Annotated in this window: 159 protein-coding genes; 137 read left to right on the top strand and 22 right to left on the bottom strand. The window is 30.9% G+C overall.

Going from position 1 to position 107,438, the window contains the following annotated elements:
* Positions 1-2 precede the first annotated feature (2 nt).
* Genes OFO01_RS07720 through OFO01_RS07685 form a run of 8 tightly spaced genes read left to right on the top strand, consistent with a single transcriptional unit; the run spans position 3 to position 9,040 of the window.
* Positions 3-878, top strand: coding sequence for a hypothetical protein (locus OFO01_RS07720; protein ID WP_270859604.1), 876 nt, complete (start codon positions 3-5; stop codon positions 876-878).
* Entirely contained in the window at positions 868-1,950 is a 1,083-nt protein-coding gene (locus tag OFO01_RS07715; protein ID WP_270859605.1) for a hypothetical protein, read from the top strand. The genes OFO01_RS07720 and OFO01_RS07715 overlap by 11 nt, the downstream gene beginning before the upstream one ends.
* Entirely contained in the window at positions 1,950-2,297 is a 348-nt protein-coding gene (locus OFO01_RS07710; protein WP_270859606.1) for a hypothetical protein, read from the top strand. Before OFO01_RS07715 ends, OFO01_RS07710 begins: the two co-directional genes overlap by 1 nt.
* Positions 2,287-3,066, top strand: a complete 780-nt coding sequence (locus OFO01_RS07705) for a hypothetical protein (protein ID WP_270859607.1) — start codon at positions 2,287-2,289, stop codon at positions 3,064-3,066. Before OFO01_RS07710 ends, OFO01_RS07705 begins: the two co-directional genes overlap by 11 nt.
* A gap of 17 nt (positions 3,067-3,083) precedes the next feature.
* Positions 3,084-3,686 (top strand): hypothetical protein, encoded by a 603-nt coding sequence (locus OFO01_RS07700; RefSeq protein WP_270859608.1) that lies wholly within the window; start codon positions 3,084-3,086, stop codon positions 3,684-3,686.
* A gap of 1 nt (position 3,687) precedes the next feature.
* Positions 3,688-5,994, top strand: a complete 2,307-nt coding sequence (locus OFO01_RS07695; protein ID WP_270859609.1) for a type IV secretion system DNA-binding domain-containing protein — start codon at positions 3,688-3,690, stop codon at positions 5,992-5,994.
* Between the two features lie 11 nt (positions 5,995-6,005).
* The gene (locus tag OFO01_RS07690) at positions 6,006-7,451 is read left to right on the top strand and encodes a hypothetical protein (protein ID WP_270859610.1); all 1,446 of its coding nucleotides are present in this window, start codon (positions 6,006-6,008) and stop codon (positions 7,449-7,451) included.
* The gene (locus OFO01_RS07685) at positions 7,448-9,040 is read left to right on the top strand and encodes a hypothetical protein (RefSeq protein WP_270859611.1); all 1,593 of its coding nucleotides are present in this window, start codon (positions 7,448-7,450) and stop codon (positions 9,038-9,040) included. The genes OFO01_RS07690 and OFO01_RS07685 overlap by 4 nt, the downstream gene beginning before the upstream one ends.
* 196 nt (positions 9,041-9,236) lie before the next feature.
* Here OFO01_RS07685 and OFO01_RS07680 read toward each other — a convergent pair whose 3' ends face one another.
* A complete protein-coding gene (locus OFO01_RS07680) occupies positions 9,237-9,800 on the bottom strand; it encodes a hypothetical protein (protein WP_270859612.1) in 564 nt (187 codons plus the stop codon).
* A 239-nt stretch (positions 9,801-10,039) separates the two neighbouring features.
* On the opposite strand from OFO01_RS07680, the gene OFO01_RS07675 reads away from it, so the two are divergent.
* From OFO01_RS07675 to OFO01_RS07650, 6 genes are read left to right on the top strand one after another with little or no spacing between them, the layout of a single operon-like run.
* Positions 10,040-10,219 carry a hypothetical protein gene (locus OFO01_RS07675; RefSeq protein WP_270859613.1) on the top strand — a complete coding sequence of 60 codons (180 nt, stop codon included), beginning with the start codon at positions 10,040-10,042 and terminating at the stop codon, positions 10,217-10,219.
* A complete protein-coding gene (locus OFO01_RS07670; protein ID WP_270859614.1) occupies positions 10,212-12,449 on the top strand; it encodes a toprim domain-containing protein in 2,238 nt (745 codons plus the stop codon). Before OFO01_RS07675 ends, OFO01_RS07670 begins: the two co-directional genes overlap by 8 nt.
* Positions 12,437-13,582, top strand: a complete 1,146-nt coding sequence (locus OFO01_RS07665; RefSeq protein WP_270859615.1) for a hypothetical protein — start codon at positions 12,437-12,439, stop codon at positions 13,580-13,582. Before OFO01_RS07670 ends, OFO01_RS07665 begins: the two co-directional genes overlap by 13 nt.
* A 5-nt stretch (positions 13,583-13,587) precedes the next feature.
* Complete coding sequence (locus OFO01_RS07660; RefSeq protein WP_270859616.1) at positions 13,588-15,942, top strand: hypothetical protein; 2,355 nt, start codon at positions 13,588-13,590, stop codon at positions 15,940-15,942.
* 10 nt (positions 15,943-15,952) lie between these two features.
* Positions 15,953-16,450, top strand: a complete 498-nt coding sequence (locus OFO01_RS07655) for a hypothetical protein (RefSeq protein WP_270859617.1) — start codon at positions 15,953-15,955, stop codon at positions 16,448-16,450.
* Positions 16,425-16,634: a hypothetical protein gene (locus OFO01_RS07650; RefSeq protein ID WP_270859618.1), complete on the top strand. Its 210-nt coding sequence runs from the start codon at positions 16,425-16,427 to the stop codon at positions 16,632-16,634. The genes OFO01_RS07655 and OFO01_RS07650 overlap by 26 nt, the downstream gene beginning before the upstream one ends.
* Positions 16,635-16,637: 3 nt before the next feature.
* Here OFO01_RS07650 and OFO01_RS07645 read toward each other — a convergent pair whose 3' ends face one another.
* Positions 16,638-16,778, bottom strand: coding sequence for a hypothetical protein (locus OFO01_RS07645; protein ID WP_270859619.1), 141 nt, complete (start codon positions 16,776-16,778; stop codon positions 16,638-16,640).
* Between the two features lie 54 nt (positions 16,779-16,832).
* On the opposite strand from OFO01_RS07645, the gene OFO01_RS07640 reads away from it, so the two are divergent.
* The 12 genes from OFO01_RS07640 to OFO01_RS07585 all read left to right on the top strand — a co-directional run bounded on the left by OFO01_RS07640 (position 16,833) and on the right by OFO01_RS07585 (position 23,158).
* Positions 16,833-17,165 (top strand): hypothetical protein, encoded by a 333-nt coding sequence (locus OFO01_RS07640; protein WP_270859620.1) that lies wholly within the window; start codon positions 16,833-16,835, stop codon positions 17,163-17,165.
* Positions 17,158-17,664, top strand: coding sequence for a hypothetical protein (locus OFO01_RS07635; protein ID WP_270859621.1), 507 nt, complete (start codon positions 17,158-17,160; stop codon positions 17,662-17,664). The genes OFO01_RS07640 and OFO01_RS07635 overlap by 8 nt, the downstream gene beginning before the upstream one ends.
* Before the next feature lie 6 nt (positions 17,665-17,670).
* Positions 17,671-18,639, top strand: coding sequence for a hypothetical protein (locus OFO01_RS07630; protein ID WP_270859622.1), 969 nt, complete (start codon positions 17,671-17,673; stop codon positions 18,637-18,639).
* 205 nt (positions 18,640-18,844) lie between these two features.
* Entirely contained in the window at positions 18,845-18,970 is a 126-nt protein-coding gene (locus tag OFO01_RS07625) for a hypothetical protein (RefSeq protein ID WP_270859623.1), read from the top strand.
* 14 nt (positions 18,971-18,984) lie between these two features.
* The gene (locus tag OFO01_RS07620; RefSeq protein WP_270859624.1) at positions 18,985-19,110 is read left to right on the top strand and encodes a hypothetical protein; all 126 of its coding nucleotides are present in this window, start codon (positions 18,985-18,987) and stop codon (positions 19,108-19,110) included.
* Positions 19,100-19,588, top strand: a complete 489-nt coding sequence (locus OFO01_RS07615) for a hypothetical protein (RefSeq protein ID WP_270859625.1) — start codon at positions 19,100-19,102, stop codon at positions 19,586-19,588. Before OFO01_RS07620 ends, OFO01_RS07615 begins: the two co-directional genes overlap by 11 nt.
* 53 nt (positions 19,589-19,641) lie before the next feature.
* The gene (locus tag OFO01_RS07610) at positions 19,642-19,872 is read left to right on the top strand and encodes a hypothetical protein (protein ID WP_270859626.1); all 231 of its coding nucleotides are present in this window, start codon (positions 19,642-19,644) and stop codon (positions 19,870-19,872) included.
* Between the two features lie 89 nt (positions 19,873-19,961).
* Positions 19,962-20,210: a ribbon-helix-helix protein, CopG family gene (locus OFO01_RS07605; RefSeq protein ID WP_270859627.1), complete on the top strand. Its 249-nt coding sequence runs from the start codon at positions 19,962-19,964 to the stop codon at positions 20,208-20,210.
* Positions 20,194-20,529, top strand: coding sequence for a type II toxin-antitoxin system RelE family toxin (locus OFO01_RS07600; RefSeq protein WP_270859628.1), 336 nt, complete (start codon positions 20,194-20,196; stop codon positions 20,527-20,529). The genes OFO01_RS07605 and OFO01_RS07600 overlap by 17 nt, the downstream gene beginning before the upstream one ends.
* Before the next feature lie 32 nt (positions 20,530-20,561).
* Positions 20,562-21,113, top strand: a complete 552-nt coding sequence (locus OFO01_RS07595; RefSeq protein ID WP_270859629.1) for a hypothetical protein — start codon at positions 20,562-20,564, stop codon at positions 21,111-21,113.
* Positions 21,114-21,657: 544 nt separating this feature from the next.
* On the top strand, positions 21,658-22,239 hold the full coding sequence (locus OFO01_RS07590) for a hypothetical protein (RefSeq protein ID WP_270859630.1): 582 nt from the start codon (positions 21,658-21,660) through the stop codon (positions 22,237-22,239).
* Entirely contained in the window at positions 22,229-23,158 is a 930-nt protein-coding gene (locus OFO01_RS07585) for a Dam family site-specific DNA-(adenine-N6)-methyltransferase (protein ID WP_270859631.1), read from the top strand. Before OFO01_RS07590 ends, OFO01_RS07585 begins: the two co-directional genes overlap by 11 nt.
* Here the strand turns inward: OFO01_RS07585 and OFO01_RS07580 are convergent, their stop codons facing one another.
* Positions 23,159-24,115, bottom strand: coding sequence for a tyrosine-type recombinase/integrase (locus tag OFO01_RS07580; RefSeq protein WP_270859632.1), 957 nt, complete (start codon positions 24,113-24,115; stop codon positions 23,159-23,161). It lies immediately after the preceding gene.
* Positions 24,116-24,378: 263 nt separating this feature from the next.
* Here OFO01_RS07580 and OFO01_RS07575 point away from each other — a divergent pair, with 263 nt between their 5' ends.
* From OFO01_RS07575 to OFO01_RS07465, 23 genes are all read left to right on the top strand, one after another.
* Positions 24,379-24,702 (top strand): hypothetical protein, encoded by a 324-nt coding sequence (locus OFO01_RS07575; RefSeq protein ID WP_270859633.1) that lies wholly within the window; start codon positions 24,379-24,381, stop codon positions 24,700-24,702.
* Positions 24,703-24,715: 13 nt separating this feature from the next.
* Complete coding sequence (locus tag OFO01_RS07570; RefSeq protein WP_270859634.1) at positions 24,716-24,895, top strand: hypothetical protein; 180 nt, start codon at positions 24,716-24,718, stop codon at positions 24,893-24,895.
* Positions 24,896-24,905: 10 nt separating this feature from the next.
* Positions 24,906-25,337 carry a YopX family protein gene (locus OFO01_RS07565; protein WP_270859635.1) on the top strand — a complete coding sequence of 144 codons (432 nt, stop codon included), beginning with the start codon at positions 24,906-24,908 and terminating at the stop codon, positions 25,335-25,337.
* 50 nt (positions 25,338-25,387) lie between these two features.
* Positions 25,388-25,720, top strand: a complete 333-nt coding sequence (locus OFO01_RS07560; protein WP_270875536.1) for a YopX family protein — start codon at positions 25,388-25,390, stop codon at positions 25,718-25,720.
* Complete coding sequence (locus tag OFO01_RS07555; protein WP_270875535.1) at positions 25,717-26,382, top strand: AAA family ATPase; 666 nt, start codon at positions 25,717-25,719, stop codon at positions 26,380-26,382. Before OFO01_RS07560 ends, OFO01_RS07555 begins: the two co-directional genes overlap by 4 nt.
* Before the next feature lie 53 nt (positions 26,383-26,435).
* Positions 26,436-26,696 (top strand): hypothetical protein, encoded by a 261-nt coding sequence (locus OFO01_RS07550; protein WP_270859475.1) that lies wholly within the window; start codon positions 26,436-26,438, stop codon positions 26,694-26,696.
* 1 nt (position 26,697) lies between these two features.
* Positions 26,698-26,928, top strand: a complete 231-nt coding sequence (locus OFO01_RS07545) for a hypothetical protein (RefSeq protein ID WP_270859476.1) — start codon at positions 26,698-26,700, stop codon at positions 26,926-26,928.
* A gap of 7 nt (positions 26,929-26,935) precedes the next feature.
* Positions 26,936-27,208 carry a hypothetical protein gene (locus OFO01_RS07540; RefSeq protein ID WP_270859477.1) on the top strand — a complete coding sequence of 91 codons (273 nt, stop codon included), beginning with the start codon at positions 26,936-26,938 and terminating at the stop codon, positions 27,206-27,208.
* A 13-nt stretch (positions 27,209-27,221) separates the two neighbouring features.
* Entirely contained in the window at positions 27,222-27,710 is a 489-nt protein-coding gene (locus OFO01_RS07535; protein ID WP_270859478.1) for a hypothetical protein, read from the top strand.
* Positions 27,711-27,723: 13 nt separating this feature from the next.
* Complete coding sequence (locus OFO01_RS07530) at positions 27,724-28,500, top strand: hypothetical protein (RefSeq protein WP_270859479.1); 777 nt, start codon at positions 27,724-27,726, stop codon at positions 28,498-28,500.
* Entirely contained in the window at positions 28,493-28,789 is a 297-nt protein-coding gene (locus OFO01_RS07525) for a hypothetical protein (RefSeq protein ID WP_270859480.1), read from the top strand. The genes OFO01_RS07530 and OFO01_RS07525 overlap by 8 nt, the downstream gene beginning before the upstream one ends.
* 12 nt (positions 28,790-28,801) lie before the next feature.
* Positions 28,802-28,933: a hypothetical protein gene (locus OFO01_RS07520; protein WP_270859481.1), complete on the top strand. Its 132-nt coding sequence runs from the start codon at positions 28,802-28,804 to the stop codon at positions 28,931-28,933.
* Complete coding sequence (locus tag OFO01_RS07515; protein WP_270859482.1) at positions 28,930-29,169, top strand: hypothetical protein; 240 nt, start codon at positions 28,930-28,932, stop codon at positions 29,167-29,169. Before OFO01_RS07520 ends, OFO01_RS07515 begins: the two co-directional genes overlap by 4 nt.
* Before the next feature lie 36 nt (positions 29,170-29,205).
* The gene (locus OFO01_RS07510) at positions 29,206-29,796 is read left to right on the top strand and encodes a hypothetical protein (protein WP_270859483.1); all 591 of its coding nucleotides are present in this window, start codon (positions 29,206-29,208) and stop codon (positions 29,794-29,796) included.
* 135 nt (positions 29,797-29,931) lie between these two features.
* Positions 29,932-30,141: a WGR domain-containing protein gene (locus OFO01_RS07505; RefSeq protein WP_270859484.1), complete on the top strand. Its 210-nt coding sequence runs from the start codon at positions 29,932-29,934 to the stop codon at positions 30,139-30,141.
* Positions 30,142-30,231: 90 nt separating this feature from the next.
* Entirely contained in the window at positions 30,232-30,468 is a 237-nt protein-coding gene (locus OFO01_RS07500) for a type II toxin-antitoxin system HicA family toxin (RefSeq protein ID WP_270859485.1), read from the top strand.
* A gap of 1 nt (position 30,469) precedes the next feature.
* Entirely contained in the window at positions 30,470-30,844 is a 375-nt protein-coding gene (locus tag OFO01_RS07495; RefSeq protein ID WP_270859486.1) for a type II toxin-antitoxin system HicB family antitoxin, read from the top strand.
* Between the two features lie 321 nt (positions 30,845-31,165).
* Positions 31,166-31,309, top strand: a complete 144-nt coding sequence (locus OFO01_RS07490; protein WP_270859487.1) for a hypothetical protein — start codon at positions 31,166-31,168, stop codon at positions 31,307-31,309.
* Entirely contained in the window at positions 31,309-31,917 is a 609-nt protein-coding gene (locus OFO01_RS07485; RefSeq protein ID WP_270859488.1) for a lambda-exonuclease family protein, read from the top strand. Before OFO01_RS07490 ends, OFO01_RS07485 begins: the two co-directional genes overlap by 1 nt.
* 63 nt (positions 31,918-31,980) lie before the next feature.
* Positions 31,981-33,255, top strand: a complete 1,275-nt coding sequence (locus tag OFO01_RS07480) for a hypothetical protein (protein ID WP_270859489.1) — start codon at positions 31,981-31,983, stop codon at positions 33,253-33,255.
* A 16-nt stretch (positions 33,256-33,271) separates the two neighbouring features.
* Positions 33,272-34,516 carry a hypothetical protein gene (locus OFO01_RS07475; RefSeq protein WP_270859490.1) on the top strand — a complete coding sequence of 415 codons (1,245 nt, stop codon included), beginning with the start codon at positions 33,272-33,274 and terminating at the stop codon, positions 34,514-34,516.
* A 137-nt stretch (positions 34,517-34,653) separates the two neighbouring features.
* Positions 34,654-35,100: a hypothetical protein gene (locus tag OFO01_RS07470; protein ID WP_270859491.1), complete on the top strand. Its 447-nt coding sequence runs from the start codon at positions 34,654-34,656 to the stop codon at positions 35,098-35,100.
* Positions 35,101-35,330: 230 nt separating this feature from the next.
* Positions 35,331-35,729, top strand: a complete 399-nt coding sequence (locus OFO01_RS07465; protein ID WP_270859492.1) for a hypothetical protein — start codon at positions 35,331-35,333, stop codon at positions 35,727-35,729.
* A gap of 51 nt (positions 35,730-35,780) precedes the next feature.
* Here OFO01_RS07465 and OFO01_RS07460 read toward each other — a convergent pair whose 3' ends face one another.
* The 8 genes from OFO01_RS07460 to OFO01_RS07425 all read right to left on the bottom strand — a co-directional run bounded on the left by OFO01_RS07460 (position 35,781) and on the right by OFO01_RS07425 (position 39,897).
* A complete protein-coding gene (locus tag OFO01_RS07460) occupies positions 35,781-36,086 on the bottom strand; it encodes a hypothetical protein (protein WP_270859493.1) in 306 nt (101 codons plus the stop codon).
* Between the two features lie 62 nt (positions 36,087-36,148).
* Positions 36,149-37,003 carry a hypothetical protein gene (locus tag OFO01_RS07455; RefSeq protein ID WP_270859494.1) on the bottom strand — a complete coding sequence of 285 codons (855 nt, stop codon included), beginning with the start codon at positions 37,001-37,003 and terminating at the stop codon, positions 36,149-36,151.
* 1 nt (position 37,004) lies between these two features.
* Positions 37,005-37,799 carry a hypothetical protein gene (locus OFO01_RS07450; RefSeq protein WP_270859495.1) on the bottom strand — a complete coding sequence of 265 codons (795 nt, stop codon included), beginning with the start codon at positions 37,797-37,799 and terminating at the stop codon, positions 37,005-37,007.
* A 17-nt stretch (positions 37,800-37,816) separates the two neighbouring features.
* Positions 37,817-38,209 (bottom strand): hypothetical protein, encoded by a 393-nt coding sequence (locus tag OFO01_RS07445; protein ID WP_270859496.1) that lies wholly within the window; start codon positions 38,207-38,209, stop codon positions 37,817-37,819.
* Complete coding sequence (locus OFO01_RS07440; protein ID WP_270875534.1) at positions 38,193-38,684, bottom strand: hypothetical protein; 492 nt, start codon at positions 38,682-38,684, stop codon at positions 38,193-38,195. The genes OFO01_RS07445 and OFO01_RS07440 overlap by 17 nt, the downstream gene beginning before the upstream one ends.
* Positions 38,653-39,021, bottom strand: coding sequence for a hypothetical protein (locus OFO01_RS07435; RefSeq protein WP_270875533.1), 369 nt, complete (start codon positions 39,019-39,021; stop codon positions 38,653-38,655). Before OFO01_RS07435 ends, OFO01_RS07440 begins: the two co-directional genes overlap by 32 nt.
* Before the next feature lie 31 nt (positions 39,022-39,052).
* Positions 39,053-39,469 carry a hypothetical protein gene (locus tag OFO01_RS07430; RefSeq protein WP_270859499.1) on the bottom strand — a complete coding sequence of 139 codons (417 nt, stop codon included), beginning with the start codon at positions 39,467-39,469 and terminating at the stop codon, positions 39,053-39,055.
* A gap of 38 nt (positions 39,470-39,507) precedes the next feature.
* Positions 39,508-39,897 (bottom strand): hypothetical protein, encoded by a 390-nt coding sequence (locus OFO01_RS07425; RefSeq protein ID WP_270859500.1) that lies wholly within the window; start codon positions 39,895-39,897, stop codon positions 39,508-39,510.
* Between the two features lie 170 nt (positions 39,898-40,067).
* On the opposite strand from OFO01_RS07425, the gene OFO01_RS07420 reads away from it, so the two are divergent.
* From OFO01_RS07420 to OFO01_RS07370, 11 genes are all read left to right on the top strand, one after another.
* Positions 40,068-40,526: a hypothetical protein gene (locus OFO01_RS07420; protein ID WP_270859501.1), complete on the top strand. Its 459-nt coding sequence runs from the start codon at positions 40,068-40,070 to the stop codon at positions 40,524-40,526.
* A gap of 34 nt (positions 40,527-40,560) precedes the next feature.
* On the top strand, positions 40,561-40,962 hold the full coding sequence (locus OFO01_RS07415; RefSeq protein ID WP_270859502.1) for a hypothetical protein: 402 nt from the start codon (positions 40,561-40,563) through the stop codon (positions 40,960-40,962).
* 479 nt (positions 40,963-41,441) lie between these two features.
* Positions 41,442-41,945: a single-stranded DNA-binding protein gene (locus tag OFO01_RS07410; protein WP_270859503.1), complete on the top strand. Its 504-nt coding sequence runs from the start codon at positions 41,442-41,444 to the stop codon at positions 41,943-41,945.
* 165 nt (positions 41,946-42,110) lie between these two features.
* Positions 42,111-42,512 carry a hypothetical protein gene (locus OFO01_RS07405; RefSeq protein WP_270859504.1) on the top strand — a complete coding sequence of 134 codons (402 nt, stop codon included), beginning with the start codon at positions 42,111-42,113 and terminating at the stop codon, positions 42,510-42,512.
* 21 nt (positions 42,513-42,533) lie between these two features.
* Positions 42,534-42,929 (top strand): hypothetical protein, encoded by a 396-nt coding sequence (locus tag OFO01_RS07400; protein ID WP_270859505.1) that lies wholly within the window; start codon positions 42,534-42,536, stop codon positions 42,927-42,929.
* 13 nt (positions 42,930-42,942) lie between these two features.
* Positions 42,943-43,125, top strand: coding sequence for a hypothetical protein (locus tag OFO01_RS07395; RefSeq protein ID WP_270859506.1), 183 nt, complete (start codon positions 42,943-42,945; stop codon positions 43,123-43,125).
* A 2-nt stretch (positions 43,126-43,127) separates the two neighbouring features.
* Positions 43,128-43,451, top strand: a complete 324-nt coding sequence (locus OFO01_RS07390; RefSeq protein WP_270859507.1) for a hypothetical protein — start codon at positions 43,128-43,130, stop codon at positions 43,449-43,451.
* Between the two features lie 85 nt (positions 43,452-43,536).
* The gene (locus OFO01_RS07385; RefSeq protein ID WP_270859508.1) at positions 43,537-43,812 is read left to right on the top strand and encodes a hypothetical protein; all 276 of its coding nucleotides are present in this window, start codon (positions 43,537-43,539) and stop codon (positions 43,810-43,812) included.
* Positions 43,766-44,212: a hypothetical protein gene (locus OFO01_RS07380; RefSeq protein WP_270875532.1), complete on the top strand. Its 447-nt coding sequence runs from the start codon at positions 43,766-43,768 to the stop codon at positions 44,210-44,212. Before OFO01_RS07385 ends, OFO01_RS07380 begins: the two co-directional genes overlap by 47 nt.
* Before the next feature lie 3 nt (positions 44,213-44,215).
* Complete coding sequence (locus OFO01_RS07375) at positions 44,216-44,440, top strand: hypothetical protein (RefSeq protein WP_270859510.1); 225 nt, start codon at positions 44,216-44,218, stop codon at positions 44,438-44,440.
* Between the two features lie 12 nt (positions 44,441-44,452).
* A complete protein-coding gene (locus tag OFO01_RS07370; RefSeq protein WP_270859511.1) occupies positions 44,453-44,956 on the top strand; it encodes a hypothetical protein in 504 nt (167 codons plus the stop codon).
* 253 nt (positions 44,957-45,209) lie between these two features.
* Here the strand turns inward: OFO01_RS07370 and OFO01_RS07365 are convergent, their stop codons facing one another.
* The 6 genes from OFO01_RS07365 to OFO01_RS07340 all read right to left on the bottom strand — a co-directional run bounded on the left by OFO01_RS07365 (position 45,210) and on the right by OFO01_RS07340 (position 50,589).
* Entirely contained in the window at positions 45,210-45,503 is a 294-nt protein-coding gene (locus OFO01_RS07365) for a plasmid mobilization protein (protein WP_270859512.1), read from the bottom strand.
* 60 nt (positions 45,504-45,563) lie between these two features.
* A complete protein-coding gene (locus OFO01_RS07360; protein ID WP_270859513.1) occupies positions 45,564-46,226 on the bottom strand; it encodes an AAA family ATPase in 663 nt (220 codons plus the stop codon).
* A gap of 275 nt (positions 46,227-46,501) precedes the next feature.
* Complete coding sequence (locus tag OFO01_RS07355) at positions 46,502-47,479, bottom strand: acyltransferase family protein (protein WP_270859514.1); 978 nt, start codon at positions 47,477-47,479, stop codon at positions 46,502-46,504.
* Between the two features lie 10 nt (positions 47,480-47,489).
* Positions 47,490-48,482 carry a ParB/RepB/Spo0J family partition protein gene (locus OFO01_RS07350; protein WP_270859515.1) on the bottom strand — a complete coding sequence of 331 codons (993 nt, stop codon included), beginning with the start codon at positions 48,480-48,482 and terminating at the stop codon, positions 47,490-47,492.
* Positions 48,445-48,921, bottom strand: a complete 477-nt coding sequence (locus OFO01_RS07345; RefSeq protein ID WP_270859516.1) for a hypothetical protein — start codon at positions 48,919-48,921, stop codon at positions 48,445-48,447. The genes OFO01_RS07350 and OFO01_RS07345 overlap by 38 nt, the downstream gene beginning before the upstream one ends.
* Positions 48,922-49,125: 204 nt before the next feature.
* Positions 49,126-50,589, bottom strand: a complete 1,464-nt coding sequence (locus OFO01_RS07340; protein ID WP_270859517.1) for a RepB family plasmid replication initiator protein — start codon at positions 50,587-50,589, stop codon at positions 49,126-49,128.
* 299 nt (positions 50,590-50,888) lie between these two features.
* Here OFO01_RS07340 and OFO01_RS07335 point away from each other — a divergent pair, with 299 nt between their 5' ends.
* From OFO01_RS07335 to OFO01_RS07145, 39 genes are all read left to right on the top strand, one after another.
* Positions 50,889-51,824, top strand: coding sequence for a recombinase RecT (locus tag OFO01_RS07335; protein WP_270859518.1), 936 nt, complete (start codon positions 50,889-50,891; stop codon positions 51,822-51,824).
* Positions 51,825-52,120: 296 nt separating this feature from the next.
* A complete protein-coding gene (locus OFO01_RS07330; protein WP_270859519.1) occupies positions 52,121-52,516 on the top strand; it encodes a hypothetical protein in 396 nt (131 codons plus the stop codon).
* Between the two features lie 64 nt (positions 52,517-52,580).
* The gene (locus OFO01_RS07325) at positions 52,581-52,772 is read left to right on the top strand and encodes a hypothetical protein (protein ID WP_270859520.1); all 192 of its coding nucleotides are present in this window, start codon (positions 52,581-52,583) and stop codon (positions 52,770-52,772) included.
* A gap of 158 nt (positions 52,773-52,930) precedes the next feature.
* On the top strand, positions 52,931-53,278 hold the full coding sequence (locus OFO01_RS07320) for a hypothetical protein (protein ID WP_270859521.1): 348 nt from the start codon (positions 52,931-52,933) through the stop codon (positions 53,276-53,278).
* 101 nt (positions 53,279-53,379) lie between these two features.
* Positions 53,380-53,583: a hypothetical protein gene (locus OFO01_RS07315; RefSeq protein WP_270859522.1), complete on the top strand. Its 204-nt coding sequence runs from the start codon at positions 53,380-53,382 to the stop codon at positions 53,581-53,583.
* A 232-nt stretch (positions 53,584-53,815) separates the two neighbouring features.
* Positions 53,816-54,100 (top strand): hypothetical protein, encoded by a 285-nt coding sequence (locus tag OFO01_RS07310; RefSeq protein WP_270859523.1) that lies wholly within the window; start codon positions 53,816-53,818, stop codon positions 54,098-54,100.
* 117 nt (positions 54,101-54,217) lie between these two features.
* Positions 54,218-54,976, top strand: coding sequence for a hypothetical protein (locus tag OFO01_RS07305; protein ID WP_270859524.1), 759 nt, complete (start codon positions 54,218-54,220; stop codon positions 54,974-54,976).
* Between the two features lie 157 nt (positions 54,977-55,133).
* A complete protein-coding gene (locus tag OFO01_RS07300; protein WP_270859525.1) occupies positions 55,134-55,490 on the top strand; it encodes a hypothetical protein in 357 nt (118 codons plus the stop codon).
* Positions 55,491-55,532: 42 nt separating this feature from the next.
* A complete protein-coding gene (locus OFO01_RS07295; RefSeq protein WP_270859526.1) occupies positions 55,533-55,796 on the top strand; it encodes a hypothetical protein in 264 nt (87 codons plus the stop codon).
* A gap of 123 nt (positions 55,797-55,919) precedes the next feature.
* Positions 55,920-56,447 (top strand): hypothetical protein, encoded by a 528-nt coding sequence (locus tag OFO01_RS07290; protein WP_270859527.1) that lies wholly within the window; start codon positions 55,920-55,922, stop codon positions 56,445-56,447.
* Between the two features lie 31 nt (positions 56,448-56,478).
* The gene (locus OFO01_RS07285; protein ID WP_270859528.1) at positions 56,479-56,691 is read left to right on the top strand and encodes a hypothetical protein; all 213 of its coding nucleotides are present in this window, start codon (positions 56,479-56,481) and stop codon (positions 56,689-56,691) included.
* 528 nt (positions 56,692-57,219) lie between these two features.
* Positions 57,220-57,792 carry a hypothetical protein gene (locus OFO01_RS07280; protein WP_270859529.1) on the top strand — a complete coding sequence of 191 codons (573 nt, stop codon included), beginning with the start codon at positions 57,220-57,222 and terminating at the stop codon, positions 57,790-57,792.
* A gap of 56 nt (positions 57,793-57,848) precedes the next feature.
* Entirely contained in the window at positions 57,849-58,280 is a 432-nt protein-coding gene (locus OFO01_RS07275; RefSeq protein WP_270859530.1) for a DUF6908 domain-containing protein, read from the top strand.
* Between the two features lie 142 nt (positions 58,281-58,422).
* A complete protein-coding gene (locus OFO01_RS07270) occupies positions 58,423-58,581 on the top strand; it encodes a hypothetical protein (RefSeq protein ID WP_270859531.1) in 159 nt (52 codons plus the stop codon).
* 16 nt (positions 58,582-58,597) lie between these two features.
* Positions 58,598-58,846, top strand: a complete 249-nt coding sequence (locus OFO01_RS07265; protein ID WP_270859532.1) for a hypothetical protein — start codon at positions 58,598-58,600, stop codon at positions 58,844-58,846.
* Positions 58,847-58,873: 27 nt separating this feature from the next.
* The gene (locus tag OFO01_RS07260) at positions 58,874-59,188 is read left to right on the top strand and encodes a hypothetical protein (RefSeq protein ID WP_270859533.1); all 315 of its coding nucleotides are present in this window, start codon (positions 58,874-58,876) and stop codon (positions 59,186-59,188) included.
* A gap of 189 nt (positions 59,189-59,377) precedes the next feature.
* Positions 59,378-59,824, top strand: coding sequence for a hypothetical protein (locus OFO01_RS07255; protein WP_270859534.1), 447 nt, complete (start codon positions 59,378-59,380; stop codon positions 59,822-59,824).
* 50 nt (positions 59,825-59,874) lie between these two features.
* Positions 59,875-60,126, top strand: coding sequence for a hypothetical protein (locus tag OFO01_RS07250; protein WP_270859535.1), 252 nt, complete (start codon positions 59,875-59,877; stop codon positions 60,124-60,126).
* A gap of 160 nt (positions 60,127-60,286) precedes the next feature.
* Positions 60,287-60,613, top strand: coding sequence for a hypothetical protein (locus OFO01_RS07245; protein ID WP_270859536.1), 327 nt, complete (start codon positions 60,287-60,289; stop codon positions 60,611-60,613).
* Positions 60,614-60,656: 43 nt separating this feature from the next.
* A complete protein-coding gene (locus OFO01_RS07240; protein WP_270859537.1) occupies positions 60,657-60,839 on the top strand; it encodes a hypothetical protein in 183 nt (60 codons plus the stop codon).
* A gap of 139 nt (positions 60,840-60,978) precedes the next feature.
* Complete coding sequence (locus tag OFO01_RS07235; RefSeq protein WP_270859538.1) at positions 60,979-61,386, top strand: hypothetical protein; 408 nt, start codon at positions 60,979-60,981, stop codon at positions 61,384-61,386.
* Between the two features lie 308 nt (positions 61,387-61,694).
* A complete protein-coding gene (locus OFO01_RS07230) occupies positions 61,695-62,240 on the top strand; it encodes a hypothetical protein (protein WP_270859539.1) in 546 nt (181 codons plus the stop codon).
* A gap of 159 nt (positions 62,241-62,399) precedes the next feature.
* Complete coding sequence (locus OFO01_RS07225) at positions 62,400-62,747, top strand: hypothetical protein (RefSeq protein WP_270859540.1); 348 nt, start codon at positions 62,400-62,402, stop codon at positions 62,745-62,747.
* Positions 62,748-62,781: 34 nt separating this feature from the next.
* On the top strand, positions 62,782-63,000 hold the full coding sequence (locus OFO01_RS07220) for a hypothetical protein (protein ID WP_270859541.1): 219 nt from the start codon (positions 62,782-62,784) through the stop codon (positions 62,998-63,000).
* Between the two features lie 39 nt (positions 63,001-63,039).
* Positions 63,040-63,228 carry a hypothetical protein gene (locus OFO01_RS07215; RefSeq protein WP_270859542.1) on the top strand — a complete coding sequence of 63 codons (189 nt, stop codon included), beginning with the start codon at positions 63,040-63,042 and terminating at the stop codon, positions 63,226-63,228.
* 78 nt (positions 63,229-63,306) lie between these two features.
* Positions 63,307-63,612, top strand: a complete 306-nt coding sequence (locus OFO01_RS07210; RefSeq protein WP_270875531.1) for a hypothetical protein — start codon at positions 63,307-63,309, stop codon at positions 63,610-63,612.
* 161 nt (positions 63,613-63,773) lie between these two features.
* Entirely contained in the window at positions 63,774-63,917 is a 144-nt protein-coding gene (locus OFO01_RS07205) for a hypothetical protein (RefSeq protein ID WP_270859544.1), read from the top strand.
* 60 nt (positions 63,918-63,977) lie between these two features.
* Positions 63,978-64,340 carry a hypothetical protein gene (locus OFO01_RS07200; RefSeq protein WP_270859545.1) on the top strand — a complete coding sequence of 121 codons (363 nt, stop codon included), beginning with the start codon at positions 63,978-63,980 and terminating at the stop codon, positions 64,338-64,340.
* Positions 64,341-64,375: 35 nt separating this feature from the next.
* Complete coding sequence (locus OFO01_RS07195) at positions 64,376-64,699, top strand: hypothetical protein (RefSeq protein WP_270859546.1); 324 nt, start codon at positions 64,376-64,378, stop codon at positions 64,697-64,699.
* 155 nt (positions 64,700-64,854) lie between these two features.
* Positions 64,855-65,004, top strand: coding sequence for a hypothetical protein (locus OFO01_RS07190; protein ID WP_270859547.1), 150 nt, complete (start codon positions 64,855-64,857; stop codon positions 65,002-65,004).
* A 10-nt stretch (positions 65,005-65,014) separates the two neighbouring features.
* Entirely contained in the window at positions 65,015-65,569 is a 555-nt protein-coding gene (locus tag OFO01_RS07185; protein WP_270859548.1) for a hypothetical protein, read from the top strand.
* A 41-nt stretch (positions 65,570-65,610) separates the two neighbouring features.
* Positions 65,611-65,871 carry a hypothetical protein gene (locus OFO01_RS07180; RefSeq protein WP_270859549.1) on the top strand — a complete coding sequence of 87 codons (261 nt, stop codon included), beginning with the start codon at positions 65,611-65,613 and terminating at the stop codon, positions 65,869-65,871.
* Positions 65,872-65,896: 25 nt separating this feature from the next.
* Positions 65,897-66,217, top strand: a complete 321-nt coding sequence (locus OFO01_RS07175; protein WP_270859550.1) for a hypothetical protein — start codon at positions 65,897-65,899, stop codon at positions 66,215-66,217.
* Positions 66,218-66,388: 171 nt separating this feature from the next.
* On the top strand, positions 66,389-66,841 hold the full coding sequence (locus tag OFO01_RS07170) for a hypothetical protein (protein WP_270859551.1): 453 nt from the start codon (positions 66,389-66,391) through the stop codon (positions 66,839-66,841).
* A gap of 213 nt (positions 66,842-67,054) precedes the next feature.
* Complete coding sequence (locus tag OFO01_RS07165) at positions 67,055-67,693, top strand: hypothetical protein (RefSeq protein ID WP_270859552.1); 639 nt, start codon at positions 67,055-67,057, stop codon at positions 67,691-67,693.
* A gap of 304 nt (positions 67,694-67,997) precedes the next feature.
* Positions 67,998-68,288 (top strand): hypothetical protein, encoded by a 291-nt coding sequence (locus OFO01_RS07160; RefSeq protein WP_270859553.1) that lies wholly within the window; start codon positions 67,998-68,000, stop codon positions 68,286-68,288.
* 356 nt (positions 68,289-68,644) lie between these two features.
* A complete protein-coding gene (locus OFO01_RS07155) occupies positions 68,645-68,866 on the top strand; it encodes a hypothetical protein (protein ID WP_270859554.1) in 222 nt (73 codons plus the stop codon).
* Positions 68,867-68,911: 45 nt separating this feature from the next.
* Positions 68,912-69,703 (top strand): hypothetical protein, encoded by a 792-nt coding sequence (locus OFO01_RS07150; protein ID WP_270859555.1) that lies wholly within the window; start codon positions 68,912-68,914, stop codon positions 69,701-69,703.
* A gap of 33 nt (positions 69,704-69,736) precedes the next feature.
* On the top strand, positions 69,737-70,036 hold the full coding sequence (locus OFO01_RS07145; RefSeq protein WP_270859556.1) for a hypothetical protein: 300 nt from the start codon (positions 69,737-69,739) through the stop codon (positions 70,034-70,036).
* Positions 70,037-70,577: 541 nt separating this feature from the next.
* Here OFO01_RS07145 and OFO01_RS07140 read toward each other — a convergent pair.
* Positions 70,578-70,745, bottom strand: coding sequence for a hypothetical protein (locus OFO01_RS07140; protein ID WP_270859557.1), 168 nt, complete (start codon positions 70,743-70,745; stop codon positions 70,578-70,580).
* 6 nt (positions 70,746-70,751) lie between these two features.
* Complete coding sequence (locus tag OFO01_RS07135) at positions 70,752-70,976, bottom strand: hypothetical protein (protein WP_270859558.1); 225 nt, start codon at positions 70,974-70,976, stop codon at positions 70,752-70,754.
* A gap of 421 nt (positions 70,977-71,397) precedes the next feature.
* Here OFO01_RS07135 and OFO01_RS07130 point away from each other — a divergent pair, with 421 nt between their 5' ends.
* The 15 genes from OFO01_RS07130 to OFO01_RS07060 all read left to right on the top strand — a co-directional run bounded on the left by OFO01_RS07130 (position 71,398) and on the right by OFO01_RS07060 (position 85,515).
* Entirely contained in the window at positions 71,398-71,901 is a 504-nt protein-coding gene (locus tag OFO01_RS07130) for a hypothetical protein (protein ID WP_270859559.1), read from the top strand.
* Positions 71,894-72,394, top strand: coding sequence for a hypothetical protein (locus tag OFO01_RS07125; protein WP_270859560.1), 501 nt, complete (start codon positions 71,894-71,896; stop codon positions 72,392-72,394). The genes OFO01_RS07130 and OFO01_RS07125 overlap by 8 nt, the downstream gene beginning before the upstream one ends.
* Positions 72,391-73,020, top strand: coding sequence for a hypothetical protein (locus tag OFO01_RS07120; protein ID WP_270859561.1), 630 nt, complete (start codon positions 72,391-72,393; stop codon positions 73,018-73,020). Before OFO01_RS07125 ends, OFO01_RS07120 begins: the two co-directional genes overlap by 4 nt.
* Positions 73,007-74,371, top strand: coding sequence for an AAA family ATPase (locus OFO01_RS07115; protein ID WP_270859562.1), 1,365 nt, complete (start codon positions 73,007-73,009; stop codon positions 74,369-74,371). The genes OFO01_RS07120 and OFO01_RS07115 overlap by 14 nt, the downstream gene beginning before the upstream one ends.
* 10 nt (positions 74,372-74,381) lie before the next feature.
* Positions 74,382-75,194, top strand: coding sequence for a hypothetical protein (locus tag OFO01_RS07110; protein ID WP_270859563.1), 813 nt, complete (start codon positions 74,382-74,384; stop codon positions 75,192-75,194).
* On the top strand, positions 75,187-76,686 hold the full coding sequence (locus tag OFO01_RS07105; RefSeq protein WP_270859564.1) for a hypothetical protein: 1,500 nt from the start codon (positions 75,187-75,189) through the stop codon (positions 76,684-76,686). The genes OFO01_RS07110 and OFO01_RS07105 overlap by 8 nt, the downstream gene beginning before the upstream one ends.
* An 11-nt stretch (positions 76,687-76,697) precedes the next feature.
* Positions 76,698-77,045, top strand: a complete 348-nt coding sequence (locus OFO01_RS07100) for a hypothetical protein (protein WP_270859565.1) — start codon at positions 76,698-76,700, stop codon at positions 77,043-77,045.
* Between the two features lie 11 nt (positions 77,046-77,056).
* Positions 77,057-78,214 carry a hypothetical protein gene (locus OFO01_RS07095; RefSeq protein ID WP_270859566.1) on the top strand — a complete coding sequence of 386 codons (1,158 nt, stop codon included), beginning with the start codon at positions 77,057-77,059 and terminating at the stop codon, positions 78,212-78,214.
* A gap of 11 nt (positions 78,215-78,225) precedes the next feature.
* On the top strand, positions 78,226-78,753 hold the full coding sequence (locus OFO01_RS07090; protein ID WP_270859567.1) for a thermonuclease family protein: 528 nt from the start codon (positions 78,226-78,228) through the stop codon (positions 78,751-78,753).
* Between the two features lie 13 nt (positions 78,754-78,766).
* Positions 78,767-80,779: a hypothetical protein gene (locus OFO01_RS07085; protein WP_270859568.1), complete on the top strand. Its 2,013-nt coding sequence runs from the start codon at positions 78,767-78,769 to the stop codon at positions 80,777-80,779.
* A 10-nt stretch (positions 80,780-80,789) separates the two neighbouring features.
* Positions 80,790-81,923, top strand: coding sequence for a hypothetical protein (locus tag OFO01_RS07080; protein ID WP_270859569.1), 1,134 nt, complete (start codon positions 80,790-80,792; stop codon positions 81,921-81,923).
* A gap of 14 nt (positions 81,924-81,937) precedes the next feature.
* The gene (locus OFO01_RS07075; RefSeq protein ID WP_270859570.1) at positions 81,938-83,338 is read left to right on the top strand and encodes a lipase family protein; all 1,401 of its coding nucleotides are present in this window, start codon (positions 81,938-81,940) and stop codon (positions 83,336-83,338) included.
* A gap of 109 nt (positions 83,339-83,447) precedes the next feature.
* Positions 83,448-83,786, top strand: coding sequence for a hypothetical protein (locus tag OFO01_RS07070; RefSeq protein ID WP_270859571.1), 339 nt, complete (start codon positions 83,448-83,450; stop codon positions 83,784-83,786).
* Positions 83,770-84,900, top strand: coding sequence for a hypothetical protein (locus OFO01_RS07065; protein WP_270859572.1), 1,131 nt, complete (start codon positions 83,770-83,772; stop codon positions 84,898-84,900). The genes OFO01_RS07070 and OFO01_RS07065 overlap by 17 nt, the downstream gene beginning before the upstream one ends.
* A gap of 108 nt (positions 84,901-85,008) precedes the next feature.
* Positions 85,009-85,515, top strand: coding sequence for a hypothetical protein (locus OFO01_RS07060; protein ID WP_270859573.1), 507 nt, complete (start codon positions 85,009-85,011; stop codon positions 85,513-85,515).
* Between the two features lie 50 nt (positions 85,516-85,565).
* On the opposite strand, the gene OFO01_RS07055 is transcribed toward OFO01_RS07060, so the two are convergent.
* The gene (locus OFO01_RS07055) at positions 85,566-87,107 is read right to left on the bottom strand and encodes an AAA family ATPase (protein WP_270859574.1); all 1,542 of its coding nucleotides are present in this window, start codon (positions 87,105-87,107) and stop codon (positions 85,566-85,568) included.
* A gap of 130 nt (positions 87,108-87,237) precedes the next feature.
* On the opposite strand from OFO01_RS07055, the gene OFO01_RS07050 reads away from it, so the two are divergent.
* From OFO01_RS07050 to OFO01_RS06985, 14 genes are read left to right on the top strand one after another with little or no spacing between them, the layout of a single operon-like run.
* Positions 87,238-87,444: a hypothetical protein gene (locus OFO01_RS07050; protein WP_270859575.1), complete on the top strand. Its 207-nt coding sequence runs from the start codon at positions 87,238-87,240 to the stop codon at positions 87,442-87,444.
* A 10-nt stretch (positions 87,445-87,454) separates the two neighbouring features.
* Positions 87,455-88,054 carry a hypothetical protein gene (locus OFO01_RS07045; RefSeq protein ID WP_270859576.1) on the top strand — a complete coding sequence of 200 codons (600 nt, stop codon included), beginning with the start codon at positions 87,455-87,457 and terminating at the stop codon, positions 88,052-88,054.
* Positions 88,055-88,110: 56 nt separating this feature from the next.
* Positions 88,111-88,716, top strand: coding sequence for a hypothetical protein (locus OFO01_RS07040; RefSeq protein WP_270875530.1), 606 nt, complete (start codon positions 88,111-88,113; stop codon positions 88,714-88,716).
* Positions 88,698-90,287, top strand: coding sequence for a hypothetical protein (locus tag OFO01_RS07035; protein ID WP_270859578.1), 1,590 nt, complete (start codon positions 88,698-88,700; stop codon positions 90,285-90,287). Before OFO01_RS07040 ends, OFO01_RS07035 begins: the two co-directional genes overlap by 19 nt.
* 9 nt (positions 90,288-90,296) lie before the next feature.
* Positions 90,297-90,704 carry a hypothetical protein gene (locus tag OFO01_RS07030; protein ID WP_270859579.1) on the top strand — a complete coding sequence of 136 codons (408 nt, stop codon included), beginning with the start codon at positions 90,297-90,299 and terminating at the stop codon, positions 90,702-90,704.
* On the top strand, positions 90,673-91,998 hold the full coding sequence (locus OFO01_RS07025; RefSeq protein WP_270875529.1) for a hypothetical protein: 1,326 nt from the start codon (positions 90,673-90,675) through the stop codon (positions 91,996-91,998). Before OFO01_RS07030 ends, OFO01_RS07025 begins: the two co-directional genes overlap by 32 nt.
* Complete coding sequence (locus OFO01_RS07020; RefSeq protein WP_270859581.1) at positions 91,964-92,629, top strand: hypothetical protein; 666 nt, start codon at positions 91,964-91,966, stop codon at positions 92,627-92,629. The genes OFO01_RS07025 and OFO01_RS07020 overlap by 35 nt, the downstream gene beginning before the upstream one ends.
* On the top strand, positions 92,577-92,804 hold the full coding sequence (locus OFO01_RS07015) for a hypothetical protein (protein WP_270859582.1): 228 nt from the start codon (positions 92,577-92,579) through the stop codon (positions 92,802-92,804). The genes OFO01_RS07020 and OFO01_RS07015 overlap by 53 nt, the downstream gene beginning before the upstream one ends.
* Positions 92,805-92,817: 13 nt before the next feature.
* Positions 92,818-94,113, top strand: a complete 1,296-nt coding sequence (locus tag OFO01_RS07010) for a hypothetical protein (RefSeq protein WP_270859583.1) — start codon at positions 92,818-92,820, stop codon at positions 94,111-94,113.
* Positions 94,091-94,897, top strand: a complete 807-nt coding sequence (locus tag OFO01_RS07005) for a hypothetical protein (protein ID WP_270875528.1) — start codon at positions 94,091-94,093, stop codon at positions 94,895-94,897. The genes OFO01_RS07010 and OFO01_RS07005 overlap by 23 nt, the downstream gene beginning before the upstream one ends.
* Entirely contained in the window at positions 94,894-95,721 is an 828-nt protein-coding gene (locus tag OFO01_RS07000; RefSeq protein ID WP_270859585.1) for a hypothetical protein, read from the top strand. Before OFO01_RS07005 ends, OFO01_RS07000 begins: the two co-directional genes overlap by 4 nt.
* Positions 95,722-95,776: 55 nt before the next feature.
* Positions 95,777-96,664, top strand: coding sequence for a hypothetical protein (locus OFO01_RS06995; RefSeq protein WP_270859586.1), 888 nt, complete (start codon positions 95,777-95,779; stop codon positions 96,662-96,664).
* Positions 96,665-96,677: 13 nt separating this feature from the next.
* Positions 96,678-98,861 (top strand): hypothetical protein, encoded by a 2,184-nt coding sequence (locus OFO01_RS06990; protein ID WP_270859587.1) that lies wholly within the window; start codon positions 96,678-96,680, stop codon positions 98,859-98,861.
* 44 nt (positions 98,862-98,905) lie between these two features.
* Complete coding sequence (locus OFO01_RS06985; RefSeq protein ID WP_270875527.1) at positions 98,906-100,063, top strand: transglycosylase SLT domain-containing protein; 1,158 nt, start codon at positions 98,906-98,908, stop codon at positions 100,061-100,063.
* A 14-nt stretch (positions 100,064-100,077) separates the two neighbouring features.
* Here OFO01_RS06985 and OFO01_RS06980 read toward each other — a convergent pair whose 3' ends face one another.
* Both OFO01_RS06980 and OFO01_RS06975 read right to left on the bottom strand, forming a co-directional pair.
* Complete coding sequence (locus OFO01_RS06980) at positions 100,078-100,578, bottom strand: hypothetical protein (RefSeq protein WP_270859589.1); 501 nt, start codon at positions 100,576-100,578, stop codon at positions 100,078-100,080.
* A 48-nt stretch (positions 100,579-100,626) separates the two neighbouring features.
* Positions 100,627-100,836, bottom strand: a complete 210-nt coding sequence (locus OFO01_RS06975) for a sigma factor-like helix-turn-helix DNA-binding protein (protein ID WP_270859590.1) — start codon at positions 100,834-100,836, stop codon at positions 100,627-100,629.
* Positions 100,837-101,036: 200 nt separating this feature from the next.
* Here OFO01_RS06975 and OFO01_RS06970 point away from each other — a divergent pair, with 200 nt between their 5' ends.
* From OFO01_RS06970 to OFO01_RS06930, 9 genes are all read left to right on the top strand, one after another.
* Positions 101,037-102,185: an ImmA/IrrE family metallo-endopeptidase gene (locus OFO01_RS06970; protein WP_270859591.1), complete on the top strand. Its 1,149-nt coding sequence runs from the start codon at positions 101,037-101,039 to the stop codon at positions 102,183-102,185.
* Positions 102,182-102,697 carry a hypothetical protein gene (locus OFO01_RS06965; protein ID WP_270859592.1) on the top strand — a complete coding sequence of 172 codons (516 nt, stop codon included), beginning with the start codon at positions 102,182-102,184 and terminating at the stop codon, positions 102,695-102,697. Before OFO01_RS06970 ends, OFO01_RS06965 begins: the two co-directional genes overlap by 4 nt.
* 20 nt (positions 102,698-102,717) lie before the next feature.
* A complete protein-coding gene (locus OFO01_RS06960; protein WP_270859593.1) occupies positions 102,718-103,806 on the top strand; it encodes a hypothetical protein in 1,089 nt (362 codons plus the stop codon).
* The gene (locus tag OFO01_RS06955; RefSeq protein WP_270859594.1) at positions 103,803-104,321 is read left to right on the top strand and encodes a hypothetical protein; all 519 of its coding nucleotides are present in this window, start codon (positions 103,803-103,805) and stop codon (positions 104,319-104,321) included. Before OFO01_RS06960 ends, OFO01_RS06955 begins: the two co-directional genes overlap by 4 nt.
* Positions 104,318-104,890 carry a hypothetical protein gene (locus OFO01_RS06950; RefSeq protein WP_270859595.1) on the top strand — a complete coding sequence of 191 codons (573 nt, stop codon included), beginning with the start codon at positions 104,318-104,320 and terminating at the stop codon, positions 104,888-104,890. Before OFO01_RS06955 ends, OFO01_RS06950 begins: the two co-directional genes overlap by 4 nt.
* A gap of 1 nt (position 104,891) precedes the next feature.
* Positions 104,892-105,776: a hypothetical protein gene (locus OFO01_RS06945; RefSeq protein WP_270859596.1), complete on the top strand. Its 885-nt coding sequence runs from the start codon at positions 104,892-104,894 to the stop codon at positions 105,774-105,776.
* Between the two features lies 1 nt (position 105,777).
* Entirely contained in the window at positions 105,778-106,563 is a 786-nt protein-coding gene (locus OFO01_RS06940; protein ID WP_270859597.1) for a hypothetical protein, read from the top strand.
* Positions 106,564-106,565: 2 nt separating this feature from the next.
* Positions 106,566-106,922 (top strand): hypothetical protein, encoded by a 357-nt coding sequence (locus OFO01_RS06935; protein WP_270859598.1) that lies wholly within the window; start codon positions 106,566-106,568, stop codon positions 106,920-106,922.
* On the top strand, positions 106,912-107,438 hold a 527-nt coding region (locus OFO01_RS06930; RefSeq protein WP_270875526.1), incomplete at its 3' end, for a hypothetical protein. The genes OFO01_RS06935 and OFO01_RS06930, both read left to right, overlap by 11 nt.

Below are 107,438 nucleotides of genomic sequence, written 5' to 3'. Positions count from 1 at the left end.
TTATGGGATTAGCTGATGAACTTGGCAATAATTTAGATGAGTTGAATACCAAAGATATTCAAAAACCAAAAAAGCAAGAAAAAGTTACTGCAAAAGAAGTTAAACCTGCTACAAAACAAAAAACAGGCAAAGCAAAATTCGTTGTCATTGCGCTCGGATTGTTAGTTGCATTTGTTTCATTTCGAGGAATGTTGTTTCCACAAGATGCACAAGTGTCTAATAGCGATACTAATGCTTCTGCGCAATCAACGGCACAATCAACGCCACCACCTGCTACAAATAATTCAAATCAACAAAATAGTGTAGCGCAATCTAACGAAGTTGCCATTAAAACTGAAACACCAAATACTAATCAACAAAACACTAATTTTGTTGTAATGAATACCCCAACACCTGCGCCTGCTGATTCAAATTCAAGCGCACAAAGCAATGTTGAAACAGTTGAGAATTGGCATAGTCGCATTGAGTATGTATTTTTATCACAAAAACCAAAAATCAATTTAGAGATGCAGTATCCTATTGTCGAAATCGGCAATTTAAATTTTGCCAGTAACTCACAAATAGAAATCAAAGAGTTAAATGCAATCATAGAGCCGATTTTTTTTAGCACAAATGGTGCAAATATCTTTTTAAACATAAAAATCATTAAAGCTGATGAGCGAAGCATATCACTAACTAAAAATTTCTCGTTGTCAGAATACGGTTTCAAGCCAATGTATTTTGAAGATAGCGTATTCTTCAATGATAGAATTTATCTGCCAAACGATAGAATTTTATTTTTCACTTTGAAATCAATCACAAATCAAGGCGATTATATACAAACCGTATTTAATTATTTGAATCAAGATATTGTGGTGATGGCTGAAAATGGTAGGTAACAGCTTAGTCATTTCTTTGGGCGTAACTAGCATTTGTTTAATAGTTATGCTAGTGTTTCCTTATGTTCTTTATGCAAGAGATATGCGCGACCATTTGCGAACAGGCAAGACTTTTTTAGAAAGTGCTACAACTACTATAATTTGGCATATTCTTTTAGCAATATTCTTTGCTGTATTCTTTGGTGCTTGGGACGTATTAGCTGACAAGCTTGGCGACACTACATATTCGCCTGAAACTGCTGCAAAAGCATTTTTGAATATAGGTGGTAGTGGAGAGTTAAATTTAGCGACATATTGGGATAATATTGCAAAAGATGTCAATGCTATGAATTTTGACACTAAAACAGTAGGACAAAAAACTCAAACATTCCTTACTTATGCAGTTTCTTTGATTGTAGTTATAGGAATTATTTATTGGGTCATTTTGTTCTTTATGCCGTTATTTTGCTTTTTAACCCCAATGTTTTTATCGCTACGATACGACAAATTGCATAGAGATAACCCAGATGGCACGGTTTTGCATAAATTGAGATATTTGGTTTATGGTATCGGTGGTTTCATTATTTTGGGATTACACTTCAAAATTAACGAAATGTTTATTCGTTTTTTGACACAAGACACAAAATGGGCAGGATTGCAAAAAGTTTCTCAAACTATGTGGCAACATTTTAACGATGCTAAATATGGAGGTAGTTTTAAAAGCGATATCGAGGGATTATCCAATATGATAATCAACATTTTAATAACTTTTGTCAATCTTACTAGACAAGGTATGTTAATCATCGTTGTTGTTTTTTGCGTAAGTGGCTATCTTTTGGGAGCAAATTATTTGCGAAAAAAACAAGAGCAAACGCAAGGAGCAGAATCACCACAACTTATAAAAATCTCATTTCCGATAGCAACGGCTTTTGTAGGTTTATTGTGTTCTTTTGTCATTGTAGGTATGTTCGGCAGAGTTTTTCTTGGTTACAATACAACAGAAAGCTGGACTTGGGCTGTGCCTAGTGTCATAAAAGGTGTTGCTGATGATAGTGATGGTGGCATAGGAAATCTCAAAAAGGTAACTCAATAATGTTAAAAAAGTCCGAAGAATTTTTATATGAAACACAAAACCAAAAACGACCAACTTTTCGAGTGTATTTAGCCGAATATAAAACCTTAGCTGCGATAGCAATAGCTTTTGTTTTGTCAATGTTTTATGGCTTTTACACAGGTATTGTTGCTTTTGTGGTTTATTTGTGGTATGACTTTTCAAAAATTACATTGACAAGAAAAGCTAAATTAACTAGCAGAACTAATTTATTGTTCGCAGGAAATTCCATTGTTGAAAAATTTTATAAATACACAAATACCGATTTAATAGAAATGTTAGCAAAGAAAATTTTGATTGAGAAGAAAGAGGAAAATAATGAGAAATGAAGTTAAAGAATTGCAAAATAAAGTAATCAAAATCTGCGAAGAGCTAAATTTAAACGCCATTACGCTTGCAAAAATGATAGATTTTGATGATATAGAGTTAGTTGCTGGTGTTTTAGACAAAAAAGCAGTGCCAACGCTTACTATGCTAGATAAAATGGTTACTCATCTTGGCATTAATCCTGTTTGGTTATTTAATATGCCTTTTTGTATTGCATTTACTAAATTTGGCAATAGCCATCTATGTATGTTTAAAAGCAAGCCTTTTACAAGCGTATATCCAAAAGGCGAAAGCACATTGTTTGATTATTGCAAAGATATTAATGCAAAACACGCAATGCTAGTATTTGAGAATTTTGAAGAAACAGATAATCCACGAGTTGCTGTTATTTTAGAAAGAGATTTTGTTTATGAAATAATTTCAGTTTTTGATTTTTTTGATACAGATGATACTGCGACAAAAATAGGTTTAACTGACATTAGCAGTATAATAGATTTCACTGCTTTAAGAGCCAAAATTAATTTAATGGTTAATACCTTATCGATAGCAAAATTTAATGATATGTTATCTTGCAACTATCACATAGGCAAACTATTTATAGCTTTGAATACACTTCGTTATGATGATTTAACGGCTGATAGAGTAGTAAGACTAGCCTTTGAATATGATGAAAACAAAGCAAGAGAACTAGAAAAAAGTTGGAACTTAAAGAGCGAATTGTTAGGCAAGATTGATTTTGTAAGAAGTTTTGTAAAGTCATCAAGTAATTAAAAGGGTAGGATAATAAAATGTGTTTTAATATAAAAGCCACAGGGGAAAAATCGTTGTCTGCCGTAACCGAAGCTACGGCAGGTCAAAAGCTAATAAGCCTTGACAACAATTATGCAAAAGAGTATAATTGCCACAACAATTTTGGTAGGCATATTTGCCACCCCCTTTCAGGGGTAAGATTACGCCGTAGGGGTTCCAGCCCTGCGGCAACCCCAAATGCAATTATATCGAAACTCCCTAAAATCCGTTTTAAAAAGCCTTTTTTATTGCCTTTATTGTTTCTTTTTAGTGCAAATTTTTCTTTTGCAGGCGAGTGTCATTGTCAAAATTATATCAAAGATGCTTTTTTGGCTCGTGCGAATTTCGATTTGACTAAACAGCTTGAACAAATGGAGATTGACCAAAAAAATTTTGCAAAACATTTTGTTAGTGAAGATATGACAAAAGGCTTAGAGAACGAACTTACAGGCGTTTTGAACTCTTTTAATAAAACAGCTTCTACAAATCCTGCATACGATGAAGTGATTTTTTACACCGAAAAATTGATAAAAGAATTAGAGATTACAAATCGATTAGGTGTAATTGAAATGAAGTCAAATCTAAACGCAAAAGAGAACTAAAATGGCTATTTTAATACAAGAATCAAAAACTGCTAGGGAAGTGCGCTATTATGGCATTGATGAGGCAAGAACTAAATGGAAATTAAAACGAGAAGGCGCAAAGAAAATGCTATATTTAGCTTGCTTTTTCTTTTGGTTTTCGCCTGTTGCTTGTTTAGCCTTTTTGGTTTTTTTCTTTATCAAAGTTGCTGAAATTTGGCATTTATTTTTTAGAAATACTTACTATATGCGACAATATATGGCTTTGTTTCAGCCACAAACTGCTGAAAAAGTTGTATCAATCATAGGTTATCGTGTCTATGAAAATGAAGTCGATGGACATTTAGCAATTATTAAAAGTGGTAATAAACAAAGTCTAGCTGATTTGCAAGAAAAAATGGAGAAAATTACCACTAATAAGCCTAAATGGGTTGGCATTGATGAAAAAATGGCAAAAACACATATTGCTTTGGTTGGTAAAACAGGTGCAGGTAAGACAGAGTTTGTTCGTTCTACAATGCACAATATTATGCAGTTCGGTGGTGGAATTTTATTTAACGATGGTAAATCTGACTCCGAAATGCTATCGCAAGTCTTAGCGCAAGCAAAAGAAAATAATAGAGAAACGAGCGTTAGAGTGCTAAATTTCCTTAAAGCCGAGAAATTAGCAGAAAGCAATACATTCAATTTTATCGCAAATATGCACCCTATGAGGCTCTCAGGCTTTTTAGGCGATTTGGCGTTTTCAAATGATAGTGGTGATGGAAATGCAAGCCACTTTAAGGGTCGTGGTAAGGTTTTAGCTAGGGTTGTAATTTATGCTTTGTGGCTTAGAAAACAGCTTGCAAATGAGCCTTTTGATGCAATTAAAATTCAAAACTCAATTCAATTTTTACCACTTTGTATGCAATATATAATCTTTTATGGGATTTGTAGAGATTTGAACGAAATCATCGAAGAAAATGATAATGTAATTTCTATAATCAATTCAGATAAGAGTATTGTTATTCAGCCGAGTGATTATTTTGATAATTTGGAAAAATTGAGTGTAAAATTAATAAATACGCCTGATGACAAAAAGAAAATTGATGAAGCTTTGGGCTTTAATAGCAAGATAGTTACAGATTGTTATAATCAAACTTTTATTATGATTAAGAACTACATAGCTTCTGTTTGGAATGTTGGCGAAACATTGCTTTCTTGTGTTGCTTTGGAGATTTATTACAGACTAAAACAAAATTCCGAAAAGACATTTTTTGACAAAACATTAAATGCAAAAAAGGTATTTGCTACCTCAGATGTTCAAATTATCTATAATGAATTGAGAGAGGATTTTTTAACAGATTCAACTGGCAAGGCTAACAAGCCTAATTCAATGGTTTATAGCGATTCTCTTTACAATTTAGAGTGCGATAAAGGTTATAGACCAAGATACAAAACAGGCTCTACAAAACAAAAACTACAAGAAGCGTTCGCACAGACAAATTCACTTGAAAAGCAACCAAATGATGCTATTCAACAACACGCATACGCTCAACAACAATGGGATAACCTATTTACGACACTTGCGCCATATTCGCATATATTCTCACAAGCACAAAGTGAAATAGAGTTAGTTAGCTTATTCCGTGATAATCAAATTTTGTATGTTCTTTTGCCTGTTTTGGAATTATCAAAAGAGCAAACGACCTTTTTAGGCAAAATTATCATTGCTTCGATTAAATCTTATGCAGCTGCTGCACTTGGTGGCGAGGTTTTGACAGCGCACAAAACAATCAATAGAATTTACAAAGATAAGATTACACCAAAACCATTTACACTGATTGTTTTAGATGAGTATGGCTCATATCCTGTCGATGATTTAGACACAATCCTAGCGCAAGTGCGCTCTATTAATATGGCTGTTATGCTTGGTATTCAAGACATTGTTTCACTTAAAGCCAGTGGTTCAAATGAAACTTCAAAAGAGAGAGCATTAGCGAACACAACAAAAATTGTGTTTAAAATTCAAGATAAAACGGCTGTAAATTGGCTTGAAGAGATGGTTAATGAAGAAACCGTTGAAGATGCAACTTACAAAAAAGATGCTATGGGCGAATTAGTCCAAAACACAGAAGTTCAAATCAAAAAAGAAAAACTAGTCCAAGCCAAAAAGGTTTTGGAAGCAGACAATGGATTTTGCTTAATGTTTTTGGGTGGTCAAGCTGATAGAGCCATTTGGGTTCAATCATTCTATCGTGGTGGTAAAACACTGCCTACAATGCTTAAACACTTTGAGCCAATTCAAAGTCTAAGCAACGAGCATTATATTCATTACAGCAACATTTAGGAGTGTAGATAATGGCATTTGGTATGAATGAGCGCAAAGGTGCTTTTGGCGAAGTTGAAGCGATAAAAAGTTCAAAATTTCGTATTAAGAGGGACCAAACACTCGTAATTTTTGGCGTTGCATTTTTGCTTGTCGGAATCATTGTGTTGATAATTTTTGGAGATTTAAATACAAATGCGCTATTTTATTCTCCAATAGCTTATCCTTTTGATTCTGCTGTTAATCCTTGGGGTGTTGTTGATAAAGAAAAACAGTTGTTTTTAGACAATTATCCGAGCTTTTTTTTCTTTTTGCTCTTTTTGTTTTACTGCGCTTTTTGTATTTTTTTAACAAAAACTCATAAACCTAAAAGCTTGTTTTGGTTGTGGTTTGGAAAACCTATGCGTTTTATCGGCTGGGCTTTAAACAATATGGCTCAATTACCAAAAGATTTAGAGCCTAAAATAGGTTTTGATGCAGGGTGGTTTGAGAAGTTAGAAAAAGACTTTTTCAATCAAATTGTAAGACAAGAAGATGGCTACAAAAGAGAGAAAAACTTAAAAATTTTCTATGATTTGCCATATATCTTTGGCAACACAGCGCACGATAATATCAAACGACTTTTTATCAGCAAAGAATCTTTTGATGATTTGTTTTCGATTTTAGAAGGCTATTTAAATGGCAGTGAATTATACGATGAGTTGTGGATAGGCGATAACGACATTGTTACACAAGATTATGCAAACAAAAAGGGTTTAGATATACCAAAATCTAAAATTTACGAGCATTTTAAAGCTTACAAAATTAGGAAAGGGTATCAAACTATCCAAAACGAAATCACAAAACGAAAAGAAGACATTTTAGTCGATAAAGATGTTGTTGTATTTTCTCGCAACGCAGTTAAAATTTTCTTACAAAAATTTTCTGTAAAATTTTACAAATATTTAACAGAAAACATTTTTGTTATAGAGCGTTTTGAGTTTAATCCAACGCCTGCAAAATTGCTTTTGGCTTTGAAAAAAGATATTACATTTATGAGTAAGGTTAGAAAATATTATACAGAAGAAGAGGCAAATTTATTTTTTGAAACATTTGATAAGGGCATTGAGGCGTTAATAGCGAACAAAGAAACTAAAAATATGCTACTTGAAATGCTTATGGCAGATTTTATGCTTATCACTTTTAGAATGGTTATAGAACGCTATATGGGTGTGCCTGCTGGGCTTTTAGTGTCAAAGATTTCAGATTATGATACTCGTATGATATTAGAAACATATCAAAGAAGGGTTTTGGTAAAGATTGTGCCAACAAAAAATGATGGTTCTACTGCGATTTTAAACTCTGATAATTATACAAATTTGTTTATTTGTCTTTTATCATCGTTTTTTGATGTCGCAGAGTATAATTTTTTCCAAGAATTGAAAGAGAAATTTAACACAGATATTACAGAAGTGCCACAAATGGAGTTTGCAGAATGACAACAGAGAATTGGAATAAAATCGGACAAATTGTCGATAGTATGATAGATGCAGATACATACAAACAAATTCTAATAGACCATTTGGGCGATAAATGTAAATTTACAGGTAAGAATAAAGATAAAATTGCTATTACTGACCCAAATATTCAACAAACTCTTGGTTTTACAACTAATACCTGCGTTTTTGTCGAACAGATGATGGGCGGTGAAAAACAAGAAGATGGCACTTATGTTGGAGGTCTTAATACGCTAATTTTAACAGGCACAGACCAAATTACGCAGTATGGTAATGCTAAAAAAAATGAAGCAGGCAGAGTTGGTTTGGGTGCTACAAACTTAATGTATTTTACTACTTATAATCACGATGAAAAAGAGTATGTTAATGCTGTCAAAGAGGTTATTAACTATGCAAATTTAAGCGAAATGGATTTGCTTAGACTTATGCAACAACACGGCATTGATGATGAAATAATAGAAGAATTAGCAGAAGAATTAGATATTGATGAAATTCCAGAAGAGGTAAGTGCTAATGTCCTTATGGAAAATGAGAGCCAAGAATTTATCGAAATGAAAGATGAAGACTGCACTTCTCTTTTAGGTAAAATTCAAAGTCAAATTGAACCAAGCCTATATGTTTATCAGCTTTATCAAAACGATTTTATAGATTTTGATGAATATATTAGAGTTCAAGATGATATCATTGATAAAGCTAATAATATAGATGAAATAGATATTACTCTAAAACTTAGTGCAGTTTTGCCGTTGAAACTACTTGATAATAATGTAAAATTAACAAAACACGATACTTGTGGATATGTTTTAACTCAAATGTTAGATTTCGAAGGTAAAGAATCACAAAATGTAGATTTTGTAACGATTTGCGAAAAATCAAAGGTTAAAGAGCCTCATAAATATGGTATTACTCAAATTTTGTCAAATTCGGAATTATCTCCAAACGAAATTTTATTAAATTGTTTTCAAAAAACAAATAATAATAGCTTGGCTCAATCGCAAGCAACAGATAGCACAAGCAGTAGCAACAGCAGTGCAGATAAGAGCATAAAAACAGAAGATACACTTGGTTTAAGCAACGATGAGAGAAAGATTTTTGATAATGCTGTCGCTTTTTGCAGGGCGCAAAATCCATTTTTTATGCCAACAATGTATATAAATAAAACCCTTGCAAATAATATACGAAATTTTCAAAATCAATTAGCAAAAGAAACCCTACAATCAAGACAGAGATTGCTAAAATCAGTAATTCATAATTTGAATAATCAACCTTTATACATATTTGATAAAAGGTTTTATCAAAGCATACCTCAAAACGGCAAAATAGGTAGAAATTTGGAAAGCAAGACAAGAAAAATAGAGAATATTTTTGTTAAAGATATGCTCTATAAAAAAAGCAAAACTCAAAAATTTACAGAATGGCTGATAAAAAAAGGCTCGCAAAAAGTAACAGCACATTTGCTAGAAATAACAAAAATGTATCAAAAGAATTTTAGTTCTGCTTTATTAGATTTGAAAAATAAGGTGCAAAAAAATATACAAAAAGTAAGCGAAAGTATAAATTTAAAAAATTAAAGAATATTTTTTAGATATTTTTTTGAATATTTTAAGTATATTTATTGTATCATTTAAGGATATTCTTTAATATCCTTTAAGAATATATTATTTTTTCGTTTTAATGGGTGGCGAGAATTCTTTTTGACCCTCTTGAAATAGTGAGAAAAGACCTTCTAGGCTTTTGTCTAGACTCGCCACTCTTTAAAACGAAAATTTACCAACTAGACCCCAATGCAGCTAAACCCATACCACCCAAAAGTGCTTTGCCTAATGTTGATGAATCGCTGCCACTACCTGATGAACCACCGCCACCAGCAAGAATTACTATCGCAAGTATGCAAGCTAACATACCTAATGTTACATAAGCGAGCATTCCAATGTAATATATGGATGGTATTATTACTACAAAAAACATAAAAACTCCCACAATTCCTAAAAAAAGGCTAAATAATAATGTTTGGCGATAGTATGTTCTGTAATCCATAACTTTTATATTTTTTTGCTCCAATTCTATAATCATAGAATGTCCTTTGGGAATTCGGACTAAATTCTGTCTAAAATTTTGACCTTTAAACAGATAAAAGTTGTTCGCTTCTCTATAATCTTTTCCCTCTTTGGAAAAGTCTTTTATGCCTTGCGAATAATCAATATAATCAAATAAAATATGAGCCAAGTGAGCATTTTCTTTTTTTTGTTTTTCTGTCATCGTAGCAAGAACATAATCAAAATCTCCATTGTGTATGTCTTTTTGTATTTTAGACATTGCTTCATAATTCATTAGTTTTCCTTTATTTTTTAATTAAAACTATTCTATACTCAGAACCTTTAAATTGTCTTAACTGCTTTTTTATAACTTTTTATGTATTTTTATGCTATAATCATTAAGTAATATTGATGAGTATTACACCTAAATTTTTTCAGGCTTTTGCCCCTTTCGTAAAAATACATTAAAAGCCTAAAATATGGGTTTTCGGTTATCCTATCTTTAAAACCGATTTTTTAAAGTAAGGATAAAAAATGGAAAACGAATACAAAGAATTAAGCGAAGCAGAAATTGACAAACTCACAGAAGCACTATTAAACGAAGGCAATCCTTATGCAATGTTTCAAGCTGATAATAGCTTAGATGCGCAATATGTGAAGAATTTATACAAAAAGATTTACAATATAGACTTGGATACAAAACAAAATGGTTAATGATTTTATAGATTACGCAAGCATTGATGAACAAGACCCCATAGAATACCAGTTGTATAATGACTATTTGAATAAAGCAATCGTTGAAAATGCAGTAGAATTAAATTTGCAAACAAATGAGCCAAAGGCAGATGAAAAAGATGTTGAAATTTATCAAGCAATAAAAAATAATCGTTTGCAAAGTGGTATATCTCAACACTATCCTTTATGCTTTAAAGGCGATGAGCCATTGCAAGATATCGAAACTGAATTGTTTGCATTTTTGCAAGGCAAGAGTGATACAGAAGCTTTTGTGAAAGATTTTGATAATGTTTCGTATATGAGTTCAAACGGCGACTACGATATACAAATGCTAGAAATAGATTTCAAAGAGGCTGTAAGTTCGTATTTAAAAGATGAATATACGCCTTTTGAAAAAGAGTTTTTCACAGAGTTAGCAAATGTATTTGTGGCTTCAAGGTATGATGAGGATTATTATAATTCTTTTTCGGATTTCGTTCAAAATAATTTAGGCGAAATTGAAAATTTGGCAAAGCAGGGCAGATTAAAAGAGATTATAGGAGATTTGGTTATGGCTGTTAAAGATTTAGATGTGCAATATGATTATATCAATACGACAAAATATCCTGATAAAATGGTTGAACTCACAGATTATATGCCGTTTGAAGTTGAGTATCTAAAAGAAATGTGCAAAAAGGAAAACATTTTTCCAGAACAGAAACAATATCTTAATAAAGATGGCGAATTAAAAGAATATACCCACTACCATTTTTGTGTTACAAAGACAGAATTACAAGCCAAACCACAATTAAAACGATTTATTAATCGTGAAGTGCAATATCTTGTAGTAGCACCTGAATGGACAGATTTAAATAAACTTACTGGCAATGGCTTTTCAAGCAGCGATTTTAAAACCGATGAAAACGCCAAAATTAAAATTAGTGGTAATAGTTTGATTTTTAACATTGCCAAATACGATAAAGCGCAATATGCTTACTATGTTTATGCCGATTTACTTGAAAACAACGAACAAAATAGTCGGTATTTGGGAGTTTTGGGAGTTGCAGATGTAAATAAATTCTATAACCAAATGTCTGAGTTAAAAAAAAGATGGATTGAACCAAGTATTTTTTTGCCTAGCATAGAACAACAAATGACAGCGTTTTTGTTAGGACAAGACCACGACATTAAAGGAAAAAGATTAATTGTTGGAAAAAGTAATTGTGGATATGTTAATTACTTTGATGGTAGAGAAAGAGGGCTTTTTAACGCAAAAAATGGAATAGTGGCTATTAACTTTAAAGGTGTTGATGATGCAACTTATAAAGCAGTTTTAGCTGACCCTGACTCAATTCCATTTTTGTCTGCTCTTGGTTTTGGTGGAGTAAAAACACAAATTAGTGCAGATGCTACAAATATAGTAGATTACAAAGAAAGATTGAAAGCGCAATACGCCAAAGAGTTAGAAGAAATGAAAGCTAAACAAGCTATTCAAGAACAAAAATCAGAAAATGTTACAAATGAATATAACAACAGCATTGACAATAAGCGTAAAAAAAATCATATATACTTTGAAAATCACGGTGTAAGTAATCAGACACAAGATGTTTGGTGCAAAATTGATGAAAGAGGTAATATTCGCATTCCTTTATTTGGTTATGATGTTGAGCAAGATAAAATGAAAATTTACACTCAACAAACTATTGTTGATTACATTAATAAAGATGGGGAGCGTGTAAATTTTAAGCGTTTTGAAAAAGATGCAAAAAAAGCAGGGTGTTTTGGAGTTGTTGGTGTAAAAGAGGGGGTTGATTTATTAGAATTTATTAAAAACCAAGAGCATATCAATCTTTGTGAGGGTTTTGCAACAGGTATGGCGATTAACAAGATAACAGGCGAACCTGTTTTGTGCGCTATGGATTGCGGTAATTTAATGAGTGTCGTTGCCTCTTTAAATGATATCAATCCTAATTTAAAAATTACAATCGCCGCCGATAATGACCGTAACGAAGTGCCTGGGCTAAATCCAGGCATAGAACACGCCGCACAAGTTATGTCTAAATATCGTGATATAATTTCTATGACATATCCTGAATTTGGAAAAAACGAAAAAGGCAGTGATTGGTGCGATAGAATGCTGTTGGATAACAATATTGATAAAACTAAACAAGCGTTTTATAGCAATGTAGGCAATGAAATTTCTAACGATATTAAGATGTGTTTAGAATGACTGATAAAAATACCGAAATAACATTAAACGAAAAAACCTTATCGTTTTTACATAATTGCTCTGTCGAGGAAGTAAGAGAAATACTTACTGCAAATGCTTCAAAACAAGAGGCAAATGAAGAAAAGGGAGAAGCAAAACAAATCATTATCAGATTGCAACAGCTAATTCTAGAAGCAATGCAGAATCCTGATAAACTTGCAGAGTATGCAGAATTTGATGAAGAATTCATCAATAAGATGCTAGCAATCGACTTAGAGGAATATGACAACATTGGCGCACTCGATGCAAATCCTTACATTGTCGGTATGCTAAAAAAGGCTGATAAAAACGCCGAATACAAGAAAATTACAGGCAAACAAATCGTAGATATGCACACCCAAAGAATGAATTTGGTAAATAAAAAATTCTGCGACCTTTTTGCTGTTAAAATTTGCCAAAATATTTTAAGCTATTTCATTAGAACAAAACTAAATACAGATATTCCAAGTGCAGTGCTAACTAATCCATTTTCGGCAGTAACGCTTTATGATTTTATGAAAGAAGACTTATTGCAAGATTACGAAGAATACAAATATCTCAAAGAAGCCGAATTAATTAGACAAGAGCAAAATCTAAAACGGATAAATGATGATAGGGCGTTGCAAAATGAATTCAATATTGATTTAAATGCAGAAGCATTTTCGTATCAAGATACTTATACTGCTTATAAGAATTCTTTTGATACGAAAAATAGCGATTTAGCATATTTCGATATTTTTATCAAAGTTACAAATTTGGAGGCAACTTGTAGTTTGAATAAAGCTACAAATCTTTTTAGTCTTAATCAATTTATCATTGAAAATGGTTTAAAAACAGATTTTAAAGAGTTAAAAATAAAAACAGAGGAGAACTCTAAATTAAATATTTTAGACACTCATAAAAATGCAAAAATCGAAGAGTTAGAGGCATTAAATGATAAGCTAAAACAGCAAAATCAAAAACTGGTAATAGCAAACGATATTTTGCAAGATAGGGTGCAAGTAGATAAAGAGGAAATAACCACAAAAGAATTGTGGCAACTTTTGCGCAAAAAAGCAAAGAAAAGTATCAAACAAAGTATTATTGATTTTTATAAAAAAGTGAAAGGATTTTAGTTAATATGGGCGTATTGAGCAAGACAACAGATTTTTTCTTCAACAAACTATATAGTTTTATTTCGCATATAAATTTGAGCGATACAATTAACTATTTTGATAAGAGTTATGAGGGAAATTACATAACTTTTACAAGCGATGGAAGAAATAAAATTTATGGTGTTTGTTTGGAAACTACTAGCAATATCACAAAAGAATTCGTTGCTAAAAGCACAGATAAAAACGGCAATTTGTTTCTTGCAATTTTAAAAAAAGATGGTATTGCTAAAATTTACGCTTTTTCCACAAGCAACCTTTTGCTTTTAGATATTGCCGAGAAATTTGATGTTAAGCTTTTAAATCCTGATGAGTTGATTTCAGCGTTGTATTCAATTTTCTTAATTGATACCTTTAAAATCGAGGATAAAAGAGTTATTAATATCTATGAAAACGCCCAAAACAATGTTATTGACAATGACCCATTGCATATCATTTTTCCACAAATGATTAAAAATGCAACTGCAAATTTATTGCATAAATACCAAGCCTATCAAGCTGTTAATTACGATAAACCACCAAAATATTCAGTTGTTAATCTTTTGAATGCTGAATGGGAAGGCGTTATTTATTTCTTCTTAGATTTTGGAGGCGATGCAGTAAAAGAGTTAATGAATAGATATGAGCGTAGCGCAAAACTTATTGATGGTAGATATTTGAAAAAGCTAAAAGAGTTAAAAGCTGTTGAAAATACTGAGGCATTAAACGAAATTTACTCAGAAACAGCAATAATCAATTCGATTGTTTTGGTAAAAAATCATATTCAATTACACAATATCGAAACTCAACTCAGAATAAAATATGAGCCACGATATTTAAATCTTGATAGAATTTTACCAAAGACTATGCTTCGAAGTAGAGATATTGATTTCGACTTTTTAGCCCCAAGAGAGTGGGCTACGCAGTTGATTTCATCTGCATTGCAAAAAGATGCGCTAGAATTAGCAAATTTAGGTGGCGCATATCCTATTGTCGATTTTTGTGGAACGGATATTCAAGGCAATTTTGTTAATTATACTTTTAAACAATCACTTAATCCACATTGTCTAGTTTTTGGAACAACAGGTGCAGGTAAATCAGTATCTGTGCTTAAAATTTTGGCTCAACTTATTGATTTTGATTTTGAAACAAAACGAGCCACAAAACTAAGCGAAACTCGCAAAATTCGCTACTCAAATGTCGGCTATACAGGTGGTCGTATTTTTAAGGCTATCGAAGAACAATCAAAAGCAGAGGGAAGCAATTTAATGCAAAAAATGAATAGCAATATCGGCAATTTACGCTTTTCTTTGTTTGATTTTGATGATGATATACCTAGCGAAGATGAAATTAAAAGCTTGCTAGCATTTTTAAATTTATTGCTTGGTTTTGAAGAAAAAACAAACGCAATGAGCGAACTAGAACAAACTGCTTTTAGAGAAGCGTTAGTTAATACTTGTCAAGATTACGCAACTAATGGCTCGACTGTAACAGTGCTTGAACTTAAAAACAATAGATTTGGCGATAGCTATTTAGAGTTTGTAGATGAAATTTTAAAAGAAAAAGATGAAAATGGTAATTTACTTTATGATGAAATTACACCACTATCGCAGTTAAGTGATAAATACAAACGCTTTAAACGACCTACACTTGGCGATTTGATTTCACAAGTTAAAATTTTAGGCAATGCGATTACAAAGACAAAAGAGGAAAAAGAGGCGGCTTCAAGCTTACAGAGTAAATTAAATCAACTCAATCAAAACAAACTCTACTCTTACTATTCAAATGTCGATTTGAAAGCAAATACGCCTTTGTATTATGCTGAATTTGATAGAATTAAAGAACATACAAAAGACTTTGTTTCTATCGGCTGGTTGCTAATTACGACTTGGTTTAAAAAAGACAAAGAAGAAGCGTTAAGAGCGCAAATGAACGGCAATTTAAGACCTGATAGCTATTACATTGTCGATGAGGCTCACAACTTCTTAAAACAGCCGAAATTTAAAGATTTGTTCGATGTTTGGAGCAGAGAGATGAGAAAGTATGGTTGTCATTTAATTTTGATGACACAAAGCACCAAAGATATTGCAGTTGAAACAGCAGATTTCTTTGCGACTAAATTCTTTATTTTCTCACATAACAATAAAGGCGAAGCTTACGAACAGCTATTGTATCTCAATGGTGGCAAAGAATTAGATGCGAAAGAAAAACATATTTTTGATATGATTGATAACTCAGCAAAAAGAAATAGAACGCTATTTATGCGCCATAGTGGAGGAACTACTGCACTAAAACTCCCTGAACATAAAGAATACTCTGAGTATTTTCAGCCGTTTGATTTTTAAAGGAAAAGTGATGAAAAAAATAGGAATTTTATTTGTTTGTTGTGTTTTAGGTTTTGCAGAATTCGATGGCAGTGTTGTAGATAATCAAACAGATGAAACTCGTAATGGTAAGGTTTGGGGTGAAATACCTAGCGATGGTTTAGAAACTTTTAATGAGCCATTGCTTGCACCATATCAACGCACAGGTGGTTGTAATGATTCCCCAGGTGAATGTTCTATGTATATTATGCAAGGAGTAGAGCAGTGGGCGCAAGATACCATTGAGAGTTTAGAAAAGATTGATACGCAATGGCTAGAAACAAATAAAAAATTAAATGGTATAATTGATATAACAAAGGAATTAGCTATTGCGCAAAGAAACGCATTAGCGCAAGAAGAAGCTAAACTTTTAAAACTTCAAGAGATTAATCATAATCTCGAAAAAGCTTTAAAATTAGATGTTCCTAGAATTGAAATTTTGCAAGAAAATCAAGGTTTAAATGATGAATTTTTATCAGGAAAAAATTAACGATTATCCAAGTTTTGAAGAGTGTGTAGTTATTTTTAAAAGAGCCGAAAAGTTAGCTAGAAAAAGTGAATTTGTCGCTAGAAAGCGTGTTCCATTAGAGAAACAAAATGAATTTTTTAAAAAGTATAATGAACGATTAGCAAAGGTATTTAACAATGACAGAACTTTTGAAAGAGCTATATAACGCTCAAAAAAACGCAATTTTATACTGGGTTTTGCCTGCGACTATTATTTTGATAATTTGCGCTTCTGTAATAAATTTCGTAAATCCTTCAAACATAGTTGTAGCTTCTAGTATAGGTGTTTTTTGGTTGCTTATAGGTGTCATAAGAGGATTTTACTTCTTTTTTAAATTTGCATTTTATTTTGATAAAAGGAGGCGATGAAAATGTCAATGTCTGCTGAGAAAGATAACATCTTAACTGTTTTATCAAATTTAAAACACAGCTATTCTAAATATTTAAAAACATTAGGATTGTGTGGTGCTTATGCAAATAATAGCGATAGCGATTGTATCGAAGTCTGTTTTGAATTTAGCGATGAATTAAACGAGCGCATTAAGGCTGGCGATGAAAAAACACTATTTTTTTGGGAATTGTTAGAAGATATGCGTAATGAACTTAATTTTACTTTTGAAAAAGAGGTAGATTTAATTCAAATATCAGCTGTTAATGAAAGCGCAAATTTTATGTTAGAGGGGGCTATTTATGTCTAAAATAGTTCCTACTTATGATGAACATAAAAGACTTGGTTTTTTGGCTGAAAAGATTTTTGCAATAGAACACATTGCAAATGGTGATTTTCGTGGTGCTTTAAACGATGTTTATGGTAAAAGAGAAGCTATTTTTGCTCTTGCTATTGGATTAGTAGAAAGTTTAAATGTTTTGATATCAAGAAATAAAGCGTATGAAAGGCTTTTTAACGAATCAACTATTACATATTTGAAAGGTTTGCGAAATACGCTAGGACATAGATACAATATCGTAAATCTTGATTGTTGCGAAATAACATTAAAATCGCAACTTCCAAAACTCAAAAATATTTTAAACGAGAATTTTCCACAATCAGTAAATCGAGGTTATGCAATTTATCAAAGTAATTTGCGTTTTAAAGAGAGTTTAAAAAATCAACAAGAGCAACAAGAAGAAGTTGTTTTAACGCCTACAAAGCAAAATATTGAAGTTGAACAAGAAAATAGTATGAGATTGGGTTAAAATAAAATGAGTGAAATTACTTTGGGTTGCACCACAAATAATAATGAACTTACAATCGAAGTTTCAATATGGGGAGATTTGTTTCATTTGCGAAATTTTGTTACTAATGTTATAGAAAGTAGCAATTTGAATTTTGCAATAGAGAAAGTTTTTAATTCTGATATAAACCAATATGAAGATGATTTATTTTATTATGAGATAGATAATAAAAATATAAAACAAATATTAGGTTATAATCAAGAATTTGATGATTTTATCACACAACACAAAAACGAAGATTTTTTTGTTGATATTCAAGCTTCGATTATATATAAATTATTTTCTTCAAAGATGAGAAATTATGGCGGAATGTCTGGGTTTTTAGGTAGTGGAATTGTTTATTTAAGAAACAAAATTTTAGAAAATCAAAATAAAAAGAGAATTTTAATAAGTTATAGTGATTTACAAAAGGAATACACTAAAAATTCATCAGAAACAGATATTAGCGATGCTATTCTTTTTCATAAATTTGTTTTTATTTGTAAGGAATATTTATCTCGGATTTTTAATATAGATGTTTCTCTTAATAATGAAGGGCTTTTTATTGATATAGAACCATTAGAGAAAGAATATTCGTGTTTATGGCTAGAAGGGGTATTAGACCGTATTGACCCAAAAAATAGCAATGTTGCTAAAATAGCTAAATTAAATGTCAATCCAAACGAAGAAAGAGAAATTTCTATAATTAATATGGAATGGGAAGATAATTTTCTTTTTGTTAATTGTATTGATGTAAATAGCAATATAAGGTTTTATTTTTCTGTTTTTCCACATAGAACAGAAAAGGAATTTTTGTCAGAAAAAGCAGATTTCAATTTTTATGAATTTAAACAAAAATCAGAAAAAGGAAAAACACCAAATTTATTGTGTGTGTTTAGACAAAAAAGAAATAGTGGTTATTTGGCTTGCGTTAGCGCAAGATTAAAGACTGAATAAACGAGGTAAGTAATATGGATTTCATAAACTCTTTAAACGATTTTCAAAAGAATTTGCTTGTAAAGAATGTTTTTCTCGCAATTATAACAGTGCTACTTTTGAGCGTATTTTTTGTTTCTTTTGAAATCATCAATTCCGAAATTTTAAGTAAATTGTAATGACCCTAGAAGAATTTTGCAAAATGTTTAACATTTCGGAATCAGAATTGGCACAATGGCGCAAAGAAAAGCCAAATTTGTATAATTTGCTGATGAACGAAAAAGAGCGAATTGAGAAAAGTCATATTTTTAATGTCGTGCAAGAAAGAGCATCGACAGAAGTTCATTTTTAAAAGGAACAATAAAAATGCAACCAGAAGCACTAATATTTATCATTGCTCTTATCGGAGCAATCTGCACGCCGTTGCTTATATTTGCGATGGCTCGTGAGATTAATCAAACAAAACAATTAGGAACAAAAGATGAGTTTTAAAATTTACACAGAAGAACAATTCCAAGAAATGCTTGAAATGCGAACGATTGACTTCGATGAAAGCTTCATAGTTAATCCAAATACAGCAGGTGTGTTTCAAAGTGATAGACACAGAGAAAATCACTTAAAGTATCTATTCAATCGCAGTAGCAAGTATTTTAATGATAGAACTAAATTCAATGTCTATTTCGAATTTGAAACCCAAGAATGGCTTGGCGAAAACAACAGAGAAAGTCTATTCTCAAAATACAAAACAATCTACGCTAAATGTAACCCAAAAGATTGTGGCTATCAGCGTTTTGACTTCAATGTAGGCAAAGACAAGAAAGCTAATCTTGACACGCTAAAAGAAGTAATTTTAGAACTTGAAAAATTAGATTTTTTTACTGATAGAACAAATGTCAAAGACTTAATCTATGTCTTCCACGGCAATCAAAAAGACTGCTTTACGCATTTTCATAGGCTTTTTCATCTATAAAGTTGAAAAAACAACAATCTATGAGATATAATTGCACATAGAAAGGATTAAAATTGCTAACTTATTTTTTAATTGCCACAGCCTTAGTTGCTATTGTTCTTGTTGCGATTTATATCAAAAAAAGGCGAGATAAGTATAAAGAAGAAATGGAATATATAAAATTTCTACAAGAGCAACTCAATCTATTTCAACATATACTTAACGGAAGAAGCGACAAAGACAGCAAAACCTGCAAAGGTCTTAAAAGAGAGATTAACAAAATTTATATGGAGCTTATATCATAAAAAGCGATAAAAATATCTAATTATCTATATAAAAGTATTGACAATAATATTCTTTTTTTGCTAAAATTCTAGTAAAAATGGAGATAAAAATGATAACAAAAACACAAGATAACCTAGCCATAAAGATGAGTATTACGCTAGATAATTCTTTAAAAAAAGAACTTGAAAACATAGCAAAACAGCTTGGTAAAACAAAAAGTGGCATTATTGCAGAAGCATTAGAACACTATTTCGATACAATAGATTTATTTTTAGCAGAAAAAAGGGCAAATGATGATGCTTCAAATTTCATATCACTCTCTGAAATGGAAAAACGCATAAATGCAATGGCGAATTGATTTTCACAAAGAGGTTTATAAAGAATTTGAAAAAATAGGCAAGGTAGATTCTTTGTTTATTATTAACAAGTTGAAAGATTTTGAGAAAAAGTATTCAGAAGAGTTTGAAAGAGAGTTAATTAAAGTCAAAAAAATCAAAAAGCTAAAAACCAAAAGCAACATATATAGATTAAGGTTGCGAACATTTCGTGTATTGTATGCAAAAAACAATGGTATTTTAAGGCTTTTGGTTGTTAGAGTAAGACACAGAAAAGATGCTTATCAAAATTTAGAAACGCTGGATAACATAGTTAAAGCCTTTGAAAATGAAATAGAATAAAATATATACAAATAGAAAAAAGGAACAATTCAATGGAAGTTTGGATAAGGGCAATAAAAAATAAGCAAATAACAGATGAAAAGCTAAGAGATGTATTTGAAAAATATTCAAATGAACCGACAGAAGAGCAAGATGTTGATGAGTTTATTTTTGATTATGACAGGACTGATGAAAGGCTATTTATTCCAATTTTTAAAGAGAATATAATGTCTGTTTCAGGCGATAGAGCCATAATAGAAAAAGAAAATGTAGAAACTATCTATTTCATAAACCAACTCTTTATTGCAACAGATAAATATTGCGACAAAAATACTTCGCCACAGCATTTATGCGAAAATTTTGTTTCGTATTATATAAGTGCTGATAGAGTATGTATGTTAGATATTGAGTGTATTGAGTTTATCAAAATGCTTGAAATGAGAACAATTAGAAGTCCAATATATAAAAATGTAGAAGAAATGATAACAAAAATTACAAATTTACACAAATTTCTTGAAAAAAATCGAGACAAATGCGATGAATTTGTTATAAATTTTGAAGAAAGCGAAGTTAAAATTTTAGAACCTAGATTAATGATGGCTTAGTTAAAATCCGAAAGAGCGCAAAACTCTTTCGGCAAAAATATATACAAAAGGAGCTTTTTGAACGACAAAATGCAAAAAGCTTTTAGGATAAGAACTTGCGCATTAGCGCAGTGTTTATTCTAACCAAATTTAACTTATTTTTCACACAAATTAAGCAATTTTGCGATAAAATCATCACTGCAACTGAAATTTTAGTTTCATTTTTTTTCGTTGCAGGCAACAAAATTAGTCAAGGTTTTTTAGATTTCCATTTTACTTTTGATTAATTTTGTTGTGGGTGAATTTGTTGAAAGGCGGCATCTCCCTTATCTCTAATTCCTTTGAATTGTGTCGCCTTTTTTGTTGATTTTAAGTTGCTTTTTGTTATAATCTCAATGCTAGTTAGTTGAAAAGGCACTCTTTTAGAGCCGCCTAAGTCGTATTTTTTTCGTGCAGTTTAGTAAAACTGCACATTTTTTTTTAATCACAACCTATTATTTTTTTGTTTTTAAATAATCTAATTTTTGCTATAATGTTTTTTTGAAGTTAAGAAAAAGGATATTTTTTGCAAAATAGCAAACCGATAGGTAAAAGCGATGATTCGAGCAAAGAATTCATTATAAAGTGCCTAAAAGGCGATAAAACTTATGGTTTTGATATTGACAGCATTTATTTGCTTCATAGAAGCGATATAAATCAATACTACATTTTTGAATATCTAAAATGTGAAAGTGAATATCTAACCCCACACGGCTCTGACCCAAAATACTATCCGTATAATTGGCGCAAATTTCACTCTTTATTTCAATTAGCCAAAAGATTAAAAGCCAAATTAATTTTAGTCAATTATGGAGATGGATACAAACAAGTAAAACTAGACAATGGCGAAATAGCACTGCAAGAACTACCAAATAAAGACAAATACATAAACGAAGTAAAACTATTCTATGTATCAGGCGTTAATTATGATGCTCTCAAAGAATATGAAAATACAGACTTTGCACACAGACCCAAGCATTTAGAATATTTAGAATACGAGCGAATAGAAAAAATAACACTCGATGAATTCTCTCAAAAACTACGACAACTAAATGCTCTTTGTGCTAATAGTCAAATAGACTGGGATAGGCTAAAAAATGAGTGCTAGTCCTGTTATAGTTAGTCCTATTTTGTATATGGGCAACAAAAGCCGTTTGATTAGGCGTGGATTGATTAATCTATTTCCTGATTGTATCAATACATTTGTAGATGTATTTGCAGGCAGTGCAACGGTTGCGATGAATACAACTGCAAATAATTATATTTTAAACGATATTGATGAAACACTACAAGAATATTATGCAATGTTTTCTAAGTTTAACGATAAGTATATCATAGAGCATATCAAACTAAGAATTGCAGAATTTAATCTGCCACAAAAAACAACAATTAGGTGTTTTAGCGATAAAGATGAAGTTGAAATTTACAAGCAAGCATATCATCGTTTTAGGGATAGCTATAATAAGCATAAAAACACGCTAGATTTATATACTCTTATGTTTTTTGCCTTTTCGCAACAATTTAGAGTTAATCAAAAAGGCGATTTTAATATGCCATTTGGCAATAACTGCTTTTCGGCTCAGAACGAAAAAAACATTATTAATGGTTGTAATTTTTTCTCTCAAAGCAATGTAAAGATACAAAAACAAGATTTTGTTGCGCTACTAGAACAAATTATTTTTAACAATGATGATTTTGTATATTTTGATTCGCCATATTCAATTACAACAGCGACCTATAATGAAAACGCCAAATGGGGCGTAGATGATGATTTTAGATTGTTTGAAATGTGTAAAATTTTACACAATAAAGGAATAAAATTTGGAATAAGTAATGTGCTTTTTAATAAGGGTATTGAGAATGTTATTTTGCGAGATTTCTGCAAAGATAATGGCTTTTATGTTTTTAGTCCAAATAACTTTCAATATCACGCCTGTGGCAAAGAAAACAAAAAGCAACAAGAGGTGTTTGTTTGCAATTACAAACCTTTTGAAACAAAATCTAATTTCTCACAGGTAGTTTTGTAATTACAACCTTGCAACTTCTTTCCTAACTATCCTATTATCGGCTTCTGCATAGATTAGCGTTGTATCTAGCTTTTTATGTCGCAAAGCCTTTTGTATAACTATCAAATTTGTATTATTCTGCACCATTTCAACTGCAAACGAGTGCCTTAAAATATGACAACCTCTTGCTTTTACAAGGCTGTTTTTATAGACATTATCTAGTGTTTTATAGACATTTTCTCTCGTAAGTCTAGTGCCATTATGTGTTAAAAAGACATAATCATCGCTCTTTAAAATAGCTTCTAAATACTGCATTTCTGATTCGATATAGGCTTTTGCAATAAAGGCAGTCTGTATATTTCCACCTTTGGCTAAAATACTAAGTTCATAACAATCATCTTCGCACTCTTCGATGTCTTTTAGTTTTAAATTTAGTGCTTCGCTTACACGCAAACCTGCTTTACACATTAATTTGACTAACAATGAATTTCGATAGTTCATATAGCTTGGGTTTTCGTTCATCTTTTTTTCTAAATAATTTAAAATTTTAGTAATATCATCTGATTGTATAAAATTCACACTTTTCTTAGTGTCTTTTTTGACTTTGAGTTTAAAACCTTGAAACAGATAGTCGAAATCCCATAAATTGTCGTTATTGCGATTAATAAATCTAAAAAACACAGAAATAACTCTATAATAACTCTTTTTAGTGCTATTTTTGATTATTTCTTTGGTATTTTTAAAAATATCTTCTTCTAACCATACAAAAAAAGCGTATAAGTGCATTTGTTTTAAATCTATTAGAGTTTTCCACTCGTAATTGTCATAATTCTCATACAAAAAATCACTAAACTTTAAAATCTGTCTTTTATACAAAGAAATTGTATTTTTTGAATAGTTTTTCGCAGTTATTTCAATTAAAAACGAATTAATCCAAAAATCGACACTATCTAAAAAATTGTCAAATTTGCCGTTCATCTTAAAATTCTCCCAAATATTATTCATAATAAGTTAATTATGTGTAATTATAGCATAAGAAAACTACAAAAGCAACCTTTTTTGATAGGCTTATTTTACTAACTTATTATGTATAATATAAACCTTAAAGCAAAAAATATTTTATAAATTTGAATAATTAAATAAAATTAATGCAAATTAATTAAAAATAATTATATAAATAATTGACTTTTAAGTTTAATAATGTTATAATACACTCATAAATTAAGAGATAGGAGATAAAAATGGAATTTAATTTACTAAATGAGTTAAAAGACAAAATAATCCACACTATTGAGATTGTTTTGTTTGCAAATGGAAATAAAAATCTAAAAATTGAATTAGTTGATTTTAGATTTCAAGCTGGTAAAGATTTTACATACAATGGAATTGAAATAGATTTGTTAGACAAAAATACTAACGAAAAAGTGTGTAATATAGTTTTTAACAATGTTAATGGAGAGCATATCACAATTAGCAAAAGATTTTCTAACAAAGAAGCGATTATTATTAGAGAACCGATAGAAATGAGCGATTTTAAATTTGCTCTTTCAGGATTTTTGAAATAATAAAGGATAAAAGATGAAAATCACACTAAGAACTGCGATGTATATTTCGCACAAAATTAGAGAGATTGAAAAAGATAAATACAGCAACGAAGCTTTGAATATCAAAAGAAAATTAGCAGAGTATGTGTCAAAATTGACTGATGATGAGTGGCTAGAATTAAAAAAACAATTTGAAAGACCACAAGCATATTAGGAGAATATAAATGAGAAATTTGGATTTTAGAGTGTTTTCACACTCAACAAAAAGATTTTTGAAAATAGATGACAGACTTTATAAAAACGGCAATAAATTTTATGTTGGTTTAGAATTCTTTGGTGGCGATGACATTCGCATTGAATATTATTGGAACGATAACAGCGATGAAATATTTACTGAAAATCCTGATGAAAGCAAATTTGCTATCAATCAATATACAGGCTTAAAAGACCGTAATAACAAAGAAATTTTTGAGGGCGATATTATCGAACTCGAAAACTTTATTTACCTAGTCGCACACGATGATGAAAATGCGTGCTATATGCTACAAACAATGCGCCGAGGCGAACTAAAAAACGATAAAAATTTTAACGGAAACTCTGCGAGTGTGTGTAAAGTCATTGGTAATTTTTACCAAAACGAGGATTTGCTGAAATGAAAAAATTAAAATACAGAGCTTGGGCAATAATAGATGAGTGCTATCTTGATATGGAGTCAGGCTATTTCTATCTAGCCCCTGATGGCACTTTTTATGAAATCACTAAGCTGAGAAACGGCGAAACCGATTATAACGAAGTCAGTGCAGATGTTCAGTTTTATACTGGACTTAAAGACAAAAAAGGAAAAGAGATTTATGAAAAAGACATCATAAAGTTTATGGGCAATTTGTTTGTGGTGTCATATAACGAAAACGAAGCGCATTATGCGCTACAAACTATGCGTTGTGGTGAGTTAAAAAACGATAGCATTCTAACTAGCTTTATTGCTAGTGTCGGCGAAGTTGTCGGCAATGTTTATCAAAATGGGGATTTGTTGAAATGAAAAATTTATATATCTTTGCAGGTGTAAATGGTTCTGGAAAATCAACTTTTTACATTAATCAATTAGAAAATAACGATTTTTATGGGGCAAGAATAAATTCAGATGAAATCGTGCGAGAATTTGGCGAATGGGACAATCCTATTGACCAAAACAGAGCAGGTCGCCTTGCTATAAAATTAAGAAATTCGTATTTACAAAAAGGCATAGATTTCAATATTGAAACTACCCTATGTGGTCATTCAATCGTAAATTTTATCAAAGAAGCCAAAAAAAGCGGTTATTATATAACACTTTTTTATGTAGGACTTGCAAGCGTAGAGCTTTCTAAACAAAGAGTAGCTATTAGGGTTGCAAAAAAAGGACACGGCATAGATGAAAAAACGCTAGAAAGGCGTTTTTCTCAAAGCTTTGAAAATCTAGCTAAAATAATTCCGATTTGCGATACCATCTATTTTTATGACAATAGTAAATTTATAGAAAATCAAAACGAGCAGAAATTTTCAAATTTAGTGAAAATCGCAGAGAAAAAAAATTTTAAAATTACAATTTTTGAAAATACTGCTTGGTTTGGAGATGTTTTAAAATCTAGTCTAAATCCAAATTTTGATTTTTTCATAGATAATTATTTTGACAAATCTAACCAAACGCAACAATTGCGATGATGACTACACTCCAAGCAGTGGATTAAAATTTTAAAAAACCAAAGGAGCAAAAAATGGCAAGACTAATCAGTAAAGTTGAAATTTCAAGAGAAATTTTAGAAAAGTATGCGAGTTTAGATGTCAAAAACTTGACCCTAAAAGTTAATGACCTAGCTAAAAAGGGAGAAAAAATGGAAAAACTAACCGAGAAATCAAAGTTTTTTATCGAAAACATTATTGATTTTGGTGCAAAATCAGGCAATGAAAAAGAGATTGCTGAACAGCTAGAAAACGCCCTTAAAGAGCTATATTTGAAGCTAGTTAGCGAGTATTGATATGGTAAATTCTTGGGAGTTTTGGGAGTGCTACCACAAAGTATATGATAAATGTGCTAACTATGAGATGAACGCAAGTGATGTTGAACTAACTTTCTACTCTAATCACAGTGGCGACTATTTTGTTTTTGATTTAGAGCGAGAAAACATTAAATTTATCCCACAAAGTGGCAGTGTAAAATTTGATGATGAAGTTGTCGAAGTTTTAAATGAAATTTTAGAGGAGTGGTAATTTAAAAATGAAAAAGTTTGAAGTTAAATACATTGTATGCGATGAAGCCCATAAAATGGGCGCAAAAGATGGTTATTGTCAAGGCAAAAGCGATATGGTAGAAGCAGAGAGCGCAGATGAAGCGATTTCGATTGTTGCTGAAAGAATTGCTAATACAGCCGAAAAGATTTATTTACACGATGTGGTTGATTGGTGCTTTGAAGCAAAAGGAGCATTTGTTAATGTTGAAACTGGCGATGATACATTGTATTATGATTGCTTTACGGCAGTCAAAGCGTAAGAGGCGCAGATAAATGCGAGTTATCGGCTACACAACAGCAAATGAAATTCTTTACGAATTAACTGCCGATTACGCAATTACTGAATTTGGGCAAGTTTATGAAAGAGATAAAATGGGCTTGGGCGATTGGGTAGAAATGGATATTCCATATTTTTATTACAAAAGCAAAATCGAGCCAAAAGATGACCCAAGCGAAATTTTAAAGCAAATAGTTCGTAGCGACCAAATCGTTATGAACGGCTATGTCGTAGATTTAGTAAATGATACCATTGATGGCACAGAGTCGTTTGAAGTTGTCGATGATGAAAGTCAAGATTTTGTAATTTTTGGTATTAAAAATTTGTATGTCAAAGTCTATGATGATGACAATAAAATCATACCTATTACAGAAAAAATCATCGCAAAATCAAAAGAAGAAGTTGAAGAGTTAAAAAACAAGCTAGAAGCTGTTGTAAAGGCTTATTTTTGTCATAAGCCTGATGAATTTGAAAAATTAAATTAAAAAAAGGAAACAAATGAAAAATCAAAGAAATAATCCAAATTTTCAACTATCAGCACCATTGGGTTTTTTGTATAATCAAGAAAAAAATACATTAAGATTGCAGTATTTTTTTAAAGTAGAAGTGTTGCAAGGTTTAGAAAGCGCAGTGAAAATATGCCATAAATATCTTAATTTGCTAAATTTAATCGAAAAAAAGGATTTTTTAGCATTTATGACAGAAATGATAAATTTAACAGGATTTCATTTGTTTGAAAAGAAATTTTATGAAAATAATCCTGAATATGCCGTTGCCGAAGTAATCAATGCAATGTTTAATGCGCATAAACATAAAGATGATGAATTTTTTAATATGATTTTTCAATATTTCATAAAAAAATGTGGCTATTATTACATAACACCTATAAGTGATATGAACGAACTCTATAATGGCGAATATGCTTCTCCAAACTATAATCACGATATGGAATATATAAAAGATTTCACACAAAGACAAGAAAAAGAACTAAACATAAGAGAAGAGCAGTTGAAGCTTATAGAATATGAAATCACAAAAGCACAAAAAGAAAACAAGATAGCCTTTATGAATGAAGTTTGCAAAAAAGGAATAGGTATTTTAAGAGAATATCTGTTTATAAAATCAGGCATAATTGTAGAATGGTTTAAAAAAGACCATTATCATCGCACACATAGCATAAAAGTTCGCACAAAAGAACATATTTATGAATTTGAAAGCGATTGGAGTGATTTTAAATGCTTATTTCATCAAATAAAGGATTTGAAAAATGATTGAAGAACTAAATAATGCTAGTCAATCACTAGCTTGGTTGCCATACGCAATAATGTTTATGCCTTTTATTGTTTCTTTTGGCTTTATTCTTTTTTTTAGGCGGTTTTGCGTAATGCTTATTATTGGAATTGTTGCAATGTTTGGAATTAGTTATTGGCTTTTTGGTTCAGCTACTCAATTTTTATTTTATTTGTCCGATTCGTTCGTAAGAAATGTATGTGTGTTGTATTGGCTGATGTTTGTATTTTCATTGTATATTGATTTGAAAATAAGGTTTGGAAAAATGGAATAGGAGAATAGAAAAATGGTAATAATAGATGAAAGTGGATTCGTTCCAGCGTGGATATTTGAAGTTGCAACTAAAAGAAAATTAAAAGCTTTAAAATCTAAAATACATAGAAAATTTTTAAGAAAATCTAAAAAGGATAAAAAATGAAAGAACGAGGCACAGTCTATTTTCACGAATGTGGCAACGAATTCAGCGAAGATGTAATTACTGAAATTAAAGCAAGAAAGGAAGATTTGTCAAATAATCTTTTTGATAATAAATACTGCGAAGGTGTTAGAATTGATTTTAACGGATATGTTTATATTGTTCCTAGTAAAGTCGATGAATTTAAACAAAAAATAGATGATTTAGTCAGCGAATTTCAAAAGGAATTTGGGGTTTGAGTTTTTAATAAAAACATATAAAAACAGGAATATAAAATGAGCGCAATAAGTTTTAAAATATTCAATATAATACTCTTAAATTTTATCCCATATTTATGTTTATTTCTTTGTCTATTTTTAAAATTGCGAGGCAAAAGCATAAAAAAACCATTAATGGTTTTTATTGTATATGTATTGTTTTTTGCAATCCCTTTTAGCTACAAATTTGGCTATGGTTGGTTTATTCCGAATGTAATTCAACCTAGTTATTGGGAGTTTAAACAGCTTTGCAATCTAAACACAAAAACGCAAGAAAATTTACCAAATTTGGATAGAGAAATTTTATATAATGATATTTTAAAAAAATATTTTGATACGGATTTGAATTTTGTCAAAAATAATATGAAACCACATAAACACACAGAATATGACCCAAAAACATATCCTGTCGTTTTACAAAAATATGTTATTAAAAAAGACTCTGATAGATTTCAAAATACACTAGTCATCTTTGTAAAAACAGACAATAATGATAACATTATAGAATTGCAAAAAGCTTTTATTGAACCTTTATGGAAAACCAAAATGAATTTTAATGATATTTTTTTAAGTAGTTATCAAAATGATTTAAAATATTGTGAGGTTTAAAAAATCTAGCCGAGCCTGTGCTAACTCGGCTAAAAACAAATCTTTTTGAAAAGATAAGGAGTTTTCGCTTTGGATACAAAATGTATTTTAGGTTATTAAACTTAAAAAAGTCTTAATACAGAAAGGATTTTGTAGATGAAAACGAAACTATTCAAAAACACACGATACTATTTAATCGAACTGTCCAAAACGCTATTTGGCGAATTCGAACTCAGGCGCATTTATGGCAATGTTAATTATAAATCGAAAACAGGCGAAAGAGTAGCATATTTTAGCGACAAAAATCTTGCAATCAAGGCTTACGATTTGATTTTGAAACAAAAAATTAAAAGAGGGTATATGTAACTTATGTTTGTAGAATATATGATTTTCATATTATAAACATATATTAAGCATATATTTGATATTATAAACAATAAAGGTTTAAGGCGATAAGTGTCAAAATTTGAGAAATTAATAAAAAAGTTAGAAACAAATCCAAAAGATGTTACTTTTGATGATTTGGATAAAATATTGATTTTGCTAGGATATGAACGCAAGAATACAGGTGGTTCGCATTTTGTATATCGAAAGAAAAATGCGCAAACTTATACTTTACCAAGACAAAAGCCTATGCTTGTGTGCTATGTCAAAGATGTCTTAGACATTTATAAAGATTTAACAGGAGAATAAAATGAAAAAAGATTTAAATTATTATCTAAATTTACCTTATCAAGCTATCGTAGTAAAAGATACAAATTTTGATGATACAATCTACTATTATGCTTTTTATAAAGAATACAAATACATTAAAGGCACAGGCAAAAACGAAGCAGAAGCAATAGCCGATTTAAAAGAAGCTTTCAAGTGTGCTTTGATTGAGATGATTGCCGATAATGAAAAAATTATTGAACCACAAGCAGAAACAAGCGATAAAACTAAAAATTATGCAATTACGATGAAAGAAAATATTATGCAAGAAATTGATGAGGCAGCAAAAAAGCTTGGTATTTCAAGGTCTGCGTTTTTGGTTGTTTCGGCTAAAAATTATATTAGAGAATTTGTGTAAAATTACAACAAGTTCATTTTTGCCAAATGCGATAAAAATGACATATAATAATTAAATTGAAAATCATAATTTTCAATACTAAATATTATTATTAAAATACAAAAAAGCCAAAACACAACAAATTTTAACTTTAACTAATGTTTAATCTCTAAAAAATATAACATAAACGCCCTATTTTGGCAATACTAACAAAGTTTTAAAAAATCGAAAAGCATTTCATTTTATTAAAATATTTTTATATCTTTTTTATTTATTTTTATTGACTTTTAAGTTTAATTAGATTATAATATACTCAGATTTCAAGAGGATAGGAGAAATAAAATGAAATACATTTCTTTGGTAGAAATTAATTATCAAGGTGCGGTTGTCATCTATGGTGTTTTAGGCAAACAAGCTTACTTTGGCTACACAAAAAAAGAAGCAATCAAACGCTATCAAAACGAAGCCAAAAAAAGGGGCTTTTAATGGAAATCAAATTAGAGCAAGGAACACCTGAGTGGTTAGAATATAGAAAAAACAAATTTAACGCTTCTGAAACGCCGATTTTATTCGGCAGAGGTTTTATGAGCATTGAGGAACTTGCGAAAGTTAAATTGGGTCTAAAACCTAGCTATTTAGAGATTTTACAAAATAAACAATTTTTAACAGACAGAGAAAATAAAATTCTGACAGCTGTTAAAAAAGGTCAAGTTACAGAAAAAACTATTAGAGATACAATTAATAGCAAATACGGAACAAAATTTGAACCTATCGTGTTATTAGATGATGATGATGATAGATTTTCAGCAAGCCTTGATGGTTTTGATGGCGAAGTTATCCTAGAAATCAAAACAAGCTTCAACACATATAAGCATTTAGTTTCGCACGAGGGAAAAATACCGCCGACATACATTTACCAATGCTATCATCAACTAATGGTTAGCAAAGCTAAAAAGCTATTGTTTGTCGCAGGTTATTATGACAGCAATTTTGATTTAAAACTTGCAAGTGGAATTTTATTTGCTGATGAGGGTAAATTTGAAGTAATTCGACAGAAATGGAACAATTTTAGCCAAAAATACTTAACCTTTTAATTGAAATTTTAGTTTTATGTTGTATAATGATATATCATTAATATATCATTAAAAGGGTAAGAGATGGCTAAATATGATGAAAATGATAGGTTTCCATATCTACTTGCATTACAAGCAGATGAAAATAGTAAGTTGTTATTTTTTCAAATAAACAGCGCAAAAGATGAAGAAATTTACAATAGCGCACCTGATATAAACGCTGTTGTAAATTCTTTGGAACAAACGCTTCCAAACAATAATAGCGAATTTTTAGCGTGTGTCGCTGACATAAAAAATGATGCACTTCCTAGATTTAGCCAGTTGCATTTTTATACTTACGATGAAAAATCCAATGAGTTAGAGCCGACAAAATATTCTGTTTTTAGCTGGAGAGAAGCACAAAAAGATGTTATCGATTCTGCATTATCCGATAAAAATTCAGCTGATTTAACTTATAAATTAAGTGGTGTAAGCGATGAAAGCGTTAGTATTGATATTGGCTTTAAGCACAAAGAAAAATTATATACACAAACAATCACGATTGAAAATCTCGATAAAAATAATAACGATTTTTTAAATTTGGACAATTTTCAAGATGCCGTAGCTACTTTAAATAAACTTTTAAGCGATGAGATTGTTTTAAAAAGCGTTAGTAAAGTTCCAAATAAAACTTTGGAATTCGAGGATTTTAAACTAACCTATTCTACACAAGATGAAAAGGGAGAAAAAATTGGCGAATATGGAAATTTGGGCTTACAATACAACGCTCTTAGAAATATTGAAAACTTTTTAGAAGATAAAATCATTGAAAGAGAATTAAAATTAGGAACTCCGTTAGGTCTTGGATACAAAGAAGCTATTGATGCTGTGCTTAACAAAACTGATGCTAACAGAGATTTGCACGAATTATTGTGTTATTTACAAGGCGCAAATATTGAAGTAAGCGACAGAGAAATTTGGCGAGAACTTCAAAGAGAATTTTCGACTTTTGAAGAAATCGGTTTTGATAAAATATATCCGATTTTAGTGTTAGAAAAAATAAAAGAACTATCAAGCGATGTTTTATATCAAACAGAAATTTACGACAATATCGACAGGGTGTATGCAAATCTAAACAGCGAATCAATGTTTTTGGAACTTGAAGGAAGCAAACCTGATGGTGTCGAATACAGCGAAAAAGTTACTAGCAAAGAAACTCTTGTTTCAGCACTTGTCAATATAGCGCAATTTGCAAATGAAGCTGATTTCAAAATAATTGATGATTTCTTAAAAGAAAAAGAGGGAAAAGGTGTTATGGAAATCAAACAAGAGCAGTCGTTAAGAGTATCTCAAAACGAAGATAATAGTTTAAAAATTTAACAAAAAAGGATAAAAAATGAGTTTTGAAAATTTTAGAAAAAATCCAAGTTCGGTTGAAATCAATTTGTCTGATTTTGACCCTAAAAATGGCTTTGGAAAAGTTTTTTTTGGCGAAAAAGCAGTTAAAAGTTTAGAGAGGTCTATTGATAGCTTAGAAGTTGATAGAGTCAATGTTTCAAAAGAAAATCTTGAATCAACAAGAGCATTAGTGTATTATCATACGATTTTAGAAAAACTTTTAAAAGGGGTAAAAGATGAAATTAAACCACTTTTAACTAATGATTTAGAGCCTTTACAGCTTGTTTCTATTGTTTCAAAAGAGCAGTTAAATCTAAAAGTCGATGATACAAAGCCTTTGCAACTAATCACAGATGGTGTTTCTACATTAGCGCATTTAGGCGCAGGTGTCAGAGAACAACATAATATTGAGAGCGAAGAGCCATATTTTAGAGTTAATTACAGAAGTGATTTACTAACCGATGCAAAGAAAGCACGAGCTGATGAGAAATTGCGTATGGAACAAAGCTTTGTTTCAGAAGCTTTGGGTTTTAAAGGCTCTTTTTCAAATATGAAAAAAGCTTTTGAGATGGATAGCTCATTGCGTGAATTTTTTATAAATAATCCACGATTTATAGAAACACCTGTAAATTTCAGCGCACAAATTAAAAAGGTAAATTTTGCAGATTTGCCAAAAGTTGATTTTGCTAGTCTATTCGGTAATAGCGATACAATTAGGCAACTGCAAGAGGATTTGAATAAATTGCAATCTATGCTTAAAAACACAAATATGGATACCCTTGACATTAAAAATTTACCAATGCAATTTGTGGAATTAAATCGTTTGTTATCACAAATAGAAAAAGCTACGCAGTTATTACAACTAGATGATAATGTATTGTTAATGCTAAATGACACAGTAAAAATCGGTATGCTTAGCAACAAAGCTTTTGAAATCGAAGTTAATCCGAATTCAAATTTGGGCGAAAAATTGATGCAAACTCCATTTTCAACGCCTATTTTGTCTGATGAAATTCGAAAAAATATCGATACTGAATTAACAGAAAAATATGTTGATGCGCCTTGTAGCACTTCTGCTTTTTTAATTCTTTCAAAGCCATTTAAATTTGAAAGTGAAGAAAATTTAAAAATCAAAGAAGATTTAACAGAAAAAATTGATGCAAAAGTAGCCCAAACGGCAAATTTAGACCAAAATGTGAAAAATCTATTTGGTGAAGAAGAAACAAATTCTGTAAAAATGTAACTCTTTAAAACTTATAGGAATTTAGTTAATTCGGCTAAATTCCTTTACTTTTTTATATATTCTTTATTTATCTTTATTGACTTTTAAGTTTATATTAGCTATAATAACGGCATATTTCAAGAGGATAGGAGAAGACAATGGCACAACATTTTAAATTTGGATATTTTGAATATACGCAAAGACAATGGGAAGGTGCTGACCCTGCACCAGATATATTCAACGATGATTATGTTGAGGGTTGCGAAGCCGAAAACCACATTGAGGCTGTATCAAATTATTTAGACTATTTGCAAGAAGAAGACAACAAATATCCAAAAGTCGTGGAAACAGAAATTTTAAAAGATGATTACGGCTTTGATTATGCTTTAAAAGTTACAGCAGAATATTCAGATTATGGTAGTGATACAATGATTGAAAGAACTACTTATTATCTACCTGTCGCATTGGCTGTATCTGAGGTTTATGACATAGACAACGATATAACCGAGATATTAAAAGAAAGTCCTTCTGAGGCAATGCAAGCTTGTGAGCGTGAGAAAAAAGAGATAGTCGCTTTAAGTCAAAAAATAGAGGAGGTGCAATAACCTCCCCCTCCCTACTTTTACAGAAAAAATTTACTCATTTTTTATGAAATTCTATGATTTTAGAAAAAAATTTTAAAATTTTTACTCGTTTTTTATGAAATTTTATAATTTCAGAGCGTTTCAGAGCGTTTCATTTAGTTTCAGATGATTTCTATTGTTATTTATTTAATTTTATTTTGATTTAAGTTTAAAATTCTATAATAAGTGCATATTTAAGAAAAGGAAAAATAATGAAAACTTTTGAAATTTTTATTATGAAACACGACCGAAATAGTTATTATCGCAATGAAGGTAAAAAAATTGAAGAAATGATTACTTTTTCTGAATTTTTAAGAGAAACAGACCTAGATTTGATTACCAATGAAGAACCGAATGTGATTGCCGAGAACGAAAGGGAAGGATTAGGACTAGCTGAGGATAAGTGGCTTTTGCTTTGGGGCAGGCATTTGAAAGATAAAGACCCTTATTGCTGTTTGGGTAAAAGATTAGAGATATTATTTTTTGAAAGCAGCGAAGACAAAGACAAATATGTTGATAATCCTGGCACAGAAGAACAGCTAGTTCTTAAAGCATACTCTCTTGCTGCTATTGGAGAAATTGAAGATAAAAATGCTAGTCGTTTGGGTTAAAAAAATAACCTGTTGTAAATGTATTCAAGCAAACACACGACACCGCTTAGACTATAATCGCTCTTTGCGCTCCCTTAGCGTTTCGCCTTTGCTTTTGTCTTTTGGATTTTTTGCGCTCAAAATAATGAAAGCTATTGCGAAATTTGCCATTTTATAGCCCTTTGTGTAGCATTGCAAAACAAAGCTTTCAAAGGTTAGCGTGGTATCGTGTGTTTGCTTAAATACATTTACAAAATGTTCTAAGTTCTCTCCATAATCATAGACACAATTATCCATTTCGATAACTTCATCTGAAATTTTAGCCATTTTTGGATACATCTCTTCAATGCAACTATTGCCATTTGATTGCAAATACATTTTTAAATCTTTTGCAATACTAAATGCAAATGGTGTTTTGCCTACCCTACCCTATTTTGCTTTTAGCCCAAGGCTTTTATATTTTCGTAGAAATCGGCGATATCATAAATTGGTTGTTTGATAATATAAGAGCCAACTGCCCTATTTATCGTATTTACATAATCGCCAAAAAGGTTTTCACATAGTAGTAAAAATTCTTCTGTTAAGAACGGATTATTTAGACTAATATTTGAGCGTGCTTCGTAAAGATTGCATAAATCGCTTGCAAATTTGAGAATTTTTTCGTTATCTGTAAATTGCGTAAAATCTACCAAATCTTTTTGAGATGAAATGTATTCAAAAATGCGCTTGTTTTCGGCTAATATGGCGTTGTATCGTTGCCATAATTCAGGCGCATAATTGTTAATTAGCCCTTTTGCGCTTTTGTGTTCTTTGAAATAATCAAGTGCTTCTTTGTAGCTAATTTTTGCTGTTGTTTTGTCGCAAGTTAAAGTTATTATAGAATACTCTGCGTTTATGTCTAAAAATTGTTTTTTATTCGCATCTATGTGGAATAAATCGTGTTCTGCGCCTATGTTTTTGTAGAATTCGTTATTAATATAATCTATTAAATAATTTAGCCCCTCATTTAAAAATTCTTTGTATTTTGATTTGTCGTTAAATGTTTTTTGCACTAAAAACAAATCAAAACCAATTTCGTTTTTAAAATCTATTTTTGGAACACTATTTTGCAGATTTTGCTCTATTATGAATTGATTGTAAATTTTGCTTATAACCGTTTCGGTTTGGTTGCAAATTTCGCAATAAAAAGCTACATACTCTTTTAAAAGTTCGTTATTGTTTTTTATAAAAGCAGTGTTTTCATACTCATTGTTCGCTGCCACAAGGTCATTTGCAAGTTCTACAATATTGCGCATTTTATTCCTTTGGTTTTACAATAGCACTAGGTGTATGTGTAACTATTTGATTGCTAAATAGTTCGTTTCTGTAATTGTTTATAGTATCCAAAATTTCGGTATTTGCAATTAATTCATTATTTGAATCTGAATTAAAATGTTTTTTCAAAATTTCGATTTTTTCGCTATCTGTTTTTGCGCTCTTATTCTCTGCGACAATCAATGCACTTTTTATCATCGCTAAATCGCCGTGCGAATATAGTGGCGTTAAAACAACATTTAGATTTATCTCTTTTAGTTGCGCCACACTAAAAGCTTTAATCCACTCTTGGCAGTAAGGACACAATGGGTCTAAAAACAGATATTGGATACTTTTGCCGTTAGGGTTTAGATTGATAATGAAATCTTTTGGAATTGCGTTTAGGTATGGCAAAAACGATTGATATAGTGTTTTTTGCTCGAAATTTGCGTTAAAATCAACTCTCTCTTTTGTATCAATGATATTAGTTGCAATATATCTATCGTTGATGAGATAAAGTGGTTGCTTTATATTGTCTTTAACTATGACAATCTCTTCAATGGTAATATTGCTATCTGATTGCAATATGTTTTTTGAAAAGATTGTCGCATTTAGGTCTTTGTAATCAAAAGCAAAGGCAAAACTACCTATGCAGACAATACTACAAGTTAGTAGTTTTAGACTCTTTTTGCTTTCTTCTTTTGTAAATAGCCGACTCTTGGTATAAGTCGAGGGCGTATTCGAGCATTTGTTTCCAATATTTTTTGGGCTTTTGTCTTGGTTTTGTAAAATCTTCATATTCTTCCAAAAAAATCTTAAAAAAAGTCCAAGAATGGCTCTGGTTCTCCATTTTGTAAAATCTCCACAACAGAAGCCAACTCTCTAAACACGCAACGAACTGTATCTTGTTTATTCGATTCTGTTATTTCGTTTTCAGGCTCGAGAATTTGACTAAACATATATTCTGCTTCGCCTGAATCGGTTTTTCTAAAAACTTCAACTATGAAATTTTCTTGATGAGTTGTCGCTTCTAAAATAAATTCATCAGAATTATCATAGCTAAATTCAGGTATTTTTTTAATTAAACGACCTTCAAAATTGTGATTTGAAAAATAATCAACTACTTCTTGCTCATAATTTTGCATACATTCTCCTTCTAGTGGTTCAAATTTGATTGCTCCATCAAATTCATCATTGTCCTCGAACATTGTGTTCTCCTTCCTCTTGAAATAGTGTGGCTTTTATACCTATTGTTTTGTAATTGCTAAAAATTTTTTCTTTGTTTATGATTTGTTTTATAGTGTGAATCAACTTTTTGATTACATTATAATTGACTTCTGTTGTTACACCGACTAGATTATTGTCATAGCCAAGTTGTGTGGATAAAATTTTGCCTTTTTCGATATTGTAAGAAGCATTAAGAATATTAGTGCGATATTCAAATTGTGTATTACTGCCCCCTGCACTACCCAAACTATCAACACTTCCTGAGTTTGAATTTGTATAAAATTCATCGTTCATAAAATGAGGTATGTTTTGATTTGTATGTCGATAGTATCTATTAAAATATGGATTATTGTTTGCTAAAAGGGGTGTTTGAAAAAAAGTAAATAATACGAGTAAAAAAGCTAAAATTGAAGTAGTGGCTAGACTACCCCCCCCCCCCCCCAAGGATTCTATCATCATTTTCGCTTTCGATAGGGGTCATTTTAAACATACGAGTGCAATATAGGTTAAAAGTAACTAGATTGTAATCTTTAAATCTCTTATCAAATTTTTGGATTGATTTTAACATTAAGCTTCTAGGAACGCCATATTCACAACCTAGTTGAATAAACCAGCGATATTCAGAAATGGGAGATATATCAAATCTTGCTTGTCTATCCTTACCTTTATACTCGACATTGAAAAGTTTTTTTAAATCTTTTCGTGATTCGAAGTATTTTCTTGCGGCTTCCACTGAAAACGGTTCTTTGCTTAATTTTTCTAACTTTTTATCCATAAGAGTGATTTTATCCAATAATATCTTAAACAGAATTTAAATGGAAAAGTTATTGTTTTTCTTTATTTCGCCACTCTGCTCTTCGTTTAGCAGAGTTTTCTAAGAATAGTTTAAATTTTTGAGATATCCCCAAAATAATGTCTTCATTAAAGACAATTTGTGAATTTTGTTTCGATTTTTTGATTTCAGCTTTTTCACATATTAAAAATCCGTTGTTATTCCGAGAAAAGGTAAATTTTAGATATGGTTTGTTTGGAAAAATCTTTTCTTTGTAGTTTATAAAATCAAATTCGCCCTCTTTGTCATAAAATTCATCGTTATCATTTTTAAAAACAGAAAAAGCAAATCGTATCTGCGTGCGCTCTTGTTTGCAAAAACAAAGTAAATTATTGCTTTTACCCCACAAAAAGGTTTCTACCTTGCAAAAAATAGGCTTATCGATTATAAGCGATTTTGAATTATTCAAAAAATCCCAAATTGAAAAAAGCCTATCGTTATTCATCGTTATGCGTAATCTTCTTCGACTTCATCGAATTCTCTAATGAATTCTCTGTGTTTTTCTTCTAACAACTCTATATCATATTTTACTTGCCACAATGCTTCGATTGAGGTTCTAGCTTTAACTATACCTAAATTGTCTGAAAATCCTTGCAAATTTTCATCGTTAGTGTAAGTATCAATTTTGTAAAGTTTTTCGTTGTCATCATACCAAATTACTATACTGCCACCATTGCAATCGTAAGTGTAATATACAAAATTATGTTTTTCGGCTGTTCTGCGATAATCTTCAAACAATTTCATAGGGGTTTCAGGCAATTTTTCAACTACACTTGGATTATTTTCTGTCAGCAATTTTTCCCACAAATCAATAAATTCTTTCAATTTTGCGTGCATTGTTTGCTCCTAAATTTAAGATTAAGTAAAATATCATAAAATAGCTTAATTATTTTTAAACAAAACAAAAAAGCCTATTATATTTTTTATTCTTTTTATCTTTACTTTTATTGACTTTTAAGTTTATATTAGCTATAATAATGGTATATTTCAAGAGAGGGAGAGATAAAATGCAAACAGACAATTTATCAAATTTTACAGAAGACAGAGCGAGTGAGGGTTTCGATATTTTTGCTGAATACAAAGGAATTAAAGAGTTAGATGATTTTTTAGTTGCTTACAACAAAGAGCATAAAGCATCTTACGCAGCCTATATTGATGAATATGGCGTTACAATTTTTGATGAAACTTGTGCCGTTGAAGTCGCACACATAGCAAAAAGCTTTTTAACTTTTGGAGAAAAAACACCGATTTTAGAAGCTTTTAATGCTGATATTGACACACTAAAATGCGACCACCATTTTAAAGGCTTTTACGATAGCGATTTAGTCATTGAAGCCACTAATTGGACTGATTTTGATGAGTGGAGCATTGAGGAATTGCATAACACGATAGTAAAAGTTAAAGGCAATTTCTTATTATTTTTAGTTGCCATAGGCAAATATTTTGAGAATAAAAAGGTAGCTTAATAGCTACCTACTTTTTTTTAAAAAAGGAACAATAATGAAAACTGAAAAATTGTATATGATTTACAACGCCGTGTTTTGTGATTTGATTAATAACAATATGGAATACGATGAAATGAAAGACTATGTTTTAAACAAAGTCAATGGAGAAATCTTTCTTTCAAAACATCATATAAAAGCTGATGAATTCGACAGACTTTTTCACGGCAAATTTTTAGATTTTCACAGAGAAATTGAAATTTTAGAGAAAATCTTTAAATACTACACTAGAAATTTTACGATTTTTCAACTCGTTGTTTGTATAATTGAAACTCTATTCAAATGTGGCTATAAAATTAGCGACAAAGATTTAATGGAATTTACAAGTTGCAAACAATCAGACATTGACAAAGCCTACAAAGCATTGCGTGGTGATGATTTTTTAGATGAAGTGGCGTAATAGCCACTTTTTTTTATTTTTTATGATGAAGAAAAATGGGAGGATTAAAAATGAGTGAAATTTTATTTAAGCCAATTCAAGAGAATATGGAAGCATTGTTTGGCAATGGTGTAATTTTAGAAGCACTATACAAGGATAAGCCTAGGCAGAATTAAAAGACATTCAAATGTGAGTTAATTGATTTATTTGAAGCTGTGCGTGGAGCATTAAATTCTAATTATTTAGAAATCATCGACAAAATGAAAGATAAAAACTTGTTTTATAACTCAAAAACAAAAGAATTACATAAATTCACAACTTCTGATAAAGTTATTTTAAAATTGCCGAAGCTAATATAACAAAAAAGCACGGCTTTTAGTCTTTAAAACTTATAGAAAATTAGAAAAAATTGTCAAATTTTATTCTTTTCTTATTTAGTTTTATTGACTTTTAAGTTTATTTTGATTATAATAAATAAAATTTTAAATAAAGGATATACAATGTATAACAGAGTAGTTTTACTAGGTCATCTCACAAGAGATATTGAGTTGAGATATTTGCAAAGTGGCACAGCTATCGGCAAAACAGCTATTGCAGTTACTAAGAAATTCACAAATGCAGATGGCTCAAAGGGCGAAAAAACTTGCTTTATTGACATTACTTTTTGGGGTCGTATGGCAGAAGTAGCAAATCAATATTTGCGCAAAGGCTCTAAATGTTTAGTCGAGGGTAGTTTGGAATTCGAGCAATGGCAAGACCAAAACGGACAAAATCGCTCAAAACATAGCGTAAATGTCGAAAATATGGAAATGCTTGGCGATAATAGCCAAGCTAACCAAAACGGCAATTATGGCAACTATGGCAATTATCAGCAAAACCAAAATAACGGCTATAATCAGCAAAACAGAGCGCAAAATCAAGCACCACAACCAAAAGCGCAACCACAAAATCAAGTAGCGCAAAACGATAAATACGAAGAACCAAACGAAACAATTCCATTTTAATCGAGGCGTAGAAATACGCCTTAATTTTTAATTTTAAAAAACAAAAAAAGAACTAAATCCCTTAATTTCCTTATATATTTTTTTATTCTTTTCTATTTATTTTTATTGACTTTTAAGTTTAAAGTAGATATAATAACGGCATATTTCAAGAGAGGGAGAAAGAAAATGAAAGAACTTATAGACAACGAAAGAATAGAAAATATCATTTGCGATACAGCAATGGACTGGGGCTTAGAAATTGATATTTTTAACCCACAACCAAACGATGAAAAATCTGCCGAAAAGGTGTGCAGTGTTTGGCTCAATGGAGTAGATTTTTGCGAACAAATCAACTATCACAGCGCAATAGATTTACTAGCGGAACTAGTTAATACTAAAATTCCAAGTGATATGGAATTGATTAAAGCCATATCAGAGCAAAGCGACAGAGCAAAAACGCTAAATTTAAATGAAATTACAAAAGAGCTAAATTACATAAAAAAACAATTTAGCGAATTTAAAGATGACCTTGCGAGAACGCAAGTGGAATTAGGGTCATCGCATTTTGTATGCGTTGAAGACTTATAGAGAATTATATGGGGAACAAAAATGAAAGAAATACTTTTAGAAGTTTTAAAAGATTTTAAAAATGCAGATTTTAGCAGAAGAAAAAATATTGAGAACTATGTTTTGAACGAAAAAATTGATGACAAAAGAAATTCAGAATTTTTTCTTCGTGAAAAAGATTATAATTTCTTTGTCAATGCAAATGCAAATTTTTTTATCGACCACGACAAAAGAGGGCTAATGATGAGTTTTTCTGCATACGACAAATTAGGCTATCCTATTGCTTCTTTGTTAGAAAATTATGAATATATCGGCTGGGCTGATTTGCAAAACTTTTCAGATAAAGACTTAGAAAAACTCGCTAGTGATTGGCGTATTAGCATTGAAAATTGGAAAGAAAGAGCATTGACAAAATATAAAGAGTTATACGGAAAATAAAAAGGGGAAAACAATGCAATTAAACGAATTGACAAAACATTTGTTTGATATTGCTGCAAAACACGGCGAAAACATTACCGTGAATGCAACGCAATTATCTGAATTATTCCATTGTTTAGACAAACACGAAATTGATGAACAAGAAATCGAAAAGATACTTGGACTAAAAAAGCAGATAAAAAAAGAAAAGGATTAAAAATGGGATACGAGGTCAGTTTTGGAATAAGGAAAAATGGAAATACAGCGCCAATGCTTGATGATGGTATTGAACTTGGAGATGCCAGAGATTTTGGACCAATTATAGGTGAAGTTTTATACAAAAAATTAAATCTTGAAAGAGTTGGGGACAATCCGTATTACACTCTAATACCAAAAGACAAATTTATAGAAGCATACGAAATTATATCAAATATGCAAGTTAAAGGACAAGATAACGAAGAATATAGATTAATTATATTTAATTGTATGACAGAATTATTTGCGTATCTGGATACTCACGAGATATGGTATGTTTATGAATAAGGATAAAAATGCTATTAAAGGATAAGCAATGACAGACCTAATATGTATTCTAATACTATCTATATTATTTTAAAGGAGTTTTTGTATGTTAAGTTATTTTTGTATTACGATTTTTATTATTTTTGCACTTATAACAATTTATTTGTGTGTAAAGGTGGCATTACCAAGCATAATGGTTGGCGATAAACGACCGCTAATATTTTGTGGAATTTTATTGCTATTTATTGCTTCTTTTGGCTACTTAATAACCCTTATGAACTTAAATCCGTTTATGGAAATTTCAAAAGATAAAGCACCACAAGGGCTTCCATATTTTGAAAATCAACCAAATTTTAATTTTCATAAATATTGGTTGCATTAGAGGATATACAAATAAACATATTTTAGGAAAAACAATATTTTTCTATATATTTTTATTGACTTTTAAGTTTAATTACATTATAATAAGCGCATATTTAAAGAGGATTGGAGATAAAAAGATGATAGATTTTGACAGAAAAATTTTAGCAGATTCGGTCTGTGATATTTTAGGAGTTTTTTTTGATGAATACTTATATTCGAGAAAACGCAATTTGGATATACTACTCGAATATGGAGATAACGAAATAATCACAAAAGCAAGTTTAAAAAATTTAGACAACGACAAAGTTTTGTGGGAGGCAGATTTTTTAGCTTGCAAAACTATATCAGATTTTACGAGCAAAATCGGAAATTTTGAAAATTTTTGCATTGCAGTAAATGAACTTGCAGAAAAAGAGTGAAAGATGAAACAACTTAAAAAAGAACTAAAATTTAGCATTATCGGAGCAATTATCACTCCGATATTATTTTTAGTTGTTATGTTGCTAAACAAATACGATAATTTAGCCGTTATAGCAGGATTTGTGTTGTTTTTTGGGTTTTTCGAATATGTGTTTTTAATCGCTATCAAAATTCGCAAGGACTATATCAGAATTTGGGAAGAACACCACAAGAAACATTGCGAATAGGCTAGGCATAATATGGCATTTTTAAAACAGACAACTCAAACAAAAAAACGCGATAACGCCACTAGCGACAAAATGAAAGCACTGTTATTCGAGTATTTTAGATTTAGCCCTAAACAGCTACATTGCGTAAGCGAAGTGATTTGTGAGTATTTTACTAACAACACAGTAGATATCGAAGACTTCCTTGCGTTTAATGAAACAACTCGGATTTGCGTTGAAGTTAAGGTTTCAAAAAGCGATTTTTTGGCGGATTTTACGAAATTAAAACATAAGGATTTTGCAAAAAAATATACGAAATTCTATTTTTGCGTAACTTCTGATTTAAAAGACTTTGCTTTGGAATATTTGCGAGAAAATTACAACAATTACGGACTTTTTGTCTATGAAAACAATAAAATTCAGGTTGTTAAAAACGCAAAAATCAACAAAAATTTGACCTTTTTGCGAGATGAAAAATATCTGTTTATGCGTATGAGTAGCGAATTAGCAAATGAAAAAATAAAAATTATAGAATAAATTTGGTGTTTAAAAATAAAACCATTTAGTATTTTATAAGTGGTATTTAAAAATCATACTAAAAAATATCTAATTAGCTAAATTTGCTCATTCGTGCGAGGAAATCTAGGCAAAAATCTCGCACGATTTGACAATTATAGCCAAAAGTATGTTAATTTTTACATAATCTTATGCTATTTAGTGGTTTTTTCAATTAAATAAAATTAATTTACAATTAAAATAAGTTTATTTAATAGTAAATCAACTTATTTTATTATTGAAAAATCTTCATCACAATAAACTGCGAAGTTGTAAGGTGAAGTTTTTCAGCCATTTTTTCTATCTCATCTTTTTCATCTTGTGTTAGATAAACAATGATTTGTTTTTGTCTTTTTTTATGCTCTGCAATTTTTGGTCTGCCCTTATAGTTTGAAAATGTTTTTTTCTCTCCCCTACCCGCTTGAACAAAATCAACTTCACTTTCTAAATTTTTATTTGAATTATCCCCTACTTCACTATCAATAAAAGCAAATTTCTTTTTTTTGTTTTTTTCATCAAATACACCCATTTTAATACTCCTAATTAAATTTTATTTACTATTAAATAAACTTATTTTAATAGTAAAAAATTATTTATTTATATAGGTAATTATTTCATTTACAAAATTATCAAAATCCCTATACGCATTATCTGTTTCTTTACAATACTCTACTACGCCCTGCCCTGCTGTGATAGAATTTCTATAAGCCTCTCGCTCATATAAAATTGAATCTAGTAAATAAATGTCTTCTAATTTTTTCTCTAAAATATACTCTTTTAAAGCCTTGACCTTGCTTTGCAAAAATGGATTTGGACTAGCTTTTGAAATCACTATCAAAGCTATTGCATTTGGATTATATGTTTTTGTCATCTCAAAGAGATTTATCATTTTATTTAAAACTGCAATATCTAAATCAGATGGAACAGCAGGAATTATGATTATATCACTTACTAGCATCGCTTGTCGCATTTCTTGACTATCTCTACCACCTGTATCTACGACTACGACATCATATTTCGATTCTAATCTGCGTATCTCTTTATCTAATCCACTACCATATCTTGATATCGTGCTAAAAAGCATCTCTTTTTCGTTATCTGTCCTTATTTTAACAAAAATTTCGGTGCTTCTTTGTGGGTCAGTATCAAGCAACAAAGTATCTTCTTTCATAAGTGAAAATTTTACTGCTAAATTTATAGCAATATTTGTTTTTCCACTACCACCTTTTTCGTTACAAATTGAAATAACCATTTTTCAACCTTTCACAACTTATTTTAATAGTAAAAAAATATTTTTTACAAATATTATACAATTAAAATATTATATTTACCTTAATTAATAAGATTTAATTACAATTAAAATAAGTTGTAAAATAGGGCGATTTACGATGTTTCTTTTATTTTTTCAAAGTAGAATAGGGTAGGGTGGTGGAAGCAAAAATGACATATAAAAAAATTATTTTATTATTAAAATAAATTGATTTAATAGTAAAAAAATGTATAAAATAAGAGTGAAATAAAAAAGTTTTACGCTTGTCTTATAGCATTCAACGGCTTTTCGATTAATTTATACGCAACCAATCCACTCACAAACGCCAAAACAAAAATAACTACAAAATTATACGCAATCCCAAGATAGCTAAAAGCGATAATAAACAAATAGTGATTGCAATAAATTACAAAGCTCATAGAGCCAAGAAAAGCATTAAATTTAAGCCTTATGTGTCTAAACTTATGCAAGACTACTATCAACGGCACAAAAGCTAAAATAGCTATCGAACAAAACGGCTGTGAGCCATAAAAACTCTTTGTTTTTAACTCCCAAACAACTAAAATCGCAGTAATCAAATAAAACACAGCAATTTCTTTGAATTTACTCTCAAAAATCAAATGCCCTAAATAAAAAATCCAAAATGTCGAAGCAAGCAAAATATAAGTTAGTTGTATTTGCAGATTCGCATTGCCTGTGTTTGTTAGACTAAAAAACAGATACCAAGCGAACGAAAAATAAGCGCAAATTTTAAGCATTTTTCGCATTTTAAAGCAGAGCAAAATTGCAAAAAATAGATAAAATTGCAATTCTACGCCAAGAGAAAAATATGGTGGTAATATAAAGTTTGAATAGTGCGCTTTATCAAGCAAAACAGCCGTATTTTCGTTAATGAAAAAAGTAAAATTTAACGGAATTAGCGCAAGATGATTTAAAATTTTAGTCAAATTTAAATCTATTTTGTCATTGCAAAATATTAGCAATACTAAAACACTGCAAATTTGCCAAAACCACGCCATAGGAAAAATACGCAAAAATCTATCTTTGAGATAGTTTTTAGCATTGAAATCAAAAACATTTTTGATTAGTTTGCTACTGACTAATCCTGCTAGGATATAAAATCCAAAAACTGCCATTTTTCCGAAATCAAATGGAATTTTATTGTAAAAAAAATAGCCGTTCGTGTGAGAAAAAATCACACAAACAGCTAAGAAAAATCGCAGGTAGCCAAACATAGTGGTTTTTTTAGGATTTCATTTGTTTGATAAATTCTAAAATTTGCTCTATTTCGCTATCGTTTGCGCCTTTTAAAAAGGATTTAATCTCTTTTAGACTTGTATTTTGTTTTGGTTTTTCTTTTTCTGTATTTGCGCATTTTTGCATTTCGTTGTAATACAAACCTAAAATTTTGTCAAAAAATGCCTTTATTTCGGATTTGTTTTGAACGGAACATTCTAAATCAAATCTTGGTTTTGAAATTTCATTAATTTTTTCGCAATCAATCTCTTTTTGCAACAACAAACTAATGATTTTATTAACTTCTGCATAAAGTGTTTTTATTGTTTGATTAGTTGAATTTTTGAATTTCAGCAATTTTTTTATACTTAAATTCTCGTTTTGTCGCTTCATCATATAGACATTGTAATCTAATGCGCTAATCTTGCAAAATTCAGCTAGAAGCGTTGCAATATCTACATTGATTTGATTGCTTAGGGTTGCGATATAGTTATATGTCGCATCGTTATTAGGTTGAGATATATCTATGTTTTTTAGATATTCAAACAATTTATCATCTTTAACATTTTCGATGATATTGCCTTCCAAAATGCTTTTGCTATCAATATTGTAAAATTTGGCGATAACAAGAAGATATAATGGATAAAATTTTAATTCGTTATTTAAATCTTTTCTGTGTTGATTATCCGAAAAAGCAATGATATTTCTTTGCTCTCTGCTAGTATCAACACCGTAAATTTTACACTCTACATTTGCAAATTTTTCATCTTCTTTGCTTAGTCCTCTAAGTGCTTTTAATCTTCTGCGACCACAAAGCAATTCTAGCTTATCATCTTGCAATCTAGCAAAAATCAAAGGATTAAATAAACCATTTTCTTTAATGCTTTGTTTTAACCTAGCAAAATCTAATGGATTTTCGACTTCATCTAGGCTTCTGTCTTTAATTTTATCGACTATGTCGATTTCATTTATGTTTATTTGATTTATGTTTTCGATTGTCATTTTTTTCCTTTATCGGCTCATTTTGAATAGTTTCTTGGATTAATTTTTGTTTGTCTTTTGATAATTTTAAAAATACAAAAAACGAGATTGCCCCTACTACAATCATTACGCTATTTACAAGATGATTAACATTATGTGTAACATTGTAATTTATAAGCATAGTTACAAATACGAATAGCAAATGCAAAATTACTGCTAAAATTGCTATTTTTTTTGCAATTTTTAAATTTGCCAAAAACAAAAACACAGATACTATGTAAAACAAATTTAGCAAGAATACTGGTATTTGTATTTGTAACTCACCAAGGGCTTGTGCTACTTCTTTTGTCTGAATCGTAAAAAGCATTGTTAGTAGTGCCTGTGATATACAAAGCGTTAAGACTACTACAATTACCATTAAAAGAGATGTAAAATAAAATGTATTTTTCCAAAAACTCACAATTTTCACCATATTTTGTTATATATGGTTATGTTACATTTTTAAGCTTAAAGAAATCTTTTAATAACATATATAAAGCTCTTAGACCACAAAATAAAAAAAGAAAACTGACTATATTTACAAACAAAAACGCCACTGGAAAAAAGAATATAATTCCTAAGACTATGAAACATATTTTTTTTAGAATATCATAATTGCTCAATCTTAACTCCTTTTTTTGTATAAATGCGCCGCAACATACTCATTAAAATCAATTAAATTTTTAAAATGTAAATACTTTCTATCTTGTGGTATTAAATCATCTAACTCTCTGTAATATTCAAAACAGACATTTAGCGAAACATCTTCTGTTTTGTTTGTCGCTTTGCTAATAGATTTGATTTTTAAAAATCCATCGCTAACAACCAAATATAGATTAATGTAATCTTTGAATAGATTGTCGATAGTTTCTGATACCTTTGTTTTTTTAACTAGATTTATACTACCTACAATCTCGTTATATCTATATTTGTAAAGATACTTTAACACCTTTATCTTTTTTTTGTAAGATAGGGGTTTGAAAGTTCCTCGTTCTACAAATTTGCCACCACTTGTCATAATGACATCGCCAAATTCGGCTCTTTTATCGCTCGGAATTAGCGAGCGATTAGAGTAGTATTTACAAATATCAATCATAAACTTTTCTAGGGTTTTGACAAAACTATCATTATCGATTTTATAACTTGTTCCTGTGATAGTTTCTATTTTGCTATTGCCGATTTGACTAAAATGGACTTCGCCTTCCGATTCGATACTAGAATGAATTAAATCTTGAAATTGCTTCATTGCTAAATCGTATTCGCTAAGCGATTTTGTAATAAAGTGCTTTACAACCTCTTCTTCAAACTTAAAGGTAATTATCTTGTCTTTGCTATGAATTTCAACTTCACAAGGCAGATATTGCTGCAAATCTTTTAATACGACATCATTAAACAAAATGGTTTGCAGTGCGTGTTTAAAGCCCCCCTTATGGTTTGCCAAGTCCATTTCTAGGATTTTTTCCAACTCTTCTTGGTTAATATCATATTCTGTTTTAATCCAATCGTTATTGACATAGTATTGAATTTTACTAACCAAAATTTCGTAAAATGCAAGAGCATACTTGCTTTTAAATGCGTTTATGGTTTTAAATTCCAAATGTGTGTAGTTTTGTTTTTGCATTTGAGCCGTTGCTAACTCTTTTGGAAACGAAATATCTACTGTGGCATTGCCTTTTTCATCAACATATAAATCAGCACTAGCAACGCAGTTAATTCCACGATATTTGTATGTAACTTTTTTATCAGGGTCATAGTAATCGTATAGTTCAATTTTCGAATCAACAAGCTTTTTTAGTCTGTTTTTTAGATTAATACGCCAATTTCTCGTATCATCAATAATTTGATACAAATCAGCAGGAAATTTTAAACTTACATTTCCTACTGGCGTGATTTGATTTTGTCGAATTGTTTCTTGCAAAATTCTAAGCAAGAAGTTTAGCGTTTTTTGGTCGCCAATATTTAGTTTTTGTAAATTAGTCTTTACCCTGCGAGCATAAATGATTGAATTCGCTTTTAAAATGCGAGTAAAATCATATTCATTGTTTTTTGGGGACAAAGGTAAATTGTTTGTTTTGTCTGCATTTTCCATTTTTTTATCCTTTTTTAATGACAAAATCTTATGAAATTAATCTTAAAAAAAGTTTAAATTTTTAGTTTTTTAGTGAATTAAACACAAAAATGGTGATTTTTTGGCAAATTTAAGCAGAATTTGGCTGTTTTTCCTGAATTTTTATAGATTTTTTATCAAAATTAGACATTTTTGTTCGCCAAAACTTATAGAAATTCAAAAAAATTCTTATTTTCATATATATTTTTTATTTCATTTTATTGACTTTTAAGTTTTTATAGATTATAATTCACTCATAATTTTAAATTAAGGAGAATGCTATGAACCAGCAAGTAGCTATTTTGGCAGAAAGACAAGTCCAAGCAAAACAAATGCTTGAAAGCAACTTTTTAGCAATTATGAGGGCTGTTAATAACGATAAAGCAAAAGCTTCAAGTTTTCAAGCAGCAATCATAGGTATGCTAACAGACCCAAATTTGGCTGAGTGTTCTGTTGAAAGTATTGTTAAAAATGGTCTTAACATAATTCAGCTAGGACTAAATCCGCAAAAGACATTTGGACAAGCATATATTGTTCCTTTTGGTTACAAAAAAGATGAAAACGGCTTAAAACAAGCACAATTACAAATCGGCTACAAAGGCTTTATTACTATTGCTTATCGCAATGGCTGGGTTTTTAGGGCTGTTCCTGTATATAAATGCGATACATTTAAGCAAGAATTCGGTGGTTTGAGCGATAATATCATTTACGAGCCAAACTATGAAAAACAAGATAACGAAAATCCTAATTGGGTTTTAGCAAATCTAAAAGGAATTATCGTATATGCAAAAGATGGACAAGGTAACATTTTTACAGAGTTTGTTCCTTTTGCAAAATTAGAGAAGTTGCGCTTAAAGAGCCAAAACCAAAAAGACCCAAAACAGCTAACCTATATTTGGGCTGAATGGGCTGAGGAAATGTATAAGGCAAAAGCTTTGAAATATGTGGCTACAAGGCTTCCAATTACAGAGAATATGCAATATGCTATTAACTTGGATAATGAGATGGAAGTTAGAGATACGCAAGAATATATAGAAGTGCGTGTAGAAAACGCACTAATAAACGAAGTAACTCATTTAGCACAAGAGAAAAATGTAGCTTTGGAGCGAGTTTTGGAGGCTTACGGAAAAACAGACATTTCCCAAATGAATAACGAGGAGCTTTTATCAGCCAAAAAAAGATTAGAAGCGACACCTAAAAAAGAGGTAGTAGCTTAAAATAAGCCCCTATTTGGGGCTTTAATCTTTATTTAAGTGGTGTAAAAAAACGGACATACAAAACTAGCAATCTCCTTCCCTTACTTTAAATTTTTTTGCACCACTTTAATAAGGACTAAAATCCATTATATAAATTATTTTTATTCTTTTTTCTCTATTAAAATAAGTTTATTTAATAGTAAATTAATTTGTTATGTTACTAAAAAATTTTCATATTTTCTATTTAGTTTTATTGACTTTTAAGTTTAAAGTAGATATAATAACGGCATATTTCAAGAGGATAGGGAGATAAAAAAATGTTACGAACAATCGAGGAATTAGAAGCGTTAGAGTTAGCTTGCGAGGAACTTTCAGTAAAGGAAAGAATAGAAAAATTCAACGAGTTTTTGCCAGAGCAATCAACCTTTAATGGTTACTGCTACAAAGCTGATATTACAAGCTTTTCAGAGGCAAAAGACAACGAAATTATTTATGTGCCTGAAAGTGCTTACACTGAGGGAACTTTTGAATACTACACAAAAGAGGACTTTTACAATTTAGTAGATAGTGATTTGCTAAATTTGGAGGAAACGGCTTGGGAAGTATTTGAAACCGTAAATTGGCAACACCCAGAAAGCTACTATTACGAACTATGCGAGGCGATAGAAAATGAGCCTGAATACTACGAGCATTTAATAAAGAAAACAGCTTAAATAAAGGGCGAGAAATCGCCCTAAATTTTTTTGATATAATAAAACTTATTTTGGGAGGGGCAAAATGCTAGGTATCACAGACAACGACAGAATAAAGCAAGATTTGCAAGATATAAAAGAAATCCAACAGATTTTTACAAAAGGTGGCGATTTAGATAAAGCGCAAGAACATTTAAATAAAAAATATGGAAGTTTGCAAGATAGCAAAATGACTAAAATTTTGGAAGCAAATTTCGCAAAAAACAAAAAGCAATAAGCTTTTTTCTTTACCAAGCCTAAAAAATAACAGGGGTGGCTTAATTGCCACCCCCCTAAATCTTTTTATATATTTTCTATTATTTTTCTTTACTTTTATTGACTTTTAAGGTTATTTAGTATATAATATCACCATATTTCAAGAGAGGGAGAAAAACAATGGCACTAACACAAAACAAAGTAGAAAAAGTTGCAGAGGCTTTGTATTTTAATGTAGATTTTACAAAAGATACAAACGGAAACAAAAGCGCAGAATTCTCTACTTATTCGCCTTGTGGTCAAGATTTTAATTTTAGTATTGACTACAAAAAAATAAGCGATTTACCAGAAGAGATTCACAAATATTATCACGCTTACGACCCAAGCTATGAAACAAGCTTGTGGATTGATAGCGAAGGACACGGAAAAAATGGCGCACCTTATGAAATAGGCGATATTTACGAAGATATGAAATGGTGTGAAGCCTCTATTAAAGAGCTTTACGAGGAATTGCAAAAGGTAGCTTAATAGCTACCTCATTTAACTAAATTATTTTATTTAGTTTTATTGACTTTTAAGTTTATTTATATTATAATAAGTGCATATTTCAAGAGATAGGAGAAAAGAAAATGAGTTACAAACTTTTTGGTTTATTGGTTGCCTTTTTGTCAATGGCAGTCGGCACTATTATCGGCATTATGCTTCCTGCTGACATAGCGTTGCAATCTACGCTGTATTTTGCAATTTTAGTAGTTTTTGTTGCTGTATTTGTTTTGGCTGTAAGCCTAACAATAGAAGATATTGTTTTTGGCTTAAAACACAGATTGTATTAATAAGGGGGATAAAATGGGTCAATGTTTTGGTAACAGAATTACAAATAAAAAAGGACAAGAGAAAATTTGCGAACCTTGGGGTGCAAAATTGATGGAGCATAGTTGGTGGTATAATCCATAAATAGCTTGGGTTGGCGATTATAGCAACGAAGACAGCGAAAGATTAAAAGAGTTAGGAATTGATTATTCTAAAATTTGGGGCGAGGAAAACGAAAGAGCAAAAACTTCAAAGTTGAGGCGAAATGAATTAGACCTTGACACAGTGAAGTATTTAGTCAATGTCGATAAAGAAATTTTTATTGATTTGAAAGAATACAAAGAGGCTTCGCAAGATAGAGATGGCAATGCTTTTTTTCCATTATCAATACTTACAGCATTAGGTAATGGTCGAGGCGGCGGAGATTATTTTGGCACAGATGGAGAAGATTTTGTCGGCGATTGGGCAAATAATACAATTTATTTTTCTAACACCGAACCAAAATCTTACAAGAGAGTAGATATAAGTTTTTGGTATTAGTTTTTAGTTGAAGTGGAGTTTTTACGCTCCATTTTTCAAAATAATACAATATTCTTTAATTCAATTTTAAGGATATTGTAATATATTATAAGAAATTTTTTAAAGGAGTTATTTTTGATGGCAGTAGATATTGCAAAAGTTGAGCAAATGGTTAAAGACCCTGATTTTTTAGGTAATGTAAGAGGTAGAGAAAGTTACAGAAAGGCTTTAAAACTCTTAGGAATTGCTAAAAATTATAATCTTTTAGATAGCGAAAAATGGGAAACAATGCACACAAAAGTGCAAGAGAAAGCCGAGTTTTTAAATTTGTTAAAAACTTCAATCGAAGAAGTTTATACGCCTAAACAACAAGCATTAGCAGCTTATACTAGGGATATTATCGACTTTTTAAAAGAGGATAAAACCCCTATGGAAATTACAAAAATTTTGCAAGAGCGTGGCGTAGAGGTAAAATACAGACAAGTAAGTCAGTTTATTACCGATACTAGACTTAATAAGATTTTTTCGCTCTCAACAAGAGATAAGCTTTTAAAATACATAGTGGAAATAAAAGCAAAACTCGAAAAGGGCGATAGCTATTACGCAATCGGTGGCGATTTGGCAGAGGCATACCCTGAGCTTAGCGACCTTACATATTCGCAAATTAGCAATTTTATTAAAAGCGAATTTGGCGAAAAATACTTAGCCGAAATAAAAGCAAAATTTGCAGGTCCAACAAGCGAGGAATTATTAAGCCCATACAAAGATGAAATTCGCAAAATGCTTGATAATGGCGACAAGCTAACAGATATTCGTGAGAAACTGAAAAATATGAAGCCTGAACTAGGAAATATTTCATATTCACAGCTTAACTATTTCATCTCAACAAAACTTTAATCCTTTACTTATGCGTGGTTATTCGTAGCCACGCATTTTTTTTATTTAATCAAAATATTTTACTTGCTTTTTCTCTATCTTTTCTATTTACTTTTATTGACTTTTAAGGTTATTTAGATTATAATAACTCCATATTTCAAGAGGTAAGGAGAAAAAAATGAAACTTTTTTACGGAAAAGAAATTTCAAAATATGGCTTGCAACACGGAAAGGTTGATTATTATTGTTTATCGAAATGTTTTCAATCTGTCATTTGTAACAACATAGAGGAAATAGACCCTAGCATTTTTGAAAATGTTGTTAATGGCGAAATTGATGAGCAAACAACCATTTTTCAATATTACTTAATCGATGAGAACGGAAAATTTGTTTTAAAACACAAAACAAACGAAATCGTAATGTATAGCGAATTATTAGATTGCTATGTTTGGGGCGTTACCCATTGTGGCACAAGCTGGGATTGTGTTTTAACAGAAATCCCTATTAACGATGAAACAACAAGAGAAGTGGCATAAATTGCCACTCTTTTTGCAATTTTATACAAAAAAGGGGAAACAATGATAACATATAACAATAATAATGAATGCTATGTAGTTGAATTAGAAGAAAAACCAGTTTTAGATTTTGAGTTTTCTGTTGACAGCTATTTCAGAATTGATTTTGAAGAAAAAGTCGAATTCATACCAATAATGGCTGTATTTGTATCTAACGACACAGAAGGGCATAAAGAAATTACTGGTTCTCTGGTAAAGGTAGAATATATGCCTAAAAATTCTAGCAGAAGCTTTGGTAAATATAGATGCAAATATGAGCAGTTTTAAATGAGATTTTGGGGCGAGTAAAATAGCCCTTTTTTATTTCTATTTTTTATTTATTTTTATTGACTTTTAAGTTTAATAATAATATAATACACTCACTTTAAAGGGTAAAGGAGATAGAAAAAAATGTTAGGAACTTACAAAACAGAAAACATTGAAATGTTTGTTAATGAGGATTTTGACCCTGATTTTGGCGTTGTAGCTGATTATTTAGGCATTGATTTAAAAGGCAAAACAAATGATGATTTATCCGAAACGGAAATCAACGAAATTTTTGGCAACGAACTTGTTTGTTATGGCTTTGAAATTTATGATAGAAAAAATAATAAAAGCTATGGCAAATGGTCTATCCCAAGTGAGGAATTATTAATTAAAGAATTAGCAGAAGTTTTAAGCGAAAATTTTACATTATCCACAATGGATAAATTATTCGCAGATGATTTGAAATACTTTAAATATCAAATTATGTCAGCTTTTAATACCGATTTTCGCAAGTTAGGCTATGCGCCGAGAATTGATTATAACAAAGAAAGGTTTGAACTATACAAAAATGGCGAAATAGTTTGGCACACAGATTGTGAAAAAACCTCTCTTTGGGCTACATTTGGAAGCATTAAGGCTTTATTGAAACAAGTTGAAAAAGAAGTGGCGTAACAGCCACTTTAATTTTTTGTGGTAAAATACAATGAGAGTGATAAAGCTAAAACTCGTGCTTAAAAAAGAAACGATAAAAGAAAGTGGCAAGCTTTTGTTAGATTTAGCAAAAGTTATTATTGCAGTTGCGATTGTTACACCATTAGTTAAGAACGAAGCAATCGGAATTACTCCTTTTATAGTTGCTTTGATGATTAGCGTAGTTGGTATGTATCTATTTAATAAGGGAGCGAAAGATGAGTGAGTATTTAAGTGTAGTTGGAGGTTGTATAGCTTTTTTAGGTTTTCTTTTGGCTCTTTATGTCCATTACACAACAAAAGATGAAGCACAGCAACATTAAGCTCCTATTTTAGGGGCTTTTGTATTTAAAATTCATAGATTTTTAATGAGTTGCTTTTACTCAAACGGCGCAATCTCTCTTTGACCTAGCCTTTTGAAAATTATAAACAAACTCCGCGATGCGCCGTTTGATTAAGAGTTACAAAAAAACAAAACACAGATTTTTACACGAAAAACAAAAAGAGCCAAAGCTTTTACACTTTGGCAATTTTTTTCAAAACAATTCTTTATAAAAAGAGAGCGGAATTATACAAAAACAAAGCTTAAAATTACTTGTCATTTTTATTCGTTAAAACTTATAGACTTTTCCCTAAAATTTCCTAAATTCAATCAAAAAATATTATTTTTTCTTTACTTTTCTATTTAGTTTTATTGACTTTTAAGTTTAATTAGTATATAATACACTTATATTTCAAGAGGTAAGGAGAAACAATGAGCTTTAAAGTAATCTTTAATTCAGACAATGGCGATGAGGCATATTTTGAGGACTTTTTAGAGAACTTGAAAGACACAGATGAGCATTTGCTTGCAGATATTCAAAGCGCAGGTATAGAGAAAAGCTGGAATTTGCCTGATGATACATATCAAAAATTCTATGAGTTTGTCAGCGACATAAAAGCAAGCGACCTAGAATTTTACAGAGAAATTTTTGATAAAGAGTTAAAAGGCAAAACCATTATTCTTTATGGAATTTTGGGAAAATGGAGTGGCAATTATAGCGCATATAAAATTTTAGGAACAAACCTAAAAGATATTTTTGCTTGCCACGCAACAAATAAATTTGGCGAAAATGAGTTTGAAATTTATTCAAGTAATCGCCAAATTTACTATAAAATAAGCGACCACGATGGCAACAGCTTTTTTAAAGTTGGTATAGTTGATAATAGCGACCTTGACAAAGTTACTAGCAACATATACGACAACGAAATAAGCAAAGCAACAAAAGCAAAAATTAAAAGTGCTTATTGGCATTTAGCCGAAAAAATCAACTTAAAGGCGGCGTGAAAACGCCCCTTTATTTTGTATAATACAACACAAAAAACAAAACAAAGGATATAAAAATGGCAAATGTAAAACTTCCAAAACTAAACAAAGAAGCTGATAAAATTTTGCGCCACATTGTAAAAATGTGCAAAGAGCAAGGCGAGGGCAATTTTATCAAAATTGATAATTCAAGTTATATGCCTGTTTGGGCTGAAATAGTCCATACAACAAAGTTTTTTGATGAGAAAGCAGAAATTTTTTCATTATCGCACTATGGCGAAATGAACGGCGATTTAATGGCAGACCCTACAATGGATTTTTTAATTGTAGAAAACGCAATTTATCCGATGAGTTTTCGCAATGACTATGCGTATTTTTCAGGGGCAACGCATAGACAATCATTAGATTTAACCACAATGAGCGCAAACAAAGCGATGATGAAAGACCAAGCAGACTTTGCAAGCATTTGGCTAAAAAACATTAAAGAACAGCAAGGTTTAAAAATCTAAGCTATTCGTTAAAACTTATAGAAATTTGGCTAAAAATTTGCTAAATTTCTATATTATTTTCTAATTTCTTATTTACTTTTATTGACTTTTAAGTTTAATTAGTATATAATACTATCACTTTAAAGGCAAGGGAGATTAAAAAATGAGTAGTTGGGATAGAGAACAAGAACTAGAACGAACTAGGGAGTTATGGAATTTTATAGAAATTCGAGAGCGAGAGGAAGCAGAAGCAGAGTATTACAGAGAACTAGCAGAAGCAGAGTGGAACGAAGCGCATAAAAACGAAATAAACAACAACTAAAAGAAAGGAAACAAAAATGGGAAATTCAGTTTATGTTATTATGTTTTACGGCATTATTGATGATATAATGGATTTTTGGGGAACAGAGCTACAAAGCGAACACGGCTTTTTTACAGACAGAGCCGAAGCCGAAAGCTTTTGCAAAAAGCTAAACGAAACAAACGATTTTATCTACACAACCGATGAAGTCAATGATGATGATTATGAAACAGGGCAATACTTTTATGTTTCAGAAATCACAAAAGCACAAAAAGAAGTGGCGTAAAAGCCACTTTCTAAAAAGGATAAAAAAATGAAAAAGACAGCCGATTTGGAGATAACTCCGAATTTGACAAAAAAAGTAAAATTTAATTTTACTATGCAAGATATTTTAATAAATAACAGGCGCAATTTAATTTCATATATTGTTTTTAACAAAGAAACAAAAGAATTTGAGTGTTGGCAAAAGACAACTAATGATGTTTTTACATTTGATGAGCCATATTTATTTATTGATAAATTTGATTTAAGGTGTTATCCTTATGAATATACAGAAAAGGCAAAAATGAACGCTTTGAAAAGAGTTTGGCTAGATGTAGTTACCCTAGAATACGGAATTAAAATCTGATTTCTATATAATCCTATATGTGCAAAGTGGCATAAAAAGCTACTTTTTTGCTCCTTAAAACACATAGAAAATTCAAAAATCATTTGTTTTTTCACTATAATTTTATTCTTTTTTTCTTTACTTTTATTGACTTTTAAGTTTAAAGTTGATATAATAACTCCATATTTCAAGAGGATGGGAGATAAGAAAATGGAAGTTTATTACAAAATCCAAATCAAAGTCAGAAACGATAAAGGCGAAGTTGTAAGAACTTGGAATTACGATGAAGGCTGGTATGAAAATATGAGTGAAGAACAAATTATAGATAATACTTGGCTTGATATGGGCTGGATACCTGATGAAAAGCGCATTTGGGGAGAAAATACAAAAGAAGTAGAATATTTAGATTATCGTGATTTTAGTGCTGATGATGAATTAATCAAACGCTACAAAGAAATTTATGGCAACGATGTTTTTGTCGATTGTTATAAAGTAACTTATAACGATGACAGGGTCGAATATTTTTTCTATTACGATTTAGAACTAATAGAAGTTGAAAAAATTTATACAGATGAGGAACTTTGGGAGATAGAGTGCGATAGATACTACGATTACCAAAAAGATGCTGAAATGGAAGCAAGAAGCAAATGTGCTTAAAAAAGGTAGCCTTTTAACGGCTACCCCAATTTGAATAATAAAGGAACAAAATGGAACAACTAGAAGCAATCTATAAACAAACAAGCAAAATGCTTGCTTCAATACGAGCAATTACCATAGATAATGAAATTTGCAAAAAAATTGGCGAAGTTGCTATGGATTACATAGCAGATTATCCACTCTATGCGTCTAGCTCTAATATCAGCTACGATGAAGCTATTGCAATAGCTTTTATTCTTGGTGGTGGCGATGAGCTAGAAAAAGCATATTTTTCGGCTAAAATTAAAAAGGTAGTGAATTAAAGGCGAATTTGTCGCCTTTTCTATTCCTAAAAACATATAGAAATTTTGAAAAAAATCGAAATTTTTATATTATTTTATTTATTTTTCTATTTAGTTTTATTGACTTTTAAGGTTAATTATATTATAATATGCTCACTTTAAAGGTAAGGGAGATAGAAAAATGGAAATCAAAGTTAATGGTGTAGATATTGAAACTACCGAAATTACAGGCGTTTCAGTCAATGTTAGTGGCACTTGTTTTATTGTAAGTATAACTGCTACAAACAAAATAATTCAGTCAGTGATAGAAGCAAAAGAATTAGACATTAGCGAAGGCACAGAGTTTGGCGAATTTTGCAAAGTGTTTCAGCCACGATTATTTGCCGATATAAACGAGTTATTGTTTAGTTCAGACCCTTTTTTGAATTGTAACGAATTTACAATAAAAGAGCGTGCTAATTTTATTTGCGAAAGAACAGAAATCTTTTTAGATAGCGAAGTTGCGTGAGATTAATTCTCACGCCTTTTTTAAAAAAACAAAGGATAAAACAATGGAAAGATATGTTTGTGAAATTTTAGAAAAGGCAACAGATAAACCCATCACAACTCGCTATTTTGATACGAGAGATGAAGCAGAAAAATACAAACAAAGAGTTGAAAAAGAAAATTCTGAAAATGATGGGTATGTAGAAATCAATGTTTTTGTTTATAAAGACTATGATGAGAACGAATAGAAAGGATATAAAATGACATTTGATGTCGATGATTTAATCGAAAATGTGCTTGACATTGAGAACGAACGCGATATAACAGATGATTTTATTGATGAATTTGATAGCAGGTGGGATTAATCCCACCTAAAAGGAGTTTTAAATGTATGACCCAAACAAAGATTATATTGGCGATTGCGAATATTGTGAGTATTGCGAAGTTGATGACCTAGATGAAAGCAACGACATATATTTTTGCGATGATGAAAATCTCAATAGAGAGTGGCAAAGATTTTTTTTAAAAAATCCATTAGCCGATTTTATCAGGCAAAACACTGTATTTGATACAGATGAAAATTATGGCAGAACAAGAATTTACATAAAAGAGAATAACGGCAACCCTAGCCGAATTAAGGTGCAAGAGTGGCATTTTCATATTGATTTAGACAATGGTGTAAAAATGATAAAAATGCTAATTGAACACAATGAATTTGGTGAGCCGTGCAACGAAGATTGGAGCGAATATAAAACAATAACAAAGAAAACACAGCTAACAATGCTGAAAGACTAATATTTAATCAAGTGGTGTATATGCGATAATATGCAAATCTCCACCCCTTTTGAAATTTGCACCACTTGATTAAGTATTAACGCATAATTTTTATTAAAGTGGCGTATTATACATTATGCAATCTCCTACCTTTATGCGAAAAATATTGCGCCACTTTAACAAGAATTATCTATTCGCCAAAACTTATAGTTTTTTCTGTTTTTATTCTAAATTCTTTGGATTTTTTCTATTTCTTATATTTACTTTTATTGACTTTTAAGTTTAATTAATATATAATACCACCATATTTTAAGAGATAGGAGAAAAAAATGGGGCAATATTACAAAGTGTTAATCAAAGGTAAAAAAGTAAAAAAGGCTTATGATATTCCTTATGGGTGTAAATTAATGGAACATTCGTGGTGCGATAATAAATTTTGTTTATCAGTCGTTGCAGAACTTATAGACAATCCAAAAAATATAGCTTGGGTCGGCGATTATGCAGAGCGACAAGACTATGAAAAATTTAAGCTTGGCACAGAACCAAAAGAGCTATGGTGGAGTAAAAGTTTAGATAAGCCAGTAGCATTTAAGCCTATAAAATCACTTAACGAAGTCAAATTCTTAGTCAATAAAACCAAAAAACAATTTATTGATTTGGCAGAATATCAAAGAAATTCAATAAATAAAAACTATGATACAGCACCATTTCCACTATCGCTATTAACAGCGATTGGAAACGGACAAGGTGGTGGCGATTATTTCTCGCCTGTAAATTTAGATTTAATCGGAACTTGGGCTTTTGATAAAGTCTATTTTACAAATGACTTACCACAAGATTACAAAAAAATTGATGTGTGGTTTGATTGTGATTAAAAACTGAAATAGGGCGATTATTCGCCCTTTCATACTCGCTAAAAATTATAGATTTTTCCAATTTTACTTACTTTTTTATTTATTTTATCTTTATTTTTATTGACTTTTAAGTTTAATAATAATATAATACACTCATATTTAAAGGATAAGGAGATAGAAATGGGTTACAGACCAAATATTGTTGCAGAGCCGAGAGATTACGGCGAGGAAATCAGTGGATTTAACTATAACAGCGATAAGTTTGAAACGCTTTTAGAAGAATTGTTTGAGGTAGAATACTTTACGCCTGACAACCAAGAAAGCCTATACGAAATTGAAAATTCAGAAGTAGAAAAATTAAAAACTTTTGAATTCGACAACGAAAAAGTTGCTGAAATCGCCAAAGATTGGGGCAAAAACGAAAGCTATGTTATGGAACTAGCTACTTCCCTAAAAAACAGCTTGATTGGTGCATTAGATACCAATTACAGCAAAAAAATAGGCTATGTAGCCATTGAGTGGTTTTAATAACCACTCTACAAAATTTTTAAAGGATTAAAAAATGCAAAGAGAAGAATATTTACTAGACATACAAAAAAATTATTATAATTTTAAGCGTTGCAAAAGTTGCAAAAACATAAACGACAAAGACAATGAAAAATGTTGTCATTGTGGCGGAACGGAATTTAACAAAAATGGCTCTTATGTAATTGGCGCAATTAATAGCTATGCACGAAACGGCGACAGCTACAACTATGACCAAAGCTATCTTGTAAGATAGCTTTAACCCCTATTATAAAAACAAGAAAGGAATAAAAAAATGATAGATAAAGATAAATGCAAAGATTATTTATTTGATTTGTTTGAGGAATTTGATGATTACGACCCTATAAAAGATAGACTTCGCAGTCTAAATTCTAACAATGATTTAAACGATGATGAATACGATTTTTGTATGGAAAATTACGAAAATTATTTAGATGAGTGGCTCTATTTAACCCTAAGATAGAGCCTAATAAAAAAAGAAGTAGCAATAAAATGCTACTTCTGAAATTTAAAAAATAAAACAAAAGGATAAAAAATGGGTATGTTTGCACAAATAGTAGAACAAAAAGTTACTAAATATAGTCATAGCGTATCTTTTGGCGATGACAGAAGAACTTTTGATAGTTTAGTCGATGAGCTAAATTTGGAACAAAACTACGATAGCGATTACAATTATGATGAATTTAGCGATTGTGAATTTTCAGCTTGGCAAATCAGAAAACTAAAAGATAAAGATTTGTCAAAAGTTAGCGATAAAGCTAAAAAATTAGCCGATGATTTAATAAAAGGCTTAGATACGCTGTATTGCAAAGAAAACGGCTATGTTCGTGTTGAGTGGTTTTTTTAAGCCACTCCCTAAATCTCTTTATATATTTTTTATTCTTTTTTATTTAATTTTATTGACTTTTAAGTTTAATTCTACTATAATACACCCATATTTCAAGAGAGGGAGAAAAGAACAAAATGTTTGTATTACGAGCAACAAGTAAATTGGAAGAAAGTTATTATATGAATAGCATTATGGTAACAAGTCAGGTGGAGTGTGCAAAAAAATATAGCAACAAAACAGAAGCCGAAAAAGACATAGAAGCGTTTAAAAGGCTTTTTTTCTATGAAAGCCCAAAAATTGAAGTGGTTGAGTTAGAGGATTGATTTTAAAGGTAGCTTCACGCTACCTTTTGGCTAAAAAAAAAGAGATAAGGAGAAAACAAAATGTTAGTTTTAAATTTTAAAAAAGTTTGTGAAGCGCATAGCTTTTATTTTGACAACGATAGCAAAAGTGTTATGTTTGGCGAGTGTTTAGAAGTGTATAAATTTGATGACCAAAGTAAAATATGTGATTATGATGAGATAAGCGATGATGAATTAAAAAATTTATCCGATTATCTTATGGAACAATGGAATAAATCAAACAGCGATGGGTGTCATTTTACGGCAGGGGATATTTTAATTAATGGTTGTGATTTAGATGAGAGTTGGACTTTGTCTGAAATTAACGCAGAAGTTAAAGATTTCTTTTACGAAATGCGACAACTTGCGAAAGATTTGAACAAAAACATTAAAGAAGTGGCTTAATTGCCACTTCCTAGAAATAAAACAAAGGATAAAAAATGATTAAAAAAGAAAAAGTCGTAGATTACACCTTTGATGGCGAATATTTTGATATAACCACACAAAAAGAAAATGGCGATATTGTCGATGATTATGTTATCGCTATCAAAGAAGATGAAGTGCATTATTGTTATATCGAAAAATATGAATACACAAAAGATGAAAATGGCAAGTGCAAAATTATACAAGATAGCTATAAAACAATAGAAGAAAAAATATTTGGCGATGCCGAAGATGAAAACGAATTTTTCAAAGCCTTTGATGAAGCTATGACTTATTTTGACAAATATTTTGAATTCGACCGTTGCCAAAAAGTGGCGTAAAAAGCCACTTTTCTACTCCTTAAAACTTATAGAAAATCCGAAATTCCTTAATTTTCTTATATATTTTTTATTCTTTTTTTCTTTACTTTTATTGACTTTTAAGGTTATTTAATATATAATACTACCATATTTCAAGAGGATAGGAGAAAAGAAAAATGGAAAATGAATTGATTGACTTCATTATTATTTTATTGCCTTTATGCGTTGCATTTGTAAGCTTTTGGATAGCTTATGAAATTGCTTGTTTTATAGCCAAATTTCTAGGTATTGACCTAGCAAAAAAACTAGAAAAATTTAGTCTATAAGGGGGCAAAGATGGGAGCGTTCAATTTTAGCGATAAAAGAGGCGTAGGTAGTTTTAAATACGACAGCGATTTAAATTTTATCAATGTTAAAGACATTAACGAAAAAATCGTTAATAAAGCAACTTTAAAAGCAAATGCTTTTTTAGAAAAAAGTGGCTTATATAATATCCCTGAATTTGACAAAGACTATTGCGATATGCGAAATTATTTCTATAACAAAGAGATAATTAAAATCGAGGAAGGTTATTACGAAGGCTTTAAGTTTTATGTAGATTATGATGAAATCCAAGATTTATGTGAGAATTTTCTATATGAACGAGAATGCGATTTAATGGAAACAAATCGAAATGGTATGCGTGTTTGTGTAGAAAACGGCGAAAGCAAATACGAAGTTGCAAAAGAAATTGCCGATAAGCTTTATGATTGTATTTGCGAATATGTTACAAGCTTATTATATATCTTTGGTATGAAAAACGGCTTTAACGAAGTCTATCAAACAGGCTTTTTTAATTGTTTTTCAACACCTATAACAAAGTCATTAATTAAGGCTGCAAGGGCGGCGTAAATCGCCCCCTTTAATCAATCATAAAACAAAGGATAAAAACAATGAAAATAACAAGCGCAACAGAACTAAAAACTCTAATGGAGGAATTAAAAAATCAAAATGGCGAGTGTAGAGGCATAGACAAAAACTATAAGAAATACGAAATAGATATAAGAGCGTGCAAAGATGGCTTTGATTATTACTACACAGCCGAAGTCAGATACAGAGGCGATTTTGTATTTGAAACAAAAAGAGAAATTGACAACGAGGCGCAACTAGCCAAAGAAATCAATAAAGCAGTAGATGCGAGAGTGAATTGGTAATTTAAAAATACAAAAGGATAAAACAATGGAAATTTTAGAAAACATAGCAAAAAAGCTAAATGGTAAGACTTGGGTCAAAAACGACAAAATAAGAATTTATCTGTCCGATGATAGAGATATAAGCGCATATATCGAATTTGATGAACTGCCGAAAGTTGATACAGGCGATAAAGCTTATTTTGGTGCAAATTTGAAAGTTTTTTGCGATTGCAAAAATCAACCTACTACTTTTAAAGTCAATCGTGCGAAACAAAAAAAGCATTATTGGGCTAATATGATTTTTGACAAATTAGAATTAAGCGATAAATTCAAGCCTTGCGATGATTGGCACGAAATAATTTTATAAATCAAACTAGGGGTGATTATTTTGCCCCTTTTATTCGCCAAAACTTATAGAGTTTTAGCTAAATTCTGCTTATTTTTGCTACTTTCTTTATATTTTATCTTTACTTTTATTGACTTTTAAGTTTATTTAGTATATAATACACTCATATTTCAAGAGGATAGGAGAAAGAAAATGAGAGTATCAGATTTCATTAATTCACTAGAAGGTAAATCAAATGAGGAAGCAAGAGATATTTTAGATAATATCTTTAACGATTTAGGAAATAGTGGTCTTTATAAGGCTTATTTTGAGATAAACCGAGAACAAGATTTGGATTATGCAACGACAGGACATATTATAGAGTTTTTGCAAGATTTTGATAATATCAGCCAACACGGCGCAAGAGGTGGCTATCACGGCTTAATTTATTGCGATAGTATGGATAGATTTTTTGGGAAATACAGAGATGATTTTATCGAATTCTTCGAGCAAGACAGCGAACTAGTGGATTTCATTAAGGAAAAATACGATTTCCTTGCTATTCTTTGTGGCTCTCGCTATGAATTGGTGTATTTAGTAGCCGAGCAACTAGCTTTTAGGCTTTGCGATTATATAGAAAGTAATTGCGAGGAAGAGGTGGCATAATTGCCACCTCTTAAAAATAAACAAAGGACAAAAGATTATTTACACTTGTGAAATTTATGATATTTACACAGATGAATTACTATCTTATGATGAATTTACTAGTTTATACGATGCCGAAGCATTTGGCGAAGTAGAAACACACGAATTATCAGAATTAGGTTATGAGTGTGCTTTTTACATTGATGAAATAAACTGCCTTTAAAAGGAACAAAAATGAAAAAATTTGTATTAACACAAGAGGATAAAGAGTATTTACTAAAATATGGAAATTTGGAGCAAGATTTAGAACAAATCGAGCAAGGTATTAATGTAGGTGTTTTTAAATACAAAAACAGAAAAATCAGCTACAAAAAAGCCATTGAACTACTTGGTAGAGATGAATTTTTAAGTGGTGCAAGTCGCGCAAGTTTTCATTGGAACACAAGCAGAGAAACATTGAACGGCGATGAAAATGTAGATTTTGATTTTAGCGATTTGTTTTTGCCTGAAATTGAAAAAGAGTGCGAACAAAGGCGAGAGCAAAAAAGAATTGAAGTAAAAAAAATTAGGGAAATTTGCAAAAAATGCAGTTGCAGACTATATGAAACTTCTGATGAAAATAACTTTTCTTTATATTGTGTAATCGATGAACGACAAGACAAAGAGATTTATTTTATTAGTATCGACAATTTTACAGCCAAAAAATTTACAAGTGAAATTATAAAATTTTACAACAAAAAGGATTTGCACGGCACACTTTTAGAAAGACACGCAAAAGGTAACACTGATAATATTACAGATATTTTTTACGATGTAAAATTTGCAATCGATAGTTTAAAAGCTTTACATAAAGAGCTATTAGAAAAACAATGAATTAAAGGCGAGTTAATCGCCTTTTTTTAAAAGCTAATGCTCCTTAAAACTTATAGAAATTTGGCTAAAATTGTCAAATTTCTATCTTTTTTGTTTATTTCTCTATATAGTTTTATTGACTTTTAAGGTTAATTACTATATAATACACTCACTTTAAAGGATAGGAGAGGGTAGAAAATGAGAGATAAAAATATCGTAATGGGATATAAGAGAGAAATCTCTTTAAAGCCGAGAGTTGTGAAGTCTAAAAAGACATATTCACGCAAGAAACTTAAAAAGATTGAATACTAAAAAGGGGGCAAAAATGAAAGAATTTTATCAAGTGTTTTATTACAGAGCAAATAAATATAGCGATGGCGAAATCGAAAACGATGGAACGCTTTGGCTAGTTGGCTGCTACGAAAGTAAAGAGAAAGCAATCGAGGCTATTAAAGAAGATGCGAAAATGACTTATTTAAAAGACACGCAAGATGATTTAGATGAAGTCGGCGACTTTCAATGTTTTGATACAGAAACAGAAGTTGGGTTTCACGGATATTACAATATCGTTGTCCTTGAATTAAACAAAAAAATAGATAAGCGAATAATGTATTAATCGCTTTTAGTAAAGGCAGCCAAAAACTGCCTTTTTCTATTTTTGTTATAACATAGCAAAAACAACGCACAAAAACCACTCAAATTTCAACGATGATAAAAAATCCATATCTTTACACCTAAAACAGATATAAACGATTTAAGAGCAGTTTTAGAGCTTTTAAACAGCGTATATAATTTTATGTTATTTGCCTGTTTTGAATTGCTGTTTTATGCTTTTTATTCGCCAAAACTTATAGAAATTTTGATTTTTCTTTGCTTTTTTGTATATTTTTTATTATTTTCTTATTTAGTTTTATTGACTTTTAAGTTTATTTTGATTATAATACACCCATATTTAAAGGATAAGGAGAGAATATGCAAAGAACTATCGAAGAGTTTTTCGTTAGAAGTTTGGCTATAACTTTTTTTGGTGCTTTTTTTAGCTTTTTCCTTTCAAATTTCATTACAACACAAAGCGTTGCTGATTTCTTTGGCACAAGTTTTGAAATTTCTGCTTGCGCCTTTATGGGGTGCTTTGCAATGGGTTTTGTAATGATGTGTGTAGATTGCGTTATCAGTCTATTCAAAAGAGCGTAAGGGCGAGAAATCGCCCTTTTTTTAAAACAAAGAAAGGATAAAACAATGGGTCAAAGAAGTCAAATTTATGTAGCTTGGGAAAAAGAAAATGGCGAGCGTGAAATTATTGCTAGATATTTTCAATGGAATTATGGGGAGAGAATGATTTCAAGGGTAACAGGAATTATTAATTGTCTTTTTGAAAATTTAGAATATAGCTTTGAATTTCAAACAGATAGTTTTAAACAAAAAATTAAACAAATGGCAGAAACAAATTTCGATTATTGCGATATTACTTTAAGTAGCGACATAATCCAAGAATATAAGGAAATGGGGAAAAAAGATAATTTTAGCGAGTTTGTTTTTACAAGCCAAGATAACAACGATGGGCAATTTTATTGCTTTGTAGATTTAAAAAACAAAAAGATAAAATATGGGTTTGTAAGATATACAGCCTGCAATAACAATTTCAAAATTTTAAGTGCAAAAGAATATATCGAGCCTTACAAGCCATATTTTACAAAAAACCAAGCAAAATTTACAAAAGAAAATCTAGCTTTAATCAACGAAAAAGCTGAATTGATGAGCGACCACGAATTAAGAGAGTTTATAAATTTCGATTATGGCATAGAACCGAATAAGCCTAAAATCGACTATCAACTAATCGCAGTTAATAGCATTTTAGAGCGAGTTGAAGCTATTGGCGAAGTAGAAACAGCCAAAGAACTAATTAAGCGTTATGATTTAAACGAAGCAGAAATTATAAGCTTAGATTGTATAACGCACAAATCAATACTAACGGCAATAAGTGAGTTAAACAAGGAGGCATACGAAAGAATTAAAGGAAAGGCGATATAATTCGCCTTAACCATATTTTTGAAAGGATAGATTATGCGTAAATTTGATTTTTATAAAGCCTATAAAAGCTATGCTACAAAAACAAAAGAGCCATTGGAGTTTGATAAGTGGCGAATTGAAAATTTTAAACTCGTGTTCAATGCAGAACAACACGAAATGTTTCAGCAATTTGAAAAAGAGAGCGATTGTAAATACGGAAAAGAAATTGAAAGAGATTGGGGCAAAGCTGATATAAGTGCCGAACAAGAATATAATTTAGCTTTTTATCGTTGGCGTGAAATAGAAAGCCCTTTGATTCTGTTTGACAATCAATGGTATTTGGAGCGAGCCTAAAAACTCGCTTCTTTTGTCTTATTAAAAACATACTCTAAAATCTATCTGCAAATTCATTTTGTAAATTTTTTGCTAAAAACTCAAAAACACTAATTCTAAATACTTTTGCTTTTTTGATAATTTTGGTTAAAATAATCAAGACTTGATTTAGTGATTTTTTTCGAAAAAAGAGTGCAAAAAATTTTGCGCCTGCGCTTTATATAAATTCTTATTATTTATTATATAATTATGGGGTGTGAATAACTCGAAATTTTTTGCTTTTCAAATTGCCATTTAGCCGAACTTGGCAAGCGATTTTGGGTCGAAAAATTTTCTATAAGTTTTGGCGAGCATTTCTATAAGTTTAGGCGAATAGTTCTATAAGTTTAGGCGAACAACTCTATAAGTTTTGGCGAATAGGTATGAGAGCAGTTATCAAAAACAAAAAAAGCAGATTTGAATAAAATCGTGTAAAATTTTAGAGAAAAATTGTAATTATAGGTTAAAGCCAGAGGCGGCAACCTCTGACTTTGATTGAAGCCTTTTATATTCTTGTTTGTAATTACAGAAATCTTTCAAAGATTGAAGCGAGGAAATTTAGTAATTTTCCCTCGTATATATCAGTGGCAATGTTTTTAAAAATTGAATAGCTATAAACGATTCCGAAACCAAAATAGGCTAAAACAGCTATCCAAAAGATTTTATCTTTCCAAGTGTTTTCTTTTTTCATTATGTGCTATTTGCCTTGTGGTTTGTTGTATTCTTTCAAAAATGCTTCAACTGCTCTAACATCTTTGAACGCATATTCTCTGATTGTTTTATCGTTCGCACAATCAAGTAGTGCTTTTTTAATCAAAGATGATTTGTTGTGTTGTAGATTATCCCACAAAGGAAGTAAGTCCTCAGGGATTGTAATCATTTTTGTTACTCTTTTTGTTTTTGGTTTTTTAATTTTTTCCATATTAACTCCTTAGAATATATTTTTACTTTGATTGAATTATAAGTTTTAATTCTTAAAAATTGCTTATAAATAATATAAAATTAAGATAATTTTGATAATGAAAAAATAGGGGGTTAATGCCGTTTAGATTTCTTGTGCTTATAAGATTATTTTAAGAAACAAAAGAGAGAAAGCAGAAATTTAAAAAAGCCCATTTCTAGGGAGTTTTAGCTAGTTGAGATTTTACAAAAGAAAAAGGCGTTTTCTTTATCTAAACTTAAAAAATAAAATTTAATATCGCTATTACGGACTTTTGATTATATTTTATTTACCATTTTTTAATTTTTATTTTTTGCGTGCAAATTTTGTTAAAAAAATAACAAAAAAAGTTAATAAAAATGTATTTTTAGCTATATATCTATTGACAACATTAAGCTTTTTAATGTATAATTATGTTATGTTACAAAAAGAGTTCTTATTTAAAAAGCTAAAAGCTGAAATCAAGACAAATGTATCTTTAAGAACATTGCATTTAGTGCTTGTTCCTTATACAAAAAAGTATGATTTTAAAACAGAAGAATTGATACAAGATTTTATAAAGAACGAGAATTTAGATGTGGTTAATGATAGAGTAATCAATCTTCGCTCATCTGAATTTTTACGCAAGTTATATTGTTTTGTTGTTTTACGCAACAGAAAAAGTATTTCAGAAAATCAACTAAGAAAGTTTATGAGTAGATTTTTCAAGGTTGAAATTAATGATGAAATTATGCACAAAATGCACGGAATTTTATTGTATCAGTTAGTGGGTTTTTGTGAGTATAAAAAAGAAAAATATAATTTTCTCTCTACAACAGATTTGCAAGAAATGTATTTGCAAAATCAAATTGATTTTAAGCAGTTTAAATACATAAAAAAACTAATAAGGATTACAAAATATGATTAAGTTTATTGCAGAAAAAAAGTCTTGGACCAACAATGATTTGATTGCTTATTTTGGTTTGGATTTGAGCGATTTTGAATTGTTATTCAATGATAGCTTATATATCTCAGATGCGCAAGACCAAGAAATAACATATATGTTAGAGGACATAAGAGAGTGGATTGAATTAGCAAAAAGAATTGTTTTTGAAAAAGAAACAGAGTGTAAAAATCTTGTAAAAATTATTAATAAAATTTTAGCAAAGCAAAAACATTTGCCAGTAGAAGCAATACAAACAACTTTGCAAGAAATTCTAGAAAAGAACGAGAGTTATAGAATAGTTGTTTTAAAAGAAGGTATTAGTGAAGCTGAGGCTGAGGCACAAAAAAAAGAAGCTGAAAGAATGGAGAGAGTAAAAGCACAAACAAATGAAAAACCAAAAATGCCAAGTCAAAATAGAGCAATGAATGCAACCGATGAAGAATTGGAAGGCTTTATGGGGGCAGTGAAACAATGAAAGTCGGTTTAACTGAATACGCAGTAAAAAATAAAAATCACCCTGACATAGTTTGGTTTAAACAAGATAGTCAGGTGCAACATATTTTATTGAATGCTGACAAGCTAAATCTTTGTCATATTAAAAGCTTGAAGCCTAGTTTTGATTTTACAAATGAGTATGTTTGGGATAAAAATTCCGAACAACCTATTGCAATTTTTGAATATGGGTTTTTTGAAAATTTGACTAAAAAATTAAAAAGAACGAGAAAAAATAGTGAATTTTCAAAAAATGCAGATTTGAAAGTTTTGGATAAAGAGGTTGAAATTTTTTGTTTTACAAAGAGATTTAAACTCTTTGTTCGCTCTGAAATTTTATCAAAAATGAAAGATTTTATTAGAGCCACAAGAGAGTTAAATCTAAATGAAAACTATATGATTTTCTTTAATCAAAACACAGAGCAGTATCTGTATTTTACTTTTGAGGGGTTAGAAAAATCTGTTTATCTTGCAACGATTGCAGATAGATTATTCTTTGTGCAAAATGGAATTTTGTATTTAAACGAGTTTTTTCTGATTCATAAAAATGGCGAAAAAGTTTTAATAGAACGACAAGAAATAGGAAAAATTACAGATGAGATTTTTTAAAATTGATGACTTTTATTATTTCACTAGTGCAGGCTTGACTGAATTACAGCAAAGATATAATATCGAATTGCCTGTAAAAGTTATAGGCAAAAAACAATTTTTAGATGAATTGGTTAGCAGAGAAGACATAGAAAAAGTAGATTTTATTTCTTGTTTTTTGCCAAAAGATTTACTGCCTGAATTACCTGATATTGAATTGATAAGAGTGCCAAATAAATTTGGACTTTTGACAAAAGAGCAACAAGAACGAGGAGTTAATCCTTTTGAAATTTTAAAATCAAAAATCGGTGCGAATATCTATCAGCCAAGCTTCACTTTTAACGATTATGTTATCGACAAAAATAGTGTTGAGTTTCAAAACTTGATGGCTCAAATTCGTATGATAGATGTTAAAAAACAATCAGGCTTACCACTCAAAGGATTTTTCTTAACTGGTGTTCCAGGAACAGGAAAAACATTTTTTGCTAAATGCGTTGCAGGAGAATTGAATAGAGTTTTGATACATTTAAACCTATCAATTTTTATCAACGCAACAGATACTTTTGGATTGCTTGAAAGTTTCTTTGGATTCTTTGAACACAATGAGGGTAAATATGTTGTATTGATTGATGAGATAGAAAAGATGCTTAGTGGTAATAATCCAAAGACAAAACAGGTTTTGGGTTGGTTGCTAACTGCACTAAATGATATAAATGAGAAGTCATTAAAGAGCGAAGTATTTTTTATTGCAACTGCAAATAATATTACAGACTTGGCAGTTGAAAATCCTGAGCTTTTCAGAAAAGGTAGATTTGATATGTCTATCTATTTGACTGCTCCAAATATTAATAAGGCAAATGAAACTTTTAAAATTTACATTGACAAGATGAATAGAATTTTTGCAAAACAAACACTTCCATATTTATCTCAAATCGCTTATGAAAATTTGAAGTTCGGCAGAGAAATACCACTCGATAAAAATTCAAAAGCTAGTCAAATTGTAAATATGTTTTGTGAAAACGAAACCTTTAAATCATTGATAGATTTAGATTATGAAAAATTAATAAAGAACGAGGAAATTTTAGAATTAATTAAAAGCATAAAAGAGCAATACTCTTTTAAACTGCCTGTGGAAAAATTAATAGCTGTTATAGGTTCTGTGTATAGAGAACTAGTAACAGACAGAAATTTATTTGCTTATGTTCCTGCCGAAATCGAACAGATGATTGGCGAATTATATTTGCTTTATTTCTTCGATGAGCAAGAGCCAAATTATTTTACCTATTTTGAAAAAAATTATCCGATACAAGTTTCAATGGCGAAGGGTATAGAAATTATGAATTCAGCCACGCAAAATTTTGTTAGGTTTTAAAGGATTGTTGATGAATTACTTTTTGGGAACAGGTTTTAATCTATTTGCACGAATAGAAGAGTTAGATGATGAAGTTAATTTTTTAACTCGTTTAAGAAATTTACATTATCGCTATTTTCATTTTGGCTATCGTTTGGAATTAGAAATCGAAAGCGATGAAAAAGAAGAGTGGCAAGAATTTTGCAATAAGGTAGAAACAGAGTGGGAAGAGATAAAAGATAGGGTTTTATCTGATGGCAAAGTTGTTAAAGAAATTGTGAAATTAAACCAAATGGATTTTGACAACTACTATGATGCAAGAGTAGAAGAATTTAATAATTTGTTAGATAAGGCGAGAAGCTTTTTAGATGATGACACAATGATTGCTTTTAACGCTTTGAGCCTTACTAAAAAAACAAGTGGTGTAAAAATAAACGAAGTAGATATTGACAAATTTAGTTATTCAAAATTGGTAGGGGCAAAAGTCATTGATGATTTTTTGAGTGATATTGTAGAAATCCTAAAAGAAGAACGAGTATTTTTTAGGACAACAGCATTAGCGCACGAGCAAATTTTACAACTGCGAGAAATTATTTATGATTATGCTTTGGAAGATATTGGCGATGAATTTATAAATGAAATTCAAAAAATATTATCAAAATGGCAAAGCAACACAAATAGTGATATTGCGTTTGTAACTCCTGAGAATTTTTATAATAAAAATGGAGAACAAATCAGTAAAGAGTTAAAAAGCGCAATAGAGAAAATATTTCTTAAAAATGATAGAGAATATCAAAAGTTTATAAAAGAATTCGAGGTAGGAGGAATTAAGGTCAATGAGTAAAGAAAGAGAGTATGCAGTTACTATAAACACATATTTATCAGGTGGCAGACACGCTCAACAAGAAAAGTTTTACGGAAATTTAAGAGAATGTTTGGGTTTTATTGGGAAAAATTCTGATTTGTTAAATGTCGTAAATTGCTTTAAAGAATGGTTTTCTTTGAAAGATATAGAAGAAGATAAATATTATTCTTTAAATGACCTTTCTGGTTATTATGATGAGTATGGAAATCGTGAATGGATTGATGAAGAATTAGAGAAGAGATATATAGAAGCTTATAGAAATTCAGATTATTATCTAAATTTTATGCCACAAGGGCGATTAAAAGATAGCAATATCTGCTTTGAATTTTACGGCGCACCAGGTGTTGGAAAAAGCACAATGGCTCAAAATTTCTTTGAGTATTGTAACCAAGAAAAAAAATATGAGGTCGGAAAAGTTAGAGAGAGCGCAACAGAGTTAATTGAAAAAGGTCAATTAGAATCTTTAAAAAATCAACCGTTAGTAACTATGATGCAAGCTTTGGGTGTCAAAAAAGCTTTAAATAAATCAGGTGGAAAAGTTGTTTCTGAATGTGGTTTAGAATTAGGTAAAGTCTATAATCAAAATCCAAACGATGAAAATCGTGTTGAAGAGATTATTACAAAAACAATGGCAACTTTTTTAAATGTTCCTATTGTAATTTTACACGATGAGCATTCTAAACGATGTTATTCGGAGCAGGGTAGAGTTCATAATTTAAATGAAAGTTTAGCAAAGGAAAACGAGATAAAAGGGCTTTTTGAAGATAAGCCTTGCATTTATGTAAGCAGATATATTTCAATGCCTGAATTAATGGATAAAATCAAAGAATTTTGTAGAGAAAATTATCATATTGATATTGTTGATTTGCTTGAACAAAGAAGTGAAATTAAGGTTTATGAAAATCTCTTTCCTGAGCCATACCAAGCGATACAAGAACTTTGCGCTAGATTGGGTGTCGATGAAGTAGATAATCAAATGGTTTGGGAAAAAACGATTGATTACATTAAAGAACACGAACTATACGAAAACAATACTGATATAGATGATGCGCAAAGGGTTTTAGCTAATCTTTATCACGACTTCTATGCAGATGAACTTATTTATAATTTTGAATCAAAATTAGATGAGTATTTCGAAGATGCTTATGAATTAAAATTTGATGCTAGCAAATTTAAATCAGAAGGTTGCTTATATATTAATAGCAATGCTGTCTATGATATTAAAGATTTTACAAAGGCTCTTATAGATACATATAGCGATTTGAGTAATAAGAATAACTCTGATTTGAAAGTATTTCATCTTGAAGGTGCTGACATTATAAATGACAGAGTTCAAGTGCAAAGAGAAATTAGCGATTTGCTAATGATGAAATTTGAAACAAAAGTAGAAGCTCCAAAATTTCTTGCAGAAGAACAACACAATGTTCAAAAGCAAGAAGAACGAGTTGAAAATCAATTAAAAATTAACTAAGGAGAGAAAAAATGACAACGCCTTTTATTATGGAATTTAATTCACACAAAGATAGTTTCGACCAAAAATATGTTGATGATTTGAAAAATCTCTTGTATGTAAAACTTGGCATTAAAGAGATAGGCGAGAGAGAAATGCTTCGATTCATTATCGAAGAGCGAAATTACAAAAAAGCTTGTGAAAAAACTTTTCTTAGCTTGTGTTATATTAAAGCTATGGCTTTTGCTCTTGAAAAGTATGTTGATGACAAATACAAAACAGGCACAAAATACAGTGTTAATGAAAAGACACAAGAGATTTGTTGGAACGGCAGAGTAATTCGCACTTATGATGATTACAGAAATAGTATAGCTGGATAAAAGGAAAACTAATGGCAAGAGTAAGTGCAAATGATAGATTTCCTTATTATGTAATCGGAAGTGATAAAAATACTTCCGAGATACTTTTCTTTAAAGTTGATAGTGAAGCAGATGAAATGAAATTTAACCAAGGTATGCGGGAAAAAAGTAATAATATTGCTTTTTTTAATGAAGTTGCTTCTGCGACACTTCAAAGAGCAGAGCCACCAAAAGAGCAGTTTTTGGGAACATTAAATCATAGCGAATTACCTTCGCTTATTGATTTGCATCTTTTCAAATTTGATGAGCAAGAAAACAAGCTATTGCCTGAATACTCTATTTTTTCATTTCGAGAAAAAGAAAGAGTTGCATTAGAATATGCTTTTTTAGGCTCGGATTTTGATATTCAAATCATAGATGAAAATCATATTAGTTTATCTTTGTTAAACAATCCAAATCAAACTATTTTTTTCGGAAAGAGAGTTGAGGATAATACAGAGTTTATAAGCTTAGATGAAATGACTTTTAATATTGGAATGTTAAAAGATTCTGTTGGAAGAATGCCAATTATAAAACTTAACGAATCAGAAAATCTTTTGAAACTTGGAGATTTCGATGTAATTTATCCACAAGGTTTGGATATCGGTTTGGTTGAAAAGCTGATTGATAAATTAGAAGATGAAATTATGCAACGAGATTATTTAAGCGAAAAGCCAGAGGCTGTTTTGTTTAGAGAAGTTCTTTCTTCGCCTATGTATTCATCAATACAAGAAATACTGCCGTATTTTGGGAAAGAAGATTTAGATAATTTAAGCATTTGGAAAGAGTGTGCAAATGAAAAGTATCAAACTCTTGGCGCAGATAAAGTTTATATAAATGCTTTGTTAAAAGAAGTTACGAATTTGCTTAATGATAAATTTCTAAAAACAAGTTCGATAACAGCTAGGCTCGATGATAAAAATGACCCTTCGCATATCATATTGGTTAGCGATGAAGTCCAAAGAGAAGTTACTAATAAAGATAGTTTTGTGCAAGCACTAGCTGAGATATACCAAAAATCAAACGAAAAAGATATGAAAATAATCGATGATTTCTTTTTAAAGAATGAGGGTAGAAATGTTACACAACTCTCGCAAGAAGTATCTGCTAAGCTCGCAGAGCAAAACGATGTTTGGCTAAATAAACCATAGGGGATAATGAAATGATTAGAAAATTTTGTATTTGTTCGTTATCTGTTTTGGCATTAAACGCCGAGGTTATTTTAGGAAGCGTGTATCAAGTTAAAGATGGCGATACGATTGATTTTGCTACTGAGAGAGGCACGATTATTTGCAGAGTTTTAGGTATTGATACGCCTGAGAAATTTGAAAGCAATAAGCTACAAAAAGAAGCTAGTAAATTTGGTATTGACCCAAATTTGATTACAAATGCAGGCGAATTAGCTTCGCAATATGCTTATGCTTATTTTTCGCAAAACGCAACTTATGAATTAAATATCAATGAAACAGATAAGTATGGCAGAGAACTTTGCATAATCTCTGATTCTCGTGGAGTGTATAACGAAAATATCGTAGCTGATGGATATAGTGTCGTGTATAAAAATGGCAAATATATCAAAGATAAGGCTTTTAGACACAAATTGCAGGTTGCCCAAGGAAACGCAGTAAGAGCAAATAATGGTCTTTGGGCTGATTTTAAAATTCTAATGAAAAAAATGGCAAATGATTAAGAAAGGATAGAAAATGGCAAGAAACAAAAAAGGCGAAATGCTAAGCAAGATTATAGGTAGCGATAAAAAAACAAAATCAAATAAGCCTTCACAACCAAAGCAGGAGAAGAATAATTCTGCTGAGCCAGCAGAAACTCCAAAAAATAATACTGCTACAAATAAACAGAAAAAAGAAAATCAAAAACAAGAGCAAGACAATACTCCTGTCGTAGCAGGTGCGCCAAAAGGTAAAGCAAGTGCCAAAGATACAAAAAAGAAAGGCAATGGTGTAGGAGAAGTTATTGGTGCAGGGGCAAAGGCAATATCTGATGAAGCAAGAAAAGCAGAGGAACAAGCTAAAAAAAATAAAACAGAATATGGTGGTGTGTTTCGTATATGTTTTGAGTTGGATAGAAAATATAAAAATGGTTTTGCTAAGAACAATTCAGACAATGCAGGAATTTTCAATGACCTTGCAAAGAAAGCCCTTCCTGTTATAGGTATGAGCGCATTAGCTTATGCTGGATATAAAACATTAGAAGATGGCTCTTTGGGAACGCAGGAAGCTAGATTATTAGAAAAAGATACAAAATTGACAGATAGCGAAAAACATCTACAAGAAGATAGATTTCATAAGAATTTGATTGTAGAAAAAATTAGCGATGCACTAGATTTATCAGCTACTAACACACGAGAGTTAGCAAACGAATTAAAAAATACCGAAAACGGATTAGAGTGGCTTGATAAGAATATTTATGTCGCCGTTAAAGAAGCGATAATGGATTCAAATTTTAAAAATAACATAGACAATCTAAAAGCATCTGTTGAAGTCATAGAAAAAGCGTTTGCAATAGATTATGATGCGCAGGCAAAATTTGTAGAAAATTATGTTTTTTCAAACGGCGAATTAGATGATAAAAGCAAACAAGAGTTGCGAAATGCTTTAAATGATTTTCATAAAAGTGTAGAAGATGGAAAACCTAATATAAATAAGCTAGAAACTATGTTAAAAGATAAAGGTTTTTCGCAAGAGAATATTGACAAAGTTATCAATGCTATTGATGATTTGCGTAAGACAGAGTCTGCATATTGTATGCACAATGCTAATGTCTATGCTGAACTTGCCCAAAAGAAAGAACAAATTAAAATAGCAAATGAATTGATTAGCAAAGGTAAAAATTTAAGCGCAGAAGATGTTAGTAAAATCGTAAAAGAAAATAAAGATGGCTATGCTGCTTTAATGGCTGTTGCTTCTAATATGTCTGTTGAAGGCAGTATCAATAAATTTGAATTAGCCATTGGCAATTCAGAAAATGGTTTAGATGATAGAAACCAAATTGCTTTGAAAGACCAAAATTTTATAAATTTAAAATCTTTGGAACTACCTACATTGCTAGAAACGGCACAAATTGCTAAGTATGGCGAGTTGCCTTTAAAAGAAAACAAACAATACGAACAAATGAGTTTGGCACAACTCAAAGAGCCAAATGGTATTGTTAATGTCAATCCATTTAATGCTTCTGTTAGAGGCGAAACAGGTGTGTATTTTAGAGATAAAAACGCAAACATTATTGCTGATAACAAAATTAGAATTTCAACTATAAGCGAAGCAAATTCTAACTTGGGAAATCTTTTAAATTACAATACAAATCCACAAGCTATGGCTGTTATTTTTAATGGTTTGGAAAACCATATTAAAAATCGAAATGTCATCGAAAAAGGCTGGAATAATATCACTTCTATGTTTAAACAAAATGCAGGCTTAAATTTTAATGTTCTTGGCAAATTAAATGACTTTATGCACAACAATGTTGAAATTCAAACTATGATTAAAAAAGGTTATGCGCCAGAAGAATTGCAAGCAAAATTTAAAACTATGAATTCGCAAATTCATAGTGCTGTTTTAAGCGAGAGCGAGAAAGATAGTTTTAGTCAAGTTGCTAAAAATATGAATGAGGCTTCTAATATTGCAGAACAATACAATAATGGCAATATACAACAAGCTGTAAAAGAGGCAAACCAAGAGTCAATGTCGATGAGTATGTGAGAGGTGTGATATGGCTGTTAATAACAGGGATAAAAATATCGAACAAACCGAACAAGAAGCAAAAAAAATAGAGGCAAAATATCTTAAATATGCAGAAGAATATTTATATTCAAGAATAACAAATGCTGAATTTGAACTTGCTGTAAAAGGGTATGCAAAAGTTGTTTCAGGTGATAGAAATTTTGAAATGGGGATTAAAAGAAATTCAAACGACCCCCTTTATGCTAGTTATTTTGAAACAGCTAATGGCGAAAGAAAAGTAGAGGGGAGTGTAAATTATGCTGATGATAGCCTTGAGGGTAATATTGTTCGCCAAGGAGAGCATAATTTATCTATAAGAGGTAAAAATATTGGAATATCTGTTGCTCAAAAAAGTGATGGAAGTTTAGAAGCAGGGATTTCTTCTGGCATATATGATGGCAATGTAAGTTTAGAGAATGGTTTTGTAAAAGAAGTAAGTGGTGGTGTCGGTGGAGAAATATCAACTAAAAGAACCATAAAAGGTAAAGAGTTTGAAATATCCGCAGGTGTGAAAGCCGAAGCTTCGTTTTCGCAACCTGAGCGTGCATTAGAAGATTTGACTTATTATTTCAGATTTATGGAAGAAAATGGCGTAAAAAGACAAGAAGCCATAAAATTGTTAGATAAAAATAGAAGTGCAGGTTCGTATGGTGGAAAAATAGATGATATTGCCAAATCAGTAGTTCGTAGTTGCATACAACAAGCAACGCAAGGAACGAGAGCATCTGTGGCTGTATATGGCAATAGTGCAAAAGAACTTTATGAAAATGCTGTTGCAAAAGGTATTAATGGGCATATAAAAATAGAAATTCCTAATGAAACTCGAATTAGTAATGCTTTTGGTGGTTATGGGTGGCAGTATTTTGACAAAATAGCTTATGGTGCTAGTAATTTAGTGGCTAGTGGATTAAGTATTTTTGGCTGGAAAACACCAAAAGAAATTGTGGAACAATACGGAGAAGCACAAGCTTATAATAATGCAAATTTAAATGTAATGGCTAAATTAGATAAAGAAGCTCTTGACAGATTAAACAATACACAACCAAAAAACAAAGAGCCTGTGCAAGAAGTTGCTACCAAAGTAGCTAGTAATGAAGTGGAAGAAAATTCTATGAAATTATAAGGAAAGGATATGTTATGGCAGTAAGAGCAGTAGATAGGGTGGCAGAAAAAAATAAACAAGAAATGGGGCTTGCAGATAAATTTGCGCCTTTTGCATTAGCTTCTTATCGTGATAATGAGCATACTGATGATGAAGATGTGAAGCGTAATGAAGCGATGAATTATCTGACTCTGAAACAGGGATATAAACTAGCTTATGCAGTGAGTCATAAAGGTCAAATTGGAGCAAGAGAATATAATTTTTTCAGAGATACAAATATGCCTAGTAAAGGATTAAATTATAGTATTTTTGTAAAAGAAGATGACAATACAAAACAGCCTGTTGAATTAATTATTGCATTTAGAGGAACTGATGGTAAAACCGATATAAAAACCGATAAGGATTTAGTGGCTGGTTCGCCTGATAACATTAAGTCATTAAATAATTTGCCGTATGGCAATGTTGCTAGGTTGGCTACTTTGGGAACAAGAATAGTAAAAGGTTCTTTTACGGCTGGAATTGCTGACCAGTGCATTGAGGCTATGGCTATAATGGAAAAAATAAAAAAATTGCAAGATGAAGGTAAATTGCCGAAAGATATAAAAATTAATCTTACAGGACATTCTTTGGGAGGGCATATTGCTAATTTTATAGGCAGAGCATACCCTGAAATGGTTGATAATGTTGTAGGATTTAACGCTGCGTATAATAAGAAATTTGGGTTTAATCAAAACGACCCAAATCAAGTTGAGTTACAAAAAGACCCAAATAATCCTATTACTAAAAGGATAAATATGGCGATACAAAATGTTAATCCACCACACATTTTCAATTTTATCGGTAAAACAGGTCCAAATATTGTAGCCGATATAGAAAATACTTATAATCCGATTCCAATAGCAGGCAATGGACACGAAATATATGACTTTTGGAAATCGATAAGAGGACAGAATTTGGCTCTTAATATGGGAGTTAATCTAGATGATACAATTAATTTGTTTGCTAGACAATATGAAAAATATAGAACAATCCCTTCGGCTATATCTCGTGCTATTAGTGAATTTATGGGTTCATATAAAGGTAAAAACACAGGAGATTTTGCCGATGCTTTTATAAATGGTCTAAGCGATAAAATTCTTGGAGCAGATGCTAAAAATTTATCAGTGCAAGAGAAATACGAAGAGTTATTATCACTTGCAAAAGATGGTAGCATAGCTACTGTGTTGGCGATTAATGCAAAACAAAATCCTTTAAAATTTAAAACACCTGAAGTTGGAAATGGTATAGTTAATGCTCGATTGCTTGGAGAATGTGAAAAAGTTACTGGTGCATCTACAATCCGATATCATAAAGATGCTAGAAGTGTAGAAAGTAATGTTGATTTTACCTGCGTTTCTCCAAAAAAAGAAGATGAAGAAACAGGAATGAAAATATAATTGTAGGTTGCTTGATATTTTAATTTAGACCTTTTTAAGGTTAAAATTCTAAGCTATTTAAAATTGGCTTTAATAGTCAAAAATTTTTAATAAGGAAGGTAAGAAAAAAATGACAAACGCAGAAGCGAATTATCCATTATTAGGAACAAAGATTGTGCTTGATGAGGCAAAAATCAAGCAAGAGGGTAAATATAGTGTCGATGAGCTTTGGAGTAAAATTGACAAGATTGCAAACTCTTGCAATATGCAAAAAAGTGATGCGAACACTTATTATGCCACGAGTGATGAAAATGGTTTTTCTAATTTAGGCAGTTTTGCTTATGTTTATTTGATAAAGGAAAAATGGTTTATCGATAATGTCAAAGAATGGTTGTGGCTTGATGAAGAAGAGGGTGATGAAGATATGATGGGAGATGTAATGGAGGTTAGAAATGCCAAGAATATATAAAAAAGCTTTTCATTTTGATTTAGACACTAAGGCTTTACAAGAAAATTATAAAAAGAAAGATTGGCATAATGCGTATAGTGATTTAGAGCGTTTTATGGAGCGCAATGGCTTTGAACATACGCAAGGTAGTGGTTATATCTCAAAACAACCTTTACAAAAAAAAGAACTAGCTAAGCTTATTTCAAAAATGGCAACTGAACTTCCTTGGTTGTATCCTAGTTTAAAAGATGAAAATGCCTTTACATTTACCAATGTTGTTGGGGGAAAAATGAATGCACAAAATGAGTTGCGACAGGCTCACGAAGCTAATATGCGAAATCAAGAAAGTCTATCAATGTTGCAAAATCAACGCCTTCAACAATTCCTAATTGATTATAGAGAAGCCAAAGATAACGGATATGTATTCAATATCGAGGATTTCATCAAATACGAAACTTCACTACTTGAAAAATATGGCGATGAAGTGTATATCAGCCAAGAAGCCAAAGAACGAGCTTTGCGAATGAGTGGCGAGGATTTAAATTTAGCAGCAGTTATGCAGTTAGAACCTGAACTCTCATCTGATATGGATAATTCTGCTGTTTTGTCTGCTTTTCAACCTATGTTAGCAAAAGAGCAGGTGCAACAGGTCGAAGAAAAAATAGAAGCAAAAGAAACGATTAAAGATAATAATAAAAATTCCCAAGAGCAGGTTAATAACTATAATCAAGAAGTGCAAAGACAGGCTCAAATTAAAGAGCAAGAAAGACAAACTGAGCAAATAAAAAAAGACCAGCAAGAACTTGAAGAGCAAAAAAACAAATGGAAAGACAGGGCGTGGAATGCTGCAAAAATAGCTTTAAATGTAGCGACTTTTGTTCCACCATTGTCAGCTGTTGGTGTGCCTTTAAAAGCAATGCAAATTGCTACGAAAGCGTTTAATTTAGCAAAAGCTACTAAATTAGCTACAAGTGCAGCTGAATTAGCACCTGCCACCAAAGCCATAGTTGCCGTAGAAAAAGAAGCAGTAGCATTTGCAAATACACGCAAAGGTATAAATGTGGCAAAAGAAATGGGTAAAGATATGGCTATTGAGGAAACTCAATCACAAATTTTAGGGAACGCTCTTTCATAATTAATTTTTAGCCTTGCTTTTTTTGAGTGAGGCTAAAATTTCAAACTCTTTTAAGTTTAAATCATTAGTATTTATTTTAGTTAAATTTTAAAACATAAAAGGATAAAAATGAAAAAATCATTATTAAGTGTTGCGCTTATGGCAATGTTAGGTTCTAGTTCGCTTATGGCAGATATTGATGATTATGTGGCAAATGATAACAACCAAAGCGTTAATGAATTCGTTAGAAAAATACTTATAATGGCAGAAAAAGGCGATATGGATATATTGGATTTTTATTCAAATCAAGTTTTACCTTCTGAGGCAGGATTGCCACTTACGCAAGAGGATTTAAAAGAAAGAATTGTTAAAAATTTGGATAATATTTATGTTCTTCCTGATGGTAAAGAAACACTTTATGGAACTTTTGACCTTTATGCAATGACTAATAAAATCAATGATGATAATACAATAGAAGTTCTTGTTGGTTGTGGTGTAAAAAATGCTGATGGCATTCCTATCCCAAGAATTGTAGAAGAAAATAATAATCCTTTGATTATTTCTATTGAAAATGGAAAATATCGTGTTAAATCTATGCCTGAACAAAATCAAAAAGGTTGCACCAGAAATGAGTGAGCGATTTTTTTGTGGAATGGAGCTTTTAGCTCCATTTTTTATGCTTACTATTACGGCTTAATGCTTTGAGAGTTTTCTTCTCTTATGGTGTTTGCTACTTGTTCGTTAATATAAAAAAAAATTCCTCTGTTTTCGCTCAAATCTTCCATTTCATCTATCGCTCTTGTGCCTGCGACATAGAGTAAATTTGCTTCCGTTAAAAAATTTTGTTCTTTTTCGGCTAATGACAATCTCGCTGATTCTTGCACTTCAATGTTTTTACCAAAATTGGCGTGTGCAAAGGCTTCTTGAAATTTAGCTTTTAATTCGTGTAAATTTGGGAAATCATCGCATAAAACTACGCTATCAAATTCTAATCCTTTTGAACTGTGCGCTGTTAAAAGCCAAACATTCGGCATTACTTGGTGATGTTTTTGTAACTCTAACAAAGCATATTTTAGTTGTTTTAGCGAAAAGTCTTCATTGTAACTGCGTATGAGAAGTAGATATGCTTGTCTTACATCTGGATTTTCAGATGACATACAAAACGCCCTAAATTCTTTGTCATTCATCTGTTTTTCGACAATCATTTTTTTCAACCACGCAAAATTTTGGTCTAATATTTGAGGTTCATTGTCGCTATCTTTTGCGAAATTGATTAAATTCTGAATTGTTTCAGGTCCTGCAAATAGTTCTTTGATACTCCTTGAAAGTTTTGGAATTCGAATATTGCTCAAATTATCTAAATCGCAATTTTTCAAATAACTATACAAAATTTGAATAATCTTTGCGTTAGTTCTAGCAATAATTGCTTTGTTTTCAGGTAGTTTTTGCTTGACTTTTGTTTGCATTGCAATACCTGCGCTTTTATATTCTAAAACTTGATTAGCCCAATCAACTATGTTTTGAGAACAGCGAAAAGTTTGTGTTAATTGCATTTTTTTTGAAAATTCTAAGACATCAAAAACATTAACATTGCCATTAAAGCCAAAAATGCTTTGATTTGGGTCGCCAACAAAGACACGAGGCATTTTGAAATTTTGCGTTATTTGAAGTGCTATTGGGTCTAAATCCTGACTCTCATCAACTAGCAACAAATCATAGTCTAATTTTTCTTTGAAATTATCAAAATAAATAGAAAAGTATTTCATATATGCTTGATGCGTAAAATTTACTTCTCTGTTGCATATTTTTTGCCAAAATTCTTTTGCTAAATCACTATATTCATAGTTCATTTTTGTTAAATCTGAGTTTAAAAACCCATTTAGTTCTTCAATAACAATTTTTGCACTCTCTGTATCGCATTTGAGTGCTTTGGCGACTGTATATCTGTCGTATTTAGATAATGGTTCAGCTTGAATTCCAAGAGCCTGATAAGCAAGACCATTAACCGTTTTAACTGTTACATTTTTTGGAAACTTTTTCTCGGATTCTCTTTGCATAGCCTTTGAAAACACCAAATATAATATTTTCCTATCCTGAGAAGCTTCTGCTATTGCTTTTAATGTTGAAGTTTTGCCTGCGCCTGCAAGAGCAATTAATGCTATATTTTGTGGCTGTGTTTCTGATTTTACATAATTTAAAACCTGTGCTTGTTCTGATGTTAATTTCATATTGTTTTTAATTGTCCTATCGGTTAATTTTTTCTTTATTGTAATTGTTTTTAGATTAAAAAGAAGTTAATTTTAAGTTATAAAAGGATAACATATAAAGGCTTATTTATTAGCTAAGAAAGTGAGCAATATGGAAGTAAGAGAATTACAAGAAAACGATGTTTTTATCATACCGAACAGACCTAAAATTTGTTATGGTTTTTTTGATTCACAGATTTTTTATATCAACAAAGAGAAAAAAAAAGAATTACCGAAACAAACTGAAATTCCAAAAGTTGCAAATAAACAAGAGGTAACGCAAACAGAGGGATTTTTAGAAGATGATGATAGGGTTTGAAAGGATTTTAATGAAAAAAATGTCTTTATTTGCACTATTTTGCATAGTTTTTGCAGGGTGCGCTGATAAAACAAAAGTTACTTACAATGAAGTAAAACAACAAAGTTGCACTGCGCTAAATTTAATCTCTGTTTTTGCTACAAAACCAAATGTTAGAGAAATTAGGGATATGCGCAGACAAGACCAAAAGACATACGAGAACACTTTATTCAATACGAAAGAGTATTGTCGTATGCAAAATATGGATATTAGTAGCATTATAAACGATTATGAGATTAGAACTACATATTCTAATTCTATTTCTTTTAAAGATGGCATTGTTACACTATCTCCTAGTGGCAAGACCTATGTAGCATTAGAAAACTCTTTTAACTTTATGGCTATTGATAAAGAACACAATGTAAAAGTGTTTAAAAATGCTGAAAAAGTCAAATTCAAAGACAAGTATTTGATGCTTGAAATTTTGCGAGATTATGCAGATGCGCAAACGCCTTTTACAATCGGAATGACTGTTTATGGCGAAGAAAATCAGATTTTAGAACAAACTATTTTTTCTTTGAATAATAAGAAAAATATGTTTATTTACGATGATTATGTAATCACATTTTAAGGGATATGACTATGAAAAAATTTTTACTTTTAGCTACTTTGGCGACTAGCAGTTTGTTGTTTGCAGAAACACCATATCAAGATTTGACAAATATGCAAAATCACTACTACGAAAAAGGCTACAAAGAGGCTTCAAAAATCTATTACAGATTAGGCTATGAGGCTGCAATAAAAAATTCAATTAAGGCTCTTGAAAAATATAAAACAAAAATCGATGCTTACGAAGCAGGTAAATACTATTCTCAAAGTGGCAAATTAACACACCCACAAATGTATCGTGTAAAAGAGGGCGATAACTATGTTATTCGCATTGAACGCCCTGAACTCAAAGAGAGAATGACTTACAGAGATATTTTGATGATACCTGAGTTTAATGGAGATTTGTTAAAAGATATGAACTTTGAAGATGAAGTTGGAACAAATCAAATCAACGCTTTTAACAATGTTACTCCAATTCAAGCTGTAAATTCGCCTATTGCAGATGTGAGAAGATTTGAAGTAGAGTTTCCAAAGAACGATACTGTAAAAGCTATTTTGGCGAAAAATAATAAAATTTTTGTATCAACACCTGAGAGTTATAAGGTCATTTTTGATGACAAACGAGATTATGAAACATTTTGTAAAAATGTAAGTGGAGATGCGCAATGTCAAAGAATCAGATAGCCATATCTACTATTTTAGCAACTGCTTTATTGTTTGGTTCTGCTTATGCAGATACGATTGATACTGCTCGAAATACAATGAGTGGCTTGGGAAATAAAGTTAGCGATATAAGTAGTAAAGTAGGCGATAAAATTAGTGGAGTTACTGACCAAATAGGCAAATATACAGACAAACTAAATAGCATTCCAGGTATTAATATCGGTGGCAGTGGTATTAGTTTTAGTGCTAGCGATATTTTGGGTATTGGCTCAGGTTCTATTTTGGATAATAGCGCAGGTCCTTTAAAATATAGTTGTTCGCTTAAAGGTTTGGGCGAATTTGGATTTGGTTTGGGCGATATCGATTTAGGAAGTATTGCAAAAGGTATCGATTTAGGTATTTTGCAATGTGATTTTAGCGTTGATGTTAATAAAGCTGTTTGTAAAGATGTGCTGGTTAATAAAACCAAAGAAAAAGCTTATGGGTTATTCAATAAAGGAAAAGATGAAGTTAGAGGAATCGCCCAAGAGGGAAAAGAGCGTTTAAAACGAAAGATTTTTAAATACGGTGGCGATGATGCCATAGCTTACGGCAAAACAGCACAAAAAAAATTAGAAAATTATTGTAAAGCACTCGATGATAAAATTTGGAAATCAGGTTCAAATGGCGAAAAAAGCATAGTTCAACTTGAAATTGATGCTGTAAAAGAAGATGTTGCATTAAATAAGCTTATAAATAAAATGTATGGAATTAGCGAAGAGGGGCTAAGAAACAATGCACACGCTAATTTAAATTTTAGAAACGATTCTTCCATAAAAGCCATTTTAGCAGATATGGCTAGTGATTCAAATGGAGTTGTGAAAGAGCCAACAACTGAGCAAATTCAAACGGCTTTGAATGTTCATAAGCAAATTATGAATGATTTTTCTACAAATACAACAACGCAAAAACTGGCTGAATATAATACACAAATGAAAGCAACTGTTATGGCTGGTGAGATAGATGATGAAAAAAGGGTTAATGTAACAAGAGAACTTGAAAAAATAAAAAAAGGTTTTGAGCAACAAGCAAAAGATGATTGTGCTTCGCAGGGAAACAATGCAACAGAATATCAAAAATGTTATTCTGGGCGTATTGCAACGCTTACGGAAAAATGCTATAACGAAAAAGGACAGCCTTGCTACGAGCTTACAAACAATATTAAAGAGCAAAGAGAGCAAAAAGATGCTGTTATTGAAGAATTAAACATTCAAACAGCTAAGAAAAAAACTACTTATACTGCAGAGGAAATAAACAATATGCCTCTTACGGATAATGAAAGAGCGCAAATGCAAGCTGATTTGATAGCCGAAAATGCAGAGAAATTGAAAAAAGAAATTAAGCAAGCAAGAAATATCGAATTATCAAATCAATTAAGCAGATTAGAAGTTCAGCACGCTGAAATAATGGCTGAGGGTTTTGATGTAAATGCAAATGTAATTGCAACACAGGCTATTATTGATAATTCGCAAAAAGCAGCGCAAGAAACCATAAATGGCATTATCGGTGGTTCAAAATCTTCGCCTAGTGGTATAGGTTTGCCAAGTTTTTAAGATGAGATTATGAAGAAAGTTATTGTTTTTTTAGTATTGGTATCAAATTTGGCTTTTGGTGCGTGTTTTCCTACATACAATCTAGCACCGACTTGTGGCGAAGTTGTTATGCCTGCAACGCAGGGGGCTATTGTTAAAATTACTAATAGTTTTAGAAATGCAAGAAGACAGTATATTTTAGAACCAACAGGCGATTTGAATACCAAAATCAAAGATGAATACAATAGATTAAATTCATTAGTCTATACAGAGCAAAAAGCTATTTTGGTTTTAGATAATGAAATCGCTTTGGAACTAAAAAAACAAGAAGCTTTACTCGCTAAATTAGCTAGTTTAAAAGATGTATCTGCCAAATATGAAGGCATTTTGCAAAAGGCAAATTTAAATGGTAACACAGAAAGCAACGCCACCAAATAACATATTATCACAAGAATTGTTAGTTAATAGTTATGAAGCTAGATTGCTTTATAGTGGTTATAGCCTTTTTGATATCAATGATGAAAAGTTTAAAATTGATATAGCGATAGAACAAGATTTATACTATCTTTACACTATTTTTAAAGATTTAAAACTTGGTTGTAAAAAAATCAACAATGCGATTTTATTCTTTTATCGATGGGCGCATAAAGTTACTACCTTACAAAAAGAACTTTTAAACTATAAAAACAAGCACGAAATTTTAATAGCTTTTTTGATTTTGTATCACGATTTAGCAGTGTGTTTGTATCTTATTGAAGACTATTCAAACTCAGGCGAATTGGATTTGTTAGATAAAGATGAAAAAGTTGAAGTTCGAGAACACTTAAAAGTCTTTGAAGAGAAGTATATCCAACTCTTTTATATTTTTAAAATTTATCAAAGAGTTGTCGAAAACATTAAAGCGTTTTTGTTAGCAAAAAAAGATGATACATTAGATACTTTGGTAAAAAATAATCTAACAGATAAGTATTTTATCTTGATGAATTCGATTGACAATGAAACTTTTTCAAATTGTTTAGAATTAACACAAGAGGTGTTGTATGATGATACGCCAAATAGATATGAAGTTTTAAGAGATGATATTTTAAAACATATTACTAAATTGGGTGGCAGTAACAAAAATTGTATTGTCAGAGATACCGTTATTAAAACAAAAGAGGGAACTAAGGTCTATAAGGCTATTTTGGCTAAATTTAATATTTGCGAGCAAGTTTTTATTTACAGCAATACAAATTTAATCAACGCCTATGAGATAAATCAGTTAAATACCTTAATGGATAATATGCTTTTGCCGATAGATAAATTTATGCTATGGTATCATTTTAGCACTTCAAGCATTGATAATTATTTGTTCCATATCGCAAGGTGCGAAAATCGCTATGGCACAATGTATGACAAATTTATCCAAGAACATTATTATAAAACTTTTGCGAATTTGCAAACTGTAATTAATGCGCAAATTGATGAGTTGATTAAAAAAATGCCACAAACAGAGTTGTTTAGCTTTTTTGAAGTGCTACAAAACAAAATTTCCTACAATGTAAAAGGTATGTTTTACGACCCAAACAAACACCTTTTAAAAACATTAGCCACAGGGAATAAGGTTGAGTTAAGAGATTTTAGTTTTACAGATTGTAAAATGTTGTTTGACTCTATAAGTAAGTATGTTAATCATATCTTTGAATCGAGGAGCGAAAATGCTCAAGCCCAAAGTAAAAACAGCACTAAATAGATTGCAAACGCTGTATTATAACAATTTGATTTCATATCCGAGGGTAGAAATTCCATATTCTACGCACCCACAAGCTATGTTATCACACAAGCCATTAGCCATAATTTCGCCTGAATTTGAGCCTTATGGCGTAAAGAAAAAAGTAGTTGATTTTAATTCATCTTTGTTGTTTTTGCATACAAAAAGATTGATAACGCCTGCATTAGCACCGACAATTTCTATGTATATTGATGAATTTTTTGATGAGAAATTGCAGTTGCAAAAAGAGTTAGAACTGCAAAGATTGATAGTGGCAAAAAATGAGTTTTTGCAATTAGAAGAAGTAAAAAATTCATTTTTTGCCATTAATGATAATTTGGCTTTTTTTAAACCAAAATATTTTGAAATTTATGAAAATCAAGGTAGTGGCAAATTAGAGGAATTCGAACTTCCTATACTTTTTGCAAAAGACAAAAAGACAAAGCAAAAAGAGGAATTAGCCGAATTTGAGGTTAAAAAAATAGTTAATGGATACTATTTTAAAAATTTAAATGATTTTAGAAATTACATAATTGAAAAAAACGAAGAAAGGTTGTCAAATGAAACACATAGTAAAATTTACGATGATGATAGCAATAGCGTTAAGCTTTAGTGGCTGTATTAAAGAATATCCTGAGAATAGACTTTATGCCGATGGTTTAAATCATAGCAGAGTATATGACAAAGAGGTTAAAGCTATCGAACTTGAAGCTATCGAGTTTAACAAAGAGCGCACACAGGTTTTAGATGAGTATTTTGATAATAGAGCCAATGAAATTTTAAGATAACTAGGAAATGAAAATGAAAAAAAGAATTTTACTATCATTGATTTGTTGTTTATCACTAGCAAATGCAACAGGTAATAGTGTTGATGATTATGCTAGAAATAGGGCAGGAGTTAGTTCTGATAACAAAGTTTTTGATACGAACGAAGTAATCAATACTAATAAGCAAGAAAAAGTTGATGATGTGCAAGACAATACTTACGCAGTCATTTATAACCATTTGCAAAGATATGAAATTCAGCACGATAAAGAAGCTTCTACAAAGCAAGGAGTGAATTTAGACCCTGTAACTTTTCACGATTTCAATGCTGACAGAATAGCAGAGGCTGAGAAATTAGCACAAGCACAACAGCAAGAGGAAGCAAAAGCTATCGAGCCAAGATACGCATTTTTAGATGGCTATTGTGTTTTACCTAATGAAGTTAAAATCGGTAGAATTGCAGGTTATGCTGATTTGAATTGTGATTTATCTATGAACGGACACGCAACGCTAAAAGTTGCTCTTACGCCTGATTTCTACTCAAAAGCCCTTATTGCAACGCCTTTATATTTGAATTTAGAGGGCAAACGCTATACAATTATTGCAGGTGCTGTGCAAAATGGTATTCGCACAAGTATCAATGTCGCAACAGAAGTTGATGATTTCTTAGTTAGCAGAATTGCTGCTGAAACAGCTGTCGGCACAGCTAGCATTGTAACTGATTACGCACAAGATTATTTAGATGAGCGCAAAGATTACAGAGAAAGCAAAAATAACAAAACAACTACAAATCAAACTGTTACAAGTGGTGGTGCTGTTGTTATTACGCAAGAAGATGCTAGTGAGGATATGCCACCGAAAATGGGCGATTATCTAGGTGGTGCATTAGTTGAAATTGCAGGCAAATTGATTGAAAGTGTTGGTAATGCTTATTTGCAAACAAGAGAATACAGCTTTAAAATCGACAGAAAAACAGTTATGTTTGCTGATTTGCAAATCAATCTCAACGAGCAAGGCATTAAGGGTGTAGGCTTTGAACCACAAAATCTAATCGTGCAACAACCAAGCACGAATTTCGGTGATTCTGACCCTACACAAGGTATTAATTATCCTAATGCGAATATCGGTGCTTTGCCACAAACAGGCACAAATATCAATACTGATACTGCTACAAGACAGACAGAGCAAAGCACTGCTAGAACAATAAACAATAGAGCCATTAGACAACAAAATAGGGCTAATAGAAACGCTCAAAGAGATAGAGATAGAAGATATTACGATTATGGTGCGCCTTACAATGGAGGCATAATTGATACGAGAGGAAACTACTAAAATGGAAAAATTAGAAGCAATTAGAGAGAGAATAATCTATTTGTGCGAGGAAAAATTAGCTTATAATGGCTTTGATTTGTCATATAGAACAGATTTTGATGATATTGAATTAGCTTATAAAATTTTAGCTAAAAAAGCATATCCAACAACTGCGCTTATCAAAAATATTATCATTAAATTAGGCATAAGAGCGGATTGGCTTTTAGCCAATGAACCATTAACGAATAAAATTTTTTATTCTCGCCCTTTAAGTTACGAATTGAAAGAATCGGAGCAAAAGATTTTAGATTTCATAAAAAGCCGAAAAATTGAAAGAGGTATATTTGTTTTTGAAGATTTGACACAAGCAGAAGAGCCAAAAGCGGCTTTAATTTTAGAAAAAAATGATGTTTTTGAAATTGTATGGGTTGCTAATCTTTTTGATACAATAACAAAAGAAGGCAGGACACTTTTGGGTGCGACACATAGATTAACTCAACAGCATCGCTATAAAAAGTTTAATTTATTTATAAGAGATTGTAGTCCTGTGGTTTTTGATGAAATTATAAGTCGAAAATTTCATATACGCAATGTGCTACTAAAAAATTCACCAAATGTTTTAATAAATCAAGGCGCAATAATTAAATCAATGTTAGAACTATATTCTAGTAATGAACTTGAAATGCAATATGCACATCAAGAACGAAACAAGTTAAGTAAAGAACTTAGTGAAAACATTAATCATACGAGTTTTCAAATTGGTTGTATCATCGATTATTACGAAAGATACGGAGAAATACTGTGAGCCAAAATGCCCTAAATACACTTCGTGAGCGTGTTATAAAAATTGCCAAAGTGTTAAAATACAATGAAGTCGAATTTGCTTATATGGCGCATATCGATGATATTGAATTAGTTTCAAAAATTTTAAAGCGAGAAGCCTATCCAACACGCACTATGCTAACAAATATTGTCAAATATTTAGGTATCAACGAAGCTTGGCTAGTATCACCATATACAAGAATAATAAGTGTTTTGCAGGGCAGTAGTTTGGAAATGTTTCAAAAAAGCCCTATTAGTTCGAAGTTTGAAGAAGAGAAGTATTATGCTCTAAATTTCTCTTATTCGTGTTTGAAATATAATCTTAATTTGCTTTTGGTTGTTGAGGATTTTGAAAAAATCGAAGAACCAAGAGTTATGGGAATTATGAAACAAGATGATTTTTACGAAATAGGGATAGTTTTTGATTTCTTTGATTTAGATACTATTTTGACAAGAGATGCGTTAAAGCAACTGCTAGAATTATATGAGAATCAATACAGTAATAAAAATATTTTTACTTTTGCAAATATCACTGTGTTAGATAATTCAAGAGATTTTACTCTATTAAGAAGCCCTGATATTCATATCGGTGCAAAATTACAAGATTTTCGCATAGGTATAGATAATGGTGCTAAAATAAATGCTTATTTTAACGCGATTTTTGATGAATTTTACAAAGATACTCGTGATGAAATTTTAAGTGGTGCAAGCGAAGAGCTTAGGGCAAAATTGCAAACAATTATTGAATATGTAGATAAATTGAAAGATGCAAGGCTTGAAAGATGCAAGGCTTTAAAACTTTTTTAAAGTTATCTCATAATAATTTGGCTCAAATTATTTTAATAATTAGGAGTTTTAAATTATGAGAAAAATATTGCAAAAAACAATGATATTATCTATGTTTTGTGGTGCGTTTTTGGGGGCAGAAGAGATACCAGATTTTTTAAAAAAAGTAGCACAATCTATAAAGCCAATAGAATTTTACCACGATGATATGCTAACTTTTGGAGATAATAGTTTTTTTACACCAATGATAGATAAACATATTAATACCAAAGAAGAGGCAATAGAAGCATATAAAACAAAAATTGATGACAATAAAACATATCGAAGCAAAATATCGGAATTAAAAGCTAAAAATGGAAATTTTTGTGAAATTTTCTTTGAAGATTTAAAGGAACTAAGAGATATAACAATTAAAAAACCTTTGTTTAAAGAAGTTGCTTACGATAACCACGATTTTAGAAAGGCTATGGGAAGTTGTTATTATATGGGTTTTGATTGGGTTTTGCTTAGTTACCGATACGATGGTGTTAAACTGACACCAAACATAGGAAATAGAGAAAAACCTTTTTCTTATACACTATATGAAACAAATTTTTTAGGAAAAGATAATTTATTGTTAGAACAAAATTATTTTAAATCTTTTGAAGTTGATAGAGATGGATTAAAAGCAGAAAAACATAAAGCTTTAACAGTTTTAAATAAAGACTTATGTCATAGCGTTTTTAAGTCTTTTCATAATCCTAATGATTATAATATGCTTAAAGACAGAAAAGTAGTAGATGAAACAATTTTGCATTACTATGAAAATCCAATCATTATGACATATAAAAGGCAGGATTATATTTTTGGTTATTATGAAGATAAAGAAAATATAGACTTGTATCTAAAAAATGGTTTAAATGAAAGTCCTTATAGTGGCTTTGGTTTAGAAGATACAAAGTGTGTGAGAACATATTGGAAATAAAGGAGAATATGTTATGAGCGATACTGTTTTGCAACCAAAAAAGACATATACGGAAGCAGATTTTAACAAAACTACTAAATCGTTTTTAATAGCCTATGAGAATAACAGCACTGAAATTTATTGCGACCATAAAGGCTTGGCTACTATCGGTATCGGTTATTGTTTATCGAAAAATAATTGGAAAAAAGATTTTGAAAATTCCGATATAAATAGAACGGAAGCGCAAATTGCTAGAATTGAAAAATTATTGAAAGATTTACCGACCAAAAAAACAAAAAAGGAAAAAGACGCTTTAGTAGAAGAATATAACCAAGATGAAAACGCTACAACTCTTACAGATACTGAAATAGACAAATTATTTCAGATTATTCTAAAAGAGAAAAAAGAAGTAGTTAAAGATAAATTGGGAAAAGATATTTATGAAAAACTTGATAATTCTGATGAAATGGTGGCACTTACAAGTTTTGCATTTCAAAATAAAACATTGATAGGAGATAATTTAATTAGTGCTATAAAAAATAATGACAGAATTGGTGCTTTTTATGAAATCGAGTATGCAAGCAACAAAGAAAGATTGTTTGGAGTTCATACTAGAAGAAATGCAGAAGCCAAGTATTTTGGCATATTCAAAGATGATAACAATATAACCCAAGAAGAAGCGATTAAAGCAATTAAATTTTTTGCGAGCAAAAAAGATGATATAGACAATTACTTAAAAAGTTTAGAACATATTACCAACAATGAAACAAGAATAAAACTAACAGATTCGGAGATTAAAACAGAACAAAACAATTTATCTGCTCAACTCAAACCAGCCAAAGACCTACTCGCACAGCAATATCAAAAAGGCGAATTGAAATTTGATGATAAAAATTTAGAAAAAATCATTTTAAATCACATAAAAGAAGAAGAGAAAAATAATAAAAATTTAAAAGGAGAAAAGACTATGGATAACAATGCTACAAAACCAAGTCAAACAGAGGTTCAATCAAATGTTCAAACACAAAGCAACGCCATAACAGCAAAGGAAGAGCAAACTCAAAATATGCTTGCTGGGCTTGTAAATTCAATTCCAGAAGAAAAGAAAAAGCAAATTTCAGATGACCCTAATTTAGCCGAAAACGAGAAAGGGGCTTTTAGAAAAATTTTTGACTGGGGAAAAGAAAAAGTAGATACGGTTAAACAAGCTGTCGAAAATCCAAAAAACTTTATAGCATCGCAATTCCTTGACAATGTTATGAAGTCTGATTTTATCAAAGCTTTACTCGCTCTATTTGGCATAAAAGAAGAGAGATTTAAAGAGTTGTTTAGCAATGTATTTAATGGACAAAATGGGCTTCAAGAAAGCATAAATAATCTATTTGGCAGACCACCATATAATTCACCTGAATATGCACAACTAGCAGATTTTTCAAAATACAATTTTAATACAGATTTCGCAGGTTGTCGTATGTGGGGGCAAGATAAAGGTATAACTTGTAGTGAATCTGCTTATAACAAGTTTTTAACTTGGTATAAAAAGGGAGAGATAGACAAAGAGTATTTTAATTATTGCGTTTCAAGAAATCCTGTAAGACAGGATATGAATAATTTTTATAATGATATGAAAGCCTATCTTGGCGAAGATGTTGCTAACATTATGACTAAAATGGCTATGACTGAAAGTGGAGGGGGCGAAAACATTTTAAATCGTTCGGCTAGTGGCGCAGGGGGTGAATTGCAGTTGCTACGAAGCAATGTTATTGCTACTGCGAAAAATATGGGAATCAAAGCTTCAAAAACTGAAATTTTAAGAGCCTATGATGAAAATCCTGAGTTTAGAAATAAAGTTCAAGCCGAATTTACAAGGGCGCAACTTTCTGTTTTAAAACCACCTACAATGGAAGGTATTAGGGCTGTCTGGTTTTTAGGCGTAGGTGGAGGACCTGCATTTTTACGAGCTTTAAGAGAAAATCCAAATATGTCAGTAGCCGATATAACGCTTCCTAACGGAAAGAGAATATTTACGGATAGTGTTTTATCGGAAAACAATATGACTAGAAATTGGACTGCCGCTATGGCTTATAAAAAATTCATTGCAGATGCAGGATGGGCTAATACGCAACCACTTAATTTAAAATCATCTAGTGATAGCAGAATGGAAATCACCCAAGCTGATTTGCAAAGACAAGAAGAATCAAATAGCGTAAAAATGTGATGATGAATAGACAAGATTTTTTTGCTTTATTAGAAAAATATGATTTGCGACTAGCTTTGTTGCGAGATAAAGACAATGACAATATCGGCATTTTAAAACTTTATTATGTCGATATTGAAATTTGCGAAATCTTGCGAGATGAAATGCAGGTATTAGATGGTCTAAATTTTGATAATCTTACCTTGCAAAATATCATCTCTATTTTGTGTGCTACAAGCGAACAAGAGTTAAATTTGGAGGCTTGGACTTACAAAACTATCTATAAAAACTTTTTGCAATTCCAAAGAGAACTTAAAATTTACGGAGATAAAAATAGCGTAATCACTGATAGAATTATGCCTTTTAACGACACAGCATTAGCATTATCAAACGATAAGCAAGATTCCGAAGTCGTTGTTGTGTCGCAACTATCAAATTTACCTTTGTTTTTGGTTTTGGGAATTTTGGTTCTTATGGCTATTATTTTTGAATTAAGAGTAGATAGTAAAGATGATGAGATGCAACAAACAATGTTTGAATTGCGCCAAAAGATTGCGAGTTTAGAGGGTAAAGTTGAGGCAACTAATAATTTAAAACCTATTAAACGCAATAAAAAAGCAGAAAACAATGTTTCTGTAAATGGTAGCGAAGCAAAAGAATGGGCGTTTTCTAACACTGAAATTGCTGAAATCGATTCATTTGTAGTCCAAAGAGCAAGTGATTTTGGTATTGACCCAAAGATTGTTAAAACAATCATCAACATAGAAAGTCGTAATCAACGCTTTGCAATAGGTATAGTTTCAACAAAATCAGAATCTATTGTAAAAGCTTTGAGTGGCAATGATAATGTTATCATCTCTAATGTGCTAAAAAGCAAATTTGTTTCATTGATTCCAAAAGATGAAACTAGCGCAAAAGATTTATTCGATGTAATTCAAGCACACAAAGATGATTGGGGTATAGAAACGATTGATTATGGTTTAATGCAAATAAATCACGATACTATCGTATCTTACGAACTTGAACCAAAAGAGATTTATCTAAATCCATATTATAACATTGCAATAGGCGTTGATGTATTGAAGTCTTGCTACAATATGTTTTCAAAGAATCAATTCAATGTCATTGAGTGTTACAATAAAGGCACGGATAAACAAAAGCTAGATAGTCATAATGACTATTATACGAAATTCATTAATGAATACAGAAAGGTAAGCCTGTAAATCAGGCTACCTTTTTAGTGAATTACAAAATACGCAGTGCCTGTAATTAAAAGAATAAAACCTAAGACATTTGCAATTTTTCTTGGGAGTGTTCTTGGATTATACAACAAGTAGCAAGGGCAAAATTTATGAATAATTGCGTTTTGCTCATCTTGGGTTTTTAGAATTCCTGTTTTACTCATACCAAGAAAAACTAAAAAAGAGGTGATTAAATACCACACAATCGGAAATACAAATAGTAGCATTCCTTGAATTACTCTTGAAGGTGTTTCGCTTGGATAGAACCAAATGAAGTATTTAAGAGCAAACATAAAATAGCCTATGTAAAATATTCCCAGCCAAGCAAGATATAGTTTTATCTTTTCTTTGTTTAAAATTTTAGCCACAATAAAAGCAATGCTTATTAGTATCGTTGCAGTTAAAAAATATGGCGTTTTGATTAGCCACACTACAAACAAAAAAGCATAAAATGCCGTTGTTATCAGATAAAACTGATTAAAAATTTTTTTTGTCATCTAAATCCTTTTTTCTTCAATAAACAGCATTTTATCTAATTTTTCTTTTTATGCAGATAAGTAGCATCTGTTTCTATCAATCATTGCTAATGTTTCAATGATATTTTGCCACTTATCTTTTAGGGTAGGGCTTGATAATTTCATCAATGCCTGTTTTTCTATTTTACGAACTGTTGATTGAGAAATACCTAAAAAGTTTGCTATTTGGTATGTTGTAAATGCGTTCGTTGCAGTATTAATTGTCTTTCTTGTTCTCATTTTTAAAACTCCTTGAAATTTAATGTTCATATAATAATTATTTTAAACTTAAAAGTCAATAAAATTTAATAAAAATATATGAAAAATTTAGATATTTTTTAATATAATGTTGTTTAATGTATATATTCAAATTTGGCATTAAATATTTATTTAAGTTATAAAAGGATAACATATAAAGAGATATTTTACGGAGTTGTTTTATGAAAAAAGCAAGTGCTAGAGCAAAAGAATTTTTAGCTTTTGAAGCCGCTTTTAAACAAAAAGTTGGTGGATTAATTGAGTCTATGCTTCAAGGTCGAAAAGGCGATGATAGGTCAAAAGAAGCAATGAAATATTTTGCAGATTATCTTCAGCAATTTAAGCATTTGCATAAATATTCATCTAGAAATGTCGCTATAGCATTAGAACAGGCTCACGCTAGAGGATTTGCAATAACACATCTTGCTTCATATAAAGCTTGTCAAAATTTTAAAAATGATGCAGGCGAACACGCTCGTGTAAAACCAGGTGAAAAGGCACTTATTATCGTTCGCCCAAATATTATGAAAGAACAACTGCCTGAGGATAAATGGTATCACAATGAAAAAAATCAATTAGTAACTGAACAAGAAATAGTTGTAAGTTACTCGCCTTGTCCAGTATTCGATGCAATACATCAAACCAATGCTAGGGAAATAGGCGCAATTAAGCCTGTGATATATCCAATTCAGCATTATGGAAATGATGAACAAGAAAAAGTTGCAGGTAAGCTTTATGAGTATTTGGCTACTACGATGGAAAAGAAATACGATGTTCCTGTTGTTGTTGAAGATATTGGGCGTTTAGGTGTTTTAGGACAAACTAATGGCAAGCAAATTTCCATAGCCGTAGGCGTTCAAGGCGATATTGATAAGTTATCAGTTTTGACACACGAAATCGGACACACATTAATGCACTTTAATGAAGATAGAAAAGAATATAGTAAGGAGGTAAAAGAGTTACAAGCAGAAATGTTTGCTTATTTGTTAAATGATAGATTAGGTTTTGATGCACAACCGAATACAGAGTATTTGTATGACTATCTTACTGCTCATATTAAAGATAAGGTTAGTGATAGCGTGCAATTATTAAGACTAAAAGATGAAGACCCTCACTTGTTTAGAAACAAGCTGGCTGACATTTTTTTAAAAGCAATCGGAAATGTTTTTAAACCGTATTCTGAGTTTATGCAAAAGAGCAAGCTAGATGAATATATTGGCGAGGTTTTGGATATGCAAATGTCGCAAAAAACTGAGTTAAAACAAGAAAATACGATTAAACAAAATCAAAATAATGATGAAAATTTAAACGAAGGAGTAAGTTTAAAATGAAAATTAGTAAAGTAGGTGTTATTACCTTATTGGCAGTGGCTGTTCCTATGGTTGTATTGGCAAATGGCGGTGGTATTACTTTTAATCCTGACCCTGCAAATGCAGGTGGTGATGCTGGTGCTGCATTTTCTGAAAGCATAAAAGGTATGAGCAGAATGATGTCCGATGTTTTGCAAACTACCATTAAAATCGTTAGGCAGGGAGCTTTAATGCTTGCATTCGCTTTTGGTGTGGCAGGTTACTTTATGGGTAGCAACTATGTTAAGAAAAAGCAAGAGCAAAACCAAGGCAACGATGCACCACAACTTGTTAAAATCGGTGTTCCTATTGCTAGTGCGATAGCAGGTATTGCAGTTGTGTTCGTAGTTGTTGGTATTTTTGGAAGGGTTTTCCTTGGATACAGTATGACAGAAAGTTGGGATTGGGCTGTAACTAGTGTTATTAAAGGCGTTAGTGAAGGTCAGGCAGATGGAAAAGGAACGCATACGACTACGACAGGAAAAACAAACTAATGACACGCATAGAGTAAGTTATGTTAAAAAAAATTTGTATTTCATCGATTAGCGTTTGTGCATTATTTGCTGAGCCAAATTTTGATTCGTTGTATTTAAGCGATTTCCATTATCAGCAAAATAAACAATTTAAAAATTTGGCTCAATCAAAGCAAATATCAGATAGTGTTTATGATGCAATTTCGAGGCTTACTTCACAAAATAAAAGTGGAGTAATCCCTCTTAAAAATGCTAATTTTGTCGCTGTCTATCCTGCATCAAAATCAGATGTTTTAAGGGTAGCAAGCGAACTTAGCAGATTAGGTTATAGACACTATATTTTAGGCAAAGATGAGTTTGGTAAAGTTGTTTTAATTTTGCCATTTGCGCAGATTGAAAAAACAAGAGCAGTTACAAGAGAGTTGATAGACAGGGGCTTTAACGCAAGGGCTTTTATCAATAATCAACGCAAATTTACTTATGAGCGATATTTTAATAATTGCTCTGCGTGCCAAAACACAGCAAAGCAAAGTGCTAAAAAGCCTGTTGCTAAGAAAAAAACTACAAAAAAATCTCAAACAAAATCAACACAGCAAGTTTCAAAAATAGAGGCATTGCCACCTGAGTGTGATATTGTTGAAAAAATGAGGGATAAAACCTTTTTTAACCCAAAGACAAATGTTTTTGTAATTGATGGCGTTGAGTATTCTGAGTTACCAAAAGAGTTTATTCATTGCGATGCAACTTTTACTGATGTGGCTTTGTCAAATGGTGTAGATGTTAAATTTACAACAGATGATAATAAAACCATTAATGGTGTTTTAGAGTTACCAAAAGAGGGCATTTTAGATGATGAGTTCTTTTGGAAACCTGAGGAAACAATAGTAAAAGAGATTCGTAAGCAAGAGGTCAAAAAGGTTGTGTGCGATTTTAAACTGCCTTATGGAATCAGAACAGCAGTTGATGAAAACAATCAAATAACAAAATTGCCACAAACTTACATTAACAAAGATGTTGAATTGTTTTATGAAATTTTAGAAAACTATGTAAAGCTATCTAATAGTGGTTTTGCGACAATCTATATTTCAAAAAATAATTTTGACAATAATTGCAAAAAAGTTGAGCAATGAAGCTGATTTTGCTTTCCGAAAGCACATACAATGCGCATTTGCCACAAGCAGAAGTTTATAGTTTTGCTATGAATTTTGTAATCAATGTAGCATATAAAAACGGCGAGTATTATATTTCAAATAATTTTGATGATAACTCAACTTTTATCGAAATTTTAAATCTAGCCAAGTCCGATGATTGCATTATCTTTATCGGATTTGACTACGATTTGCAAGGTCAGGCAATGGCGCAGGCTGTGGAAAACAATCTAATAAGACACGGCATTAAATCTTTTACACGAACGCCGTTCTTTGCTGATAATTATGTTGTAACAGCCGAAGCATTTGATATTAGCGAATATCTAAAATATCTATATTTCAATCGTATTTTTATGAACAAAACTGGCTCATCACTTAGAAAAGTTCTATCTCTTGAAGCTTTGAATAATGCAAAATTTCAAGAGTTTGAATTAGACAATGAGTTCGGAAATTCAACAATAACATATATTTGTAAAAGTCTAGAAAGAAGTGTATGAAAAAAGCAGCGTATAATCCGTTTAAGTTTATTCCGTATTTTAAAATAGAAGAAAAAGAGATTGCCTTAGATGGCGATACTATAACGATTTTGAATTCAGAAAAAAATGAAAATAATAATGAAGAATCAAACGAAGTAAAATTTAATATTTCAAGATTTCAACCAAGCAAAAAACACCATATTTTTTTTAAAGCTTTTGAGTTGTTTTTTGCTGTCGTGTCTTGGTTGTATATTCTGTATGCGTATTTGACAAGAGCGACAGATATATATTCGCTTTTCTTGTGGATAATCGGTATGAGTTTGGCTATGTTTCTCGTTTATAAGAGCAAATTTACACTATCTGAATTCGTGATAGGGCTAACTAGCATTGCGTGTATGGTTAGTTTGTATGTGTTCTTTGGGCGCATAGAGTATATTTATAGCCATATAGCTATTTATGCAATAAGTTATTTCTTGATTTCCTATGTGCATTACAACCTTCAAAGGAAATCGTTAATGCTTAAATCAAATACCGTTTGGGCGCAAATTGCAAGTGGTAAATTTTTAGTAATTTTTGATGAGAGAAAGTAAAATGAAAAAGTCTTTATTGTTTTTATTAGTAGTTAATTTTATGTATGCTGAAATCGTTGGAGGTCCTGAAATGCTAGGGCAAGCTGGCAATGGTGTTATGCAATCAACCAATCCACAAACAGGACAAACCGTAACAATTAATCCACCAAATTTAACTTATCCGATTGATAATAAGTTGAAAAACAAAACGCCTGAAATTAAGCAAAAAGAATTTCAACTTACTATCGACCCTAACGCTGTTAAAGAGGTGCGTAAAAACAAACAAAAATACGAAAATTTAGTTAAAAATACTGAAATAGAGTATTTGATTGCGCCTGAGCAAAGAATTTTGAAAGATGTTGATATCATCTCTTTGCACCCCCAATTCATATCAACATTAACTTTTCCTGCTCAGATTAAAATTCTATCAATGCAATCAAGTATTGATATGAAACAAATGCAGTTTCAACAAAATGTGCTTTTAATTCAACCTGCTGTTAGTTTCGGACACGGAAATATCTTTATCACATATCAATCAGAGAATAAAAACTATTCAATGAATTTGCTTGTAAAAAGCTATGATGAAAAAGAAGGACCACTTAAAATTTCTTATCATTACTCTTGGAACAATGATACTAAAATCGATTATGTGGGCGTGCTAAAACATTATTTAGCTTTAAACGGCGAAAAACCATTGAGAGCATTGCGCAAAGATGGCGACCACGATGTCGTAATTTTAAACGGAATTACTTATTACATTATCAGAGATAGCGTAAATGGTAATATCGATTATGGCAACCAAAGATTTACGATTTCAACAAGATATGAATACGCTAACACAAGCGCAAAGAACAAACTTACTTCGGATAATCTCTATCCTGTAAGAAATTTGAGAAAAGGCAATTAATATGATAGTAGATAATGTCAAAACCCTAGAAAAAGTAAAAGATTTTTTGAAATTTAACTCATACTTGGTATGGATATGCTTTTTGATTTTATGTGTTGGCACTATAAAAGTTATTAGTGGTCTTAAAAGCGATATTGAAACAACAAACAAAGAGTTTCAAAAGACTTATGCCGAGATGAAAAGTTTGATTGAAAAAGAAATTAATGGTGTTGTTGTTTTAGCAAATAATGGCTTAGTTTTAAATGCAGAAAAAAGCTATTTAGATGCTTCTACACAAAGTTTTTATAATCTAGCAATCAAAAACATTTTAATCAACCACTTGATTTTTTCGAATAACGAACTTACAAAAAATTTCTCTAAAAAAATAGATAATATCGAAGCTCTTTTGACATACGAGCCTTTGAAAGAGTTGCAAGAGAACTTCTTAATTTATGCTCCTAGACAAAACGAAAAAGAGCCTTTCAGAGTTACAACTGATGGCTGGGAATATCTACTTTCAAATGTAGCACAACTATCACAAGAGCGTAAAATCCCTGATGGAATTGATATTATAGATTCAACTATCTCTGATTACTCTTGGGATACTAAATCTCAAACCTTTAAAATTACTATTCAAGTTTCAGTCAAAGCGTTTTTTTGGAATTCGATTACTAGAACTTATGAAGAGGGTCAAGGATATTTTGTAATTAAATCACAAGGTCAAATCGGTGTTAAATACAACACTGTATTAAATCCTCTTGGCGTTAGATTTTCAGCATTAGAACTGACAATTCCTGTTAGGAAATAGTTATGCGCTTGATTTTGTGTTTTTGTCTGTTTTTGGCAAATGTATGTTTTGCAAAATGCTATGGTCCTTGCGTGGATTCGGCTAGCGATTTAGGTGCTAATGAATTGTTTATGAACGCTGTAATGCCAAGCTTGCAAAAGATAAATTCAAAAGTCGAATTTGCAAAACAGCAATTAGACACTATAAATCAATTAAATGCTGACAAATTACGGAGTTATGTTGCGCTTAAAAATTTAAAAGTGCAAGAACTCTTAGAACATAAAAAGATAAATTTCACGCTTCAAAGATTAATTGATGAAGAAAATATTCGCATAAGGGCTTTGGATATTAGAGCAAAAAGGAAGTTAAATGAAGAATAAAATTTTAGCATTTTTATTTTTGAGTTGTGCTACATTGTATGCTGACATAACGCCAGTTGTAATGCAACAAAATCAAAAATCAGATAACGAATTTTTAGGCGAACCTGCTGTTTTAAATTTTGGTGAAACTTGGAAAGAGGAAGATAGGGCGAAGAATAGTTTTTCTAAGGTTTGCCCATTTTTGACAACCGATAAACAAAATAACTGCATTATTACAGATTTTTCTTTTGAGAATAGGAAGCTTTTTTATGATTTTATAAAGATAAATCAAATCAAACAAGAAGATATAGAAAAAACTTCAAATGCAGGTGTGCGTAATACTATTGGTGGTAGTAGCGATGATTTTAATATTTACGATTTGCTTGGAAATGAGCCTATGGCTGATATTAAAAGTGCGCCTGCAAAGGGAAGTGATGCGTTTAAATTAAAACAAATCATAGATAACGCTGAAGGTAGCAATCAACTCATCTATCCTTTAAGCTTTAATATTCAAGGATTGTATGCAAACTCTGATTC

The sequence above is a fragment of the Campylobacter sp. JMF_01 NE2 genome, assembly GCF_027737365.1.
In the GTDB taxonomy this organism is placed as follows: domain Bacteria; phylum Campylobacterota; class Campylobacteria; order Campylobacterales; family Campylobacteraceae; genus Campylobacter_B.
The sequence above is the reverse complement of the archived record's forward strand: the minus strand, read 5'-3'. Positions and strand labels throughout refer to the sequence as shown.

What these genes read in the sequence shown, in the direction of transcription:
- OFO01_RS07465 (WP_270859492.1), top strand. Translation starts at nt 35,331, where the DNA reads ATGAAAACTTTTGAAATTTTTATTATGAAACACGACCGAAATAGTTAT.
- OFO01_RS07510 (WP_270859483.1), top strand. Translation starts at nt 29,206, where the DNA reads ATGAGCGCAATAAGTTTTAAAATATTCAATATAATACTCTTAAATTTT.
- OFO01_RS07225 (WP_270859540.1), top strand. Translation starts at nt 62,400, where the DNA reads ATGGGTTACAGACCAAATATTGTTGCAGAGCCGAGAGATTACGGCGAG.
- OFO01_RS07470 (WP_270859491.1), top strand. Translation starts at nt 34,654, where the DNA reads ATGGCACAACATTTTAAATTTGGATATTTTGAATATACGCAAAGACAA.
- OFO01_RS06970 (WP_270859591.1), top strand. Translation starts at nt 101,037, where the DNA reads ATGAAAAAAGCAAGTGCTAGAGCAAAAGAATTTTTAGCTTTTGAAGCC.
- OFO01_RS07535 (WP_270859478.1), top strand. Translation starts at nt 27,222, where the DNA reads ATGCGAGTTATCGGCTACACAACAGCAAATGAAATTCTTTACGAATTA.
- OFO01_RS07695 (WP_270859609.1), top strand. Translation starts at nt 3,688, where the DNA reads ATGGCTATTTTAATACAAGAATCAAAAACTGCTAGGGAAGTGCGCTAT.
- OFO01_RS06935 (WP_270859598.1), top strand. Translation starts at nt 106,566, where the DNA reads ATGCGCTTGATTTTGTGTTTTTGTCTGTTTTTGGCAAATGTATGTTTT.
- OFO01_RS07020 (WP_270859581.1), top strand. Translation starts at nt 91,964, where the DNA reads ATGCTCAAGCCCAAAGTAAAAACAGCACTAAATAGATTGCAAACGCTG.
- OFO01_RS07440 (WP_270875534.1), bottom strand. Translation starts at nt 38,684, where the DNA reads ATGATAGAATCCTTGGGGGGGGGGGGGGGTAGTCTAGCCACTACTTCA.
- OFO01_RS07560 (WP_270875536.1), top strand. Translation starts at nt 25,388, where the DNA reads ATGGAGTCAGGCTATTTCTATCTAGCCCCTGATGGCACTTTTTATGAA.
- OFO01_RS07525 (WP_270859480.1), top strand. Translation starts at nt 28,493, where the DNA reads ATGATTGAAGAACTAAATAATGCTAGTCAATCACTAGCTTGGTTGCCA.
- OFO01_RS07210 (WP_270875531.1), top strand. Translation starts at nt 63,307, where the DNA reads ATGTTTGCACAAATAGTAGAACAAAAAGTTACTAAATATAGTCATAGC.
- OFO01_RS07290 (WP_270859527.1), top strand. Translation starts at nt 55,920, where the DNA reads ATGTTAGGAACTTACAAAACAGAAAACATTGAAATGTTTGTTAATGAG.
- OFO01_RS07545 (WP_270859476.1), top strand. Translation starts at nt 26,698, where the DNA reads ATGGTAAATTCTTGGGAGTTTTGGGAGTGCTACCACAAAGTATATGAT.
- OFO01_RS07715 (WP_270859605.1), top strand. Translation starts at nt 868, where the DNA reads ATGGTAGGTAACAGCTTAGTCATTTCTTTGGGCGTAACTAGCATTTGT.
- OFO01_RS07205 (WP_270859544.1), top strand. Translation starts at nt 63,774, where the DNA reads ATGAATAGCATTATGGTAACAAGTCAGGTGGAGTGTGCAAAAAAATAT.
- OFO01_RS07630 (WP_270859622.1), top strand. Translation starts at nt 17,671, where the DNA reads ATGAGTGAAATTACTTTGGGTTGCACCACAAATAATAATGAACTTACA.
- OFO01_RS06940 (WP_270859597.1), top strand. Translation starts at nt 105,778, where the DNA reads ATGATAGTAGATAATGTCAAAACCCTAGAAAAAGTAAAAGATTTTTTG.
- OFO01_RS07085 (WP_270859568.1), top strand. Translation starts at nt 78,767, where the DNA reads ATGGCAAGAAACAAAAAAGGCGAAATGCTAAGCAAGATTATAGGTAGC.
- OFO01_RS07245 (WP_270859536.1), top strand. Translation starts at nt 60,287, where the DNA reads ATGGAAATCAAAGTTAATGGTGTAGATATTGAAACTACCGAAATTACA.
- OFO01_RS07105 (WP_270859564.1), top strand. Translation starts at nt 75,187, where the DNA reads ATGAGTAAAGAAAGAGAGTATGCAGTTACTATAAACACATATTTATCA.
- OFO01_RS07300 (WP_270859525.1), top strand. Translation starts at nt 55,134, where the DNA reads ATGAAACTTTTTTACGGAAAAGAAATTTCAAAATATGGCTTGCAACAC.
- OFO01_RS07660 (WP_270859616.1), top strand. Translation starts at nt 13,588, where the DNA reads ATGGGCGTATTGAGCAAGACAACAGATTTTTTCTTCAACAAACTATAT.
- OFO01_RS07335 (WP_270859518.1), top strand. Translation starts at nt 50,889, where the DNA reads ATGAACCAGCAAGTAGCTATTTTGGCAGAAAGACAAGTCCAAGCAAAA.
- OFO01_RS07480 (WP_270859489.1), top strand. Translation starts at nt 31,981, where the DNA reads ATGGCTAAATATGATGAAAATGATAGGTTTCCATATCTACTTGCATTA.
- OFO01_RS07160 (WP_270859553.1), top strand. Translation starts at nt 67,998, where the DNA reads ATGAAAGAATTTTATCAAGTGTTTTATTACAGAGCAAATAAATATAGC.
- OFO01_RS07580 (WP_270859632.1), bottom strand. Translation starts at nt 24,115, where the DNA reads ATGAACGGCAAATTTGACAATTTTTTAGATAGTGTCGATTTTTGGATT.
- OFO01_RS07385 (WP_270859508.1), top strand. Translation starts at nt 43,537, where the DNA reads ATGTTAAGTTATTTTTGTATTACGATTTTTATTATTTTTGCACTTATA.
- OFO01_RS07495 (WP_270859486.1), top strand. Translation starts at nt 30,470, where the DNA reads ATGAAAAAAGATTTAAATTATTATCTAAATTTACCTTATCAAGCTATC.
- OFO01_RS07325 (WP_270859520.1), top strand. Translation starts at nt 52,581, where the DNA reads ATGCTAGGTATCACAGACAACGACAGAATAAAGCAAGATTTGCAAGAT.
- OFO01_RS07685 (WP_270859611.1), top strand. Translation starts at nt 7,448, where the DNA reads ATGACAACAGAGAATTGGAATAAAATCGGACAAATTGTCGATAGTATG.
- OFO01_RS06965 (WP_270859592.1), top strand. Translation starts at nt 102,182, where the DNA reads ATGAAAATTAGTAAAGTAGGTGTTATTACCTTATTGGCAGTGGCTGTT.
- OFO01_RS07200 (WP_270859545.1), top strand. Translation starts at nt 63,978, where the DNA reads ATGTTAGTTTTAAATTTTAAAAAAGTTTGTGAAGCGCATAGCTTTTAT.
- OFO01_RS07065 (WP_270859572.1), top strand. Translation starts at nt 83,770, where the DNA reads ATGCCAAGAATATATAAAAAAGCTTTTCATTTTGATTTAGACACTAAG.
- OFO01_RS07700 (WP_270859608.1), top strand. Translation starts at nt 3,084, where the DNA reads ATGTGTTTTAATATAAAAGCCACAGGGGAAAAATCGTTGTCTGCCGTA.
- OFO01_RS07635 (WP_270859621.1), top strand. Translation starts at nt 17,158, where the DNA reads ATGTCTAAAATAGTTCCTACTTATGATGAACATAAAAGACTTGGTTTT.
- OFO01_RS07075 (WP_270859570.1), top strand. Translation starts at nt 81,938, where the DNA reads ATGGCAGTAAGAGCAGTAGATAGGGTGGCAGAAAAAAATAAACAAGAA.
- OFO01_RS07015 (WP_270859582.1), top strand. Translation starts at nt 92,577, where the DNA reads ATGAAACACATAGTAAAATTTACGATGATGATAGCAATAGCGTTAAGC.
- OFO01_RS07080 (WP_270859569.1), top strand. Translation starts at nt 80,790, where the DNA reads ATGGCTGTTAATAACAGGGATAAAAATATCGAACAAACCGAACAAGAA.
- OFO01_RS07360 (WP_270859513.1), bottom strand. Translation starts at nt 46,226, where the DNA reads ATGGTTATTTCAATTTGTAACGAAAAAGGTGGTAGTGGAAAAACAAAT.
- OFO01_RS07175 (WP_270859550.1), top strand. Translation starts at nt 65,897, where the DNA reads ATGGAAATTTTAGAAAACATAGCAAAAAAGCTAAATGGTAAGACTTGG.
- OFO01_RS07515 (WP_270859482.1), top strand. Translation starts at nt 28,930, where the DNA reads ATGAAAGAACGAGGCACAGTCTATTTTCACGAATGTGGCAACGAATTC.
- OFO01_RS07530 (WP_270859479.1), top strand. Translation starts at nt 27,724, where the DNA reads ATGAAAAATCAAAGAAATAATCCAAATTTTCAACTATCAGCACCATTG.
- OFO01_RS07550 (WP_270859475.1), top strand. Translation starts at nt 26,436, where the DNA reads ATGGCAAGACTAATCAGTAAAGTTGAAATTTCAAGAGAAATTTTAGAA.
- OFO01_RS07575 (WP_270859633.1), top strand. Translation starts at nt 24,379, where the DNA reads ATGGAATTTAATTTACTAAATGAGTTAAAAGACAAAATAATCCACACT.
- OFO01_RS07100 (WP_270859565.1), top strand. Translation starts at nt 76,698, where the DNA reads ATGACAACGCCTTTTATTATGGAATTTAATTCACACAAAGATAGTTTC.
- OFO01_RS07270 (WP_270859531.1), top strand. Translation starts at nt 58,423, where the DNA reads ATGAGTAGTTGGGATAGAGAACAAGAACTAGAACGAACTAGGGAGTTA.
- OFO01_RS07425 (WP_270859500.1), bottom strand. Translation starts at nt 39,897, where the DNA reads ATGCACGCAAAATTGAAAGAATTTATTGATTTGTGGGAAAAATTGCTG.
- OFO01_RS06945 (WP_270859596.1), top strand. Translation starts at nt 104,892, where the DNA reads ATGAAAAAGTCTTTATTGTTTTTATTAGTAGTTAATTTTATGTATGCT.
- OFO01_RS07060 (WP_270859573.1), top strand. Translation starts at nt 85,009, where the DNA reads ATGAAAAAATCATTATTAAGTGTTGCGCTTATGGCAATGTTAGGTTCT.
- OFO01_RS07640 (WP_270859620.1), top strand. Translation starts at nt 16,833, where the DNA reads ATGAAAATGTCAATGTCTGCTGAGAAAGATAACATCTTAACTGTTTTA.
- OFO01_RS07130 (WP_270859559.1), top strand. Translation starts at nt 71,398, where the DNA reads ATGTATAATTATGTTATGTTACAAAAAGAGTTCTTATTTAAAAAGCTA.
- OFO01_RS07230 (WP_270859539.1), top strand. Translation starts at nt 61,695, where the DNA reads ATGGGGCAATATTACAAAGTGTTAATCAAAGGTAAAAAAGTAAAAAAG.
- OFO01_RS07115 (WP_270859562.1), top strand. Translation starts at nt 73,007, where the DNA reads ATGAGATTTTTTAAAATTGATGACTTTTATTATTTCACTAGTGCAGGC.
- OFO01_RS07305 (WP_270859524.1), top strand. Translation starts at nt 54,218, where the DNA reads ATGGCAGTAGATATTGCAAAAGTTGAGCAAATGGTTAAAGACCCTGAT.
- OFO01_RS07070 (WP_270859571.1), top strand. Translation starts at nt 83,448, where the DNA reads ATGACAAACGCAGAAGCGAATTATCCATTATTAGGAACAAAGATTGTG.
- OFO01_RS07645 (WP_270859619.1), bottom strand. Translation starts at nt 16,778, where the DNA reads ATGACACCTATAAGCAACCAAAAAACACCTATACTAGAAGCTACAACT.
- OFO01_RS07150 (WP_270859555.1), top strand. Translation starts at nt 68,912, where the DNA reads ATGGGTCAAAGAAGTCAAATTTATGTAGCTTGGGAAAAAGAAAATGGC.
- OFO01_RS07090 (WP_270859567.1), top strand. Translation starts at nt 78,226, where the DNA reads ATGATTAGAAAATTTTGTATTTGTTCGTTATCTGTTTTGGCATTAAAC.
- OFO01_RS07415 (WP_270859502.1), top strand. Translation starts at nt 40,561, where the DNA reads ATGAAAACTGAAAAATTGTATATGATTTACAACGCCGTGTTTTGTGAT.
- OFO01_RS07220 (WP_270859541.1), top strand. Translation starts at nt 62,782, where the DNA reads ATGCAAAGAGAAGAATATTTACTAGACATACAAAAAAATTATTATAAT.
- OFO01_RS06950 (WP_270859595.1), top strand. Translation starts at nt 104,318, where the DNA reads ATGAAAAAAGCAGCGTATAATCCGTTTAAGTTTATTCCGTATTTTAAA.
- OFO01_RS07190 (WP_270859547.1), top strand. Translation starts at nt 64,855, where the DNA reads ATGGAAAATGAATTGATTGACTTCATTATTATTTTATTGCCTTTATGC.
- OFO01_RS07010 (WP_270859583.1), top strand. Translation starts at nt 92,818, where the DNA reads ATGAAAAAAAGAATTTTACTATCATTGATTTGTTGTTTATCACTAGCA.
- OFO01_RS07320 (WP_270859521.1), top strand. Translation starts at nt 52,931, where the DNA reads ATGGCACTAACACAAAACAAAGTAGAAAAAGTTGCAGAGGCTTTGTAT.
- OFO01_RS07025 (WP_270875529.1), top strand. Translation starts at nt 90,673, where the DNA reads ATGGTAACACAGAAAGCAACGCCACCAAATAACATATTATCACAAGAA.
- OFO01_RS07095 (WP_270859566.1), top strand. Translation starts at nt 77,057, where the DNA reads ATGGCAAGAGTAAGTGCAAATGATAGATTTCCTTATTATGTAATCGGA.
- OFO01_RS07585 (WP_270859631.1), top strand. Translation starts at nt 22,229, where the DNA reads ATGAGTGCTAGTCCTGTTATAGTTAGTCCTATTTTGTATATGGGCAAC.
- OFO01_RS07295 (WP_270859526.1), top strand. Translation starts at nt 55,533, where the DNA reads ATGATAACATATAACAATAATAATGAATGCTATGTAGTTGAATTAGAA.
- OFO01_RS07670 (WP_270859614.1), top strand. Translation starts at nt 10,212, where the DNA reads ATGGTTAATGATTTTATAGATTACGCAAGCATTGATGAACAAGACCCC.
- OFO01_RS07255 (WP_270859534.1), top strand. Translation starts at nt 59,378, where the DNA reads ATGGAAGTTTATTACAAAATCCAAATCAAAGTCAGAAACGATAAAGGC.
- OFO01_RS07395 (WP_270859506.1), top strand. Translation starts at nt 42,943, where the DNA reads ATGCAATTAAACGAATTGACAAAACATTTGTTTGATATTGCTGCAAAA.
- OFO01_RS07145 (WP_270859556.1), top strand. Translation starts at nt 69,737, where the DNA reads ATGCGTAAATTTGATTTTTATAAAGCCTATAAAAGCTATGCTACAAAA.
- OFO01_RS07485 (WP_270859488.1), top strand. Translation starts at nt 31,309, where the DNA reads ATGGAAATCAAATTAGAGCAAGGAACACCTGAGTGGTTAGAATATAGA.
- OFO01_RS07350 (WP_270859515.1), bottom strand. Translation starts at nt 48,482, where the DNA reads ATGACAATCGAAAACATAAATCAAATAAACATAAATGAAATCGACATA.
- OFO01_RS07215 (WP_270859542.1), top strand. Translation starts at nt 63,040, where the DNA reads ATGATAGATAAAGATAAATGCAAAGATTATTTATTTGATTTGTTTGAG.
- OFO01_RS07240 (WP_270859537.1), top strand. Translation starts at nt 60,657, where the DNA reads ATGGAAAGATATGTTTGTGAAATTTTAGAAAAGGCAACAGATAAACCC.
- OFO01_RS07405 (WP_270859504.1), top strand. Translation starts at nt 42,111, where the DNA reads ATGAAAGAACTTATAGACAACGAAAGAATAGAAAATATCATTTGCGAT.
- OFO01_RS07285 (WP_270859528.1), top strand. Translation starts at nt 56,479, where the DNA reads ATGAGAGTGATAAAGCTAAAACTCGTGCTTAAAAAAGAAACGATAAAA.
- OFO01_RS07445 (WP_270859496.1), bottom strand. Translation starts at nt 38,209, where the DNA reads ATGTTCGAGGACAATGATGAATTTGATGGAGCAATCAAATTTGAACCA.
- OFO01_RS07450 (WP_270859495.1), bottom strand. Translation starts at nt 37,799, where the DNA reads ATGAAGATTTTACAAAACCAAGACAAAAGCCCAAAAAATATTGGAAAC.
- OFO01_RS07615 (WP_270859625.1), top strand. Translation starts at nt 19,100, where the DNA reads ATGAGTTTTAAAATTTACACAGAAGAACAATTCCAAGAAATGCTTGAA.
- OFO01_RS07570 (WP_270859634.1), top strand. Translation starts at nt 24,716, where the DNA reads ATGAAAATCACACTAAGAACTGCGATGTATATTTCGCACAAAATTAGA.
- OFO01_RS07475 (WP_270859490.1), top strand. Translation starts at nt 33,272, where the DNA reads ATGAGTTTTGAAAATTTTAGAAAAAATCCAAGTTCGGTTGAAATCAAT.
- OFO01_RS06975 (WP_270859590.1), bottom strand. Translation starts at nt 100,836, where the DNA reads ATGAGAACAAGAAAGACAATTAATACTGCAACGAACGCATTTACAACA.
- OFO01_RS07520 (WP_270859481.1), top strand. Translation starts at nt 28,802, where the DNA reads ATGGTAATAATAGATGAAAGTGGATTCGTTCCAGCGTGGATATTTGAA.
- OFO01_RS07600 (WP_270859628.1), top strand. Translation starts at nt 20,194, where the DNA reads ATGCAATGGCGAATTGATTTTCACAAAGAGGTTTATAAAGAATTTGAA.
- OFO01_RS07280 (WP_270859529.1), top strand. Translation starts at nt 57,220, where the DNA reads ATGAGCTTTAAAGTAATCTTTAATTCAGACAATGGCGATGAGGCATAT.
- OFO01_RS07260 (WP_270859533.1), top strand. Translation starts at nt 58,874, where the DNA reads ATGAAAAAGACAGCCGATTTGGAGATAACTCCGAATTTGACAAAAAAA.
- OFO01_RS07375 (WP_270859510.1), top strand. Translation starts at nt 44,216, where the DNA reads ATGAAACAACTTAAAAAAGAACTAAAATTTAGCATTATCGGAGCAATT.
- OFO01_RS07605 (WP_270859627.1), top strand. Translation starts at nt 19,962, where the DNA reads ATGATAACAAAAACACAAGATAACCTAGCCATAAAGATGAGTATTACG.
- OFO01_RS07055 (WP_270859574.1), bottom strand. Translation starts at nt 87,107, where the DNA reads ATGAAATTAACATCAGAACAAGCACAGGTTTTAAATTATGTAAAATCA.
- OFO01_RS07125 (WP_270859560.1), top strand. Translation starts at nt 71,894, where the DNA reads ATGATTAAGTTTATTGCAGAAAAAAAGTCTTGGACCAACAATGATTTG.
- OFO01_RS07170 (WP_270859551.1), top strand. Translation starts at nt 66,389, where the DNA reads ATGAGAGTATCAGATTTCATTAATTCACTAGAAGGTAAATCAAATGAG.
- OFO01_RS07315 (WP_270859522.1), top strand. Translation starts at nt 53,380, where the DNA reads ATGAGTTACAAACTTTTTGGTTTATTGGTTGCCTTTTTGTCAATGGCA.
- OFO01_RS06955 (WP_270859594.1), top strand. Translation starts at nt 103,803, where the DNA reads ATGAAGCTGATTTTGCTTTCCGAAAGCACATACAATGCGCATTTGCCA.
- OFO01_RS07400 (WP_270859505.1), top strand. Translation starts at nt 42,534, where the DNA reads ATGAAAGAAATACTTTTAGAAGTTTTAAAAGATTTTAAAAATGCAGAT.
- OFO01_RS06990 (WP_270859587.1), top strand. Translation starts at nt 96,678, where the DNA reads ATGAGCGATACTGTTTTGCAACCAAAAAAGACATATACGGAAGCAGAT.
- OFO01_RS07035 (WP_270859578.1), top strand. Translation starts at nt 88,698, where the DNA reads ATGTCAAAGAATCAGATAGCCATATCTACTATTTTAGCAACTGCTTTA.
- OFO01_RS07690 (WP_270859610.1), top strand. Translation starts at nt 6,006, where the DNA reads ATGGCATTTGGTATGAATGAGCGCAAAGGTGCTTTTGGCGAAGTTGAA.
- OFO01_RS07235 (WP_270859538.1), top strand. Translation starts at nt 60,979, where the DNA reads ATGTATGACCCAAACAAAGATTATATTGGCGATTGCGAATATTGTGAG.
- OFO01_RS07250 (WP_270859535.1), top strand. Translation starts at nt 59,875, where the DNA reads ATGGAACAACTAGAAGCAATCTATAAACAAACAAGCAAAATGCTTGCT.
- OFO01_RS07540 (WP_270859477.1), top strand. Translation starts at nt 26,936, where the DNA reads ATGAAAAAGTTTGAAGTTAAATACATTGTATGCGATGAAGCCCATAAA.
- OFO01_RS07490 (WP_270859487.1), top strand. Translation starts at nt 31,166, where the DNA reads ATGAAATACATTTCTTTGGTAGAAATTAATTATCAAGGTGCGGTTGTC.
- OFO01_RS07030 (WP_270859579.1), top strand. Translation starts at nt 90,297, where the DNA reads ATGAAGAAAGTTATTGTTTTTTTAGTATTGGTATCAAATTTGGCTTTT.
- OFO01_RS07185 (WP_270859548.1), top strand. Translation starts at nt 65,015, where the DNA reads ATGGGAGCGTTCAATTTTAGCGATAAAAGAGGCGTAGGTAGTTTTAAA.
- OFO01_RS07155 (WP_270859554.1), top strand. Translation starts at nt 68,645, where the DNA reads ATGCAAAGAACTATCGAAGAGTTTTTCGTTAGAAGTTTGGCTATAACT.
- OFO01_RS07620 (WP_270859624.1), top strand. Translation starts at nt 18,985, where the DNA reads ATGCAACCAGAAGCACTAATATTTATCATTGCTCTTATCGGAGCAATC.
- OFO01_RS07705 (WP_270859607.1), top strand. Translation starts at nt 2,287, where the DNA reads ATGAGAAATGAAGTTAAAGAATTGCAAAATAAAGTAATCAAAATCTGC.
- OFO01_RS07460 (WP_270859493.1), bottom strand. Translation starts at nt 36,086, where the DNA reads ATGTATTTGCAATCAAATGGCAATAGTTGCATTGAAGAGATGTATCCA.
- OFO01_RS07120 (WP_270859561.1), top strand. Translation starts at nt 72,391, where the DNA reads ATGAAAGTCGGTTTAACTGAATACGCAGTAAAAAATAAAAATCACCCT.
- OFO01_RS07675 (WP_270859613.1), top strand. Translation starts at nt 10,040, where the DNA reads ATGGAAAACGAATACAAAGAATTAAGCGAAGCAGAAATTGACAAACTC.
- OFO01_RS07420 (WP_270859501.1), top strand. Translation starts at nt 40,068, where the DNA reads ATGCAAACAGACAATTTATCAAATTTTACAGAAGACAGAGCGAGTGAG.
- OFO01_RS07050 (WP_270859575.1), top strand. Translation starts at nt 87,238, where the DNA reads ATGGAAGTAAGAGAATTACAAGAAAACGATGTTTTTATCATACCGAAC.
- OFO01_RS07595 (WP_270859629.1), top strand. Translation starts at nt 20,562, where the DNA reads ATGGAAGTTTGGATAAGGGCAATAAAAAATAAGCAAATAACAGATGAA.
- OFO01_RS07555 (WP_270875535.1), top strand. Translation starts at nt 25,717, where the DNA reads ATGAAAAATTTATATATCTTTGCAGGTGTAAATGGTTCTGGAAAATCA.
- OFO01_RS07340 (WP_270859517.1), bottom strand. Translation starts at nt 50,589, where the DNA reads ATGGAAAATGCAGACAAAACAAACAATTTACCTTTGTCCCCAAAAAAC.
- OFO01_RS07370 (WP_270859511.1), top strand. Translation starts at nt 44,453, where the DNA reads ATGGCATTTTTAAAACAGACAACTCAAACAAAAAAACGCGATAACGCC.
- OFO01_RS07390 (WP_270859507.1), top strand. Translation starts at nt 43,128, where the DNA reads ATGGGATACGAGGTCAGTTTTGGAATAAGGAAAAATGGAAATACAGCG.
- OFO01_RS07110 (WP_270859563.1), top strand. Translation starts at nt 74,382, where the DNA reads ATGAATTACTTTTTGGGAACAGGTTTTAATCTATTTGCACGAATAGAA.
- OFO01_RS07565 (WP_270859635.1), top strand. Translation starts at nt 24,906, where the DNA reads ATGAGAAATTTGGATTTTAGAGTGTTTTCACACTCAACAAAAAGATTT.
- OFO01_RS07275 (WP_270859530.1), top strand. Translation starts at nt 57,849, where the DNA reads ATGGCAAATGTAAAACTTCCAAAACTAAACAAAGAAGCTGATAAAATT.
- OFO01_RS06980 (WP_270859589.1), bottom strand. Translation starts at nt 100,578, where the DNA reads ATGACAAAAAAAATTTTTAATCAGTTTTATCTGATAACAACGGCATTT.
- OFO01_RS06960 (WP_270859593.1), top strand. Translation starts at nt 102,718, where the DNA reads ATGTTAAAAAAAATTTGTATTTCATCGATTAGCGTTTGTGCATTATTT.
- OFO01_RS07355 (WP_270859514.1), bottom strand. Translation starts at nt 47,479, where the DNA reads ATGTTTGGCTACCTGCGATTTTTCTTAGCTGTTTGTGTGATTTTTTCT.
- OFO01_RS07165 (WP_270859552.1), top strand. Translation starts at nt 67,055, where the DNA reads ATGAAAAAATTTGTATTAACACAAGAGGATAAAGAGTATTTACTAAAA.
- OFO01_RS07710 (WP_270859606.1), top strand. Translation starts at nt 1,950, where the DNA reads ATGTTAAAAAAGTCCGAAGAATTTTTATATGAAACACAAAACCAAAAA.
- OFO01_RS06995 (WP_270859586.1), top strand. Translation starts at nt 95,777, where the DNA reads ATGAGAAAAATATTGCAAAAAACAATGATATTATCTATGTTTTGTGGT.
- OFO01_RS07365 (WP_270859512.1), bottom strand. Translation starts at nt 45,503, where the DNA reads ATGGGTGTATTTGATGAAAAAAACAAAAAAAAGAAATTTGCTTTTATT.
- OFO01_RS07135 (WP_270859558.1), bottom strand. Translation starts at nt 70,976, where the DNA reads ATGGAAAAAATTAAAAAACCAAAAACAAAAAGAGTAACAAAAATGATT.
- OFO01_RS07045 (WP_270859576.1), top strand. Translation starts at nt 87,455, where the DNA reads ATGAAAAAAATGTCTTTATTTGCACTATTTTGCATAGTTTTTGCAGGG.
- OFO01_RS07720 (WP_270859604.1), top strand. Translation starts at nt 3, where the DNA reads ATGGGATTAGCTGATGAACTTGGCAATAATTTAGATGAGTTGAATACC.
- OFO01_RS07410 (WP_270859503.1), top strand. Translation starts at nt 41,442, where the DNA reads ATGTATAACAGAGTAGTTTTACTAGGTCATCTCACAAGAGATATTGAG.
- OFO01_RS07505 (WP_270859484.1), top strand. Translation starts at nt 29,932, where the DNA reads ATGAAAACGAAACTATTCAAAAACACACGATACTATTTAATCGAACTG.
- OFO01_RS07140 (WP_270859557.1), bottom strand. Translation starts at nt 70,745, where the DNA reads ATGAAAAAAGAAAACACTTGGAAAGATAAAATCTTTTGGATAGCTGTT.
- OFO01_RS07655 (WP_270859617.1), top strand. Translation starts at nt 15,953, where the DNA reads ATGAAAAAAATAGGAATTTTATTTGTTTGTTGTGTTTTAGGTTTTGCA.
- OFO01_RS07680 (WP_270859612.1), bottom strand. Translation starts at nt 9,800, where the DNA reads ATGAATTATGAAGCAATGTCTAAAATACAAAAAGACATACACAATGGA.
- OFO01_RS07330 (WP_270859519.1), top strand. Translation starts at nt 52,121, where the DNA reads ATGTTACGAACAATCGAGGAATTAGAAGCGTTAGAGTTAGCTTGCGAG.
- OFO01_RS07265 (WP_270859532.1), top strand. Translation starts at nt 58,598, where the DNA reads ATGGGAAATTCAGTTTATGTTATTATGTTTTACGGCATTATTGATGAT.
- OFO01_RS07455 (WP_270859494.1), bottom strand. Translation starts at nt 37,003, where the DNA reads ATGCGCAATATTGTAGAACTTGCAAATGACCTTGTGGCAGCGAACAAT.
- OFO01_RS07195 (WP_270859546.1), top strand. Translation starts at nt 64,376, where the DNA reads ATGATTAAAAAAGAAAAAGTCGTAGATTACACCTTTGATGGCGAATAT.
- OFO01_RS07180 (WP_270859549.1), top strand. Translation starts at nt 65,611, where the DNA reads ATGAAAATAACAAGCGCAACAGAACTAAAAACTCTAATGGAGGAATTA.
- OFO01_RS07650 (WP_270859618.1), top strand. Translation starts at nt 16,425, where the DNA reads ATGAATTTTTATCAGGAAAAAATTAACGATTATCCAAGTTTTGAAGAG.